We start from the raw sequence: 111,753 nt of genomic DNA on the forward strand, positions 1-111,753 counted from the left end.
GAACGTCTGCGACCTGGATTTCCCCGATCAGGGGGAATGCTCTCCGCACGAGCTCGACGAGATTACCTTCGCCAATTTGAGCGTGATACAGATCAAGGTTCAATGCCAAGTGGGGGCTGTTCACTGCTTCGACTAAGGCAATGGTGTCTTCAGCTCGAGCGAATGGTGTCCCGGGGTGATCCACAGCAAGGTTGAGGTTTTCAAGGGTGAACTGCTTGCCGTGCTTCTCGCCAAGTTCTGCCAACTTGGCCAAGGTGTCACGAGCGGTTGACCATTCAGCCGCAGTCACACTTTCACGCTTGCGAATACTTTGTCCATTGGAATCAAGACCGGTGCCATGGAGATTCAGGCGAGGCGCGTCAATGATGGTCGATGCCTCCAGCGACAGCAATGCTGTCTCCAGGAGACGAGCGATGCCATCCTCTTCGAGAAGGTCGCCCTCGATATAGCCCGTCATGCTGGAGAACGTGGCTCCCGTCGCGGCAAGCGCGGGGAGGTCCTTGGTGGTCCAATCCCAGATCTCTACTTCAAAACCACGGTTGTGGATGTGCTGCACGCGCTCATCAAAGGGAAGCTCGGTGAAGAGCATTTCGGCAGAGGCAGCGAGGCGGTAGCTCGTCATAACAGGTCCTTAGAAGTATTTAGTGAGGGTTAGCGCCAATGATGTCGATGATTTCTTCTGCAACAGCGATGTTGGTGACGACGTCATCGTGGGTGTGGAGCGGAGATTCAAGGAAACCTTCACCCACGTACTGTGCGAAGTAGTTCACCTGGTAACACAGGCCTTGGTGGCCCACGATGCCGGTGTTGTCAGTCCATGTCACTCCGGTGTCGTTGAACTCAGTGTTGAGCAGAGTAATAGAAGAGGGAACAACGAAGGGAGTACCGAAGTTCAATGCGCCCTTGGAGCCTGATACAGCGCCGGTATGGGGGAGCGCTGTGCGGCCAGAGACAATGAAGTTGGTGCGCGCTGGAGTGTCGTCGTAACTCATCAACACATGCGCTTCTTCTTCGATGAGGTCTTCGCGCACAACGCCAAACGCCGTGATGTTCGTGGGGTTCCCGAGGAACATCTGGGCAAAAGCGATGGGGTAAATGCCCATATCGAAGACCGGTGAACCGCCGCCTTTAGTCCACATTCTTTCGAGGTGACGATTGTCCTGACAGAAAGTGGCTACCAATAAATCAAGCTCTCCAAGAGCACCATCGGCAAGTAGCTGACGTGCGATGTCGAACTGGGGGAGGTACCTGGTCCACATGGCTTCCATGGCAAAAACACCTGCCGCTGTGGACGCCTCAAAGATTGCTGCCGCATCTCTGGAGTTCATAGTGGTGGGCTTCTCAATGAGGACGTGCTTGCCTGCGGCAATAGCAAGTAATGCGTGTTCCTTGTGGTCAGAAGGATACGAGGCGATGTAGATCGCATCAATGTCTGCTTGACCAACGAGTTCGTCGTAGGTGTTATAAGCGCGCTGTACGCCCAGATCGTGGGCGAATTCTTCAGCTTTACCCGGGGTGCGCGAGGCAACAGCGACAATCTGCTGTGACGTGTTGGTGAGGACAGTTCCTGCCCAGGTGCGAGCAATCCCACCTGCTCCCAAGATTCCCCAGCGCAGGCTGGGCACGGAGGTGGGGTCGATGATGTTGGGCTGGGGGAGAACGCTCATGAGAATTAGCCTAGTGAACAGGTAAGGACATTAGAACAAATTTCTCAACAGTGATTACTATGTAAACAAGCTCCGGCAATTGCACGAGGTCAATGAAGACACCCTGTCCACATTCCTGATTGCCTTTTTTCAAGGACATCTCATGACAACATCACAGCGTCTCGGCGTAGGACTTATCTCTGTTGGCTGGATGGGCAAGGTACATACGCGCGCGTATCAAGCACTTCCTGTGTTCTATCCCGAGCTGGGTATTAAGCCTGAGCTCGTCATTGCAGCAGATCCTGTGCCAGACCGCCAAGATTACGCTCGTGATGTGCTCGGCTTCGCTGAGGCTACCGGTGATTATCACGAGGTGCTTGCTCGCACTGACGTGGATGTTGTCTCCATTTGTGCGCCCAACTTCCTGCACGCAGAGATTGGCATCGCGGCAGCAAAGGCTGGTAAGTCATTCTGGATCGAAAAGCCTGTGGGTCGTCATGCCGCAGACACTGAATCTGTTGAAGCGGCAGTCCAGGAAACTGGCGTAACCACATCTATCGGGTTCAACTACCGGCATGCCCCTGCGTTGGAGTATGCCAAGCAGATCATTGCTTCCGGAGAACTCGGTCGAATTACAAACTTCCGTGGCACATTCTTTGCCGACTACTCTTCTGACCCCCGCGGAGCTCTATCGTGGCGCTTTATCAAAGAGATGGCGGGTAGTGGTGTTTCCGGAGACCTCGTAGGGCACTTGGTTGATCTCGTTCACTACATCTTGGGCCCCATCGATCGGGTCAGTGCTGCTACGTCAACGGTGCACCCCCAGCGCCCCATCCCAGCACCGGGTGGGGGTACCCACTTTGACCTCGTTGAAGGGGGAGAACTCGGCGACGTGGAGAATGAAGACTACGTTGCCATGCTGGTTCAGCTCCGTACAGACGCAGTTGCCTCTGGTGCGCTGGGCACTTTGGAAGCTTCACGAGTGACCGTTGGAAAGCGTGCGTCCTATGACCTAGAAATCTATGGCACTAACGGATCGCTCAAGTGGGACTTTGAACGTCTGAACGAACTCGAGCTTGCTATCGGGGGAGACCCTGTCCGAGTTGGCTACCAGCGCATCATGGCAGGGCCCTCGTTTGGTGACTTTGGACATTTCCAGCCAGGTGCAGGGACATCGATGGGCTTTGACGATCTCAAAATCATTGAAGCTAAGAAGTTTGTTCAAAGCTATCTCGGGCGTGAACATCTCAATTCGAACATCCACGATGCTGTAGCTGCTTCACGTGTTGTGGACGCTGCTTTGGCTTCTGCCGAAGACGAGCGCTGGCACAAGGTTGCACCTGTTTCTGGATCCACTGCTGCGGTGTCAAAGTAACAATTCAGCAAACAAAGTCGGACAACTTAACATTTTCTGTTTCAGAAAGAGCAATCACAATTGCAGTGATTTCAGTCGAAAATCCTTGTTAATTCAACGATTTCTGTCGAAATCTGAATTCAAAATGCCGAAATTTCGTACGCACTTGACATTGTGACTTTGTAAGGACAAAATAACAATACGATAAACAACGGGTCGAAATTCATTTTTGACTGGTAGTTTTTGGAGCGTTCTAATATTCGATCTTTTTCAGGAAGATCAGCTCATAACTCAGAGCACAAATCAAAGGAGATTTAGTCAGATGACAATCGGTGTCGCAGTAATCGGTGCAGGAATGGCAGGACGTGCTCACGCAGCCGCTTACCGTGCAGCAACTTCTCTTTACGGTTCAGACCTTCCTGAAATCAAGCTTGTCTCCATCGGTGATGTAAACCCCACCTTTGGCAAGATGGCTGCAGACCGCTTCGGTTACGAGCGCACTGACACTGACTGGCGTGCCATTGCAGATGACCCCAACATCAACGCTGTGAGCGTTGTTGTGGCAAACCACCTGCACCGCGAAATCGTTGAAGGTCTCCTCGACGCGGGCAAGCACGTTCTGTGTGAGAAGCCATTGAGTGACACCCTCGAAGACGCCCAGGCCATGATCGCTGCTGCAAACCGCGCATCGACCACCGCACGTGTTGGTCTCACCTTCCTGCGCAACCCTGCAATCGCAGCTATCCGCAACCTGATCCAGTCCGGCAAGCTCGGCAAGGTCCTCCACTTCAGTGGCCAGTACTGGGCTGACTACTCCTCAGACCCCAACGCACCTATCTCATGGCGCTATAAGGGTGCTCAGGGAACTGGTGCACTCGCTGACGTCGGAAGCCACATCTCCTACGTCTCCGAATTCATCGTAGGCAAGCCCTTCAAGGCAGTTTCCGGTGCACGTTTCGTCACCTCCATCACCGAGCGCCCCGTCGCAACTGGTGCAGTCATGGGTCACGGCCTCGCAGCTGTGACCGGTGAGATGGATGCAGTCGAAAACGATGACTACGCAGGCTTCTCCGTCGACTTTGGTGGCGTACCCGGTGTAATCGAGGTTTCTCGTGTTGCTGCTGGTCACCCCACCAGCCTCAAGTTCGAGGTTTTCTGCGAAAAGGGCGCTGCAGTTTTCGACCAGCGTCGTAATGGTGAGTTCCAGCTCATGTTCAACGAAGGCCCCTACGGCGAGCGCGGTTACCGCACAGTCCAGGTTGGTCCTGATCACCCCTACATCGCTGGCGGTGTCCCCGTTGACGCTCCCGGTGTTGGTGTTGGCCAGAACGATCAGTTCTTCTTCCAGAACCGCGCATTCCTTCAGGAAGTTGCTGGCTTGCCTTCGACTCCTGCTCTGCCTTACTGCCCCAGCTTCGAAGATGGCCTCCACAACATGGAAGTTATTGGCTCGGTCATTGAGTCCTACAACCTTAATGGTTCGTCAGTAGACGTTCCAGCGGCTGACCCCTCCTACCTGCACTACTAAGAAGAGAGAACTACGTTGAAACTCGGCGTCTACAACGCGATCCTCCACGATCGCTCACTTCCCGAAGCACTCAAGGTCATCTCTGACCTCGGTCTCGGAGCAATTGAGATCAACACTGGTGGATTCTTGCCAGCAACTCACGTACCCACTATGGATGACATCCTGGTCAGCGATGCTGCCCGTGATGATTTCCTGGCTCTGTTCGAAGGCACCGGCGTTGTTATCGGTGGTTTGAACTGCAACGGTAACCCTCTTCACCCCAACGCCGTCATTGGTGACAAGCACGGTGAAGACGTTAAGCGTTCTATCCGTCTGGCTCACCGTCTCGGCCAGAACCGCGTTGTCACTATGTCGGGTCTTCCCGGCGGTGAAGCAGGTTCCAAGCACGCGAACTGGATTGTCAACGCTTGGAACTCAGATGCACTTGACGTGCTCGAGTACCAGTGGGGCGTCGCTGGCGCCTACTGGACCGAGGTCGACAAGCTTGCTCGTGAGCTTGATGTGAAGGTAGCTCTTGAGCTGCACCCACAGAACTTGGTTTTCAACCCCGCAAGCATGCGTGAACTCGTCAAGCGCACTGGTGTGACCAACATCGGTGTTGAGCTGGACGCTTCTCACCTGTTCTGGCAGCAGATGGATCCCGTAGCTGTTGTTCGCAACCTCGGTCCTCTCGTATTCCACTCGGCAGCTAAGGACGTTCGCGTCAACCCCCACGCAGCAATCGAAGGTGTTCTCGACAACAGCTTCCGCCGTTTGGGCGCTGACGAGCCTCGCACCAACCTGGGTGGCGACGAATGGGCTAACGAATGGCCCAAGCCTGCTGCTTGGGACTTCGTTGCTGTGGGCAAGGGGCACGACGCTCAGTATTGGGCAGAGTTCCTCAAGGCACTCTACGAAGTTGACCCCAACATGTTCGTGATTATCGAGCACGAAGATACTTCCCTCGGACGCATCGAGGGTCTGGAATTTGCAGCCAAGGTTCTTCTCGAAGCTGCAGATATCGCCGGTATCAAGCCGGAATAACTCAACAAAGAATTGACTCGGTACTTGTATCGGGCCAACCTGACAACCAGTACACCATTGGTTTTTAGGAGCGTCTCAGTCACCGTGACGGGGAACGCAATCACAAAGAAGGAAAGGAAATGGAAAAGATGATCTCTTCCATCACAGGCGCAAAGAAGCGTCGCGTGTCGGGCCTTGTTAAGGCTCTTCCAGTAGCAATTGCAGCATCACTGCTGTTCGCTGGCTGTGCAGCTCCTGCAGCTGACGACAGCAGCAGCTCAAGCGAAACCAAGACTGGTGGAGCAAAGGTTGCTGTTATCGGTGGTATGGCTAGCGATGGCTTCTGGACCACTGTCAAGAACGGTGTAGAGGCTGCTGGCCTTGCTGTTCAGGGCGCTGGTGGCGAAGTTACCTGGTTGCCTCTCAAGAGCTACGAAAACCTCGGCCCTGACGCAGCTGACCTGGTTCGTAACGCAATCGGCCTGGGTGTTGACGCAATCGTTATCGCTGACTGGGTTCCTGAGGCTGAAGATCCCGCAATCAAGGATGCAGTTGCAGCCGGTATTGCTGTCTTCATCTACAACGCTGGTGGCGTAACCGCTATGGAGAACACTGGTGCACAGATGTACATCGGCTCTGACGAACTCATCGCTGGTACCGCCGGTGGCGAGTACTTCGCTGAGCAGGGTGCAAAGAACGTTATCTGTGTCAACACCACTCCAGGTTCTGTAAACCAGGAAACCCGTTGCCAGGGTCTTGCTGAAGGTATGGCTGCAAACGGTGGCGTAGGAACTCAGCTTCCTCTCCCCGCATCCTCCTTCGGTGACCCTGCTGCAATTGCACAGGCAGTCAAGGGTGCACTTGTTGCAGACCCCACCATCGATGGTGTTCTCACCATTGGTGCTCAGGACTCTGACGCAGCTGCATCCGGTATCGAGCAGGCTGGCCAGACCGGCAAGGTCCTCCTCGGCACCTTCGACCTCTCGGAGAACGTGCTTGCACGTATCGCTGACGGAACTCAGCTGTTCGGTATTGACCAGCAGCCATTCCTCCAGGGATACATGGCAACCTCGATGGCATGGCAGTACGTTCAGTACGGCATCCTGCCAGCTGAGCGCGTCTTCCTGACCGGTCCTGCACTGGTAACCGAAGCAAACATCGCCTCTGTACAGGCTGGTGTTTCGGCAGGCGCACGCTAGTAATACCCCTTGCTACCCCCGGGGAAACCCGGGGGTAGCAACCCCAACTTTCACTCTCAAGGACGAGGAAATCTATGTCTTCCACCAAACAGGCTGAGCTCGCAATGCCGCGTCGAACTCTCGGCGGCGCACTGCGATCCTTCACCCGCCGCCCTGAAATGGGCGCCCTGATCGGCGCTATCGCCGTCTATCTCTTCTTCGCCGTCGCCGGTGGTGACAAGTTCACCTCCTCCTACGGTGCCGCAAGCTGGCTCAACATCTTCGCTGACCTCGTCATCGTCGCATTGCCAGTGTCGCTCATTATGATTGCCGGCGAACTGGACCTTTCTGTCGGTTCCGTTATTGCCGGTAGCTCCATGGTTACCGCGCTGATGGCAACCACCTTCGGTCTCCCACTGTGGCTCGCCATGGTTGGTGGAGTGCTGTTCGGTGCAATCATCGGTTTCCTCAACGGTTGGATCATTGTTCGAACCGGGCTACCGTCATTTATCGTGACGTTGGCCATGATGTATATCGTGATGGGTCTGACCCTTGGTCTCACCCGTGCCCTCGCGGGAACAGTAAACATTGCAGTTGAGGGTGACCCCGTTGCGAAGATGCTGTTTGGAACATTTATTGACGGTAAGTTCTCCGTCGTCATCTTCTGGGCCATTGCCATCGCCATTGTGGTCTGGTGGGTTCAGTCCTTCTCACGCTTTGGTAACTGGGTATACGCAATCGGTGGCGACGCCATCAGCGCACGTGCACAGGGTATCCAGGTAGGTAAGGTCAAGATCTGGCTCTTCGTTGCTAGCGGTACCGCCGCTGCATTCGTGGGCATGATGCAGACCATCACCTACAACGGTGCAGGTGTATCGAAGGGTCAGTCCTTCGTGTTCAACGCCATCATCGCTGTAGTTATCGGTGGTGTTCTCCTTACCGGTGGATACGGATCTGTATTCGGTGTCATCCTCGGAACCATCACCTTTGCTGTCGTTCAGCAGGGTATCTACTACACCCCTTGGGACTCTGACTGGGCTTCGCTCATCATCGGTATCCTCGTTCTCGCTGCGGTATTGACCAACAACCTGTTCAGACGGTTAGCTCTCACTACTGGGACTAAGAAGAAAGGCGGTAAGTAATGTCTAAGCCCATTCTTTCGCTCAAGCACGTTTCCAAGATTTATCCTGGAAACAAAGCTTTGGTTGACGTTTCGCTCAACGTCTACGCGGGCCAGGTTCTGTGTCTCCTTGGAGATAACGGTGCTGGTAAGTCGACTCTCATCAAAATCCTCTCCGGTTTCCACGAGCCAACCTCGGGAAAGATCGAGATGGATGGCCAAGAGGTCGTCTTCAAGTCCCCTAAGGATGCAAGCGCACGAGGCATCGCGACGGTTCACCAGTTCGGTGGAACCTTCCCGCTGATGACCATCGGCCGTTCCTTCTTCGTTGGTGCAGAGCCAATGAAGGGTTGGGGCCCATTCCGCCGCTTCGACAAGAAGTTCGCAAACGACGTTGCTGTTACCGAGATGCAGGGCCTCGGCCTTACCCGCATCACCGATGGTGACCGTCTCGTTGGTAGCCTCTCCGGTGGTGAGCGTCAGGCCTCGGCTATCGCTCGCGCTGTGTACTTCGGTGCAAACGTTCTCATCCTCGATGAGCCAACTGCTGCACTCGGTGTGAAGGAAGCTGCACACGTACTTCGTATCATCATGCAGGCTAAGCACCGCGGTGTTGCTGTAGTTCTGGTTACCCACTCCGTTGCTCACGCAATGACGGTGGGAGACCACTTCGCAGTTCTCATTCGTGGTGAGAAGGCAGATGACTTTGCTAAGGGTGAGCGCACCCGCGAGCAGATCACTGACCTGATGGCCGGTGGTGAAGCTATGCACGAGCTCGAAGCAGAACTCGCGTTGCTGACGGGAACTATTCCAACCATCAACTAACGCAATTCAACTCCCAGTCCTTGGGATAATTGGTGGGCGTCCTAACCTTCGCGGATAGGGCGCCTACCTTTTTCTTTACAGAAAGATCGCCCTCATGATTGATCCACTCGACGGTTTGTTGCCCATGGATGGCACGCCAGGCAGCATCATCTTGTTTGGTGTTGGAATCCTCATTGTTGGCGCGTGGTACGTCCTCAACAAGAAGAAAAACAAGGACGAATAAGCTCAGAGTATGAGCACCCCAGAACGTGTGGTTCCTCAGTGGAGCGTGTCCGCTGTGTTGTGGATTTGTGTCCTGAGCATCATGGCTGGTTTTCAAACCTGGCGCGGGGCCTATGTGGATGGCATCTTGTTCTTCTCGCTGGTTGCGATGCTCATTCTTGACCGCCTGACCGGTGGTCGCATCCTGATAATGAAGAAGCCCATCGCGGCTACCAAATTAATCACTCTTGCGATCACAGGAACGCTGGGGGCCGTCTTGGTCCTTGCCCCACGTCACAGTTGGGTTGATTTAGTAGTATTCGTTGCCATTGGCGTCACGGTGTTGTTGGTCGCCTGGGAACCAGCTCCCGACCGCGAACAGCGACCCCATGCAGCATTACTTCGTTCTATGTGGATGTGGTCCATGCTCGCAGTGGCTATCTGTGTGTGGGAAGCTGCTGCCTTTGTGCTCAGCGTCACAATGCCAGGCGGAAACGAGAATTACCCCACCATCTCCGTTCTCCTCGATCCATTCGTGGAGAACGTGTGGGGCAGGCTTGTGTTCGTGGGTCTCTGGCTAGCTGCAGGCTATGGCCTGCTCAGGTTCTGGAGGCGCTCATGATTCGCACCATTGTGATCGCAGGTTACCTCGTAGTGGTGGCTGTGGCCATAATTAGCGAGATCTATGCACAACGCAAGCCCAACAACTTTGCCCCCATCGGGGACATGCTCGAACACGTGATGACTTCACGCACGACTCGAATCGGCGTGATTGCTGCCTGGTGGTGGTTCGGGTGGCACTTTGCCTTTGCGGACACCGTGCAATTAGAGCTCTAAGGCTTACTTCTCCACCAAGGTGACCGAGAAGGAGTAGAGGTCTGGGCGGTAGCAGTGGTGACCAAACTCAACAGCACGGCCAGAGTTATCAAAAGCTGTGCGGTCCATGGTTAGCAAGGCTGCGTGCTTCTCAACATCCAGTAGATCACTTTCCTGATTGGTGGACTTTCGTGCACCAATACGCTGCTTTGCTACGCGCATGGTGACACCACGTGAGCGCAGGACGGCATAGAGACCGTGCTCGGCGATATCTGCAGGGTTCAAGTCAGTGAAGTCTTCAGGGAGCCAGTTTTCGAGCACAGAAACGGGAACGTTGTCTGCTTTACGCACGCGCTTGAGGTGAAGAGTGGGTGCACCGACGGCAACGGCGAGTTCTTCAGCAATCTTGGCGTCGGCAGGGATGACCTCGCAGGTCAGCATCGTGGTGGAGGGCTTCTGACCTGTTCGATTGAGGTCATCGTTCAAGCTGGTGAGTTCAACGCCTCGGGTGACCTGTCCGTGCACGACTTGCGTACCAATGCCACGTCGACGAACAAGAAGTCCCTTGTCCACAAGATCTTGAATTGCGCGACGAATCGTGGGGCGGCTGAGGCCTAGGCGCTCGCCGAGGGCAACTTCGTTTTCTAAGCGCGAACCTGCGGGGAGAGTGCCATCTAGAATCGACTTCTCAATACGGGTTGCCACCTGGAAGTAGAGAGGGATGGGGCCGGTGCGTTCCAGGTCCATAAATAACGACAGAGGCAGAATTTGCTCGGTGGGATTCATGGTGTGTTCCTATTCATCGTGCTTACATGGCGTCATCTTTGACACCATGTCATGACATTAGCACCACAGAACGGTAGAATTAGTGAAATTAGACCGATATTTCACACCATTTATATCGTCATGTCAGACAACAGCGAGGTCGTCAGATGGATCAGATTGAGTTCACCACCCGCAAGTGGGTGCGCCCCGAAGATCTCAATGCCAATGGCACGCTCTTTGGTGGCTCTCTGCTCAAGTGGATTGATGAAGAAGCCACGATCTATGCCATCTTGCAGCTGGGTAATCGCCGTGTGGTGACCAAGATCATCTCTGAGATCAACTTCGTTGCCTCCGCTATTGAAGGCGACCTCATCGAGATGGGTCTGGTTGCCACCAAGTTCGGCACAACCTCCATCACCATGCGCGCTGAGGTTCGGAACATGATTACTCGGAAGTCCATCCTCACGGTCGATCACATCGTCTTTGTGGGCTTGGATGAGAATGGCAAGCCGTTCCCACATGGTTTCACCGAAGCCACCTCTGAGCGGGACCGGATTCCGACGAATTAATATTCCAATTTTGTATCAGAACTGATACAATTTGTACATGATTACGCCGGAACACAACCCCTTGCTTGTGCGCCTCTTAGAGGACGCAGCCCTCCTGCAAGAAAAAGTACCCGATGCGGTTTTGGTTGGTGGCTCTGTTGCTGCGCTCTATGCCGGACACCGACTTTCGTTTGACCACGACCATGTTCTTGTCGACTTACAAGATCGCTTCACTGTCATTTTGGAAGCGTTAGAAGCTGATCCTGAATATGTGGTCAATCGAGTTACACCGGGAAAGATCATCCTCGGTGAGCATGACGGTATTGAATATGGAATCCGCCAGCTCATTCGGCAACGACCTCTCGAGATGGTGGAAGAGACGTTGCCCTCGGGGCGGCAATTACGAGTGCCGACAATCGAGGAAGCACTGCGCATCAAGGCGTATTTGTTGGTGAAAAGAAATCAGACACGTGATTATCTGGACGTTGCTGCGTTGGCCCATAAATTGGGGGTCTCATTAGCTGCCGCGATTCTCAGCAAAATCGATGAATACTATGCAGACCAGGACCAAGACAACGGTGCCGTGGCAACACAAGTAGCAATAATGCTTCTCAATCCGTTGCCTCGGGATAAATCTGTCACTCGTAACTTGAAGAATTACAAAAACCTCTCCAGCACCTGGCATAACTGGACAGACGTAACCAACCTTCTTCGGGCCGTTGCGTTAGAGATGGTTTAGGAAGGAGCTGACTAAACATGCTGAAATTTCGCAATATCAACGCAACCCCCAATGACCCCGTGGCCATGTGGGGCACTGAGGGTATTCTCACTGCGCTAGAGCGTGGCACCCTGCGCCATTGGCGCATGGTTGCGGAAGCGGCAGTTGATGCGGACTCTTCGGTTGCTGAAGAGCTGGAGGAAGCACTAGAGCTGTGTTCTCGACCTGCGGCGGTCGACTGGGTTCGTGCGCGTTTGCGTATGCTTCGCGCCTCAGATGAACAACGCGTTGCCCATCGACTACGCCTACTGATCCTTCAGTCAGGTTTAACCCAAACTGAGTTCGCTCAGCGTCTAGGTACAAGCCACTCGCGACTATCGACCTACCTTTCTGCCAAGGTCAGCCCGAATGCCACGCTGCTTATACGGGCAGAGGATGTGCTCGAAGCTCTGCAGCTGAGCCGTTAGTTCTCTATTACCTCAAGGATCCAAAACCTAGGTGGGTAAGTAAAGACTTTTCTATTGCTCTCATCTCCGGCAGCGATAGTGACCCAATGCGTTTACCGACATTGGCGGCCTTGACGGTCGTTATTTTGTCTACCTGAGCGAAACTTTGAATACTGTCACCGTCAGGTGTGGGGATCAAGATAGGAATCCTAATCCTGCCACTGTCACTTTCCTGAGATGTGAGAGGAATAATTGTCACGCTGTGGAGGTCATTAAGGCTGTCGTCTTGAATGATGATTCCTGGTCTGGGTTTGCTCAAATAGTTTCCACCTGTGCTAACCCAGATTTCCCCGCGTCTCACTCTGATTCGTCCCAGATCCAGCCAGAAACGTCATCGAGCCATTCCATGATGTCGTCCTGTTCATCGGCTCTGTTGATACTGGCGCATTCGAGCTTCATGTCAGCCAAGTATTTTTCGTTTGCCCGGTCGGGGACCCAGATTTGGAGTAGGCGCATGCCCTGCTCTTTCATCTGCTTGCGGTGTTGTGCAACTCTCATGCGACTAGACATACCTGAAATTGTTACATGTAACACTTCGTATTGGCAAGAGTGTGGATAACCAAACCGGTACGATTAACCCTTGTGGCTCTAACTATCGCAATCGTGGGACTGCCCAATGTCGGCAAGTCAACCCTGTTCAACGCTCTGACCAAGAGCACCGTTCTCGCAGCGAACTATCCGTTCGCCACGATTGAGCCCAACTTGGGAGTAGTCAACCTCCCCGATGAGCGCCTCGGCATTCTCGCGGGCATCTTCGGCTCCGAACGTCTGCTGCCTGCAGCAGTGTCGTTCGTCGACATTGCCGGCATTGTGAAGGGTGCTTCCGAAGGGGAAGGCCTCGGTAACAAGTTCTTGGCCAACATCCGTGAAGCTGACGCTATTGCGCAGGTTGTCCGCGGATTCTCTGACCCTGACGTTGTTCACGTTGATGGCAAGGTCAACCCTGCCTCGGACATGGACACCATCAACACCGAGTTGATCTTGGCTGACCTCCAGACTCTGGAGAAGGCTGTTCCTCGCATTGAGAAGGAAGTCAAGGGCAAGAAGGCGGAGCCCATCGCTCTGGAGACTGCTCACGAAGCACAAAAGGTGCTCAACGATGGCAAGCCATTGTCTTCCACCTCTATTGACCTCACTCCTATCAAGGAACTCGGTCTGCTCACCGCAAAGCCCTTTATCTATGTGTTCAACGTGGATGAGGATGTCCTCGGTGATGACGCCAAGCGCAAGGAACTCGAAGCTCTCGTGGCACCAGCCAAGGCAGTTCTCCTCGACGCCAAGCTCGAATCAGAACTCATTGACCTCGACGCAGCAGATGCTGCTGAGTTGCTGGCCTCTACGGGCCAAGATGAGTCCGGTCTTGACCAGCTCGCACGTATTGGCTTCGACACACTCGGACTCCAGACTTACCTCACCGCAGGTCCTAAGGAAGCACGCGCCTGGACAATTGGTAAGGGCTGGAAGGCTCCTCAGGCAGCAGGGGTGATTCACACCGACTTTGAGCGTGGCTTTATCAAGGCAGAAATCATTTCTTTCCGGGACCTGGTTGACACCGGTTCTGTTGCAGAGGCACGTGCCAAGGGCAAAGCCCGCATGGAAGGTAAGGACTACGTCATGCAAGATGGCGACGTAGTCGAATTCCGCTTCAACGTCTAGGTTTCACGCTATTGTCACAACAATACCGATAATGGTAGAGTTGTGACATGTTGAATAAGCAGTCATACCGAGATCTCGTTCGGGAAATTGCCCTGGATAACTTTGGCTTTGTTACCACTTCGGCAGCTTTAAAAGCAGGTGTTCCGGGGGTTGAGCTTCCCAAGCTCGCTTCTCGGGGTGGACTTGAGAACGTGGCCTATGGTCTCTACCGCGTTACCGACGTTCCCTCGACTCGATTTGACCAGCTTGCAGAAGCATTACTTCGTGTGGGCAACGATGCATATCTCTTTGGGGAAACTGTATTGGCATTATTTGGTCTGGCTGATCTCAATCCGCGAACTATCAAAGTTGCCGTCCACAAGCGCACAAGGCCTCAGCTGCCCACACATATTGAGCTCATTCACGTGAGTGGTGAGTCAATGACGGCACTCTATGAGGGGCTGAGGTCGCAAACGGTTGCTGAAGCAATTCTCGAATGTCGGGGAAGAGTTGAAAGCGCCCGTTTGACACAAGCAGCTCAGCAAGCTCGCGCACAGGGGTTGCTGACCACAGAAGAATTCACCAACGTCATGAAAGCTCTCCATTAGTGATCTATAGCTCTCCGCCCAACAGTGTTCGCTCGCTCGAACAGCGTCTCAGGAACCTTGAGCTGTCAGATGGTCTTGTGCAGCGCCGCAGAGTTGCAATGGCCTTGGTTGTGGTCGGTCAGTTGCTTCCAGAAGGTGTTATCAAAGGTGGCAGTGCCATGGCGCTTCGCTACGGTCAAGCTACGAGGTTTACTCAGGATTTGGATGCTGCCCGTATCGCAGACCTTCAACACTTCCGAAGCGATTTTGAAGAGCAACTTCGAAACGGCTGGTCGGGATTTACGGGCAGACTCCTTGAGAAGGTAGCACCCCGGCCATTGTCCATACCTCCGGCCTATGTCATGCAGCCATTTGAAGTGAAACTTGAATATTTGGGAAGACCCTGGTGCACCGTGAGCTTTGAGCTCGGTCACAACGAGCTCGGTGACGCCGAGAACCCAGAGTTCCATCTCTCTAGTCATCTCATTGAACTGTTTAACCAGGTTGGCCTGGAAACTCCGAGGCCGGTTGCCGTAATGCGAATCGACTTTCAAATTGCGCAGAAGCTGCACGCAGTTTCTGCGTGGGGAAGCGAGCGAGCCCGAGACCTGGTTGATCTTCAGCTCCTTGCAGCGGACAGTGTTCTCGTCAGGGAGCAAACAAGAGAAACATGTGTGCGTCTTTTTGACTACCGCCAGCAACAATCCTGGCCACCAGTTATTCAGCTAGGACAACAGTGGAGCTCACTTTATGTTGCGGCGGCAGATGGTCTGGACGTAATCCCTACGGTTGAAGAAGCCGTGTTATGGGTAAACGGCTTTATTCGGACACTGGCTACAGTTGAGTCATAGTTAGAGCACTCATTCCCAAGGAGCCAGCATGTGTGGAGGTTACGCGCTCGCGGAACCCACTGAAGTGCTGGAAGACGTCTTCAATGTTGATCTGGTGGGGGAGAACCTTCCCGGCCCCAGCTGGAACATTAGGCCCACCAACCAGGTACCTGTTGTGGTTGACACCATTGACTCATCAGGTGACCAGCTCCGGCGCTTAGAGAGCGCTCGCTGGTCTCTGATTCCTTCATGGGTAAAAGACGCACCACCCAAGTTCTCCACCTTCAATGCTCGAAGTGAAGACGCAGCGTCGAAGGCATCATGGCGTGATGCGGTGAAGTCCAAGCGGTGCTTGGTTCCCGCCTCGGGGTATTACGAGTGGGTAGTCGAAGACGGAGTGAAGGTTCCGCACTACATCCACTCGACTGAAACCCTTGCGTTTGCTGGTCTATATTCGTGGTGGCGAGCCCAAGAGAGCGATCCTTGGATGCTTACCGCCACCATCTTGACTATGCCTACTGTGCCTGAATTAGCATCTATTCACGACCGGAATCCTGTGCCACTGCCGAAGGATTTCTGGGCAACCTGGCTCGATCCCAAGGAAGTGGGAACGCAGGAGCTTGTGGACTTGGCGGTTGCTCAAGCTATGCCAGTTGCTTCAGGTTTGAGCGAGTACAGAGTGAACCCCATTAAAGGCAACGGCCCTGAACTTATTTCCCCTGCTTGATCTTCACTGTCTTCAAGATCAGCCCGGCACCGTTTCGCATAATGAGCTTGGTATCTGGCGCAATCTTGCTCAGGAGCGGATAGACGGCAGTCGCGAGCATCATTCCAACGGCCATAGCGAAGAATGTCAGAACAGCTGTGTTGGCGACGTCGCTGAGGTTCTTTGCTGACTCTAGTTCTCCAGTTAATGCGACGAACCCTGTGGAACCAGGAACGATCAGCCAGAACGTGGGCAAGAAGATAGCTAAGTCACCAGGGCCACCACCCAGGCGTGCGTTAATAGCCCACGAGGTAATGAGGCCTAGTGCAGTTGCTATGCCCGCTGATAAGGGAACGCCCAGGCTAGGTACCGCCAATACTGAAATGGCAAAGCTCAACATCATGACAAACAAACTGGGTAGCCATAACCGCAGGGGGGTGCAGAAGTAGAGGAAAGTTCCAACCCCATAGATAGCAGCACCAGCCCAAGCAACCCATTCAGGAGTCAGTCTTGCAGTGACATCTACAAGCCTTGTGGAGGGGATGCCACTGACCCCGATAGCTAGGGCGCCACCGAAGGCCATACTGCCGAGGATCATTAATGCATACATCAGCCGAGATGCACCTGAAACCATATAGCCACTGACTAGTTCAATAATCCCCGAAGTCAGCGTTGCACCAGGCAAGAGCACCACAATAAGCATGGCAACCATACGAACCGGGTCCGGCTTATCAATGATCAGAGCCAACCCGGCAACCATCATCCCTGCAACAAAGGTCGCCATGAGGGGAAGCAGCGCAGCAAAGCGTGTGCTGCGACTGAGATTCAGCACCATGACGCCGATAAGCAACCCCATGACAGTGACTGCGATAAGCGCTGGAAGATCAAGACGGAACGCCGCACCAAAACCCAGTGCGGAAAGTGAATAGCCCACCACGCGAAGCCACGAAGGATAAATGGGCTTTTTGTGTGAAATTGCACGAAGACTCTCGGCGACATCATGCGCATTGTCTTTGTTGTGACGAGCCTGGGCAAGAACAGATTGCACCTGTGTCATCTGGTCAAATCGATAGCTCGTTTTGACCACGCGAAGCTGGGGCACTCCATGCTTATGAGTTTCGGTCAAAACAAGGGTAGGTAACAGAACAATTTCTGCATCCGCATCGTAGGCATCTGCAAGACCTCGAAGAACTTCTTCTGCTTGTGGCGCAGGATAAGTGGAACTCACCATCGCTGCCGCAGCTTCTGTGAGCATGTCTGTCACATCAGGTCGTGTTGCAGGCGCAGGTGTTTGCTCAGTCATGAGTCAACGCTAACAAACACTAAGTTCTTTAGACTGTCTGTAACTTTTTTCTGTGATCGGAGTTCGACATGCAGCACAACTTTCTCTACTCGGTAGAGCGTGAGTACTCCCAGCCCATGACCCGTATCTGGGAAGCATGGACCGATGCGGCTCAACTCGAGGCGTGGTATCACCCCACTGTGTTGGCAAACGTTCCTGGTTCTTCGGTGTCCGAACCTGTCGTTGGTGGCGCCTGGGCTATCGCTGTGGATGTGCCGGAAGCAGGCTTTCAATCCTGCTTTTGGGGCACCTACACCGCTCTCGAACCCGGCAAGTTGATCGAGCACACCATGTTCTACTCCCAGGACCCCGCAGAGTTTGCGGCCAAAGATCTCACTGGTGAATTTGCCAAGATTGTGGTCAACTTCGAAGAGCGTCCCTCTGGCACTTGGGTGAAGTTCAGCCAGTATGGCGAGCTCCCGGAAGAGCACATCCCTTTGGCTAAAGCTGGGATGGACAGCTACTTCCAGTCGCTCGCTGATTACCTGGGCTAACTAGCCAAGCAGAGACTTCATCTGCTTATAAATGAGTTCCGCTGCCTTCTCGGGCATCAAGCGGGTGAGCTTGTCCATAGTTTTGGCATCTGAGCCGATGAAAACTTTGTAGGAGTTCTTCTCGATCGCACCAATGATGGTGCTCGCTGCCACGTTCACTGAGGTCATCTTGAACTTATTGGCTTCGTGCACGTCAGTACCTGCAGGAATTTCCATGCCAGAGTTCTGGGCAATGTTCGTCTCGATTGCACCGGGATAAATCGCGGTGACGTGCACGTTGGTGCCCTTGAGCTCAGAATGCAGACCTTCGGTTAGAAGCTTCACTGCTGCCTTCGTTGCGCCATAGATGGTCTGGCCAGGAACGGGGGCATAGCCGCCCATGCTGGAGACATTCGCGATGTAGCCTTCTGGGCGCTTGAGAAGCTCAGGCAGGAATGCCTTCACGGTGTTGATGGTGCCATAAAGGTTCACGTTGATGACGCGCTCAATCGCATCGAATTCAAGGTCATTGACCCGGACGAAGGGCTGGATGATTCCAGCCACGTTGACGAGAGCGTCAACCTGGCCGTGCTTGGTGATCACTGCCTTGGGCAGCGCCATTACTTTGGCGCGGTCCGTGATGTTGAGTGTGTGCGTGGAGAGCTTGGCGTTCTTGCCCGCGAGCTTGGCTGTCTCCTTGAGGCCTTCAGCGCTGAGGTCAACGGCAGCAACTGTTGCGCCCCTGGCGAGGAGTTGCAGAACGAGTTCACGAGCGATGCCGTTACCGCCGCCGGTGACGACGAATACTTTGCCTGAGATGTCCATGATGTGTTCCTTTATCTGGATGTTTATCTTCATCCAATTTCAGTATCCTCCTGACGCTCCAGAACACAACATGGGTTTGACCGCTCAGCGGTCCTAACATGGAAACAATTCGCGTAAGGAATGAATCATGACTGAAGCACCACTCTTTGCCCCAGTGTGGGTATTTACTCAACTCAACTGGCTTGCAATTTTCGTTGCTTTTGTCGCAGCATTCATCGCCGGTGCCATCTGGTTTGGGCCTAAGACCTTCTTTCCTATGTGGTGGCGGGCCATGGGTAAAGACCCTAACAATATGGAAGTCACCGGCAACATGGCGGTTACCTTCGGCGCCACCGCCATCGCTGCTTTCGTGGAAGCTATTGCTGTTGCCACAGTTATTTATTTTGTTGCGGCAGTATCTCCACACTTCGGAGTCCTCGAAGGCGGCCTTGTAGGTCTGCTGTTAGGTATCGGACTGGCCGCGGCGTCATCGCTGTCTCATCGTCTTTTTGCTGGCCAGGGATTCAAAGTCTGGCTCATTGAGGTCTCCAGTGATGTGGTGAACCTCACCATCATGGGCCTCATTATTGGTGCTTGGCGCTAATCTAGAACTACCCAAGGAACAGGAGTCATCATGGGTTTCACCGCATTAATGTCATCGACCTTCGGTCGCTGGGCTCGCATCGTTGTTGGTCTCGTTCTCGCTTTTGCCGCACTGACCTGGGGTCCTGTCGGCGGAATCTTCGTGTTTGTTGGCCTCATGCTGATCGCTGCCGGGGCTTCTGACACCTGCTACTTTGCGCCACTGTTTGGTCGCAACTTCAATGGCAACGACAACCGTCGCTAGTAAGAACCTCACGAAGGCCTCCGAAATTCTTCGGAGTCCTTCGTCTTTAACCTTGTGTTGACTACTCTGAAAAGCATGAGTGAAAAAGTGACCGGACCTGCCTCCTACTTCCCCTCGATTGAGAAAAAGTATGGTCAGCCCATTGATCACTGGATGGCCCAGCTTGACGCTGTCAAAGGTGAGAAGCACATGGACCAGGTCAACTACCTCAAGACTGAACACGGCATGGGCCACGGTCACGCCAACGCAATTGTTGCGGTCTATCGAGTGAACAACGGTCTCTAATGTCTGTCGCTGAAATCGATGCCTATATCCAAGCCCAGCCTGAGCCACAGCGCTCCACGCTCGAGGCGCTGCGAGTGCAGATCTTGAACGTTGTCCCAGATGCAGAGCAGTGCATCTCCTATGCCATGCCTGGGTTCCGCGTGAACGGCAAGGTCGTTGCCGGCTTCGCTTCCTATAAGAAGCACATTGGCTACTACCCGCACTCTGGACAGGTTTTCAGAGTCATGATGGATGACTTGGCTGGCTATGAGGTTTCGGAGAAAGGCGGCGGGGTCAAGTTCCCCATTGACCGCACTGTGCCGGACGCCTTGATTGAGAAGCTCATCGCAGTGCGCATGAGCCAGGCATTCCCTGACGCCTAAGGAACGTGAATGATCCCCGTAGTGGGGTCATCGGGCAGTTCTTCGGGAATGAAGTGCTTATCGGCTACGGCCTGCCACCGAATGCGTCGTTCACGCCAGCTGAAGAAGAACACTTTGAAGAACTCTTCAATCGTGCGACCAATGAAGAGGCCATAGATGCCCAGGGGCGTGAAGAAGGCTAAGGCAATAGTGATGGGGACGCCCACTATGAAGGGCGCAATAAAGTCCCCAACCACCACACCCTTGACGTCATCTCCACTGGGAAGAATGGCAGCCCCCAGAAGTGCAATGCGCACTTTCACGAACTGAATGGTCGCGTTGAGGAGAATGGCAAAGGTCACGGGAATGAGCACCGCTGGCCCGATCTCTGGAAAAAGCGTGGGCACGGCAAGTGCACTAGCTGCGAACAAAACACCAAAGGCAATGCCGGTATAAACGCCCACACGTTTGATCTTGGCAATCCAGGCCTGAGCTAGTGCTCCATCTCCTGCACCAACCGCGCGGCCAGCAAGCGCGGTGACCGCGCTCATCAAGCCCAAGCTGGCAACAAAGAAAACAGCCTCGAGTGAGCCAAAGATCTGCAGAACAGCCAAGGCATCATTGCTAATTTGCTGGGCAATGATGTTGTAGATGAAGTTTCCGGACGTCCAGAAGACAGTGGTCAGCGCGAGTGGAATGCCCAAAACAAACAGGGGAACCAGTACATGCTTCCAGCTGGCCCAGCTGCCCGGTGTTTCCCACCCGGCAATGCGATACAAACCGTAGGTCTGATACGCCATCACGGCAGCTTTGATGATCGAGATGATCAGTGTTGCCCAAGCAGCACCCACGATTCCCATGGCGGGGAAGCCAAACCAGCCAAAAACCAAGATGATGGCGATGGGGGTATTGAGCACGGTCGTGATGATGGTGGCGGCCATGGGGGAACGGGCATGGTCGGCGGAACGCAGGATGCCGCTGAATATTTCAGAGAGAACAGCGAAGGGCAGGCTCAGAGACAAAACCGCAAGGTAGGCGGGGCCTTCTCGGAGCACATCTTCAGATGCGCCAAAAGCTCGCAGGATTTCAGTGGGAAACGCAATAAGTGGGATTGCCACGACAAGTGAGATGACGAAACCAGTGATGAGAGCAGAGGACACAACGGTGCTGAGTTCCTTTTCGCGCTTAGCGCCGTAAGCCCTCGCGACCAGGATCGCTGCGCTGGCGCCGAGAGCACCGAGCGTGAAGGTGGGAATCAGGTTGAGGCTGTTGACCAGTCCTACGGATGCAACGGCGACTGCCCCCAGTGCGCCCACAACAATCTGGTTAATGAAGTTCAGTAACAGAATGAAGACAAACTCCAGGCTGACCGGAATCGCAATATTGGCGATTTCCCGTCCGGGGGTAGCGGTTGCTGGAGTCGACATAACTTCACAAGCCTATTCCCGGCTGACACACCTCTCCGGCCTACACTCAGGTCATGACTGAAGAGCAGCCCTACACCGTCTTGAGGAAGTATGACGGTTTCGAGGTGCGCCACTACCCGGACTATGTCTTGGTCCAAGTTGATGTCACCGGTGACTTTATGCGTGCAGGAAACGTGGCCTTCGGCCCCCTCGTGAGTTACATCTCTGGCAACAACGTGGTGGGCAAGAAGTTCGCCATGACGGCGCCAGTGCTGCAGGAAACCCGTGGTGAGGAAACCCACACTGTTTCTTTTGTTCTTCCTGCAGGTATGACCATCGCAGATGTTCCGCTGCCCTCTAACGCCCGCGTCTCAACCAAACACGTGTCAGCCCATGACGCAGCTGTGATGAAATTCGGTGGTGGTTGGAACGGTGACCGTTTCCAAGAAAATGGGGAACTCTTGCAGAAGAAGGTTCACGAAGCAGGTCTCAATCCCGTGGGCAATGTCTACTACGCCCGCTTTGATCCTCCCTGGAAACCTTGGTTTTTGAAGCGCAATGAAGTTCTCCTCGCGCTGGAGCCTACCCAGAGCTAAACGCCTAAACTTGTCAGCATGCCCAAGCCTTACAGCCTGCAAGTTTCTGAAGACATCAACGCCCCTATCGACACGGTCTTCGACGTGCTCAATGACCTCAACCAGCTCGAAGCATGGTCTCCCTTTAGCGCCATGGACCCCAGCCTGGTCAGCACTATCTCTACCCCTGCTTCTGGTGTGGGCTCGGTCTATTCCTGGAAGGGCAAGCGCATTGGCTCTGGTTCTATGACCATGACCGTGTGCACCAAGCCCTACAAGATCGCATTCGACATGGACTTCAATGGCAAGGACAAGGCACTCAGCGAATACCTCATCACCGAGGCCGATGGTGTCACCACCGTGACCTGGTTCCTGGGTGGCGAGCGTGGCTTCGGCGGTCAGCTCATGAACGCTCTGTTCAAGTTCGACAAGATGATGAGCAAGAACTTCGCCGATGGTCTCGGTTCGCTCAAGGCTCTCATCGAAGCCCAGGCTCAGAAGTAACTAACGCCCCAAGCCACTTACGCTGGCAACAGCGTCAGTGAGAGCGCTCGCAGCAACGTTGAGCTCTTCTGCCGTGGTGCTGTGGCTGAAGCTAAATCGCACAGAAGCCTGAGCAATATCAGGCACTATTCCGCATGCAATGAGCACGTGGGACGGGTCATTGCTCCCTGCTGCGCAGGCTGAACCGCTGGAAACGATCACACCACGCTGTTCCAGCTCAAGCAGCAAGGTTTCTCCGTTGAGGCCAGCGAAAGTGAAACTGGCAATAGCGGGGTGGCGGTCAACAGGGTTACCAGTGAGTACTGCCTGTGGGACAGTAGTCAACACCTGCGAAATGAATTCATCTCGCAGTGCGCTGATACGTAGTGCTTCAGAGTCACTCTCACTAAGAGCATCCACTGCGGTAGCCAAAGCAGCAGCCCAAGCGACATTCTCAGTACCTGAACGGCGACCGAATTCTTGGCCGCCCCCGTGGAGCACTGGCTCCACGGCCAGGCGCCCACGAATGTAGGTCACGCCTGAACCTTTGGGGGCTCCGAGCTTGTGGCCGGAGATCGTGAGTGCATCAACACTAGAAACCAGAGTGCCGTTCTTCCCCACTCGGAGGTCGAACCAGCCAGCTGCCTGGACGGCATCGGTGTGCACGAGAGCACCCACGGCATGAGCCGCCTCGATAATCTGGGGAAGCGGGTGTGTGGTGCCAATCTCGTTATTCGCCAGCATCAGGGTGACGAGTGTGGTGTCGGAGCGCAGGGCAGAGTTCAACTCTGCAAGGTCGATGTTGCCGTGGTAATCAACAGTGAGCCACGTGATCTCGAAACCGTGCACGCGCTCTAGGAAACCTAAGGTTTCGAGTACTGCCTCATGTTCTGTTCTGGCGGAAATGATGTGCTTGCCCCGTGGGTTCGCCATGGCCAGCCCCGTAATGGCTAGGTTGTCTCCTTCGGTGCCACCGGACGTGAAAATAAGGTCACTGGCTGGGCAATCCAGCCAGGCAGCAATGCGCGAGCGGGCACCCTCGAGCGCGTTCTTCGCTCTCAGGCCCAATTCGTGAGTGCTGGACGGGTTTCCAAACTCTGCAGTAAGCCAGGGCCAGGCAGCCTCGAGTGCAGCAGGAACAACGGGAGTGGTCGCGGCGTTGTCGAGGTAAATCATGATGTTTGCTTAGGCGTCAATCGTGACGTCGAGACCGAGATCCAGAGCGCGAGCGGAGTGCGTCAACGCTCCAACTGAGATGACATCCACGCCGGTCTCAGCAATAGCTCGCACTGTGTCTAAGTTCACACCACCACTGGCTTCAACCACTGCACGGCCAGCAACCTGAGCAACACCAGTCTTGAGATCGGCAAGAGAGAAGTTATCCAGCATGATGATGTCCACGCCACCGGCAATGACGGGTTCAATCTGGTCGAGGCGATCCACTTCCACCTCAAAGTTCACACCTGCAGGAAGTTCGTTCTTCACCCGCTGAAGTTCGGTGGTGAGGTCCTTGCCTCCAGCTAACAACACCGCAAGGTGGTTGTCTTTGGCCATGAACGCGGTGGAGAGGTTGAGGCGGTGGTTTGTTCCGCCACCGCACACAACGGCGTGGCGCTCGAAAGCACGCAGGTTGGGGGTGGTCTTGCGGGTGTCGAGGATAGTTGCGCCGGTTCCCTTGATGGCGTCCACGTAGGTCGCGGTCAAGGTGGCAATGCCACTCATACGCTGAGTGAAGTTCAAGCCAATGCGCTCTGCCGTGAGGATGCCCCGGGCAGGGCCAGAGACACGGGCAAGCTCATCCCCAGGAACAAAACGGTCGCCGTCTTTCTTGAGAAGCTCAACAGTGATGCGGTGATCAGTCAGGTGGAAGGCTGCCTCGAATACCTCAGCACCTGAGAAGGTCCCTGGTTCACGCGCTGCCAACACCGCAGTCGCAGTGGCATCTTCCGTGATAGCCAGCAAGGACGTGATGTCGCCAGTGGGAGCATCTTCGTGCAGGGCTTCAGTGACAACCCGGTCAATGGTTTCTTTATCCAGCATGGATTACGCCTTTCGAACCAGCGTGATGGGGCGAGCTTTCGCCGGGTCGGTATCGGGGAAGTCCAGGCGGTAGTGCCCTCCGCGTGATTCTTCACGGGCCAGTGCCGCTTCGGTCACCGTGCGGGCAAGCAACAACAAGTTGGCATCTTCCCAGTCGGGGAAGAGGCGGTGGGCTGGGTCCGCAGGACGCCACGAGTGGAGTTGGGTCAGGGCACTATCCAACTCTGACTTGGTGCGGGCAAGTCCGACGCTGTCCCACATCAATGTCTGCAGCTCCACGCGGTCCACAACCTGAGCAGTGGAGGTGTGATCAGGTTCGAGAAGTTCAAGCTCAGCCAAAGGAGCTGCATTCGCCCAGCGCACGCTCGGTGCATTGGTGGGCCATGGTTCACCGAGCGCTTCAACGGCGCGGTGAGCAAAGACAATGCTTTCCAGCAGGGAGTTTGAAGCCAGGCGGTTAGCGCCGTGAGCACCGGTGCAGGCAACTTCCCCCACGGCATAGAGGCCGGGGATGGAGGTGCGACCGAATGTGTCGGTCGCAATGCCGCCCATCCAGTAGTGCGCAGCCGGGGTTACGGGAATGGGGTCACGACCCCAGTTCAGGCCATAAGAGCGGCAGGCCTTGGTAATGCTGGGGAAGCGCTGCGCCAAGAAGTCACTACCCAAAGCTGTGGCATCCAGAAGAACAGGTTGACCACCCTGCTCAATCATGGTGCGCTGAATACCGCGGGCAACCACATCTCTCGGAGCAAGTTCTGCAAGTGGGTGGATCTTCTGCATAAAGCGCTCGCCGTTGGCGTCAATCAACACGGCACCTTCACCACGCACAGCTTCAGAGATGAGGAAAGAGCCGGGAACGGCCAGGGCTGTGGGGTGGAATTGGTAGAACTCCACATCAGCTAATTCAGCTCCTGCGCGGAATGCTGCCGCAACACCGTCACCCGTGGTGACGGTGGGGTTGGTGGTGTGGCGATAGAGCTGACCTGCTCCACCGCTGGCCAGGATGACGGCGTCGGCGGCAATAAAGTGCATGCCGTCGGCATCCAGCACCTGGACTCCAGTGACATGTTCGTTGTCCACGACGATTTCGGCCACGAACGTGTATTCACGAATTTCTGTTGCGGTTTGGCGAACAGTTTCCACCAGGGTGTTACTTGTGATGGCGCCGGTGGCGTCGCCGCCGGCGTGAAGAATTCTTGCGTGCGAGTGGGCTGCTTCTAAGCCCATAGCAAAGTCGGCACCCTTGCGGTCGAATTCCACACCGAAGTTCACCAGGTCGTTGATGCGACCTGGACCTTCGGCGCAGAGGACCTCCACGGCAGGTTCCCAGCACATGCCGGCTCCCGCAAAGATCGTGTCGGCGACATGTTCTGCAACAGTGTCGTCGTTTGCCACCACGGCAGCAATGCCACCTTGGGCATAGTGTGTGTTGCTTTCGGCCAGGTTCGCCTTCGTCACGAGAATGACCTCGTGATTTCGGCTCGCCTCAACAGCGGCGACAAGTCCTGCGACGCCGCTGCCGATCACAACAATTTTGGCCATGGTTAGTTCGCTGGCTTGGCAGCCAACATCCTCTCCAGTGCTACGCGCGCAGGTTCAGCGACTGACTCGTCCACGGTGATCTGGTTCACTACTTCACCGGCGACAAGACGCTCAAGAACCCAGGCGAGGTAGCCGGGGTGGATTCGATACATCGTCGAGCACGGGCAGACCACAGGGTCCAGGCAGAAGATGGTGTGTTCAGGGTGCTGAGCAGCTAGGCGTTGCACCATGTTGATCTCGGTACCGATAGCGAAAGTGGTTGGCTCGGTTGCGGCTTCCACTGCCTTGCGGATGTAGTCGGTGGAACCATATTCGTCTGAAGCGTCCACGACAGCCATAGGGCTTTCGGGGTGGACGATGACGCGCACGCCAGGGTGCTCGGCACGAGCCTTGTCGATCTGCTCTACCGTGAAGCGCTTGTGAACTGAGCAGAAGCCGTTCCAGAGAATGACCTTGGCGTCGGTGAGATCTTCTTCCGAGTTTCCACCGAGAGGCTTACGTCCCCACCACAGGGGCATTTGCTCAACCGGGATACCCATGGCCTTCGCGGTGTTGCGGCCCAAGTGCTGGTCGGGGAAGAACAGGACGCGCTGACCGCGCTCGAAAGCCCACTCCAGCACTGTTGCTGCGTTAGATGACGTGCAGACAATGCCGCCGTGTTCACCGCAGAAGCCCTTGAGAGCTGCAGAGGAGTTCATATAGGTGACAGGGATGACAGGAACGCGTCCGTGTTCATCAGGTTCTGTGCCATAAAGCTCTTCGAGCTGTTCCCAGCACTGGGTCACCGAGTCAATGTCCGCCATGTCTGCCATGGAGCAGCCTGCTGCAAGGTTAGGCAGGATCACCTTCTGGTTATCGTTCGAGAGAATGTCAGCCGTCTCAGCCATGAAGTGAACGCCGCAGAACACAATGGCTTCTGCTTCGGGGCGACCCTTCGCGGCAACGGCCAGTTGGAAGGAGTCACCCAGGTAGTCGGCGTGCTGCACGATTTCATCGCGCTGATAGAAGTGACCCAAAATCACGACGCGGTCCCCGAGCGTTTCCTTCGCGGCGCGGATGCGCGCGTGGAGCTCGTCGTTGGTCGCGGTCTTGTATTCCTCGGGCAGACCACCCTGCACGGGAGAGCCCGTAGGAATGACGTCCCCCATGGAGGCACCCGGGCCATAGCCCGGGGTGCCCTTGTCGAATTCCCACGGACCCTTGGCTAGTGCGGGGGAGCAGGTGCTCTCGTCACTCTTGCCGGAAGCAATGAGTTGAATACGGTCGTTGACCGAGGCGGTCGTTTTCATCTGTGTTCTCCTCGGGTGGAGGCCAGGGTGCGGGGCGCACTCAAGCGGGAAAGCGGACCGTGGTCCGTGAGGTCAATGGAGGTGTTGTAGCGATAGAGCTGGGGTGGACGGTGGGGTGTTCCGGCCAGGCGCTCGCCGGTGGCAACCACGGTGCCGGAAGCTTCCACCATCCGGCGGAAGTTGCCGGGGTCGACGGGTTTGCGAAGCACCACTTCGTAGACCTCACGCAGCTGAGCCAGGGTGAACGTTTCACCCAGGAAGCCGTGCGCAATGCGGGAGTACTCGAGCTTGGTGCGAAGCCGCCAGAGCGCGTAGTCCACGATGAGGTTGTGGTCGAAGGCAAGCTCGGGAAGATCGTCGGCGGTGAACCACTGCACGTTCTCACTCTGAATGGCGCGGTCTGCTTCGTCGCCAGCAACAAGCGCCCAATACACAATCGAGACCACGCGGTCATCGGGGGAGCGGTCAAGCTGGCCGAAGGCGTAGAGCTGCTCGAGATAGCGGGGCTCAAGGGCCGTGGTTTCCAGCAGAGTACGTGATGCAGCTTCAGCGAGATCTTCGTGGAGGTTGAGAGGGCCGCCGGGGAGGGCCCACTGTCCTTCATAAGGTTCACGGATACGGCGAACGAGGGGGAGGACAAGTTCGGGCTCACCAGATGCTGAGGGGCGCAGCGCAAAGATCACCGTGGATACGGCGAGTGCGACCTGACTTTCAGCTGTTGACATTGCCCCTACTTTGTAAGAGTCAGAATGACTCTAAGTTGTCATTATCTTAGTGTCAGTCTGACTCGAAGTGCAATGACAGTTTTCTACCTTCAACCCCGACTTGAAGTAACTTTTCAGAAAGCGCCCATTCACAGGTAATACCGTGATGAATATGGGTGCTCTCGCCCGTAGACTTGTCGTACTAACTGAATATCGAGGTCTAGCGATCGATGCGGGAGAGTTCACTTTCGAGGTGAACACCGAAGGAGCAATCCTCCCCGACAATCTCTCAGGTACGCGTACCGCATCGGACGGACCACTCTGAAAAGAAGATGTTGAATAAAAACATCTCGCCCACGGTGAAAGCTGCAACTGCAGTGAAGCTCTCAGGCACCAATGACAGAGGGGGAGTTCCCACTCAAAGGTTTCTTGACCGAAGGAGAACTCAATGTCTGACTCACCTCGATACTCACCCCTGCACGCGGTGCATGAAGCACTCGGCGCCAGCTTCACCGACTTCGCTGGCTTCATGATGCCCGTGCGCTACGACAGCGATCTGGCTGAGCACCACGCAGTGCGCACCGCCGCCGGGATCTTCGACATCTCCCACATGGCTGAGATCTCCGTCACCGGCCCAGAAGCTGGTGCCTTCCTTGACTACGCGCTGGCAGGCAAGCTCTCTGCCATCAACATCGGCCAGGCCAAGTACTCTCTACTTCTCAATGAAGCCGGCGGCATCATTGATGACCTCGTGGTGTACCGCCTCGGTGAGCAGCACTGGTTGGTCGTTGCTAACGCAGGTAACCGTTTCCCCGCTGTTGAGGCACTCAACCACCGCACCACCGGCTTTGACGTCAACGTCAAGGACGAGAGCGACGCCACTGCACTGATTGCTGTGCAGGGTCCCAACGCTCTCGAGATTCTCAAGCACACCGTAGGGCTGGAGCTCGCCGCAGAAGCTGCCGAACGCCCCGAGCCCACTCTTGAGGCCCTCAAGTACTACTGGTCGCTTCCCGCCACTTTCTTAGGTAACCCCGCGCTGATTGGTCGCACCGGCTACACCGGTGAAGACGGCTTCGAACTCTATGTAGATGTTCAGCACGCTGCAGTTCTGTGGAATTCACTCATGGCTGCCGGTGAAAGCCGTGGACTGGTTCCTACCGGTCTGGCTTGCCGCGACACTCTGCGCCTCGAAGCGGGAATGCCTCTCTACGGCCACGAGCTTAACCTCACCACCGCACCTGTTCAGGCTGGCCTGGGCAAGGTTGTTGCTCTCTCCAAGGAAGGCGACTTCGTCGGACGCGCAGCGTCTGAGAAGGGCGTCTCTGCAGATGCTCCCGTTCTGGTTGGTCTCGTCGGCGAAGGCAAGCGTGCTGCCCGTGCTGACTACGAGATTTACTCCGGCGAGAACAAGGTGGGTGTGGTCACCTCTGGTGCCCTGTCGCCCACACTGGAATACCCCATTGCCATGGCATTCGTTGACCCTTCGGTCTCCGAGCTGGGCACCGTCGTGGATGTCGACATCCGCGGAACCCGTCTTCCCTATACCGTCACCGCTCTCCCCTTATACAGCAGAAAGAAGAACTAACCATGGCTAACCCCACCAACCTGAAGTACACCGAAGAACACGAGTGGCTGCTTGTCGACGGCGACAACGCAACCGTGGGCATCACCGCCTACGCCGCTGAGAAGCTCGGCGATGTTGTCTATGTTGAGCTGCCCAAGGTCGGCGCTGCCATCACCGCAGGCACCGTTGTCGGCGAGATCGAGTCCACCAAGTCGGTTGGTGAGCTCTACGCTCCCGTCACCGGAACCGTGACCGAAGTCAACGACGCTGTTGTCTCGAGCCCTGAGCTCGTCAACGAGGATCCTTTCGGTGCCGGCTGGCTCATCAAGGTGAGCTTTGCTGACGTTCCAGCACTGCTGGACGCTGACGCCTACACCGCACTCACAGGCGAGTAGTTCTCTACAACCCTCGTCGCTACCGTGAGGTAGCTCCTGCCCCACCCCTTTTAGTAATGCCCCCAACCCGTCAAGGAAACAAGCATGTCGAACGCGTTCGTCAACCGTCACATCGGAACTGACTCTGCCGCCCAAGCCCAGATGCTGAAGCAGCTGGGATATGACAGCATCGAGCACCTCATCGAGGCTGCGATCCCTGAGTCGATTCACGTCGACCAGTTCCGTGCTGCTGGCTCATCTCTGCTCCCTGAGCCCGCTACTGAGCGCGAGACGATTGCGGAACTTCGTGAACTGGCATCGAAGAACACTCTGCGTCGCTCTCTCATTGGTCAGGGCTACTACGACACCATCACTCCTGCGGTGATCAAGCGCAACGTGCTGGAGAACCCCAGCTGGTACACGGCATACACGCCCTACCAGCCTGAGATTTCCCAGGGTCGTCTGGAAGCAATCATTAACTTCCAAACCATGGTCACCGACCTCACCGGTCTCTCCACCGCGAACGGTTCGATGCTCGATGAGAGCACCTCTGCAGTGGAAGCCATGCTGTTGGCTCGTCGCTCCTCCAAAGTGGACTCCAATGTGTTCGTCGTGGACACCAACACGCTTGCTCAGACCAAGAGCCTCATTGCGGGCCGTGTCCAGGCTGTCGGCATCGAGGTTGTGGAACTCGATCTCGCTGCTGGAGCTGAGCTTCCTAATGCTTTCGGTGTGCTCATCCAATACCCCGGCGCCAACGGTCAGATCTGGGACCCCAGCGCTGTTATCGAAAAGGCTAAGGCAGCTGGTGCGATTACTATCGTGGCTGCTGACCTGCTTGCCCTCACTCTGATTACTTCTCCTGCTGAGCTTGGTGCTGATGTTGCGGTGGGCTCCTCACAGCGCTTCGGTGTTCCCATGGGCTTTGGTGGTCCACACGCGGGCTACCTTGCCGTGCGCGCAGGACTTGAGCGCAGCATGCCTGGCCGACTGGTCGGCGTCTCGCTCGATGCCAATGGTGAGCCTGCTTACCGTCTGACTCTGCAGGCACGTGAGCAGCACATTCGTCGTGACAAGGCGACGTCGAACATCTGTACTGCCCAGGTACTGCTTGCAGTGATGGCCGGTATGTATGCGGTTTACCACGGCCCTGAGGGTCTGAAAGAAATCGCCACTGAGGTCCACGAACGTGCCACCGCACTGGCAGCGATTCTTCGCGCCGGCGGTGTCACTGTCACCCACGACAACTTCTTCGACACCATCCATGTCAGCGTTCCCGGCAAGGCAGCGGCTATTACTGCGGCAGCTAAGGCAGGTGGCTTCCTGCTCAACCAGGTAGATGCCGACAGCATCACCATCTCGGTCGATGAGACCACCACCCCTGGTGAGGTTGAAGCCGTCGCTGGCTTCTTCGGCGCAGATGCTGCTTACCAGGTAGTGGCCTCTGCAGTTCCTGCCACGCTGGTGCGCACCTCGGCCTACCTTGAGCACCCCGTGTTCAACACGCACCGCAGTGAAACCAGCATGATGCGCTACCTCAAGCGCCTTGCTGACTTTGACTACGCACTCGACCGCGGCATGATCCCACTGGGCTCCTGCACCATGAAGCTCAACGCTGCTACCGAGATGGAAGCAGTGACCTGGCCTGAGTTTGGTGGCCTGCACCCATTCGCGCCTAAAGAAGACGTCGGCGGTTACATCGAACTGATCGCTCAGCTCGAGAAGTGGCTTGTTGACCTCACCGGCTACAACACCGTTTCTCTCCAGCCCAACGCAGGTAGCCAGGGTGAGCTTGCTGGTCTGATGGCTATTCGTGGTTACCACTTGGCTAACGGTGACACTCAGCGCACCGTCTGCTTGATCCCTTCCAGTGCTCACGGCACCAACGCAGCTTCTGCCGTTCTTGCCGGCATGAGCGTTGTCGTCATCGCCTGTGACGAGGTCGGAAACGTGGACCTCGATGACCTGCGTGCCAAGATTGCTGAGCACGGTGACACTCTTGCTGCTCTCATGATCACCTACCCCTCTACTCACGGTGTCTACGAGCACGCAGTACCCGACATCACCGCTGCAGTTCACGCTGCGGGTGGTCAGGTTTACGTTGATGGTGCCAACCTCAACGCCATGACTGGCTTTGCGCGCTTCGGTGACTTCGGCGGCGACGTCTCCCACCTGAACCTGCACAAGACCTTCTGCATCCCTCACGGTGGTGGCGGTCCCGGTGTGGGCCCCGTCGCAGCCAAGGCACACCTTGCTCCTTACCTGCCTGGACACTTTGCTATCCAGAACCCTCACCACGTGTTGGTCGAAGGCGACACCGTGTCCACCGTGACTCACGACGGCGCTCAGATCTCAGCTGCTCCGTATGGTTCGCCCAGCATTCTTCCTATCTCTTGGGCTTATGTCCGCATGATGGGTGAGCAGGGTATTCGCGACGCGACAGCTTCTGCTGTTCTCGCTGCGAACTACATTTCCAAGCGTCTCGCTGAGTACTACCCCACCCTCTACACCGGAGAGAACGGCCTGGTTGCACACGAGTGCATCCTTGACCTGCGTCCCCTCACTGACCTCACCGGTGTGAGTGTGGATGACGTGGCTAAGCGTCTGGTGGACTTCGGTTTCCACGCGCCCACCATGAGCTTCCCTGTTGCAGGAACGCTCATGATTGAGCCCACTGAGTCTGAAGACCTCGATGAGATTGAGCGTTTCATCAACGCCATGATCACCATCAAGGCTGAAGCGGACGCGGTGCTTGCTGGCGAGTGGCCTGCTGAGGACAACCCTCTGCACAATGCTCCTCACACCGCAGCATCCATCGCAGGGGAGTGGAACCACCCATACTCTCGCGAGAAGGCTGCCTACCCCTATGCAGATGGCCTCGATGCTGCTACCCGCACCATGCGCGTGCGCAGCAAGTACTGGCCACCTGTTCGTCGTATTGACAATGCTTATGGTGACCGTAACCTGGTGTGCTCGTGCCCTCCGCCCGAGGCGTTTGAGAACTAACATTTCTCAATCTTGAATTGATAAGCCCTTCAAAGCAGTATGAAGCTGTTTGAGAGGCTTATCTAATGTTTCCCAAATCATTCCCGCATCTACGGTGAAGTAGTGGTGCCCAATGAGGTCGCGCTGACGCATTATTTTGCTCCAGGGAACCTCTGGCAACGTCTCTCTTTGAATAGCGCTGAGAGACTTCACCGCTTCACCAATGATGAATAGTTGAAAAGTGACGGCGGCCAACACTGTCTCTTCAATTTCATGATCCTCAGAATGTTTCTCAAGTAATGCTTTGCTTCTGTGGATCGACTGGATGGCTTTCAGGATGTCGCGAATACGTTGTTCGTCGCTTCGGGTCATAAGGGAACTGCCTCTCGGTGAGCGTGTAAAGCTACATGCTCAGCGAGGACAGAACGGGGGGCAACGTCAATCTGTTGAAAAAGGATTTCTTGAAGGGCATCGGAAGCTTCAAGCAAGGGCATCAAGCCATACTTTCTCGCGTCAAAATCAACCATGATGTCGATGTCAGAGGTTTCTGTTTCTTCACCGCGGGCAACGGAACCAAATACCGCCGGGTTGAACATGTCAAAACCGGCGAGGATCTCGATAATCTGCTTTCTTTTGGCCTGAACCAGGGCCATCACTCCTCGGCGAACATCAAGGTGGCGGGGAGAACTGGTTGTTGTGAGCTCAAGCGTGGCACCAGCTGCTGCCAGGATTCTTTCCAATGTCACCAGAGTGGGGACTGCTTCGCCTGACTCGTATTTACTCAAGGTCGCTTGTGATGTGCCCGCGCGCATAGCTAACTCTGATTGTGTGAGTCCGCTCTGCAGCCGAGCTTCGGAAATGAGTGCGGAAACGGCCATATTGAATTATATCAAAATTGATATATATCGGGGTAGTAACCTGTGTGTATGACCAAGAACGCACTTATCGTGATTGATGTCCAGCAAGGTTTTGACCAGCTGGATTACTGGGGACCGCGAAACAACCTCGCCTGCGAAGACAACATTCGTGCGCTTCTGACGAAGTGGCGTTCGGAAGGCCAGCCTGTTGTGTTGGTTCGTCACGATTCCGTGGGACCCAACTCGCCGTTGCGGCCCGGGCAGTTGGGCAATGACTTCAAGCCGGGTATTGACGGAGCCCATGACCTCCTGATTTCAAAGCAGGTGAACTCTGCGTTCTATGGCACACCAGATCTGAATGCGTGGCTGAAGAAATCTGGCATCGACGCCGTCACCATCTGCGGCATTACAACCAATCACTGCTGCGAAACGACAGCTCGTATGGCTGGAAACTTAGGTTACGACGTCACGTTCGTCCTCGACGCAACTCACTGCAATGACAAAAAAGATGTTGAGGGGAATGTCATCCCCGCTGCAGAGATAGCGCGGGTAACCGGCGCAAACCTGCACGGTGAATTTGCCACGGTTCGTTCAACCGCAGAGGTGCTGGCCAACTAGTTCAGAATGGCCTTGTCAACAACGTGCATGACGAGGTTAATCCATGCAGTGGGATCAACCTTCTCAGGCGCGATATCGTCGACAACGCGGCCGACGGTGTAAGCCTGAACAAAGACGGCTGCGGCACGAGCATCCACTCCGGTGGACATCCAGCCCTTGTTTTGGGCTTCGATGAACAAGTCCGTGAAAGCGTCTGTGAGGCGTTGCTGTTCTGCGCCCAGTGCATCATGGAAACGAGGGCTGCTAAAGGTCAATCCGGCAGCGCGAGCACGTTCAAGGCGGAAGCTCGAACGAGCTTGGTCTTGGTTATAGACGTTGATTTCACGAAGAGCTGCCAGTAAATCATCGCGTGAGTTGACGGTTGCCAACATCTGAGAAAGTGCATCGATGGTGGCATCGACATTGACGCTAAAGCGCGCAATCAGTGCTGCTTCGAGAAGATCTTCAAAGTCTTCGAAGTGGTGGTAGAGCGAACCCTTAGAAACGCCAGAAGCGGAGAGGACTTGGTCGGCAGTGATGTGCTCAGGATCGGACCCATCAAGCAGTTCCACCATGGTCGCGATGAGGCGATCACGGGTGGGGTGTGAGGATTTGGCCATAGCTAATTCTATTGATTTTTATGCCGAGAAATTACTGGACTAAAGGTATTTACTACTGAGCTGGAGCAGCTTCAACGGCAGATTCAAAGAGCTTCTTTGCTTCCGCGCTGAGGCCGTATGAGCTCACCACAATTTGGGGAACATTGATGCCGGTTGCCTTGCCAGAAATCACCGAGGTCATGACCAAGTCATCCTTGGTGTGAAGCTCAATGGTGAAGTTATTTCCGGTGATTTTGAAAATGTTGTCGCTGAGTTTGAACTCGGCGTCAGCAAAAGTTTCAGAGCCTAAAAGCTTCTGCAACGCAATGATGGAAATGGACTTTGCGTCATCGAAAGTAGGGGTTGTCTTATCGGCCAGGTTCGAGGTGACGACCTGCTTGCCCTTGGGCGCACTGGGGTCAAAGATCAGAACGAACTCTTTTTCTGCAACAGAGAGGGTTTCGGTGCCACCCTCAGTGTCAAACTTCTTCACGGAATTTTCCACTACGGCAGTCGCTGCATTTCTTGCAGCGTTACCTGAGAGGTTTTTGTTATCAGTGATGCTGCAGGCAGAAAGCACTGCCGTGATCAGAAGGGCGACCAAAGTCGCACCAATAAAGCGCTTAGACATAGCTACAACCCTACCGAGAGTTTGTTATGTGAACGCTGTGAATGGCTTAGGTGCCGGGGAGGAATCCGGGAGCCACTGTTTTCACCACGGCATAGCCGGTGAAAGAGACGATATCCAAGATCCAGTGAGCAATGACCAGCGGCATCGTGCGGCCCCAGCGTTGATAGGCAAGCCCAAAGACAACTCCCATCACAAAGTTGCCCACAAATGGTCCGAAGCCTTGATAGAGGTGGTAACTGCCTCGTAATGCGGCTGAGGTGAGGATGATGTGCCAGGTCTTCCAGCCGAACTCACGCAGGCGGGTGAACAGGTAACCCACCACAATGAGCTCTTCCACCAGTGCCGCACGTAATGCAGCCAGCACCAACACCGGAATTGTCCACCAGTGTGTGTCCAGTGCGGTGGGCACGATCGTGACGGTAATGCCAAGGGCATTGCCCACGAGGTAAAGACCCAGTCCAGGTATGCCAATGAGTGCTGCAAGGCCGAAGCCGCGGAGAAGATCTTTTCCTGGTTTTGTGAAGTCAAAGCCCAGCTGGGTGAACGCACTCTTTCCCGGCTTTGCCAAGAGCCAGAAAACCAACACAACGGGAACTAGTCCAAAGAAGATGCCCAGCAGCTGATAGATCAGGTCGAACACGGGCTGGTCAGCCAGGGGCTGATTGATCACGGCCTTCTGTGCGTTGAGTGCTTCGGTCTGGGAGAGCTTGCGGATCAGAGAAACCATGGAGTACACCGCGGAAGACCCTAGGGAGAGCCCCAACACAATGGCGATCTCTAGCCAGCTGCGGGCACGCTGTTGTTTCTGAGTCCACTCGGTCACGCCGATAAGCCTAGTTAGAGATGCCTACGGTATGCTTAGAATGCTCGATTTACCCGGCATTGCACACCTGTGGTGCCGCTGGTTTTACTTTGTCGGGCAATCACTTCTAACCAACGATGACCATGTTCGGTCATCGAGAGGATTTTTCATGGCGCACGCCCTCCGCTCAGACCGTCGCAACGTTGCAATCGTTGCCCACGTTGACCACGGTAAGACCACGCTCGTTGACGCGATGCTCAAGCAGACCAACTCGTTCGACGCCCACTTTGCTGGCGAAGACCGCATGATGGACTCCAATGACCTCGAACGCGAAAAGGGCATCACCATCCTCGCGAAGAACACATCTGTTTCTTACGAGGGCAAGCACGCCACTGACGGTCCCATCATCATCAACGTGATTGACACCCCTGGCCACGCCGACTTCGGTGGCGAGGTTGAGCGCGGTCTATCCATGGTGGACGGCGTTGTTCTTCTCGTTGACGCATCTGAGGGTCCTCTTCCTCAGACCCGCTTCGTTCTGCGTAAGGCACTGGAAGCAAAGCTTCCCGTTATTCTTCTCGTCAACAAGACCGACCGTCCCGATGCGCGCATCGACGAGGTTGTCGGCGAAAGCCAGGACCTGCTGTTGGGTCTTGCTTCTGACATGGCTGATGACGTTCCTGACCTCGACCTGGACTCGATCCTCGACGTTCCTGTTGTCTATGCTTCGGGCCGTGCCGGTGCTGCCAGCCACAACAAGCCTGAAAATGGCTCACTGCCAGATAACGATGACCTCGAACCTTTATTCGAAGCCATTCTCAAGCACGTTCCTGCTCCTTCTTTCGATGACGAGCACCCCCTGCAGGCTCACGTGACCAACTTGGATGCGTCGCCATTCCTCGGTCGTCTTGCACTCCTGCGTATCTTCAACGGAAACATCAAGAAGGGCCAGCAGGTTGCCTGGGTCAAGAACGATGGCACCGTTGCCAACGTGAAGATCACTGAGCTCCTCATCACCAAGGCTCTTGAGCGCTTCCCCACTGACACTGCAGGCCCTGGTGACATCGTCGCTATCGCCGGTATTGAAGACATCACCATTGGTGAAACCATTGCTGACCCCAATGATGTTCGCCCCTTGCCCACCATCACCGTGGACGACCCTGCGATCTCGATGACCATTGGTACCAACACCTCGCCCATCATCGGCAAGGTCAAGGGCCACAAGCTCACCGCCCGTATGGTCAAGGACCGTCTGGACCGCGAGCTCGTCGGTAACGTCTCCATCAAGCTGGTCGACATCGGTCGCCCCGACGCCTGGGAAATCCAGGGCCGTGGTGAACTTGCTCTGGCCATCCTGGTTGAGAACATGCGTCGCGAAGGCTTCGAGCTCACCGTGGGTAAGCCACAGGTAGTGACCAAGAAGGTCGACGGCAAGGTTCACGAGCCTTTCGAGCACCTCACCATTGACGCACCTGAGGAATACCTCGGTGCTGTTACTCAGCTTCTTGCCGCTCGCAAGGGTCGCATGGAGTCCATGACTAACCACGGCACCGGCTGGGTTCGTATGGAATTCATCGTTCCTTCACGTGGTCTGATTGGTTTCCGCACCGAGTTCATGACCATCACCCGTGGTGCTGGTATTGCTAACGCTGTCTCTCACGGTTACGAAGCATGGGCTGGTTCGATTGTGACCCGCACCAACGGTTCGATCGTTGCTGACCGCGCTGGTGTTGCCACCCCATTCGCCATGGTTGCCCTGCAGGAGCGTATGAGCTTCTTCGTGGAGCCAACCCAGGAAGTGTATGAAGGCATGGTTGTCGGCGAGAACTCACGCGCCGAGGACATGGACGTCAACATCACCAAGGAAAAGCAGCTGACCAACATGCGTCAGTCCACTTCTGACAGCTTCGAGCGCATGACCCCGTCACGCAAGCTCACCCTGGAAGAGTGCCTCGAGTTCGCTCGTGAAGATGAGTGTGTTGAGGTTACCCCTGAGCACGTTCGTATTCGCAAGGTGGAGCTGGACTCCAATGCTCGTGCACGTACGACCAGCCGCTTGAAGAAGCAGAACGAGTAATCGTTCTCTTCTACAGAAGAACTACTTCGAAAACCCTCGCCTTACTTGGCGGGGGTTTTCGCTTTCATCTGGCGCAGGAACAGCGTCAAGACGATGGCAGCAAAGCCGATCCAGCCTGCGACCTGTAGCCACGACATTTCGGGGGTGAAGCCGATGGTTCCGCGGAGGATGACGCCGTACCAGCTATCGGCAGGGATAGCAGCGGACACATTGAATGCCTTGTCGGCATCTCCGAGAAGAAGGCCCGCTTCTTGCCATTCGTGAATGCCGTAGCTGAGGACACCTGCAGCCACGATGATGAGGAATGCACCGGACCAGGTGAAGAACTTGGAGAGGTTCAAGCGAACCATGCCCTTGAAGATGAGCCAGCCCAGAAGGGCGGCAACACCCAAGCCCACAACTGCACCGATGGTGGGCAGGATGCGCTCACCAGTTGCGGTCGCAGCAGCCCAAATGAACAGTGCGGTTTCAATACCTTCGCGGCCCACAGCCAGGAATGCAACGAACATCAAGCCCCAGCCGTTGCCAGCGAGGTTCTTGTCGATGTCGGACTCAAGGTGGCCTTTGAGGTTACGGGCAGTTTTGGCCATCCAGAACACCATCCAGGTGACCAGGGCGACGGCCAGGAAGGACAGCGATCCTGCGAGGATTTCTTCAGGCGGACCCTCGAGCTGAGCGACTCCCGTGCCGAGCATGATGCCGACGATGGTGGAGATCAGTGCGGCTATTCCCACACCCAGCCACATCTTGGGGAGTGCATCGCGACGATCAATCTTGATCAAGTACGCGGCGAGGATGCCGATAATGAGTGCAGCTTCGAGGCCTTCGCGGAGACCGATGAGCAAGTTTGCAAGCATGAAGCGCACTTTTCTTTCTTGTGGAAGATTTAGTTAGGGTTGCCTAACTTAGGTTTACCTTAGTAAGGATTACCTAACCTCGTCAAGGTGAAGTGATTCACCCAGTGGAAATAATCATACGGATACAAACGATTTATGGCTAGATACACTGGGGGAATGCCCGAATCAGCAGAACGCCGAACCGTTTCCACTCGCTTGCTCTTGAGTGCTGGAGCTCTCCTGATGGGGCTGTTAGTCGGATCGATTACCACCGTGGTTCACCAAAGTGTGGTCACTATCGCCGGAGTTGATGTGCCATGGGGTTTGATCCTCAGCATTATCGTGGTGACCGGATTCTTGGTGGGGCTACGCATGGTTGTTGAAGACCGCCTTGTAGTTCTTGCCGCCGCTCTGGGACTCGTCGCCATGGTCTTTGTGCTCAGCCAGCAGAGCACCGGTGGTTCCGTGCTGATTCCCAACAATCTTTGGGGCATGATCTGGGCCATTGCGCCCACCTTGATCGCCACGATTGTGGTGGCATGGCCACGCTTGCCCCAGCGAAGCCGTGGCGCGGACAAAGGCACTGCCGTAACCGCATAAACTTGTGTGAGTAAAGCCCGTTCCTTGAAGGAGTACCAAGTTGACCTACGTCATTGCCCTGCCATGTGTAGACGTCAAGGACCGTGCATGCATTGACGAATGCCCCGTGGACTGCATCTACGAAGGCGACCGCATGCTCTACATCCACCCCGACGAGTGTGTCGACTGCGGTGCATGTGAACCTGTCTGCCCCGTCGAAGCCATTTACTACGAAGATGACCTTCCTGAACAGTGGGCTGACTACTACAAGGCCAACGTCGAGTTCTTCCAGGAAATTGGTTCTCCCGGTGGAGCGGCCAAGGTCGGCGTCATCAAGGGTGACCACCCCGTTGTCTCCGTTCTTCCTCCCCAGGCCTAAGTTTCATGCTCACTGAGCTGCCCGAATATCCCTGGGACGCCATGGCGCCCTATGTGGCGAAGGCGAAAGCTCACCCTGGCGGTGCCATTGATCTCTCTATTGGTTCACCGGTAGATCCCACCCCCGCGGTTATCCGTGATGCGTTGGCCAAGGCCACAGACTCTCACGCCTATCCCACCACCATGGGAACCCCTGCACTGCGCGATGCCGTCGTTGAATGGTTTGCTCGTCGCCGCGGTGTGGCAGGGCTTGGCGTGGAGAACGTCTTGCCCACCATCGGGTCCAAAGAATTCGTGGCGTGGCTGCCCTTCATGCTGCGCCTGGGCCCAGGCGATGTCGTGGTTCACCCCACCGCTGCCTACCCCACCTATGACATCGGGGCACGGATGGCCGAAGCCACCCCGTTCCCTTCTGATGATCCCGCCGAATGGCCAGAGAACACCAAGCTGGTGTGGCTCAACAGCCCGGGAAACCCCGATGGACGTGTGCTGGACAAGGCAGAGCTCAAAGCACGAGTCGATCGTGCACGTGAACTCGGCGCCTACATCGTGGGCGACGAATGCTACGCCGAACTCGGATGGACAGGTCGTTGGGAAAACGAACCTATTCCCTCGCTGCTCGATCCAGAAGTTACTGGGGGAGACCTCACGGGAATCCTTACTGCGTACTCGTTGAGCAAGCAGTCCAACCTGGCTGGATACCGTGCCGCGTTTGTGGCTGGAGATCCTGCGCTGATTGCTCAGCTCACCAACATTCGTAAGCATGCCGGCATGATGCAACCAGGCCCCGTCCAGGCCGCCATGGTTGCAGCCTTGGCTGATGACTCCCACGTCGCTGCCCAGAAGGAGCTTTACCGCGCTCGCCGTGAACTACTCATCCCTGCACTGAATTCTGCAGGCTACCGCCTCGACCACAGCGAAGCAGGTTTATATCTGTGGGTTACTGAAGGCGTAGATGCATGGGCGTCGATTGACAAGCTCGCAGGTCTCGGAATCATTGCAGGTCCAGGTGTTTTCTATGGTGATTTCTATCCCCAGCATGTTCGCCTGTCATTGACAGAGACGGACGAGCGTATCGCTGAGGCTGCTCGCCGACTTTTGAGTGTGTAATAACTCCACTTTTTGCCAATAGGCTTGAAGAAATCGGGGAATTCCGACTTTTCGGAGCTTTTCGTAACCCGTTCACCCAGACAGTTTCCATAAGGAGTCTTCGTGACTGAAGCCACTAATTCAGTGCCCACAGGCGACGTCGTATCGCTGACCTATGGCGGAAAGACAATCGATCTTCCGGTATTACGTGGCACCGAGGGTGCTCCTGCTATCGACCTGTCATCCCTGACTAAGCAGACTGGCCTGACGGCACTCGACTATGGCTTCGTAAATACTGCTTCCACCAAGTCGAAAATCACCTACATCGACGGTGAGCAGGGAATTCTGCGTTATCGCGGCTATCCCATCGACCAGGTGGCCACAAACCTCAACTTCTTGCAGACCGCATACCTCTTGATTCACGGTGAAGTCCCTACTCAGAACGAGTACGAAAACTTCGAAGACAAGATCCGTATGCACACCCTGCTGCACGAGGATCTCAAGGACTTCTTCTCCGGCTTCCCTCGCCGTGCACACCCCATGCCTGTGCTTTCAGCCGGTGTCTCTGCGCTGTCGACCTACTACGAAGACTCGCTCGACCCCAACAATGCTGAACAGGTCGAGACTTCGACCTACCGCCTCTTGGCCAAGCTTCCCGTCATGGCTGCTTACGCGCACAAGAAGAGCATCGGTCAGGCTCGTCTTTACCCAGACAACTCTCTCTCCTATGTGGAGAACTTCCTGCGCCTGACCTTCGGTAACAAGGCTGAGCCCTACGTTCAGAACCCTGTCGTGGTCAACGCTCTTGAGCGCTTGCTCATCCTGCACGCAGACCACGAACAGAATGCGTCCACTTCGACCGTTCGTTTGGTTGGTTCAACCGACGCAAACATGTTTGCTTCTGTCTCTGCGGGCATCAACGCCCTCTTCGGCCCACTTCACGGTGGGGCAAACGAAGCAGTCCTCACGATGCTGGGTGAAATCCAGGAATCTGGAGACTCCGTTTCGAAGTATGTTGAGCGCGTCAAGAACAAGGAAGACGGCGTCCGCCTCATGGGCTTCGGACACCGCGTTTACAAGAACTACGACCCTCGTGCACGTCTGGTCAAGGACACCGCAGACGAGGTTCTCGCAGCACTCGGTGTGAACGACCCACTGCTCGGTATTGCCAAGGAGCTCGAGGGTATTGCTCTCGAGGATGACTACTTCAAGGAGCGCAAGCTCTACCCCAACGTCGACTTCTACACCGGCGTCATCTACAAGGCAATGGGTTTCCCCACCCGTATGTTCACGGTGCTCTTCGCGCTGGGACGTCTGCCTGGTTGGATCGGTCACTGGCGCGAGATGAACCTCGACCCACAGACCAAGATTGGTCGCCCACAGCAGCTCTACATTGGCGAGCAGCAGCGTAACCTTCCTGGCTTCGACTAACACCAAAAAAGGTGGCCTCTCTATTGGGTGGCCACCTTTTTGGAATTAGAACCAAAGTTTGAGTTTCAAATTAAACAATTCTCCAACTTCTTCTTTCAGCTCGTTGTAGAGCGAAACCCCTTCGAGGTCAAACCATTTCCTATAGCTTTCAGAGCCAAACATGCCTGTTTCCTCGTTTGCATACTGATTGAAATATACGGACCAAGCCACAAGCCTCGAATATAGCTCAGGTGAAATCAGATGTTCCCATGCAGGCTTTTCTGAGTTGTCCCAATAAATATCCGAGAGAGGCCAAAATTGTCCGTAATCAACACAGAGCAGCAATTCTCTTTTCATCATTTGTCCTTATGAGGCGTTACACGACGGCGCCGAAGTTGTGGGGAAAGCTGTAATTACCTTCTGGTTATTCGCACTTATGACAATCGTAGGGTTTAGATTCTTTACTAGTTGTCCGCGGGAATTGTAAACAGAAATTGGAGTCGTATAACAGTACTTGCCGCTTCCTAGATTTTGCGGATAGCCAGGAGCAGGCGCTGCCAAAGACTGCTTAACAGCAAAGTTCATCAAATCGTCCCAATCACCACCTTCTCCAACAGCGTCAATAATCTGTTGCCACTGACCCGCATGCCCTGTTCTGATGTGAACGTAACCGGATGCAGAATCACCGCACAGCAATTTAATTTGTCCAAAAGCACTCGTGGTGTAAGCGGCAACTACGGTGTCCCCTAGCCCCATGTTGCAAGCTGCAATTACTGCTGGATTGAATCCACTTACGTTTTCGTTGATTTCTGAAGATTCAATATTGATTGAAGGCTCAGTTTGCTCTGTTGCAAAGGCAGGTGAAGCAACAAAACCTGCGACTAGTGCTCCTGCGATTATCCCGGCAGATACTTTGCTCGCCATGAACTGTTTTGATACGTTTTTCATTTCATTTCCCCTCAAGTAGTTTTAGACTTTTCGTCTAATATGATAATTTCTTACATTCCTGAACTTTTTCTGTAAGTATCCTGAGCTTTATCTCCGAGCCATTTTGCTTCCTATTGGACACTACGAACACAGTGCGAAAACGTGTGGATAATTTTGAGTTTGGTTTCAGAGGTTTCCAACATGAACATCGACCCACAGACCAAGATTGGTCGCCCACAGCAGCTCTACATTGGCGAGCAGCAGCGTAACCTTCCTGGCTTCAACTAGTCAGATAAGAAAACCCCTCAACTGTGCACTGAACCCCAAAAGTTGGAGTGCTAATAGGGAGTCGTTTCTAAGTCTGTAAGGGATTGAGTCCGGTAGTCAACCGGACTCAATCCCTTCAGCTTTTCTTGCGTGCGTTCATAGTTGAACCAGTAAATCCAGTGATCTAGTTTCATCGTGAACTCGGCCATGCTTGAAAACGTGTTCCGCCTTAAGAATTCTTCTTTGAAGTGACTGAAGAAGTTCTCTGCAACAGCATTGTCATGACAGTTGCCCTTGCGAGACATCGACTGAATAATTCCCCTCGAAGCCAGAGCGTGTTGATAGGAACGGTGGCGGTAATGCCATCCCTGATCCGAATGCATCACCAACCCGCTGCCCGGCTCAAGACGTGTGAAGGCCCTCTCCAGCATTGCCGTGACTAACCCCATCGTTGGCGTGGAGGCAAGGGCGTAAGAGATGACTTCACGGTTGAATAAATCAACCACGGGAGACAAATACTGCTTCTGCCCCAACACATAAAACTCTGTCACGTCCGTGACCCACTTGCGTTGAGGCAGAGAAGCTTCAAAGTTCCTCGCGACAACATTCTCTGCCGTGTGTCCCTGCTCGCCCCGGTGAGAAGAATACGGCTTCTTCTTCCGAATTAGACTCAGACGTCCCTCTTCATGCATCAACTTCAACACTGTCTTGTGACTAATACGTATGCCATATTTATTCACCAAATCATTACGAATACGGCGATAACCATAAACACGAAAGAAGCCGTCCGAATACTTCCCCGTAATCAGTGAACGTGCCTGACTGTAGTGATCAACCCGGCCAGGTTTGCTGCGGTGATAGTAGAAAGAAGACGCAGATAACCCCACTGCTTCTAGCAACAATATGCGCGGAAACTCATGCTCTAATGATTCGACGATGGCGGCTTTTCCCAAAACCGTGGATCGCCCTCGATCATTAGAGCCTCCTGTTTTTTTAGAACAGCAACCTCCAGACGCAGTCTAAGAACTTCTTCCTCCAGCGTCTCCGGGCCAATAGTAACGACCTTCGCTCGACGGCCCTTTGGCTTTGGTTGTAATCCGGCCGGGCCATCAACACGATAAATCGCCACCCATTTATTGAAAATACTTCGATTCGAAATATTGAAACGGGCAACAACTTCCGTCGTTGACAACCCAGCAAGAAACGCCTCAACCGCATCGACCTTCAACTCGACTGGATACGTGTTGTTTCCCATAACACCCAAGCCTAGGAGCGTTCCTGCGGCATGTTTATCTCGCCAAACCCGAGATGTTGTGACAGAAATACGAAGCTTAGAGGCAACAGATTTATAGCCAAAGCCAGAACTGAAAAGATCAGCAGCCTGACGTCGAATATCTGACGTATGTGGTGATTGTTGGCCCATATGACTGAACCCCTCCTGTTAAGGACTCTCTATTACGAGTCCAACATTTGGGGTTCAGTGCACTGAGGGGCTTTCTTTTTCTCGCCGGTAGTGTGGTGGCTATGAAGGCAGTGCAGTTTGATGGCTTTGGTGAGCCTCTTTACGTTGCAGAACTAGAGACCCCAAAAGCCCCTGTTGACGGAGTAGTTATTCAGGTCAAAGCAGCAGGCCTCTGCCGTTCCGACTGGCACGCGTGGCAAGGACATGATCCCGACATCACTGTGTTCCCACACGTCCCAGGGCATGAGTTTGCTGGTGTTGTGCACGAGGTGGGCTCTGGAGTTTCGTCCCTCAAGGTGGGTGATCGTGTTGTCTTTCCGTTTGTCTGTGGCTGCGGAGAATGTGCGTGGTGTGAGTCTGGGAATGCTCAGGTGTGCCCTGATCAGTGGCAGCCAGGTTTCAGTGGTCCGGGAACCTATGCCGAGTATGTAGCTATTCCTCGCGCGGACTTTAACGCTGTTGTTCTCCCTGACAAGGTTTCTTTTGATGTGGCAGCTAGCTTGGGCTGTCGCTTTGCCACAAGCTACCGCGCCATCAAGCACGTTGCTGAGGTTCAATCTGGTGAAACCGTTGCTGTCTTTGGCTGCGGCGGAATAGGTCTGGCCGCAATCATGATTGCCGCCGCATCAGGTGCAACCGTAGTTGCAGTTGACGTGAACAACGAGGCACTTGCTCTTGCATCGCAGGTGGGAGCTACGCATGTGTTCAATGCTGCAGAAGTGGACGTCGTCGAAGCGATTCACCGTGTGATTCCTGGCGGCGTGGATGTCTCTATTGATGCTCTGGGAAGTATTTTCACAGCCAAGTCAGCGGTTGAGAGCCTACGCGTTCAGGGCCGTCACGTTCAGATTGGCTTGCTCTTGCCCGCCAAGATCGGCGACAAGGCAACGGTGCCCATGCACGTGGTTATTGCTAAAGAACTCCAGGTACTGGGCTCTCACGGAATGGCAGCAGCTGCCTACCCCGAGATGTTGGCAGATATTGCTGCCGGAATCATTGATCCCGGCACCTTCATCACCCACAGAATCCCTCTGGACGCTGTGCCAGAAGCCCTTGCTCAGATGAGCACAGGAACTGAGCCTGGTGTCACCATCATTCAGCCGTAGTGCTGAAAATTTTCGTTGATTAGTGAAGTGCTGAGTTCAGCACGATGCCCACGCCCGTGCGTGAGGTGACTTCAACGGCACCGGTGAGGGAGTTGCGGCGGAACAAGAGATTGTTCACACCTGAGAGCTCCTTGGCCTTGAGTACCGTAGTGTTCTCACCGTCTATTACGTTCACCTTGGTGCCAGCGGTCACATAAAGCCCTGCCTCAACCACACAGTCATCTCCAATGGAGATACCAATGCCAGAGTTTGCTCCCAACAGTGAACGTTGACCAATGCTGACCTTCTCGGTGCCACCACCGGAAAGAGTGCCCATAATGGAGGCACCACCGCCGATGTCTGAACCATCGCCGACGACGACACCTTGAGAAATACGGCCCTCAACCATAGAGGTGCCGAGTGTGCCTGCGTTGAAGTTCACAAAGCCTTCGTGCATGATGACGGTGCCAGGGGCGAGGTAAGCACCCAAGCGCACGCGTGATGCGTCTGCGATGCGCACGCGCTCAGGCATGACGTAGTCGGTCAGGCGGGGGAATCGATCGATTCCCTGAGCCTGAATGCCTGCACGCAGAAGCAGAGGACGCAGTTTGCTGAAGTCTTCGGGGTGGACGGGGCCTGCATTTGTCCAGACCACGTTAGGGAGCTGGCCAAAGATGCCATCTAAGTTGATGGTGTTGGGCTGAACCAAAAGGTGGGAAAGCAGGTGGAGGCGCAGATAAGCATCAGAAGTACCGTTGGCAGCCTCGGTGAGGTTGATCTCAATGGTGACGGCTTCGAGGGTGACATTACGACGAGGGTCTGCCCCGACCAGGTCTTCGATTTGTGCAGGAACGATCCACTTGTCGCGACCTTCTGGCAGCTGTCCCAGCTGGGGAGCGGGATACCAGGTGTCAAGAACCGTGCCATCGCCGGCAATTGTTGCCAGGCCATAACCCCAAGCGTGCGTGTTCGTCTGCATAGAAACCATGCCTCTAGGTTACCGGCGATAAACTTGGGGCATGTCTTCCACCCCGATGCTTGATCTCTCGCGCTCAAGCGTGGAGCTCACCGCCGACATCTGCAACATTGAGTCGGTTTCAGGTAATGAGAAGACGTTGGCTGATGCCATTGAATCGGCGCTGTCGAATCTGCCTCACCTGGAGATCATTCGCAATGGCAATGCTCTGGTGGCAAAGACCAACCTCGGCCGTGCGCAGCGTGTGGTTATTGCAGGTCACCTCGACACTGTTCCGGTCAATAACAACCTTCCTGTTCGCTACAGCGAAGATGAAGGCGCCGAGTGGCTGTGGGGCCGCGGAACAGTCGACATGAAGGCAGGTGTGGCTGTGGCAGTGAAACTCGCTGCAGAGCTCACTGAACCCGCCTACGACATCACCTGGATCTGGTACGACAACGAAGAGGTAGCTTCTGAGCTCAACGGCTTGGGTCGTCTCGCGGCACAGTCCCCTGAACTTCTGCATGGAGACTTCGCCATCTTGGGTGAACCCAGTAATTCCACCGTGGAAGGTGGCTGCAATGGCACCCTCCGCGTGGAGGTGCGCACGCAGGGCGTGCGCGCACACTCAGCACGTGCCTGGAAGGGCGAGAACGCCATTCATAAGCTTGCACCTGCTCTTGCCTCTCTCGCGTCTTACAGCCCTGCCACCGTGACCGTGGACGGCCTCGACTACCGCGAAGGCCTTAGTGCTGTGGGAGTCTCTGGTGGGGTTGCCGGCAATGTCATTCCTGATGAGGCAGCGCTAACCGTGAACTACCGCTTCGCACCCGATAAGAACGTTGCCCAGGCGCTTGCTCATGTCGAAGAAGTCTTTGCCGGATTTGATGTCGTTGTCACTGATAGCGCCGAGGGTGCTCGTCCTGGACTGACCGCCACGTTGGCACAGGACTTTGTTGCAGCGGTGGGCGCTGAACCCAGCCCTAAGTATGGCTGGACAGATGTGGCACGCTTCTCGGCGCTGGGTATTCCTGCTGTGAACTTTGGCCCCGGTGATCCTTCCCTGGCCCACACCGATGACGAGCGTGTGCTCACTTCCCAGATTCTGGAGTGCGAACGCGCTCTCCGGAGCTGGCTGACCACGTAAATGGTCTTCGGGGGATGACAAAAACTCGACTTCCGTGGTGGCTCCAAGTCACTTTGGTGTTCATGCTCGGCCGAGCTATCTCCACCGGCATGTTGCTGGTGCTGGCGAGCCAGCAAGCAGAGAACGCGTGGACCGGTGCGCAACCTTCACTATGGGATTTCTCCACCATGTGGGATGGCCGATGGTACAACATCATTGCCGAGGTTGGCTATCCACATGAGATTCCCTATACCGAGGATGGCCACATAGCCGAGAACGCCTGGGCGTTCTTGCCTGCCTACCCGGCCATCGTTCGTGGGTTGATGGTCCTGACGGGACTTCCCTGGAGCATCTCAGGTGTCGTCATCTCGGTGTTGTTTGCATGGGCAGCTTCGCTTGTCTTTTACAAAGTCTTGATCAAGTACGTGCCTGCACAGCAGGCACTCTTTGCCATCGTGCTGTTCGCCGTTTCCCCGGTCTCTCCGCTGTTCCAGCTGGCCTATGCCGAGTCCATGCAATTGTTCTTGATTGCTCTAGTGATTCTGCTCATGCAGCGCAGGCTCTATGGCTGGGTCATCCCTGTAGTGATTGTGTTGGCACTGACGAGACCTGGTGCTTTAGCCGTGGCATTGGCTATTGGCCTGCACTGGATCTATCGCTTTGCAAAGAGAAAGCGCTCACGCTTCCCCACGCGAGAGCGTGTGCTGCTGGCATTCGTCGCTTTTGTTTCTGCTGTGGCAGGGTTTGCCTGGATGTTCATTGCGGGTTGGGCAACAGGAGTGCCAAACACCTATCTCGACACAGAATTAGCATGGCGCTCTGCCTACATCGGGTACCAAGAACTCGTCCCCTTCACGCCGTGGATTCATGCTGCTCAGTGGTGGACTACGAGCTTTGGCTATCCCGAAGTTGGTGGATACATTCTGCTCGGTGTTCTCGTGGTGGGTTTCTTTGTATTCCTCTTCACTCCTGCGGTGAAAAAGCTGGGCGTGGACGTGCGATTCTGGTTGGCCAGCTACGCGCTCTATGTCTTGGCAGTGTTCTTCCCTCAGTCCAGCACCTTCCGACTCCTGGCCCCTTTATTCCCGGCTTTAGGAGCTCTCGCAGCACCGAAGTCCAAGGTCTATCGCGTAATCATGGTGGTGCTGTTCATCGTGCTCCAGTGGGGCTGGCTCTTGATCTGCTGGCGTATTGACGGATACGACTGGAGTCCGCCCTAAAACCTGTCCGAAACAACGGATTTCGTAGCTGTTTGAGCCCTTCATGTGGTTTTTGGGCACCAAACAATACGGGATAATAGAAGGACACAAAGTAAGTGAAAGGGGTGGCCTAAATGGCTGCAATGAAGCCACGGACCGGCGACGGACCCATGGAGGCTGTCAAGGAAGGTCGCCTCATTATTGTGCGCGTTCCTCTCGAAGGTGGTGGCCGTCTGGTCGTCTCCGTCAACGACGCTGAAGCGAAGGAGCTTCACGACGTTTTGGCCAAGGTAGTTCCTGCCTAGCAAACAACTTCTTCGGGAAACCGAATAAGAAAACCCCCGCTCACAAGAGCGGGGGTTTTCTTATGAAATCAGGAGCTATGCAATCTTGGTGAACTGCAGCAGACCATCTCCGGCGGGGGAGAGAGCAACCACGATGTTTTCAGACTCGGTTGCCTCGGTGAGCACGCTTCGGAAGCCAGCAATGACGCCCGCGCGCTTAGCGGGGTTCGCGATGTCGCCGTCCTGCAAGATGTGAGGGACGAGAACAGTTCCACCCACACGGACCAAGCGCAGAGCGTGTTCAACGTTCTGCGCAACCTGTGCAGGGTCGCCATCCACGAGAACGATGTCGTAGCTGTTCTCGTTCATGCGAGGAAGAACGTCCAAAGCCTTACCCGTGATCAAGCGCACGCGGCTTGCAGGGTAGCCAGCTTCGGTGAACAGCTCACGAGCTTGCTCGTGGTATTCAAACTCAGGGTCGATCGAGGTCAACGTTGCCTCAGGAGCGCCAGCCAAGAGCCACAGACCGGAAAGACCGAGACCTGTGCCGATCTCGATGATGTTGGTCGCGTTGGTTGCTGCAGCTACGAGCGCAAGCTGTGCTCCGACAGCAGGTGAAATCACGTTCACGCCGTGCTCAAGTGAAATAGAGCGGGCTTTAGCCTGGGTGCTCGACTCAACATCAAATTCGTTGAGGAACTTCCACGTTAGTTCGTTGTGTGTCACGTCAGTCTCCTTGCTTCCCAAGCGTAGAGCTATCCCTGTGTTTAGGCGCGGTAGTCTCGTAGTGTGTTTGGTTTGACCTTCGAGAAATTACTCCTGATTGGAGTGATTGCTGTCTTCGTTATTGGTCCCGAACGCCTGCCTGCTTACTCGGCAAAATTTGGACAATTCGTGCGCAAGCTCAAAGAGATGAGCTCGGGAGCGAAAGATCGCATCAAAGAAGAACTCGGTGACGATTTTGATGAGGACGAGTGGAAGAAACTCGACCCTCGCCAATACGACCCACGCCGCATCATTCGTGAGGCGCTTCTCGACGATGCCCCTGCTGCCAAGGTACCTGCCGCAGCTGCACCTGTCGTGAAGAAGCCTGTGGTGCGAGACACCAATGCCTCCACGCCTTTTGACCTGGAGTCGACCTAAAGCCTCATTGGCGTGCGGATTCTGCTTTATCTGCTGGCAAGAAAGTCATTTTCAGTCCCAAAGCGTGAGTCAGTCGAAACAGGGTTGTAGCTGTGGGATTCCCCACTCCTCGTTCAATACGGCTGATTTCGGCTTGCTGAATGTCTGCTTTGAGAGCTAGTTGGGGTTGGGTTAGCGCAAGTTCTTTTCGAGCCGCGTTGAGGGTGGCTCCCAGTTCCTTGCGGTCGTGGACTTCCTTCTGAAAATCAGCAGAAACTGCTTCGTAGAGTTCCCATTCAGCTTCTGTCCAGGATTTTTGGCTCTCCTGCATCAAGACATCAAATGAAATGGTCTGTGTTTTTCTTTTGCCCATACTCATAATTATGTGATTAAACACTTTTTTACTCAACTCCTTTTCCAACGTTCATGAATTTTTCTAGCTTTGGCAATTTCACGCTGCTGGCGTTTATGGGAGGGATCTCGTTTTTTGTCATATCCATGGTGAATGACGATCATTTTGTCGCCATAGAAAGTGCAAAATATGCGAATCAATACTTGAATATGCGCTTGAGGTTCTGTTCGAATGTGAGACATTTTTTGAGCATGCTGTGAAATTGCGTTGAGAGATTTCCCTATCCTAAATTCGTAAAGACCACCTCCTAACGGTTTCCCCCATTCGCTGGCGCAAATTCCAATACCTTCTTTACTCAGGATCTGGGTAATTGCTGAGGTGATGACAACACGTTCGTATTCGGGAAGTGAGAGATAAAATTTACTGAATTCTCCGTTCTCAATTTCAACAGACCAATCTGACATAGAGGTTTCCTTTGATGTTGAGCTGGAAAGAGAAAGCTCAACATTGGCAGGTAATGAATATCCTCATCACTGCATTCGAAATGCAGTGGGCAGATTATGCAGAAAGCAAATGTGCAGGACTAGTGCGCTCGGTGACAACCAGCTAGATGGTCATCGACCAGTCCCGCTGATTGCATCAATGCATACATCGTGGTGGCGCCCACGAACTTGAAGCCCAGTTTCTTCAGCGCTTTGCTGAGCTGTTCAGACTCGGTCGTCACAGCAGGCACTTCTGCGAGTGTTTCATAGCGCGCCTGATCATCACCGGCGCAGGCATTGGCGCGCTGCCTCGACATCGGCTGGAATGACCAAATCAGGTCATGTAAGGCGCCAGGGGACTGAGCAAGCATTGACTGAGCCACCTTGGCATTCTCAATCGTCGCCACAATCTTGGCTCGATTACGAATGATGCGCTCATCTTGCATCAAGCGCTCCACGTCGTCATCTGAGTAACCAGCAACCGTTGAGATGTCGAAGTTGGAGAAGGCTTCGCGGAACCCGGGGCGACGCTTGAGAATGGTGATCCAGCTGAGTCCTGCTTGGAAAGCTTCTAGAGAAAGCTTTTCAAAGAGCTTCTGGTCGCCCAGGAGCTTCACGCCCCACTCTTCATCGTGATAGCGGATGTATTCGGGATCAGTGCCCACCCAACCGCAGCGAGCGAGACCGTCTTCGCCAATCTCGAGATTGTTGTAGGCCATTACTTGTAGTTGATGCCCTCGATGTCCAAGAGCTGAATCTTGGTCGGAACACCTGAACCACCGGAGTAGCCGGTGAGCTTGCTGTTGCCAGCCAGGATGCGGTGGCACGGAACAATAATCGGCACAGGGTTGGCTCCCACGGCACCTCCCACAGCACGCGCGGCTTTGGGATTACCGGCCCGGGCTGCAAGGTCACCATAGGAGGCATGTCCGCCATAGGGGATTGCAAGAAGCTCATGCCAGATGGCCTGCTGGAAAGGTGTTCCCACCAACTTCACCGGAACGTCAAAGTCGTGACGCTTACCTGCGCAGTATTCGCCGAGTTCTTTGGTGGCCTGCTTAATCACCTTGTCGGGCTCACCAGGGCGTCCACCGTGCTGCAAGCGCCCGTGGGGAGAACCCTCGACGCCTTCAATGCTGAGAAAGGTGATGGCTTCGCCATCGCTGGTTAGCTCAATGCGACCCAGCGGTGACTCAATCGTGGCAAAGGTGGAGGTCATACCTACAAAGATAATGGGGCTGCCACCGCAAGCGGTAGCAGCCCCATTGGGATACTGACATCAGGTAGTGGCGACGAAACCCTACCGAGCCAGAGTGTTAGACGATCTTTGCGCCTTCCTTGAGGACACCCTCAAGAATTTCGCGGATCTCAGTGAACTCCTTGGGTCCAATAGTCAGCGGTGGAGCAAGCTGAACTACGGGGTCTCCACGGTCATCTGCACGGCAGAACAGACCTGCGTCATAGAGAGCCTTGGAGAGGAAGCCACGCAGCAGACGCTCGGACTCGGCGTCGTTGAAGGTCTCCTTGGTGGCCTTGTCCTTGACGAGTTCGATTGCGAAGAAGTAACCGTCACCACGCACGTCACCGACGATGGGGATGTCGAGCAGCTTCTCCAGCTCTGCACGGAACAATGGCGAGTTGGTGCGCACGTTCTCGTTGAGCTTCTCTTCTTCGAAGATGTTGAGGTTCTCGATGGCAACAGCTGCCGACACGGGGTGACCTGCGAAGGTGTAACCGTGAGGGAAGTAGCTGGTTCCCTTGGAGAAGGGCTCGTAGATCTTGTCGGAGATGATGGTTGCACCGATAGGGGAGTAACCGCTGGTCATACCCTTGGCGCAGGTGATCATGTCGGGAATGTAGCCATAGGCGTTGCAGGCAAACATTTCACCGATTCGACCGAATGCACAGATAACCTCATCGGAAACCATGAGGACGTCGTGCTTGTCGCAGATCTCGCGCACGCGCTCCATGTATCCGGGAGGTGGTGCGAACGCGCCACCGGAGTTCTGAACGGGCTCAAGGAAGACAGCTGCAACAGTGTCGGGACCTTCGAACTCAATCATCTCTTCGATGCGGTTTGCTGCCCACTGACCGAATGCGTAGAGGTCGTCAGCGTGCTGTTCAGCGCGATAGAAGTTGGTGTTGGGAACGCGGAAGGTTGAGGGAACCAGTGGCTCGAACATTTCCTTCATCGCAGGGATACCGGTGATCGACAGAGCACCCTGAGGGGTTCCGTGATACGCAACAGAGCGAGAAATCACCTTGTGCTTGGTGGGCTTGCCCATCTTCTTCCAGTACTGCTTAGCCAGCTTGAAAGCGGTTTCAACAGCTTCACCACCACCGGTGGAGAAGAAGACCTTGTTCAAATCACCAGGTGCGTAGTCAGCGAGGCGGTCAGCCAGCTCAATAGCGGAAGGGTGTGCGTAAGACCAGATGGGGAAGAAGGCGAGCTCTTCAGCCTGCTTGGCAGCAGCCTGAGCCAGACGCTTACGTCCGTGGCCAGCGTTCACAACGAACAGACCGGAGAGGCCATCGATGTAGCTCTTGCCCTGGATGTCGGTGATCATGTGACCGTCACCCTTGACGATGATGGGCACACCGTTCTCGTGCATGACCGACTGACGTGTGAAGTGCATCCACAGGTGGTCGTTGGCCTTCTTCTGAAGGTCCTTGTTGTCATAAACAGGTGCTACATAAGGCTTCTCTGCCTCAGTTGCAGCTGCGGGTGTTGCAGCAGGAGTGGACGATGCAGCGTGAGCTGCATTCTTGGTTTTCCGAGAGGTGAATAACGGCATTTTTTATCGCGTTCCCCAGTTATATAACTGTTTGTGGAGCTTGAGGTATACGAAGGTTTCGGTTGAAACCACTCCCTCAAGCTTTCGGATCTGTTCGTTGAGAAGATTGATGAGATCTTCATCTGACTCACAGACAACTTCAGCCATGATGTCGAATGACCCGGCGGTGAGCACCACGTAATCGACGGCTTCTAATGCAGCCAGCTTGTCGGCGATGGCGCGGGTGTCTCCCGAGCAGCGCAGGCCGATCATTGCTTGGCGGTAGAACCCGAGTTGCATGGGGTCGGTTACGGCGACCACCTGCATCACGCCAGCTTCGGTCAGCTTCTGCACGCGCTGGCGCACAGCAGCCTCAGAAAGACCCACCGCCTTGCCGATTTCGGCATAGGAGCGGCGACCGTCTTCTTGCAACTGTTCAATGATGGCCTTGGACACATCATCGAGCTGCGCGGCGCGAGTCTTAGAGTTCATGCGCTTGATTCTGGCAGGAAAAAACACCCGAAGCAAGTGAAACCGCACTTTTTTGTGGATAAAACTACGAATTCCTCAGAAAACCCCTTCATTTACTATCGGTTTTCGCTTTATGCTGAGTTCATGAGTACTCACGCATTGAAGAACTTCGTCAACGGCCAGTTTGTGGAATCCAGCTCGGATGAACGTCTGGACATTCTCAACCCCGCCACTGAAGAGGTTTATGCCACCAGCCCCATCTCTAATGAGAAGGATGTTGCCGACGCCTATGGCGCCGCGGCAACAGCATTCGAAGCGTGGGGAGACACCACCCCCAGTGAGCGCTCCTTGGCACTGTTCCGCATTGCAGATGCGATGGAATCCCGTGCTCGTGAGTTTGCCGAAGTGGAGTCCAAAGACACCGGTAAGCCGCTTGAGACACTCGTGGAATACGAAATCATGCCTTCGGTAGACCAGATTCGTTTCTTCGCCACCGCAGCACGACACCTCGAAGGCAAGTCCGCCGGCGAATACATGGCAGACCACACCTCGATGATCCGCCGCGAACCTATCGGTGTTATTGGCCAGGTCACCCCCTGGAACTATCCACTGAACATGGCGGTGTGGAAGTTCGCTCCCGCTATTGCTGCGGGTAACACCATCGTTCTCAAGCCTTCTGACACCACTCCTGCCTCCACCATGCTTCTGGCAGAGATGGCTTCTGAGTTCCTGCCTGCAGGTGTATTCAACGCTGTCATGGGTAACCGAGACACTGGCAAGGCCATGGTGGAGAACAAGACTCCGCAGATGATTTCCATTACGGGTTCTGTTCGTGCCGGTATGGAAGTGGCCAAGAGCGCCGCAACCGACCTCAAGCGCGTCCACCTCGAACTGGGAGGCAAGGCGCCCGTCATCGTCTTCGACGATGCAGATATTCCTTCTGCCGTAGAAGGCATTGTCGGCGCTGGTTACTTCAACGCTGGCCAAGACTGCACCGCAGCAACGCGTCTGCTCGTGCAGGCAGGCATCTATGACGAATTCATGGCTGAGCTTGTGAAGTATGCACGTGCGAACGCCATCACCGGTTCGCCGCTGGATGCCAGCACCATGTTTGGCCCCGTCAACAACGTGAACCAGATGGCTCAAGTCCAAGGCTTCATTGAGCGTCTTCCTGACAACGCCACCATTGAACTCGGTGGTAACCGAGTGGATTCTCGTGGCTACTTCCACGAAGCAACCATCATCTCCGGTCTCAAGCAGACCGATGAGGCTATCCAGAACGAAATCTTCGGACCTGTGATGACCGTACAGAAGTTCACCGATGAAGCACAGGCGCTGACATGGGCAAACGACGTGAACTACGCACTGGCGTCATCGGTGTGGACTCAGAACCACGGCCGCGCGATGCGCATGGCGAAGAAACTGGACTTTGGTGTCGTGTGGATCAACACCCACATCCCCATCGTTGCGGAGATGCCTCACGGTGGCTTCAAGCACTCCGGTTACGGCAAGGACCTCTCCGGATACGGCTTTGATGACTACACGCGCATCAAGCACGTGATGAGCTACATCGGGAACTAAGCCGGAGTAATTCCGAGGTTTATTCCTGCACGACTGGGCCCGCTGTGAGCAATCACGCGGGCCAGTTCTGTAATGGCCTGAGCTGCAGGATCTGCAGGGTTGGACAGCACGATGGGGGTTCCCTCGTCGCCGCCTTCACGAAGGCCTAAGCTCAACGGAATCTTGGCTAGAACGTCAACCGCCTTGTCTTGGCCAATGCTGAGTTCATTAGCAACCGTCTCAGCGCCACCCTCACCAAACAGAGCAAGTGCTGAACCATCAGGCAAGACCAGAGGCCCCATGTTCTCCACCACGCCCAAGATGCGCTGGCCGGTCTGGCGTGCAACGACGCCGGCCCGAACAGCAACCTCGCTGGCTGCAGTCTGACCCGTGGTCACAACGAGTACTTCAGCATTGGGTAGTTGCTGACCCACGGTGATCGCCACGTCACCAGTGCCAGGAGGCAAGTCAAGCAGGAGGAAGTCGAGGTCACCGAAGTAAACGTCGGTCAGGAACTGGGTGATCGTTCGCTGCAACATGGGGCCACGCCACGCAACAGCTGCATTGGTGTTTTCCACGAACATGCCAATGCTGATGACCTTCACATCATGACCCACAGGCGGCACGATCATGTCATCCAGTCGTGTGGGCTTGGCGGCTACTCCGCCAGGAGCAAGACCCATGAGGGCAGGAATAGAGAAGCCGTAGACATCGGCATCCAAGATGCCCACGCGGAAACCTTGCTTAGCTATTGCTGCAGCAAGGTTTGCGGTCATGGTGGACTTTCCCACGCCGCCCTTGCCGCTGGTGACGGCAATAACACGAGTGAGCGTGCCAGGGCCGAAGGGGTTCTGCTTGGCACCGCCGGGTCGCAGGCGACCCAGAAGCTCAGCACGTTCTTCTGCCGTCATCACCTGAACATCAACAGTGACATCTTCAATGCCTGAAACACTCTCAGCTGCAGCGCGAACATCACTTTCAATCTTCTGTGCTGCTGGGCAGCCGGCAATTGTCAGGCGAACCTCGATTGATGCAGTGCTGTTCTCAACAGAGACAGCACCGATCATGCCGAGATCAGCCAGGCTGCGGCGAAGCTCGGGGTCGATTACTGCCCCCGCAGCCTCACGCACTAACTCGGTGTGATTGCTCACGTGTTACTTGGCAGAACGATTTGCTGGACGCGTGGCGGGCTTCTTGGCGACGGGCTTGGCTGGTTCGTCGTCCTTCTCGAGTTCCTCAAGCAGGGCACGAAGTTCAGCCTTGATGAAGTCCTTGGTGGCCATGTCCTTCATCGCCAGGCGCAGTGCAACAACTTCACGTGCAAGGTATTCAGTATCAGCAAGGTTGCGCTCAGCACGCTGGCGGTCTTGCTCAAACTGAACACGGTCACGGTCATCCTGGCGGTTCTGCGCCAGCAGGATCATGGGTGCTGCATAAGACGCCTGCAAGGACAGAATCAGGGTTAGAGCTGTGAAGCCAATTGCATAGGAGTCAAAACGCCAAGGCTCTGGAGCAAAGGTGTTGAACAACATCCACACCACAGCAAAGATGCTGAGGCCCAACAGGAACCAAGGAGTACCCATACCTCGAGCAATGGTTTCAGTGAATCGACCAAAGCGGTCCCTCGAGCGTGAGGGACGTGGGTTCAGCGCGCTGAAACCTTTGGGGGAGTCGAAGCTTTCATCGTGACGGTTGCTTCGTGCCATGTCAGCCCCTCCTTCCTCGGGTTGCGGGCTTTGCTGCAGCTGCAGCACTCTTTGTTGCCGGACGCTTCTTCGGCGCACGTTTACTCATCGCTGCCGAGGCAGGAGTGTCTTCGTCGTCGTGGCTGCGCCAGTCATCAGGGAGCAAGTAGTCGAGCACGTCATCGACGGTGACCACGCCAACAAGGCGGTGGTTTTCATCGATGACAGGAACAGAAACCAGGTTGTAGCTGGCAAGAATACGAGAAACTTCAGCAGCAGGAGTGTCCACCGAGATGGGCTCAAGACCGGGGTCAATAAGAGCACCCAAGCGCTCGTGTGGTGGGTAACGCAACATGCGCTGGAAGTGGACCATTCCCAAGAATCGTCCTGTGGGGGATTCGTAGGGAGGCAGCGTAATGCAGACTGCTGCTGCCAAGGCAGGTGCGGTCTCATTACGGCGAATCATGGCCAAACCCTCGGCAACGGTTGATTCTGCCGACAAGATGATGGGCTCGGGGGTCATCAAACCACCGGCAGTGTCAGCGCCGAAGCTCAACAGCAAACGAACGTCGTCTGCTTCCTCAGGCTCCATCAGCTCAAGAAGGTGTTCACCACGTTCTTCAGGCAGCTGGGCGATGAGGTCGGCCGCGTCATCGGGCTCCATCTCATCGAGAACGTCCGCAGCACGCTCGTCGTCGAGCTGCGCCATGATCTCAATCTGGTCGCTCTCGTCCATCTCCTCGAGCACGTCAGCGAGACGGTCATCGGGAAGTTCTTCGGCAACCTCGAGCATGCGCTCCTGTGGCAGATCCAACAGGGTATTTGCCAGGTCAGCAGGGCGAAGTTCGGAGTAGGACGCAATGAGGGCTTCAGCAGATTGAGATTCACCCTCGGTTGTCTTCTCGGTGATGAGAGACCAGGGAACAAGAGCGGTGGGGCCCTTCGCGAAGGGAGCGCCTGCTTGGCGGGGGCGGCGCACAAAGAGCTGGCTGATGGCCCATTCGCCGGGACCGGTCTCTTCAATAGCAGCGTCTTCGATTTCGGCTTCGCCGGAACCGTCGTTGAAGGTGACCTTGCGGCCTAGGAATTCTGCGAGCAGGCGGACTTCGCCACCGCGCTGATCAAACTTTCGGTCAGAAATTGGGCCAGTTGTGATGACCTGACCGCTGCCAATGCTGGAGACGCGACCAATGGAGATAAAGACGCGACGCTTGCCAGGAAGCTCAGCCAAGAGACCAACAACGCGAGGAGCATTGTCCTTGCGATAGACCACGAGGACATCACGAATACGACCCAGGCGGTCACCCGCGGGGTCGAATACGCCGCTGCCGGTCAGGCGCGCTACAAATACTCGTGTTCCAGTCACGTCTCTAACCTACCCTTTAAGCACTGTTTGCGCCCCTCGTGGGGGCGCAAACAGTCTGTGAACAACGATGTTTAGATCAGGGCGTCGCTGAGGTGGTTGGGGGTTCCAAAGCGGTGTGCTGTGATGCTCACGGCCTGTTCGCGAAGGAAGGGGAGCATCTCAATGCGACCTGCCAGCAACACGGGACCTGCATAGACGGCAACATCAGGGCGACCGTCAGTAGCTGCGGTGACCTGAGCTGCAGTTCCACCAATGAGGCGAATGCGCGAGTTGGTCAGATCCAGCTCGTTCAAACTCGAGAGCCAGGATCCATCCGAGCGCTGGTCAACACGAATTCCGGTTGCTTGCAGAGCCCACAGGTAACGCTCACCCAGAGTTGCGGGGACCGAGACCGTGAAGTTAGATTCTGCGCGCATAGCTGCCAGGACCACGCGGAAGAGTTCAACAGGGTTTCCGGCTTCCATCAGGCGAATCTGGGTGGGTACAGAGCGGTAACGGAACACGTTGCGCTCCACACCGAGCTGAGAGACATCCAGTGCCTGACCAAACTCAGTGGACCAGGCGAACTGGTCCAGACTGCTTGCCTGACGAATCCATGCCAGCTCGCCACCGTTGACGGTCTCCGAACGCTCAATGGCATCCAGCAACGTCAATACGTGCTTGGAAATGGGAGCCTGGCCGATGTCTGCAGTGGGAGCAATGTTCCAGTTGCCCAGTCCAAAGAGGTAGTTGGGGCCACCTGCCTTGGTTCCAGCGCCCACAGCGGACTTCTTCCAGCCGCCGAAGGGCTGGCGCTGCACGATGGCACCGGTGGTGCCGCGGTTGACGTAGAGGTTACCTGCCTGGATCGTGTCCAACCAGAGGCCAACTTCGTCAGCATCCAGGGAGTGGATGCCCGAAGTGAGGCCATAGTCAATGGCGTTGACCAGTGCGATGGCTTCTTCCAAGGTGCGCGCAGTCATGATGCCCAACACAGGACCGAAGTATTCGGTGAGGTGGTATTCGCTGCCAGCCTTGACGCCGTCGCGTACACCGGGAGACCAGAGCTTTCCGGTTTCATCGAGCTGCTTGGGCTCAACGAGCCACTTCTCACCCTTGCCAACCGAGGTCAGTGCGGAGAGGAGCTTGCCCTTGGCAGGCTCAATGATGGGACCCATCTGGGTGGTAGCGTCCTGGGGGTAGCCAACCTTGAGGCTGGAGACACCATCAATGAGCTGGTTGCGGAAACGTTGCGAGGTAGCAACAGATCCCACCAGGACAACGAGCGATGCGGCCGAGCACTTCTGGCCCGCGTGACCAAAGGCGGAGTAAATAACATCCTTCGCGGCCAAATCGAGGTCAGCGCTGGGGGTCACGATGATGGCGTTCTTGCCACTTGTTTCTGCCAGAAGAGGCAGGTCGTGGCGAAGCGAGCGGAACAGCTCTGCTGTTTCGTAGCCGCCGGTCAAGATCACACGGTCAACACAAGGGTCAGAGACGAGCTTGCTGCCCAGGGCGCGGTCGCCCATATTGACCAGCTGGAGTGCATCGCGAGGAACGCCTGCCTCCCAGAGTGCCTCCACCATGACAGCACCACATCGACGTGCCTGTGCTGCAGGCTTGATGATCACAGGGGAGCCAGCAGCAAGTGCGGCCAGAGTCGAGCCAGCAGGAATCGCAACGGGGAAGTTCCACGGGGGAGTGACCACGGTCAAACCGGCAGGTACAAACTCAGCACCGGAGATGCGGCCAAGTTTCTTGGCCTGCTCGGCGTAGTAGTGAGCAAAGTCGATAGCTTCGGTGACCTCAGGGTCTGACTGGTCGAGAGTCTTACCTGTTTCACTACCTGCTACTTCCATCAAGTCAGCACGACGTGCTTCGAGGATCTCGCCTGCACGGTGAAGGATCGCTGCGCGCTCCTCGGCAGAACGCTCACGCCATGAGGCTCCAGAACCAGTTGCGGTTGCAAAGACCTTCTCTAGCTCTGCCTCAGTGTTGATGGTGTGCTTGGCAACGGTGTCGTCACCGAGCTTCGAGGTTGCAATACGGGAGAGGATGCCATCGCCCCAGGTGCGGTTTGCGGCAATAGCGGGGTCGGTGTCGGCCGCGTTCTCAAAGCGGTCGGTGGGCATGGGCTGCGCTGCCTTAGTGCGATCCTGCACGCGGTGAGATGCAGGGACTTTGTCGTCCAGCTCAGCGAGAGAGTTCAAGAAACGAGTCTGCTCGCGCTCAAAGAGAGCTTCATTGGCAGAAAGCTCGAATACGGCAGACATGAAGTTGTCCTGAGATGCACCTTCTTCAAGGCGACGGATCAAGTACGCAATAGCCACGTCAAACTCTGCAGGGTGAACCACGGGTGTGTAGAGCAGAAGTCCGCCCACATCCTTCTTCACAGCTTCTGCTTGGCCTTGAGCCATTCCCAGGAGCATTTCGAATTCAATACCGGACTGAACACCGCGCTTGCCGGCAAGAAGCCAGGCATAGGCCACGTCAAAGAGGTTGTGACCTGCAACACCGATACGAACATTGCCAATGCGGTCAGGGTGCAGGGCGTAGTTGATCACGCGCTTGTAGTTGGTGTCACTGTCCTGCTTGGTGTGCCAGGTAGCAAGTGGCCAGTCGTGCAGGGCAGCTTCCACGCGTTCCATGGGGAGGTTTGCTCCCTTGACCACACGAACCTTGATGCCAGCTCCGCCGCGGGCGCGGCGAGCAGCAGACCATTCCTGCAGGCGGATCATGGCGGCAAGGGCATCAGGCAGGTATGCCTGCAGAACGATGCCGGCTTCGAGGTTCAGGAGCTCAGGACGATCCAGGATGCGTGTGAACACGGCAATGGTGATGTCGAGATCCTTGAACTCTTCCATGTCCAAGTTGATGAACTTGGGAGTGGGGCTTTCAGCTGCCAAGTGGAACAGGGGAAGCAGACGCTCCACAACGTGCTCCACATCCTGCTCGAATGCCCAGGCAGAGTGCGGAGCAACGGTGGAAGACACCTTGATGGAGACGTAGTCGACATCATCGCGAGCGAGCAGTGCACGAGTACCTTCGAGGCGGCGAGCAGCTTCGCGCTCGCCGAGAACTGCTTCACCGAGCAGATTGACGTTCAGGCGAACACCAGGTTTGCGCAGTTTGGCGATTGCGCCGCCCAGCTTGGCATCGGTCGCGTCCACGATGAGGTGTCCCACCATGTTGCGCAGAACCTTGCGTGAGATGGGGATGACAACCCCAGGAAGTATCGGGGCAACAAGACCACCCACGCGCACAGCAGCACGCATATACCAAGGCAGGAATGCGGGAACCTTGGGAGCTAGTTCTTTCAGATTGCGGGCGGCAACGCGCAGATCTTCCGGGCGCACAACGCCATCTACGAAGCCCACGGTGAAGGCCAAACCGTTGGGGTCCTTCAAGACACCAGCCAGCATCACGGCACTCGAGTCAACAGGGAAGCCTTGAGCTTCGGTCAACCATTTGCGCACGAGCGCAATGGAATCGGTGGCAAGTTCAGGAGAGAGAGCGTCTGCGGTCATGCTTCTAGTCTGGTGCCCATAAGACTTAAGATAAAGCGCACATTAGTTACTAATACTCATTAGAATTACTTAACTTTTAAAGGAGTGCCATGCTCGACCTCAGACGCTTGCGACTACTGCGTGAAGTCAAGCTTCGTGGCACCCTCGCTGAAGTGGCAGAAGCCCTCAACTACAGCCCTTCCGCCGTGTCCCAGCAGCTTGCTCTGCTGGAAAAGGAAGTGGGTGTTCCACTCCTGCGCAAGAGTGGACGCCGCGTCACGTTGACCCCACAAGCCGAGATTCTGGTGGCTCACACGTCCACCGTTCTCGAAGTCCTTGAACAGGCTGAAGCGGAAGTCACCACCTCCCTCGAGCGTCCAGCCGGACTAGTCCGCCTGGCTGTCTTCCAATCGGCTGCACTTGCGCTTCTTCCTGATGCGCTGACACTGGTGCGTTCGGAATATCCCGAGATGCGCCTTGAAGTAACCCAGCAAGAACCTGAAGCTGCCCTCCATGCCACCTGGACTAGAGACTTCGATCTCGTGATTGCTGAGCAATACCCAGGCCATGCAGCTCCACGTCATCCGGAACTGGACCGAGTGGATCTCACGACGGATCCCATTCGCTTAGGTGTCTCCAAGAAACTCGTGGAAGAGCACAACATCAAGAACTTGGCAGATACAGCTGGATTGCCCTGGGTGATGGAACCACGTGGCACCGCCTCACGTCACTGGGCTGAACAAGCTTGCCGTCAGGCAGGGTTTGAACCTGATGTGCAATTTGAAACGGCAGATATCCAAGCGCATATTCGCCTGGTGGAGTCCGGCAATGCCGTGGCATTGCTCACGGGTCTGGCCTGGGTTGGTCGTCCCGTGACGGTGGAACTCATTGACCTCACAGGAAACCCTCGCAGAACCGTGTTCACAGCTGCGAGGCGAGCAAGTGCACAGAGCCCAGCAATTGTGGTGTGCCGCGATGTGCTGACTCGTACTGCGGAGTTGATTACGTCGAGCTAGTTACTCGGGTAGGTGACTTCCACGCCCACCAGAGCAAAGGAATCTGCAGGGGGAGACGTACCCAGGCTGTGACAGTAAGGGCGGTGTTTTCTGATCCCAGTTGGTCGAAGGCGTACCAAATATTTGCTGGCCACACTGCGAGCAAGGTCAGCACCGTGAGCAGAGGCGCCCAGCGCCAGCGCATCAGCAGACCCAGTGCACACGCAAGCTCAACAACACCGCTGACATAGACCAGCGCGAGGTTGGTGCTTTCACCCAGATCTGGTGGCATCAACCACAGGAAGCCACCGGGTGAGACCAGGTGGAGCACGCCACTGACCGTGAACAGCGCAATGACAATCCAACTACCGACACTGCGCTTGGTCATGATTACTTCCGCTTCTTCTTGGCGAGTGCGTCTGCTTTGATCTGAGCAGCCTTCTGTGCTTTTGCGGCAGCTGCGTGAGGAGCAAGCCAGGCTTCCACGTCATCAGCGGTGCGAGGCAAGGCAATAGTGAGGTTCTCAGCGCCTGTGGCAGTGACCAGAATGTCATCCTCAATACGAACGCCGATGCCACGGTATTCCTCTGGAACCGTCATGTCATCGGGCTGGAAGTAGAGACCGGGCTCAATCGTGAAGATCATGCCTTCCTTCACGATGCCATCCATATACATCTCACGACGTGCTTGAGCACAGTCGTGAACATCAATACCTAGGTGGTGGCTCGTGCCATGAACCATGTAGCGACGGTGGTGACCGTTTTCAGGCAGAAGGGCCTCTTCAGCCGTGACGGGAAGCAAGCCCCATTCAGCCGTCTTCTTTGCAATCACGCCCATGGCGGTGTTGTGAACATCGCGGAAGGTAATCCCGGGCTTCACCATGGCGAACGCTGCGTCAGCTGCTTCTCGCACTGCTTCGTAAACCTTGCGCTGAATAGGAGTAAAGGTTCCATTCACGGGAAGGGTGCGGGTGACATCTGCGGTGTAGTAGCTATCTCGCTCCACGCCCGCATCAATCAAGATGAGGTCGCCGTCATTGACCACCCCATCGTTGGTCACCCAGTGCAGGATGCACGCATGGGCACCGCTGGCAGCAATGGTGTTGTAACCCACGCCATTGCCTTCCAAGCGAGCGCGGGAGGCAAATGCGCCTTCCACCAAACGTTCACCGCGTTTATTGCCCGCAATCGCAGGCAGCACGCGAGCAATGTCGGCAAAGCCTCGGATGCTTGCTGCAACCGCTTCGCGCATCTCATTGATTTCAAACTCATCCTTGACCAAACGCATCTCAGAGAGATCTTGAGCAAGGTCTTCAGCAAGTTCTGAAACTTCTGCATCCTTGGCAGGAAGTTCATCCAGGTGTCGAGTGGCAATGCCGAGATCCCCAGCAACCTGAGTCAATGAAGGGCGAGGTCCAATCCAGAACTCACCAATGTCACTGTTGGCATAAAACTCGTCGGAGTCGCGGCCTGCGCGCTCGCGGAAATACAGGGTTGACTCATGACCCGATGCGGTCGGTTCCATTACAAGAACCGAGTCGGGTTCGCTGTCCGAACCCCACCCCGTCAACCAACTAAAGGCAGAGTCGGCACGGAAGTGAAAGAACGTGTCATTGCTACGGCGCTTCATCGCGCCGGCAGGAATGACCAGGCGCTTGCCTGGATATTTCTTGCTCAGCTCGGCTCGGCGAGCTGCGGCAAAGGAAGCTTGTTCGCGAGGTTCTGGAATCTCCTCAGCACGATCAGCCCACTGGCTGGAGATGTAATGCTTGAAGGCGTCAGAACCAGGCGTGGTGGATCGGTTCTCTGTGCCTTTGGGGACCTCGTGGGTGGCTTCCTCGGCGTTCATGCATCCAGTCTGGCACTGCTCGCTGAAGAAAGTGTTCGCTTGTCCCCAGTCAGGCATAGAGTGAAAGGGTGGAAGCATTCTTAAGAGCCCAAGGTCCCATCGACCTTCACCTCCACAGCAATGTTTCTGATGGCACGGGATCTCCCACGGACGTGGTCCGAGAAGCTCACGCCGCCGGTATTCGCACGATGGCGCTCACGGATCACGACACTGCAGCTGGCTGGGATGAAGCCCGCGAAGAGTGCCTGCGCCTCGGGATGTCCTTTATCCCCGGCATGGAATTCAGCGCCCGTATTGAACAGGGCAGCATCCACATCCTGGCTTATCTCGTTGACCCCAACTTTGCTCCTCTCGCGGAAGAGCTGGACAAGCTCCAGAATGACCGCGAGAACCGCCTCCGTCAGATGACCGAGAACGTGGGCGCGGACTATGACATCACGTGGGACCACGTGATGGAACAGGTATCTGCCTCAGGTAAATCTCTGGGTCGGCCACACTTAGCTGATGCTCTTGTGGCGCAAGGAATCATTGCGGAACGCGGGGAAGCTTTTGATGGCATCCTGTCCAAGAATGGCCCCTATTACGTCTCGCAATATGCCTTAGGCCCAGTAGATGCCGTGAAGCTCATTCGTGCAGCTGGCGGAGTTCCTGTGATTGCGCACCCCACCACCAAGGGACGTGTTGCTCCGATGGAATACATCGACCGTTTGATTGACGCAGGTCTCGGCGGATACGAGATTGACCACCGCGAGAACATGGAGCCAGGAAAGACATTCTTGCGGGAGCTATGTATTGAACGTGGTCTCATCATCACCGGCTCAAGCGATTATCACGGCACAGGCAAGCCCAATCAGCCAGGTGAGAACACCACCGAGCCTGAGATGCTGGCCAAGATCATTGAGCAGGGAACAGGTTCTTCGCCGAGTTATCCAGCGTAGAAGGAACCCTTGCCTTTGACTCCAGAGGCAATGCTAGGAATCTTCCCGTCGCCATAGGCGGCAACAACTTCAGAAATGACAACTTCGTAGCCGTCATACCAGCGCTGAACTCCCGCCTTGGCAGTGAGGTGATCGGGGAAGCGAGAGAACTCCTTCAGAGTCTCTTTATCCGCAAAGTAGTAAATGGAATTCTTCACGCCGCCTTCTGGGGCAAGCCAACGCTCAACGCCGAGATAGCCAGGCATCGCCTGCACGAATTCTTCAATGGCGTCATCAAGACGATAGAACTCGTCGTCATAGGTGCCGGGCTTGAAGATGAACTGTGCTGAATACATGAGTCTCTACTTTCAGCCGATCAATGCGAACTCGTTGGGGCCAATGGCAATCAATGCGCAATACAGGGCAAAGATGGCGGCAATGACTCCAAGGATCTGAAATTGGTGATCCATTGTGTAGCGGAACATCCTGGTGAGTTGAACGTTGCCCTTTTCGCCACGAATAAGACGCCAGACCGGAGGAAGCAACACTGGCACCATGGCCAAGATGTAAACCAAAAGAATCGTAGGAAGTTGTAACCACCACGGGATGCGAGCAGCTGTCACATCATGGATAGCAGGGACAAGCATGGCAAAGCTGGTGATGTCCTTGATGCTCAACGCAAAGGCGAAAGCAAAGAAGGTAACTGTCTTGGCCTTTGCAATGCGCTTTGTGAGCCCCTGTTCTGCTTTCCTCGCCAAATCAGGATGCGGAATAAAAAGCCAGATGGCCACACCGAGAAGAACAACTGCTGCCAAGGACCACACAATCCCACCGACGATGTCGGGGGAGTGCAGCGCAGGCTTGGGTAACGTGGCAAAGCCAGCGGTGAGCAAAATACACGCCAGTAGGAATGCGCTACCCGAACCGGTTGCCACAGCAATGCTGCGGCGAATCCACTTCGATGAGCTTGTTGAAAGCAGCTGGAGACCCAGCAACGACGGAGTGAAGGAAGCACCGATGGCAAGCGGGATAACCCGCACCAACAGCGCTATTTCATCTTCGCCGATGTTCATGAACGAACTACTTATGCTCCGCCGAGACCTGGGCCGCGACGACGGTTACGCGTGCGTGTGCGCGAGGGGTTGTTGCCGTCGTGGTGTTCTTCACCGCGACCATCGTGAGCTCCACCAGCAACGCCGTGAGTGCCCTCAGGGCTCACGTGCTTGGGTGGGTTGTTCACGCGGCGACGGTTACGGTCACCTGAACCTGAACCTGCGGGCTTCTGGCCTTCACGCTGGCGACCAGTGTGAGTTCCGTCAGCATCCTTGGTGGGAGGAGTGGACTTGAGGCGCCCCTTGGCATCGCTGGGGATGTTGAGGTCAGTGAAAAGGTGAGGTGACGAGGAGTAAGTCTCGGTGGGTTCAGGCTGACCGAACTCGAGAGCCTTGTTGATCAGTGCCCACTTGTGCAGGTCTTCCCAGTCCACGAAGGTCACCGCAATACCGGTCTTACCAGCACGGCCGGTACGACCTGCGCGGTGAAGGTAGGTCTGGTCTTCGTCAGGAATGGTGTGGTTGATCACGTGCGTGACGTCATCAACGTCAATACCTCGAGCAGCAACATCCGTAGCAATGAGGATTTCCTTCTTGCCTGACTTGAACTGGGCCATGCCACGTTCACGTTGTTCCTGGTTGAGGTCACCGTGCACGGCAACAGCGGGGAAGCCGCGGTCAGTAAGTTCTTCAACCAGACGTGACGCTGCACGCTTGGTGCGGGTGAAGATCACGGTCTTGCCGCGACCCTCTGCCTGAAGGATGCGAGCAATCACCTCGTCCTTGTCCATGTTGTGTGCTCGGTAGACCAAGTGCTTGATGTTGGCCTGTGTCAGACCCTCATCAGGGTCGGTCGCACGAATGTGGATGGGGTTGTTCATGAAGCGACGAGCCAAAGCCACGATGGGGCCAGGCATGGTTGCGGAGAACAACATGGTGTGACGCTTGGGAGGAGTCTGCGAGAAGATCTTCTCGATGTCGGCTAAGAAGCCGAGGTCGAGCATCTTGTCTGCCTCATCGAGAACGATTTCTTCGATCTCAGCAAGGGAAAGCAAACGCTGGTTGGCGAGGTCAAGAAGACGACCGGGGGTTCCGACCACAATCTGGGCGCCTGCCTTGAGCTGCTCTACCTGGCCTTCGTAGGACTTTCCACCGTAGATAGAAACAACCTTGGTTTCACGGTTGGAGGTGGCCAGTTCCATGTCTTCAGCAACCTGAACACACAGTTCACGAGTGGGGACGACAACAAGCACCTTCACGCCGGGGCCGGGGTTGGTTCCGAGGCGCTGAATGATGGGCAAACCGAAACCGAAGGTCTTGCCGGTACCGGTCTTAGCCTGGCCAATGATGTCCTGACCGCCCAAAGCGAGAGGGATGGTCTGTTCTTGAATGGGGAAGGGCTCAAGAATTCCCTTTGAAGCAAGAGCTTCAACAATGTCCGCGTCGATATTTAAATCTGCAAAAGTCACGAGGTGCCTGTCGTTATAAAAAGGTTCTACGCCTTTTTATTCGTCACACAGGCGTAGGGCTACCGATCCGATGCCGGTAGCGACGTATCAAGCCTATCTCGCCTCGCTCGTATGCCGGTTTAGGCATAGGCTTGATGCGTGGTCTTTTCTTGGTTTGGCATGCGCAAGCGCAGAGTCGTTGCGCCAACCCTGAAACCTCGTCAAGAGAAGGTTGAACGCGAAGACAAGGTCGATCTGAAGGATATGGCCCCGGATGTGGTTCCCTTCCTCGCGCAGGTTGCCTACTTCGAACTTGCTGTTTTTGAGTCCTTGACCCGTGCGGTCACTGCTGCCCCCACCCTCGAAGCAAAAGAGGGTTTGAGTGCTGCTGCGGGAGAAGTTCTTGCCAAGCACCATGGTTTGGTTGCTGAGCTGCGCAAGAAGAAGGTTGATCCCGCGGTCGAGATGGAGCCATTTGCTCCAGCCATTGACAAGTTTGAACAGCTCACAGGTGGACGCGACTGGTATGAAATGCTGCTGGGCGTCTATCTCACCGCAGGTTTCTTAGATGACTTCTTTATTCGCCTCGTGCCAGGACTTCCTAAGGCTCTTGCTGGTCGGGTAGAAATTCTGCTCGAGACAGACCGTTCTGCTGAGGTCATTGTTGTTCTTCTCAAAGAAGGCATTGAGGCAGATCCCACTTTGTCATCACGCTTAGCGGTGTGGGGACGACGCCTTGTGGGTGACACTCAGCTTGTTGCGCGTTCTGCCCTACTCATGTCTGACAACCGTGACGATGACGAAGAGCGGATTGAACCCGTATTCACGGATCTCATTGCCGCGCACTCTCGCCGCATGGATGAACTAGGCCTCACTGCCTAAAACTCAGTACCTGAGTTAGACGTTTTCGAGCGTTGAACTCGTTGCCTGGGGCGTCCCTGACAGGGACTGCAATCTGGCAACCATTTCACGAATGTGTTCGTGGGCATCAGAGTTCACGCCGGAACTCAGCATCACTGAGCCCACTTTTCGCTCTTGTTGCTGACGCGCAGCAACACTTTCACGTAATGCGGTGATGTGAGAGTAATCCTCCTGCGCAGGAGTGACTTTTTCCGCGGCAGGCACGGGAACTGTTTCCGCGAGTTCCGAGAGAGCTGCGTCTTTCGGTGCAGATCGTTTGAGAAAAAAGCCCAGGATAAGTGCAAGGGCAAGAAGGCCGAACGCGAAGTAAACGGCTTCCATCAGTGTTAGCCGACGAAACCGATGCGACGGTTCTGGTCAGAACCGACCTCGACGAAAGCAATGTTGGCGGAAGCAACGAGGTAAACCTTGCCCTTGTCGTCCGAGAGCTTCAAAACGGGAGAAGATCCGTTGAGCGCGTTCGCCACGAGAGTTTCAACCTCTGCCATGGTCTGTGAGGTCTCCAGACCAATCTCACGAGACGTGTTGATCATGCCAATGCGAATTTCCATGTGAAGACCTTTCGAAGTGCGAACAAGCCAACACTATGACAAAAAGCGGGGCCCACCATATCGGTGAGCCCCGCTTTCGCGCAGAGAGTAACTAGCCTCGGTGAGCACGCAGCTTGGCTGCGACCTCGAGAGCATCGTTTTCTGGTGCATTGGTGTTACGACCTGGTCGTGCAATGAAGAGGTACAGCGCACCTACTCCAGCCACAATGACCAAACCGATCAGCACGATGTAGTCGGTGACGAAGTCACCAGACTCACCGGGCTTGGCCAGCAGATACATCGCGAACAGGCCCCAGGCAAGAGCCAGGATGTTCACGAGCCAACCGCCAGCCTTACCCAAGCTGAACTGTCCAGCTGGCTGCCAACCCTGGAAGCGCTTACGCAGCGCAGCCAGAACAACAGCCTGGAAGGCGATGTAGATACCGAGGACGGCGAATGCTGTGACCTGCAGAAGTAGGCCAGCAGGACCGACATAGACGATCACCGCAATGATTGCAGGGATCAGGCTTGCTACCAACAACGCGTTTGCTGGAACCTGGCGAGCAGAGAGCTTGCCCATCCACTTGTGTCCGGGAAGCATCTCGTCGCGAGAGAACGAGTAGAGCAGACGGCTAGCGGCTGCCTGCAGGCTCAATACGCAGGAGAGGAATGCGGTAACAGCAATCACGAGGAATACCTTGGCGCCGAAGGTGCCCAGTGACGTCTCGAGGATTCCGGGGATGGGGTCCATGTCTTCACCGTTGACGATCGAGATCAGGTTAGGTGAAGCCATCACGTATCCAGCGAAGGAGAGCAGTGCAGAAACGCCACCAATCAGAATCGTCAGGTACATCGCGCGAGGAATGCGCTTGCCGGGGTTCTCGACTTCTTCAGCAACGTCGCCGCAGGCTTCGAAACCGTAGAAGAGGAACAGACCAGCGATAGCGGCACCAATAAATGCAGCGGTGTAGTTTCCTTCACCCGTGTTTCCCATTGCGGTGAAGAAAACGCTCCAGTCGTTGCGGCGCTGGAAGATGAGCAGGTAGAGACCGAGAACGATCACACCGGAAAGCTCAGCTGCCAAACCGATACGTGCAACGCGTGCCATGGTCTTGGTTCCTGCGAAGTTCAGCAACAGTGCAACACCGAGCAGGATCAACGTGAGAATCAACTCTGATTCACGCGAGGGCACGATATCGAGCAAGCTGGACAGGAAGAAGCTGCCATAGTCCGCAACAGCGGTGGTGGTGACAATCATGGCCCAGATGTAGACCCAGGCAGCCATCCATGCATAGCGCTTACCCCAGAGGCGACGTGCCCAAGGATAGATTCCACCGGCGATGGGGAACTGGGAGACAACTTCACCAAAGACAAGAGAGACCAGAAGCTGGCCACCGCCGACGATGAGGATCCAGAAGATGGAGGGAGGGCCGGCAACACTCAACGCCACAGCGAAGAGCGAGTACACACCGACCAGGGGGGAGAGGTAGGTGAAGCCGAGGGCAAAGTTCGCCCAGAAGGACATAGAACGCTTGAACGAGTCGTCATAACCGAGTACCGCGAGGTGCTCAGCATCACCCATATGGGTGCTGACTGAACCTTTGTCTGACATGGTGACCTTTCGTAGGGGAGATGGGCACGAGGTCAAACATGCGGAACAACGTTGTTCAACATTGCGTCTAACTTCACACCACATCGTGTGGGCCCAAACTACTCTCCGGAATGCCCCTGTGACTAGAGGTCCATAAGGTGTTTCTTCACGCCACTAATTCGGAGGCGAACGACAATAGGATTGCGTTATGGCAACACCTGCTCACGCCAATGACGGCATACTTTCTGGGATTCGAGTCCTAGATTTCTCCAGAGTTCTTGCCGGTCCCTACGCCACCATGACCTTGGCTGATTTTGGTGCCGACGTCATCAAAATTGAGAGTGCTGACGGAGATGACACGCGTGGCTGGCGTCCCCCCGTGGATGGCCAGGGTGTCTCTACCTACTTCTCGAGCGTGAACCGCAACAAACGCTCCGTCATTCTGGACCTGCGCTCGCCGGAGGGCAAGGCTCAGGCACAAGAACTTCTTGCCACGGCTGACGTGGTCATTGAGAACTTTCGTCCCGGTGTGATGACCAAGTTGGGTTTCAACTTTGAGGAAGCTAAGAAGATCAACCCCGGCATCATTTATTGCTCCATCACAGGTTTTGGTTCGGGCAAGGGGGCAGGCCTGGCAGGTTATGACCTCCTGGTTCAAGCCCTCGGTGGTCTGATGAGTGTCACCGGTCCTCAAGACGGTGGCCCCACCAAGGTGGGTGTCGCATTGATCGACATCATGACTGGGATGAACGCCGTGCAAGGCATCTTGCTCGCGTTGACTGCTCGGAAAGATGCAGACCCCGGTCAGTGGAAAGGTCAGCTCATTCAAGTTGACCTGATGACAACCCTGTTGGCTGCCATGACGAACCAGGCTTCAGCTGCACTGAATGCCGGGGTGACGCCAGTGAGATTGGGAAATGCTCATCCGAGCATTTCTCCGTATGAGCTCTATGACGCACACGATCGTCCGCTCTTGATTGCGGTGGGCAACGACAAGCAATTCCATACTTTGGTTCGTCTGATGGAGATGGAACATCTCGCTACTGACCCACGCTTTGCTGATAATCCGAGCCGTGCAACCCACCGTGAGCAGTTACGTGAACTTTTAGAAGGTGTTCTCACCACGCAACCTGGAGCGCACTGGGTTGCCCTGCTGAGTGCGGAGGGCGTGCCTGCAGGATTGGTCAATACTCTGCCTGAGGCATTTGATTTCGCTGATTCTCTCGGGCTTGATGCAGTGGTGGAGATTCCCACAGCCGATGGCGAACACCAGTTCCGACAGGTTGTGAACCCCATCCATATTCCTGGCCGAGGTGCCAGTTACAGGCTTGCTCCGCCCTCGCTGGGGGAGCATAGTGAAGATGTTCGCTGGCTCAGTCTCGATAAGGATGTCGAAGGCCGAGAAGGCGCGAGGTAAGGAAAAACAATGAGCACCAATGCATTCCCTGATGTTTCTGTGATGGACGAGGTCTTTGACCTCCACGCACTTCTTCAGCCGGACGAGATTGAGTGGGCCATGAAGGCGCGCACCTTCGCCCAGACACAGATCCGCCCGGTCATCGAGGATGACTTCGACAAGAAGTTCTTCCGCAAGGAACTCATTCCACAGATTGCTGCCGAAGGTTTCCTCGGAATGCACCTCAAGGGCTATGGCTGTGCTGGCGCCTCTGCTGTCAGCTATGGGCTGGTCTGCCTCGAGTTTGAAGCTGTCGACAGCGGTTGGCGCACGTTCATCTCTGTGATGGGTTCCTTGGCCATGTCTGCCATTTACAAATACGGCACCGAAGAACAGAAGAACCACTGGCTGCCTCAGATGGCTAAGGGCGAGAAGCTTGGCTGCTTCGGGCTGACCGAACCTCAGGGTGGAAGTGACCCTGCCAACATGCTCACCACCGCACAGAAGGTGGGTGACACCTGGGTGATCAATGGCGCGAAGCGTTGGATCGGTCTGGCAACCCTGGCAGATATCTGTATCCTGTGGGCAATGACCGATGAGGGTGTGCGCGGATTCATTGTGCCCACCGACACCCCAGGGTTCACCGCAACCGCTATTGAGGGCAAGCTCTCCATGCGCGCCTCGATTCAGTGCGACATTGAGCTCACCAACGTAGTTCTTCCCGCCGATGCGATTCTCCCCAACGCCAAGGGTCTCTCCAGCCCCTTCGGCTGCCTCAACGAAGCCCGTTACGGCATTATCTGGGGCGCCATGGGTGCAGCACGTGCATGTCTCGATGCTGCAATTAACCGCTCGAAGAGTCGTGACGTCTTTGGAAAGCCCATTGGGTCATTCCAGCTGACCCAGGCCAAGCTTGCGGACATGACCCTGGAATATGAAAAGGGTGTTCTGCTCGCCCTCCACATCGGGCGTCAGAAGGATGCCGGAACACTCAACATTGCTCAGATCAGTGTGGGCAAGCTCAACAGCGTTCGTGAAGCACTCAAGATTGCGCGCGAAGCGCGCACCATCTTGGGCGGCGATGGCATCACGGGTGAATTCCCCGTCATGCGCCACATGGCCAACCTTGAATCAGTGCGCACCTATGAGGGCACCGATGAGATTCACCAGCTGGTGATTGGTCGAGCTCTGACCGGGCTCAACGCCTTTAGCTAAAGAGCGGGTTTATAAGCCCGGGTAGTCCTCGTTATATGCGGCGAGAACTTCACCAATAGAAGCGTCCAATTTGAGGCCCCCCTTATCGAGATAGAGGCCTCGGGTGCAGAAGCGCTCGAGGTCTCTCTCGTTGTGGGAGACGAAGAAGAGGGTGCGACCTTCGGTCAGCATCTCTTCGATGCGGGAATAGCACTTGTTCTTGAAGGCCTTATCGCCCACAGCGAGAACTTCGTCCACGAGCAGGACAGGCTCTTCCAAGCTCGTGACAACCGAGAAAGCCAGGCGCACCTTCATGCCTGAGGAGAGGTGCTTGTAAGGGGTGTCGAGGAAGTCTTCGATCTCCGCGAATTCGATGATGCCATCGAACTTCGCCGCAACCTGGTCACGAGTCATGCCGTGGAGCCCGGCTGTGAGGAAGACGTTGTCGCGAACGGTGAGGTCATCAACGAATCCGCCGGTGATTTCAATCAGGGGAGCAACGCCTGCGTTGACGTTGATGGTTCCCTCATCGGGGATGAGCACGTTAGCAACCAGTTTGAGCAGCGTGGACTTACCCTGTCCATTACGTCCCACCACGCCAATTGCTTCACCGGGGTGAACGTCGAAGCTCACATGCTGCAGAGCCCAGAACTCGTTCGGCTTAGAGCGACGTGCCCGGGTGGAGAAGAGATCTTTGAAGGAGCGACGGCCCTTGTGATTGCGACGGAAACGAATTCCAGCGTCAGAAACAGTGATCACAGCAGAAGAAGTCATTAGATCTCCTTCAGTACAGAACGTTCAGCGCGCTTGAAGACCCACAAGCCCAGCGCCAAAATAACCACTGACATCGTCGCAGAAACCCCCACCACGGCCCAGTTGAGCTCTTCAGGGAAGAACGCTGCGCGATAGAGGTCAAAGATGCCAGAAAGTGGGTTGAAGGCCGCCCAGGGCTGGATTGCTGCGGGCAGGTCACCGAATGCGTAAATGATGGGGGACGCATAGAACAGGAAACGCAGCACCAGTTTGATCGCACGCTCCAGGTCTCTAAAGAACACGACCAGAGGCGCCACAATCAAGCCAATGCCAAAGGTGAGAATGGCTTGCAAAATGATTGCGAGGGGGAAGTAGACGACTTCCCAGCTGAGCTGAGCACCAGCTATAACGGCAAACAAGGCCAACACAGGCAACGCAAAGATGAACTCAATGCCTTTACCCAACACAATGCTGGCAACCCAGATGCTGCGGGGGATGGCAGTGGAGCGAACGAGTTTGGCTGACTTGAGGAATGCCCGGGTGGAGTCAGAGACAGCACCGTTGAACCACATCCAGGGAAGCAACCCTGCCAGCAGGAAGACGATGTAAGGCTCGGTGCCGGCAGCGCGCTGGAACACCTGAGTGAAGATGAACCAGTAGATGCCGCTCATGATGAGGGGATCAAGAACCGACCAGACATAGCCCAGGGCACTGGTGGAGTAGCGAACCTTAAGGTCTCGTCGAGTCAGCAGCCACAGAGCGTGACGATAGCGCGCGAAAGCAGACCGTTGATACGGTGACTGTTCCACAGATGCGCTCACGAAATACGAGCCTACGGCTAGAAAGAGCCCGAAGGACTAAACGTAGAGGTTGGCGCGCTCAAGGTCCTCAGCAAAGTCGATTTCGACTGCGTAGAGGTCAGAGATGTCGATGGGCTCAACGAGAACGCCATCCTGCTCGATAGCGAGCTCAAGGCCACGCTCGAAGTAGTCCTGATCGTTGACCTTGTTCAGCTGACGAAGCAGAACTGCCTTGTCCTTAGCGGAGATGTAGTTGATACCCACTGCCTCACCCAGGCCGCCCTTGACGGTCTTGGAGAGTTCCTTGATGTAACCCTCGGCAGTGGTGGTGTACTTGACCTCTTCGTCGGAGACAGAGGATGTGTTCACGGAGACGAAGGACTGGTCGCGCACGATCAGCTCAGACGCACGAACGAGAGCGGCGGGGTCGAAGACCACGTCACCGTTCATCCACAAAACACCACCGGTGCTGGAAGCGCGAAGTGCACGCATCAGCGACTTAGAGGTGTTGGTGGTGTCGTACTGCTCGTTGTAAACGAAGTTCACGTCAGGGAAAGCCTCGATGATGTGCTCGAGCTTGTAGCCGACAACGACAGTGATGTGTGCGTCGTCACCGAATGCGAAACGGATGTTTTCCATCTGCTGCTGCATGATGGTGCGGCCGTCGCTGAGTTCAGTCAGGGGCTTGGGCAGTGAGCGGCCCAAACGGCTACCCATGCCAGCGGCAAGAATGACAACCTGCGTAGTCACGATAAATCTCCTTGAGTGGTGTATTCGATGCACCAGGAAGAAAGCAAAACGGGCATCAGAAAATGTCGATAGAACGACACCCCGTTATGTCTCCTCTAGTTTACCCGGCGTTTACCTAAAAAATCCAGACATTAGGCGCGTTTGTTGCCTTTTCGTGACTGTTTTCACAGGGTTCACTCAGGGGCCTTCCGCCTCATAGAATTGGCATATGAGCTCGACATTCCCTGATGGCACCCCACTGGAGACCGGTGGTGGCACAGCAACCCTGGACCGCGAGCTCGAAGAACTCCTGCGCAATGAGCAATTAGAAGATGGCGACCACGATCGTTTCTCTCACTACGTGAAGAAGGACGACATCTTGAAGTCGGCCCTCTCGGGCAAGCCCGTGAAGGCGCTGTGCGGCAAGAAGTGGACTCCAGGACGCGATCCCGAGAAGTTCCCGGTCTGCCAAACCTGTAAAGACATCTACGAGAAGATGGCGAATGACTAGCGGCAAGTTCAACCGCAACGCCCCCATCGGTGTCTTTGACTCGGGTGTAGGCGGACTCACGGTAGCCAGGGCAATTCGTGACTCTCTGCCGCATGAATCAATTATTTATATCGGTGACACTGCCCACTCGCCCTATGGCACCAAGAGCATTGCTGATGTGCGCACATACTCCCTCAATGTTCTCGACAATCTGGTTGAGCAGGGTGTGAAGATGTTGGTCATCGCCTGCAACACCGCCAGTGCCGCCATGCTGCGTGATGCTCGCGAGCGTTATGACGTTCCCGTAGTGGAAGTCATCCAGCCTGCAGTGCGCGGAGCACTTGCTGCGACCCGTAACAACCGCATTGGTGTGATCGGGACCACAGCCACCATCAACTCGCGCGCCTATAACGATGCCTTCGCTGCAGCACCTCACCTCGAGCTGTTTACCCAAGCTGCTCCTCGCTTCGTGGAATTTGTGGAAGCAGGAAACACTAGCGGTGAAGAAGTTCTCCGGGTAGCACGTGACTACCTTCAGCCCCTCATCGAGGCAGAAGTCGACACTTTGGTCCTCGGCTGCACGCACTACCCCTTCCTGCGTGGAGCTATCTCCTATGTCATGGGGGACCACGTTCGCTTGGTTGCCAGTGATAACGAGACCGCCAAAGATGTCTATCGCGAACTGGTCAACCGTGAACTCGACCGCGTAATCCCCACACCACCCACCTACCGCTATGAGGCAACAGGAGATAACACGGCAGAGTTCCTGCGCCTGTCATCCCTGTTCCTCGGCCCCCAAGTTCTCACCGTGGACTACACCCCCACCGGTGCTATCGATCTTCCCCTCAACTAAAGGAAACCATGTCAGAGAACATCACTCGTGCAGACGGCCGCGCCGTTGACCAGCTTCGTGAAATCACTATTGAGCGTGGCTGGAGCGAACAGGCAGAAGGCTCCGCACTGATTTCCTTTGGCAAGACCAAGGTTCTCTGCACAGCATCTTTCACCAATGGTGTTCCTCGCTGGATGACGGGCAAAGGTAAAGGCTGGGTGACCGCTGAATACGCGATGATTCCTCGCTCCACCAACTCCCGCATGGACCGTGAAGCAGTCAAGGGCAAGATAGGTGGCCGCACCCACGAGATTTCCCGACTCATCGGCCGCTCACTGCGTGCAGTGGTCAACACCAAGGCACTCGGTGAAAACACCATCGTGATCGACTGCGATGTACTCCAGGCAGATGGTGGCACCCGCACTGCAGCAATCACCGGCGCCTATGTCGCGCTCGCCGAAGCAATCAAGTGGGGCAAGGAAAACAACTTCATCGCCAAGAGTTCAGAGCCTCTGATCGACAGCGTTGCCGCTGTATCGGTGGGCATCATTGATGGCACTCCCATGCTTGACCTCGCCTATGTCGAAGATGTCCGCGCGGAGACCGACATGAATGTCGTGGTCACCGGTCGCGGACTGTTCGTCGAAGTTCAGGGCACCGCCGAAGGAGCACCCTTCGATCGCGATGAGTTGAACTCGTTGCTTGACTTGGCTATCGCCGGATCAGCAGACCTCACCAACTTCCAGCGTCAGGCCCTTGCCTAAGTCATGAACACCTTCGTGCTCGCCACCCACAATCAACACAAGATTGAGGAATTCAACGCGATTCTGGGCGAGCTCGTTCCCGGGATTACCGTCATTGGCTATGACGGCCCCGAGCCGATTGAAGACGGTGTGAGTTTTGCCGAGAACGCGCTGATTAAAGCGCGTGCGGCGGCAGCTCACACGGGTCTTCCTTCGCTTTCGGATGACTCGGGTGTGTGCGTTGATGTGCTCGGTGGCATGCCCGGTATTTTCTCTGCCCGCTGGGCTGGTAATGCCAAAGACAACGCTGCGAACGTGAAGCTATTGCTGGAGCAGATGAGTGATGTGCGCGATGGCGACCGCGGCGCCCACTTCACCTGCCATATTGCAGTGGTCTTCCCTAAGACCAATGAAGAATTTGTCGTGGTCGGGAACTGGCCGGGCACAATCGCCCGTGAAGTTCATGGCGTGAACGGCTTTGGCTACGACCCCGTGTTTATTCCGGAAGGGTTTGAAGTCACTGCAGCAATTCTCGATCCCACAGAGAAGAACAAACTCAGTCACCGCTCTCGCGCACTGCAGGCACTTGCTGACAGACTCAGTGCATGACTGATTTAGCTGGCAAGCGCATCCTCGTTACCGGAGCATCTGGTGCTCTGGGTTCACGCATAGCTCAGCAGCTTTCTGCTGCCGGAGCACAGCTTGTCTTGACTGGCCGCGATGCTGACAAGCTCCAAGCGCTGGGTCTTCAGGCAGAGCTCTTCACGCTCGACCTCGCTCTCCCCGGCGCTGCAGCTTCACTGATGAGCACGGTGACATCTGCTGGCCAGCTCGACGGTGTCGTTATTGCCCACGGTGTGGTGGCCTTTGGTCCCGTTGCAGAACTTGACGCACAGACGTTACAGACGTTGCAGGCGCTCAATCAGACCAGCCCTATAGAACTCCTGACGTCCTCGATTCCTGCACTGCTGGCAGCTAAGGCAGCGGGCAGTGAACCTTTCGTGTTGACCATCTCAGGTGTGATTGCAGATATGCCCACTGCGGGAATGGCCGCCTATGGTGCCAGCAAGGCAGGACTTAAGTCCTTCGTTTCAGCAACACAGCGTGAACTTCGCCGCGAAGGAATTCGCGTGCTGGACACTCGTCCCCCACACACCGAGACAGGTTTAGCTTCCAAAGCTATTGCCGGTGTTGCGCCAACGATGCCTCAGGGCTTGGATCCTGATGCTGTGGCCGCTCGCATTGTTGCTGCCATCGTCAATGACGAAAAGGATGTTCCTGCGGAACTCTTTAGCTAGTACAGATCAGTTGCTGTTCCAGAAACTTTCATTCTGGAACCACCGATGGTCAGCATGATCGAGCTGGGACGCCCCATGTCATCACCCTGGAAGATGGTGACGTGGTCACCAGAGCCATAGATTCCGTTGTCGCGGAAGTAAGCGCCTAAAGCAGCCGCGGCAGAGCCTGTTGCAGGGTCTTCATAGATTCCCACTCCGGGTCCCGGATTGCGAGAGTGCCATCTGCGACCATGCGGATCGCCTTCATCTGGATACACCAGTTGAAGAGTGGTCCACCCGTGTTCTTGCATCAGTTCTTTGAGAACGTCATAGTCGTAGTCCATCGAGGCGAGGGTCTCTCGGCTGTCCAGAACCAGGATGGGGTGGGCATTGCCTACAATCCCCACGGCGGGGGTGAAGCGGGTATCCAGATCTGACTCGTCCCAATCCAGGGCGTCCAAGATGTCATAGACCAGATCAGGATCCAGAGGCTGAAGAGTTGCGGGGGGAGAGGTCAGGGTCGCCACGACTGAGCGCCCCGCGACGGTGACATCGACCTCAACAGGGCCAGCATTGGTGCTGAGTTCGTAAACTCCATCACCGAATTCGCGACCCAGCACAACACCGGATGCGATTGTGGCGTGACCACAGAAGGCAACCTCGGCTTCGGGGGTGAAGTAGCGAATCTGGTAGCTGTTCTCTCGGTCCTTGTGGGGGAAGAGGAACGCCGTTTCTGAGTAGCCGACATCGTGGGCTACAGCGTGCATCTCGGAATCTGTCATCCCCGTTGCATCGAGAACGACACCGGCAGGATTACCACCCTCTGGATCATCGCTGAAAGCGGTGAGGCGAAGAACTTCGCGAGAGGACATGTTTAGTTGGTCGAGTCTGCGTCGTGCTTGCCGTGAGGCTTCTGCACGAAGTCATCCTGCTTGAGGACGAGCTTCTCAGCTTCCTCGTGGGTGACAACGTGGCCTTCAGGAGCATGCTTGAACGCAGCTTCCTTCTTGGCGCGACGTGCCTTCATGACAGCTTGGATGTAGTGGTAGATGCTCGGAATCAAGACGACGACAACAACACCGAGAAGAACGATATCGATGTAGTCCTGAACGAATGCGGCGACGACGGGGATGTGTCCCACGCCATAGCCGAGAGCGGTCAGGCCTGTACCCCAGACGATCGCACCGATGAGGTTGTAGAGGGTGTACTTCTTGTAGTTCATGTGGCCTACGCCTGCTGCAACAGGAGCGAAGGTGCGTACGACAGGAACGAAGCGCGCGATGATGACGGCGAAGCCGCCATATCGGATGAAGAAGCTGTTAGTTCGTTCAACGTTCTTCTTGCTGAAGAAGCCACTTTCGTTCTTTTCAAAAACGCTTGGCCCAAATTTATGGCCGATGAGGTAGCCGACCTCACCACCGATGAATGCTCCGGCACTAATTGCTGCGCACACCACAAAGATGTTGGCGCCAAAAGTATCCGTCACGGTGAGGACACCGGCTGAGATCAGAAGGGTGTCACCAGGGAGCAAGAAGCCAACTAGCAGGCCAGTTTCAGCAAAGACAATGAATGCCACACCGAGCAGGGCATAAGGCCCAAAGCCGTCGATGAGGTTTGCAGGGTCAAGCCAAGGAATCAACGAAGTGTGCATAGTGGTTCAAGCTTACTGGCTCGCTTCGAGGAAGCTTTCAGCTAATTTGCAGGGTTGTTGCGACGGTCGCGGCGCTCGAGAATCCAGGTTCGAATGCTGAAGATGATGGACGCTGTGATGAAGAAACCAGCAATCACATAGGCCGCAGCTTTCACGCCGGGAATGCTGGCTGCGTAGTAGCCGACCAGCGTGAGCCCAACGCCCCAGGCAAGGGCGCCCACAAAGTTGCTGGTGAGGAATTTGAAGTAGTTCATCTTGCCAATACCGGCAACCCAGGGAACAAAGACACGAGCCCAGGGGATGAATCGGGCAATGACAACCGACCACCAGCCGTAGGAGTTATAAAACTTCTCCACCCGAGCAATGATCTTTTTCATGCGCGGACCACTCTTGCGATCCAAATAAGGACGTCCCAAGTGTCTGCCCAAAATGAAGCCAACTTGGTCGCCAATAAAGGCGGCAATACCCACACCCAGCGCCAAGATCCAGACGCTCAATTCGGGAGTGGCAGCCGTCACTAAGCCGGAAGCAAAGAGCAGAGAGTCACCGGTAATGAACGGGATAAACGCTCCCACAAACAAACCGGTTCCAGCAAAGACCAGACCCCACACAACGAGGTAGAAGACGACAACGCCGACCTGCGAAAACAGGTCAGTCATTTGCCCGTCAAGTGCGGAGGCGTGCAACATGTGTGCTCTTTCTCAAGGGAAAACCAAAGAACTATTTGTACGGGAGAAGGGACTTGAACCCTCACGCCTCTCGGCACCAGAACCTAAATCTGGCGTGTATACCAATTTCACCACTCCCGCGAGTGTTACCTGACTAGTTTATGTGTCATTCTGGTTCAACCGCTCACTCCCTCCTGAGAGGACACCTCGACGTGACCACCGCGCCCCAGCACCGCTTCCTACTGCTAGATGGCATGCGTGGCGTTGCCGCCTTGGGTGTGCTGGCCTTCCACGTCACCGTGAGTGCTTCTTCTGATTTCCAGCAGCTGGCTTCTTTTTATCTGTTCGTAGATTTCTTCTTCGTGCTCAGCGGCTTTGTGCTCTGGCCGAGCATGCCTCAGAGTTCACGCGGCTTGGGGAAAGCTTCACGGATCTTTATCGTGAAAAGAATCTTCCGCTTTTGGCCCCTGGCAGTCACCAGCTTGGTGGTGGCATTAATTGCGTTGGATTCAGAGCGCAACTCACTCCTCGCGAAAGATAACTTCACTACGCCCTATGGCAGTTTGGCGGGTTTGCCCGCGGATGAACGCGTGCACATTCTGGTCATCGCTTTCCTTCTTCTCCAAGTTCTTCTTGCCGCAGCAATTGCGATCAACGTTCCCTTGTGGTCACTCTCTGCAGAGTGGATTGCCAACGTCATCTATGCACCACTCACGGCAATCAAATGGGGTTTAGGCATCATCGCTGCTATTGCTGCGGGGTATCTGATGTTGTGGATCGGCCTCACGTTTGATGCGTCCTTCATCGAATACAGCGGACCTATCCGCGGCTTTGAAGCAGTCGGCCGGGCCTTCTTGGGATTCGGCATAGGTTTACTGCTCCGCAAGTACCTCACCCAGCTCTCTCGATTCCGAAACTGGTGGCTGCTGGCGCTCTCCATTGCATTGGTGGTCTCTCTGTTCTTCATTGAAGATGAGTGGCATTGGAACTCTTACCGCTATGCCATTACCTATTTTGCAGCCCCCGTCTTTGCGCTCTTGATCTTGCAACTCACAAAGTTCGAGGTCACCCCGGGGACGCGTAAGGCCAAAGTTTTGACATTTATGGGGGTGTATTCCTTTGGTGTCTATGTGTTCCATCAGCCGCTTATTCAATGGTCCAACGTTGTCCTGGGAACGCCATCGGGAGTATTTCCCGCCAACAAATGGATCTACTTCTTCTTGGTGCAGTCTGTGAGCATCACCATTGTGTCGATTTTGTTCACACTGACTGCCCGGACGTTGATCGAAAAACCCGTGCAGAGTTGGGGAAGAAAACTCACAGCCAAGATGGTGCAGAAATCCTCTTCGTCCTAGTCGTTTAGACTCTCTTCGTGGCTAAATTCGTCAAAACCCCCTTCACCATCGAGGTCTACGACCTGATGCACCGTCCAGGTGAGCAGCGTGAGCGTGAGCTTGATTTTGCTGCACCCGAAAAGTTGGGCGAAGGAATCATTGCTGTTCCCGAGGGTGAAAACATCCACATCGACGTGCGTCTCGAGTCTCTGGGCGATGGCATTTTGGTCTCCGCTGAGGTCGAAACAACGGCCTTCGGAGAGTGCGGAAGATGCCTCGAGCCCATCGAGCAGGACCTCGAAGTCGAATTTCAGGAACTTTTCGCGTATTCTGTAGACGAAGCTTTTGACTATGAGGTTCACGACGACCACGTGGATCTTGAACCTCTCGTCAGGGAAGCGGTTGTGCTTGCACTTCCGTTCCAGCCGGTATGCCGTCCAGATTGTGCTGGTCTCGATCCTGAGACTGGTGAACGCTTGGCAAAACCACTGGATTCCACGCTGGAAGAGACGTTAGACCCGAGATGGGCTGCGCTCAGCCAGTTGGCAGCTTCCACAGACAACGGTGACACAAGCACCGGTAAAAAGAAGTAAGTAAGAAGAGAAGAGATAGCCATGGCTGTTCCCAAGCGCAAAATGTCGCGAGCTAGCACTCGCATGCGCCGTGCCCAGTGGAAGGCAACTGCTGCCACCCTCGTGAAGAGCGTTGACGCTAACGGCAAGGTTTCCTACAGCCTTCCTCACCGCGCCAAGGTTGTTGAAGACTCTGCTGGCACCCCACTCTTCATGGAGTACAAGGGCCGCAAGGTAGCTGACGTTTAGTCACACCCTTTAGGCGAGTGAGCATGAGCTCTCCTGCTTCAGGTCATCAGACCGATATCTCGAGTCTCTCGAGTTCTCTTGGCATACCCCTTGACGGGGAGCTCTACGAGCTTGCCTTGACGCACCGTTCCTATGCCTATGAGCATGGGGGCATTGCCAACAACGAACGTCTGGAATTCCTCGGCGACTCGGTATTGGGGCAGGCCGTCACGGTCATGCTTTATAACAACAACCCTGGACTCGACGAGGGTGACCTGGCTAAGCGTCGGGCATCACTAGTCTCGACCATTGCGCTAGCTGAAGTCGCCCGCAGTATTGAACTCGGGCAGTTCATTCGTCTGGGTAACGGTGAAGAACTCACCGGTGGTCGCAATAAGGATTCGATCCTGGCAGACACGGTGGAAGCTCTGTTCGGAGCTGCTTTTCTGACTGCAGGTCCTGAAGCTGCCAACACCCTGGTGCTGCGACTGATTGAGCCATTGCTTGATAACCCAGAACGTTTTGGTGCCGCGATGGACCCTAAAACCAGTCTGCAAGAAGCTGTAGCCAAGCTGGGGACTGCTGTTCCCGTGTATTCGGTTGAAGCAGACGGTCCTGACCACGCACGTGTCTTCACGGCCACGGTTACCGTCGGCGATCTCATCTCCGCAACGGGGACTGGCACCAGCAAGAAGCATGCTGAGATGTCTGCGGCATTGACTGCATGGACATCGCTCAGCGAGAAGAACTAGTTCTTTCATGCCTGAGCTTCCCGAAGTTGAGGTAGTGCGAGCTGGTTTAGAACCAGCACTCGTGGGTGCCCGCATCGACACCGTGCAGGTCTTTGATCCCCGCTCCCTCAAACGACACGATGCCCGGCGCGGTGACTTCGTCGGCATGCTCCAAGGAGCGACTGTTCTCTCTGCCGAGCGCCGAGGAAAGTTCATGTGGTTTCCGCTGGACTCAGGTGATGCCCTCGTTACTCACTTGGGTATGAGTGGGCAAGTTCTGTTGCGGGACCTCAATGCCGGACCAGATCGACACCTACGTATTCAATACGTCATCACTCATCCCGAACATGGTCAGCTCGCGGTCAACTTTGTGGACCAACGCATCTTTGGATCCATGGCGGTTGATGAGCTCGTTGAGCAGCCGTCAGGTCTCGTTCCTTCTCAAGCATCACATATCGCGTTGGATCCGCTGAATCACTTCTTCGATGATGAACTCTTCATCATGCGTCTGCGCAAGAAGAGCGCCGGCGTGAAGCGAGCACTTCTTGATCAGACCCTGATCAGTGGCGTGGGAAACATCTATGCCGATGAGTCGCTCTGGGCGGCAAAGATTCATGGCGAGAAGTCTTCGGACTCACTCTCCAAGGCCAAAGCTCGTGAACTTTTAGACGCTGTCAGAGCAATCCTCATCAAGGCGCTGGGGGAGGGTGGCACCAGCTTTGACGAGCAATACGTCAACGTCAATGGGGAGTCTGGCTACTTCTCCCACAGCTTGAATGCCTATGGCCAGCAGGGAAAACCCTGCCCACGTTGTGGGACTCCCATTCGTCGAGTGACGTTCATGAACCGCGGTTCACACTTCTGCCCGAAGTGTCAGAGGGTGGCGTAAGACTGAGCTCATATTTCCCTGATGTGGAAGGGAAAGTGAGGAAGTTATGTACATATCTAGTCCTGAGTTGTACAATTCAGATATGTCTATTGTCAGCGTCGCAGATGCCCGGAACAACTTCTCCGAGATGATTACCCAATCTCAAACCGAAGCCGTCTTCATCGAGCGTCGTGGCCAGCAGGCTGCTGTATTGATTAGTCCTGAACAGTACGAGCGCATGCTGGACGCATTAGAAGAGGCGGAAGATGTTGCCGCATTTGACGAAGCCATGGCTGAAGAAGGTCCCAATATTCCTTGGGCTCAAGTTAAGTCTGACTTGGGCTGGGTGTGACTTACGCAATTGAACTCCGCCCGGCAGCCATCCGTGCTTTGAAAAGCATTGGCCATCAAGACCGGGATCGAGTTCGTGGAGCTATCGCTTTACTAGGCGAAGACCCCAGGCCACCTGGGGCGAGGGCATTGCAAGGGCGGCCAGGTTTACGTGTCCGGGTGGGTGACTACAGAATTCTCTACACCGTTGATGACAACGTGCTGGTCGTCGTCGTCATTACGTTGGGACATAGACGGAACGTATATGAGAAGTGAGGACAGTTTTTCTCCTCCGAAAGTAAGCTCTCACTCATGACTATCCCTGCGCCTGAGACTCCCTTCATCGCCATTGAGCTTGGAATCTTGCAGGGAAACATTGCCCGCGCTGCTGAGGCAGCGCGCACGGCGGGTATTGCACTGCGTCCTCATGTGAAAACGCACAAGATCATCGAGATAGCTCGCATGCAAGAAGCTGCTGGTGTTTTGGGCATTACGGTTGCCACCCTCGGTGAAGCAGAAGTCTTTGTGGAGGCGGGCTTCCCTGATGTGTTCATTGCGTATCCGCTCTGGCTCACGCCAGCCAAGGCGAAAAGACTCGATGCACTTCTTGACCGGGCGACCATTCGATTGGGAATTGATTCTCTCGAAGCGGGAAAGAAGCTCGCAGAACTTCTCCGAGGCCGTGCTTCTCTGGTTGAGCTATTGATTGAAGTCGACTGTGGTCACCACCGCAGCGGCATTGATCCCAGTGCCGTGGGGGAGTTGGCTACTGGCTTGAAAGTGCTTGGTCTCGAAGTATCAGGATGCTTTACCTTCCCTGGACATAGTTATTCGGTGGATGGCCGCGCTGCAGCTGCTCTCGATGAAGCTCGTGCTCTCGCCACAGCACAGCACCAGCTCACCGCGGCCGGTTTCACAGATGTTCAGATCCGCAGTGGTGGATCTACTCCTTCCCTGTCTGAAGCAGATGTTCTTGTGGTGACCGAACAGCGTCCAGGGGTCTATGTGTTCAACGATGCTCAGCAGATCGAGTTGGGCTCATGCGACTGGGAGGACGTTGCCCTCACTGTTCATGGAACTGTTGTGAGTGTTCGAGGAAATCGCGTAATTGTGGATGCAGGAAGTAAGGCCCTCGGTGCCGACAAATCACCTTATGCATCTGGCTATGGCCGTGTGCTCGGCCACCCCGATGCACGCATCGTGGCACTGTCAGAACACCACGCAACTGTTGAGTATCCCGAAGGCTCTGTCATCCCCGAACTCGGCACTGTCCTGCCGGTAATTCCGAATCATGTCTGCAACACAGTGAACCTGGCTGATGAGGTTTATGTCTTTGATCGGGGCGTTGTGGTGGACCGCTGGAAGGTCGCTGCACGGGGGAGAAATTCATAAAAAATCTATTTATCTTGATATCGAGATAAATGAGGAGTAGAGTTCCGGTCATTGGAACCTAATTTCTTAGAGCCTGAAAGGGCAGATATTTCATGAGTCCAGCACGTACTACTGCCGGTGCACCAATCTCGTCTATTGGTCGCGGTATCGCTGTTCTTGGGTGTTTCAACGAGCGTCGTCGTGCACTGACGCTGTCGGAACTCTCCGAAAAGTCTTTGCTTCCCATGTCGAGCACCCACCGCGTGGTGGCAGAGCTCGTCACCGGTGGCTTCTTGGTCCGCGGATCTGACCGCCGCTACCGCATTGGTACACGCGTGTGGTCCATCGGTCAGCTCGCTCCCGTGAGCGACCAGCTCCGACACCGTGCACTTCCCACTCTTGCTCGTCTCTATGAAGAGACCGGTGAGAACATCACCCTTGCTGTGCTCGACCGTGGTCAGGCGCTCTATGTCGACCGCATCGGTGGAGAACGTTCGGTTCACACCGCTTCACGTGCCGGTGGTCACCTCCCTCTGCACACAACGGGTGTGGGCAAGGTGCTTCTTGCGTGGCAAAGTCCTGAGGCGATTGAGAAATACCTCAGCCGTCCGCTGACGCGCACCACTCCCTACTCGATCGTGGACCCCGTCAAGCTCAAAACTGAGCTGGTGGAGACCAAGAACCGTGGCTATGCAGTGGCTCGTCAGGAGAGCACCGCCGGTAATGGTTCGGTTGCTGTTCCCATCCTTCGTGGAGGCCGCTGTGTGGCCGCAGTCGGTGTCGTTGCACACCTCACCCACATGGATATTCCTCGCCTCGTAGAGGTGCTTCAGCAAGCTGCAGATTCGATTCGTAAAGAACTCGAAGACGACCACTAAACCTGTGGTTTTGTAGGGCTTCTCTATCCACTAAATTTGTTAGTTAGTGCGCCATGCACTGCTGACCGGGGAGCCACGACGTGTATCTAAAAAGCCTGACGCTTAAAGGCTTTAAGTCGTTTGCCCAACCGACCACTTTTGCCTTTGAACCTGGTGTCACCTGCGTGGTGGGCCCCAACGGTTCCGGTAAGTCCAACGTTGTTGACGCCCTCGCCTGGGTCATGGGTGAGCAGGGAGCTAAAACTCTCCGCGGCGGCAAGATGGAAGACGTCATCTTTGCGGGAACCTCCACCCGCGGCCCACTTGGCCGCGCAGAGGTTCTGCTCACCATCGATAACGCTGACGGTGCTCTTCCGATTGAGTATTCCGAAGTCACTATTAGCCGAACCCTGTTCCGTAATGGATCGAGTGAATACGCCATCAACGGCGAGAACTGCCGACTGCTCGATGTCCAAGAACTTCTCTCTGACTCCGGCCTCGGCCGTGAGATGCACGTCATCGTGGGTCAGGGTCGTCTCGATAACGTTCTCCAGGCCAGCCCAGAAGATCGTCGTGGCTTCATTGAAGAAGCTGCCGGAATTCTCAAGCACCGTCGTCGCAAGGAAAAGACCGTGCGCAAGCTCGAAGCAATGCAGGCAAACCTCACGCGTCTGACCGACCTCGCAACAGAAGTTCGTCGTCAACTCAAGCCTCTAGGTCACCAGGCCGAGATTGCCCGTGAAGCTCAAAGCATCCAGGCAGAAGTGCGCGATGCTCGCGCACGCATTCTTGCTGATGATGTTGTTCAGCTCCGCACCACACTCGATGCTCACAACAAAACCGAATCTGAGCGTCACAGCGAACGCATCGTTTTGCAGGAACAGCTCGAGCGCACCATGCTGCGCGTGCGCCGCCTCGAAGCCGACCAGACTGCCGATGACGTTGAATCTGCCCGTAAGACCGTTTTCTCTCTGGAGTCGATCCAAGAACGCCTGCGTGGTCTCTATAACCTTGCGAACCAGCGCCTGGCCCTTCTTGGTGCTGACACTGACCAGCAGCCACTTGGTTCTGGCGTGAACCAAGCCATGATCGAAGGCGCAGAGTCTGAGGTTGAGGTCATGCGCGGCATCGTTACTGCTGCTGAGGCGGCATGGCAGGCAGCTCAGCAAGTAACAGTGGTCGCTCGCGAAAAGCTCGACTCGATTGATGAGCAGATTTCTGCCCAGTCCGCTTTGGTTTCACAGCATGACCTCGAACTGACCAGCCTGCGTGGAAAGAAAGAAGCTGCCGACTCGGCTCTTGCTGCCGTTCGAGGCGAAGTGCTGCGTCAGCAGAACGCCCTCGATGCTGCCACTGAACGGCGCACCAACGCTCAAGAGAACCTGGCTCAGGTTGAGTCTGATTCTGCGGACACCACTGCCGGTGAAACCGGTCTCAACGATGCTTACGAAGCAGCTCAAGCCGCTGTCGTTGAAGCAGATTCCACGATTGACCGTCTCCGTGATGAACTTCACACCCTCGAGCGTGAACGCGATGCACTCCAGGCTCGCACCGGCGCCCTCTCGATGGCGCTTGATCAGAAGGATGGCTCCTCTGCTCTGGTGAAAGCCAAGCTTTCGGGTATTCGTGGCCTCGTTGCCGAACACATCCAGGTGAAGTCAGGCTTCGAAGCAGCTATCGCTGCTGGCTTGGGTTCTCTCTCCGATGCTGTGCTGGCAGATGACATGGATTCTGCAATCTCTGCATTGGCAAACGTAGACCGCGATGATCTCGGTCGCGTCGAGATTGTGGTGGCAGCCAAGCCCGGCAAGAGTGCTGTTTCTTTGCCCAGTGTTTCTGGCGTTGTTCCTGCCTCTGACGTGGTCACCGCTCCTGAAGGTGTGCTGGCACTTCTTGCCTCGACAGTTATTGCAGATGATCTCGATGCTGCCCGGGCTGCCTGGAAGCAGGGGCTGGATAAATCCGACGCGAACGTCACCATCATCACCAAGGCAGGTGAAGTTCTCACTCGCTTTGTGCTTCGCGGTGGATCTGGTTCCAAGCAAAGCCGTATTGAGCTGGTCTCTGACCGCGATGCAGCACAGAAGCGCCTGGACGAAGTAGTTGGCCTGATCGACAAAGCGCGTCTTGATCTTGCTGACCAGCGCGGTGTTGCACAGGTCGCCAAGGAACGCTCGACAGCAACTCTTGCAGCCCTGCGTGAATATGATTCTCAGCTCGCTGCCCGTTCAGAAGCACTTAACCGTGCTCGTGTTCAGGTGGAAGCAGCTATTGCTGAATCTGACCGTTTGAGCGCTTCGCTTGCTCTGGCTTCTTCCTCTGTTGAAGAAGCAGAACAGAATGCTCACCGTGCCACCAGCGAACTCGAATCTGTTGAATCACGACCACGTCCCATCTTGGATGTCTCTGCCCGTGACGAACTCTTTGCTGAGCTCGAACAGGTTCGTGAAAAGGAAGTTCAGTCACGACTAGAACTTGAGACAGCGCGTGAACGTGTTCGTGCAGAAGAACTTCGTGTTGAGGGCCTGCGTCAGCAGCTCGATGCTGACCGTGCTGCGGCGGAAGAAGCAGCTCGTCGCGCTGTTGTTCGCCGCCGCCAGATTGATGCAGCTGCGGGTGTGGCAGAAGCCCTTCCAGCTGTGTTGGATTCTGTCGACCGGTCGGTTTCAGAAGCTCGTGTTCTCCTCGGTCAGCGAGAAGCTGACCGGGCAGCGCAGAACCAAGAACTGATCACGCTGCGCCAAGAGGAATCACAACTTCGTGAGCGCCTGCACTCCATCACCGAGAACGTGCACGGTCTGGAACTTCAGATCTACGAAAAGAAGATGCACCTCTCTGGTTTGCTCGAGCGTGCTGGTAATGAGCTGGGACTGGTTGAAGATGTTCTCATCGCCGAATACGGTCCTGAGGTTCCCATCGTTATTGCTCTGGACGCTGATGCAGCTGCTGATGCTGAACCAGAAACTAAGTCGTATAACCGCTCTGAACAACAGACACGTCTGGAAAAGGCCGAGCGTAAGCTCGGTCAGCTGGGCCGGGTAAACCCTCTTGCTTTGGAAGAGTTTGCTGCTCTCGAACAGCGTCACACCTTCCTCACCGAGCAACTCACAGACCTCAGCAACACTCGCAAGGACTTGATGACCATCATCGACGAGGTGGACTCCACCATGCAGTCAGTGTTCCAGGCCGCTTTCGATGACACTCAAGCCGCCTTTGCTGAAGTGTTCCCAATTCTCTTCCCTGGTGGTTCGGGAAGCATCGCACTGACCAACCCTGATGACCTCCTCACCACCGGTATTGAGGTCATGGTCAAGCCTGCGGGTAAGAAGATTGACCGCTTGAGCCTTCTCTCTGGTGGTGAGCGCTCGCTTGCTGCTGTTGCGTTGCTGGTGGCCATCTTCAAGGCTCGCCCTTCGCCGTTCTACATCATGGACGAGGTTGAAGCTGCGCTTGATGATGCCAACTTGGGTCGTCTGCTAGCCATCTTTGAAGACCTGCGCAATTCCAGCCAGCTCATCGTGATTACCCACCAGAAGCGCACCATGGAAATTGCTGATGCCCTCTATGGTGTTTCGATGCGCCAGGACGGTGTCTCGGCAGTGGTTGGTCAGCGCGTGGCAGCGAAAGAAACTGCAGAGAAGGAGAGTGTGCAGGCTTCTTAAAGCTTGCGCTTCCGGTTTGCACTCATGAGCACTCCTGACGACAACACTCGCATCAACGTGAACGACGACACAGTCATCGGCGTTGATGCCAGCGATGACACCATTATCAAGATTCCTATCGACGAAACGGTAGTGGGCTCGGTCGACGTCATCGATGACAGCACAATCATCGGTGGTGTTGTTCCATCGGAAGAAACTGTCATCACGAGTGATGACAGCGTGGTTTCAGACACTGTCATCCCTGAAGCAACCGACGAATACAACACACTGATCGGTTCATTGATGGACACCTCTCTGGGGCTCAGTGGTCTTATCGAAGCACCCGAAGAACAGGTCCCAGATGGGGGAGATACGGCCCCACAGAACGAGCTCATCTCGCGTTTTCGTCTGCGCCACATCAATGGCACCAAGCATCTGTTGAACAAGCCCATCATTCTTGGTCGCCTGCCTGCAGCACCGCTGCGCGGTGGTCAGGCAGTCAATCTCGTGATGGTTGCCTCGCCTGAGGGCCTCGTTTCTTCAACCCACGCACGCGTTGAGGTGCAGGGAGATGTGGTTGTGGTGACTGACCTGCGCTCCACTAATGGCACCCGCGTCATCATCCCGGGGCACCCCACCGTCTTACTTGCTCCTGGCGACTCGATGGCGCTCGGGGTTGGCGCGATTATCGACCTCGGTGACGGTAATAGACTTGAAGTTCTTGGTTAGCCGAACTTCTTTCGGTTGTAGCCCCATATTCTTGGAGATTTTCCTGTGACTGCCCTAGGCCAGAACTCGACCGGCACGACTGTTGTCGACACGAGCACTGGTGCGAGCGTTACCCTCTCCTGGGCTGCCGGAACTGATGTGGGAAACCACCGCGCTAACAACGAAGACTCGTATTCCATCGCCTGCCCCGTCTTTGCGGTGGCAGATGGCATGGGCGGCCACAGCGCCGGCGATATTGCCAGTGACTGTGTCGTTCAGCGCATTGCTGGCCTAGAAAAGCCAGGCTTTGCTGATCTCGATGCACTTGAGATGGCTTTGGCCATGTCGGTGGTGGACCTGAGGAACAAACTCACGGAAGACCAGCAGGGTGCTGGCACAACAGTGACCGGTGCTGCTCTCGTTCAAGAGGGCGACCAGCTGCAGTGGGCCGTATTCAACATTGGTGACTCTCGCGTATATGTGAAGCTCGATGAGACGTTCGAACAGGTCACCGTGGACCACTCGGTAGTTCAGCAGTTGGTTGATGCCGGCACCATCACCAAGGAAGAGGCTGACTACCACCCTCACGCCAACGTGATCACGCGTGCTGTGGGCATCATTGATGAGCCCATCCCTGACTATGTGGCACTTCCTGTCGTTCCCGGGATGCGTTTGTTGCTGTGTTCAGACGGTTTGACGAAAGAGCTCACCGATGTCGGAATTGAGCACTTCTTGACTACTGCTCCCACGGCCACGGATGCCGTGAGCGAGCTAATGAACGCTGCATTGACCAATAGCGGCCGTGACAACGTCACGCTGATAGTCATTGACGTTATTGCCGTCACGGTGGGGCACACCGAATCCTCAGTTTCACCTGCCTAAACTTCAAGTGCGCTGAATTTACGGCGTTATTTGCGTTGAGCTCTGCTGAGTTCAACCCAGGTTGACGAAGGTGGTGGGACATGTCGAGACGACTACCCTCAACTCCGCCTGTCCTCTCTGGTTTCACTTTCGTTCGCGTGCTGGGCTCCGGAGGTTTCGGCGACGTCTTCCTCTATGAACAGCAGCTTCCTCGCCGCAACGTGGCCGTGAAGGTTCTTCTTCCTGAGGTCGTAAACCCGCGCGTGCGGGACATGTTCCAGTCTGAAGCTCAGTTGATGTCTCAACTGAGCACGCACCCCTCGATCTTGAGTGTCTTTGAAGCAGGCGTCAGCGCTGATGGCCGCCCCTATCTCGTCACTGAGGTGTGTGTGAGTGGCTATGGCGAGCGTTTTCGTGCAGAGACTATTCCGGTAGCTGAAGCTTTGCGCACGGGTATCCGTATTGCGGCAGCGCTGGAGACAGCGCACCGTGCGAATGTTCTTCACCGCGACATCAAGCCCGGCAACATCTTGGTCACTGCGTATGGGCACCCTGTACTCAGTGACTTCGGTATTGCCTCTTCGGTGTATTTGGGAGATAACTCCACCGCGGTGGGGCTGTCCGTTCCCTGGTCTGCTCCGGAAGTCATCCGGGAAAGCACGACCGGTTCTACTGCTTCTGAGATCTGGGCACTGGGAGCGACGGTCTATTCGTTGCTTGCTGGTCGCAGTCCATTCGAGATTCCCGGCAAAGACAACTCCCCAGGTCACCTTGCTGGCCGTATCTTGAAGTCCAAGCCACAGCCGATTGGGCGCGGTGATGTTCCACCCCGTCTGGAAGAAGTCCTGAACAAGGCAATGAGTAAGAACCCCATCGATCGACCACACTCGGCTCTTGAGTTTGCTCGCCAGCTGCAGCAGGTTGAATCCTCCATGGGGCTTGCACAAACACCACTGGATGTTGTGGGAGATGAGTGGGGCTCCTCTGCAATCGTCATCAATGAGAACGATCGCACGGCACTGTCACCTTTGGATGCCCACTCCACACCCAGCTGGCGTCGTCAAGGCTATAACTCCACCCCGGCTGAGCGTGATGAGCTTGCGTACGTCGCGTCGCGACGTCGGCGCAAGCTCTTGCTCTCTGTCGTCACAGGTGTTGTGGCAGTGGTGGCAATTGTGACGCTCGTCTTGGCAACGGTGGCCGGATAATCATGATCCGCTCGTGGTTTACCCGCCTCCTGGGGGCAACTCCACGCCGTCGCACCATCATCAAGTGGACGGCGGCCACCAGTGTGCTCGCCCTGCTGGTGATTGGGTCCCTTGTTGCCACTGGCTACCAAGCGCAGCGCGTGAACCTGGATGACGGTGCCGTCTGGGTGACCAACGGCGACAAGCAAGCTATTGGTCGTGCGAATACCAAGGTTTTTGAACTCAACACTGTTCTCACTACCGACTCGAGCCAGATGGATCTGGTCCAAAACGGTCAACATGTCTTCCTGATCAACGACGCCACGCGTTCTTTAGATGTGGTGAACCAGGCCACCGGTGAAGTCTCGGAGAGTATTCCCCTTCCCCAAGATGTGACCTATGTCGCTCTTTCTGGTGAGAATGTCATCCTGCACGCCCCCAGCTCCGGAGATGTGTGGGTCATCCCGTCTGCAACAATCTCCACCTTTGATGCCCAGACTCAACCCGCCAACTTCACTGTTGGTGCAGACTCTGCCGTTGCCGTCAATGCCCAGGGCTATCTCGTCGGTGTGAGTGCCAAGCTGGGCACCCTCTCCACGATCAACACCTTGACTTCGGTCACTCCCGAATCAAACGCTCTGGACACGGAGCTGAATGAAGGAAAACTTCAGATCACTCTGGTGGGAGATCGCTGGGTGGTTCTCGACCGCCAGAGCGGGACGTTGCTCACAGCAGGACGTGTCATTCAACTCAGTGCCTCTGCGACAGAGCTTGCCCAGGCCCAGCTGCAACTACCCAGTGCTGTGGGCGTGAATGCCAGCAATAATGCAGCAACAAACATCTCTGGCGCCTCTTCGGTGTTACTGGCATTCAGTTCAGGGCTGTCCGTCATCAACCTCGACAGCGGTGATGTCTCAACCATCTCCACAGCGTCAGGACGACCTGCTGCCCCACTCATCGAGGGGGATTGCGCATTTGCAGCGTGGTCTGGCGGAACAGTCTGGTCCAAGTGTGGTGCTGCTGAAGACGGCAATGAAAACGCTGAATCGATGGCTGGTTCTGCTGAGCTGACCTTCCGTGTGAGTGACGGCGTCATTGCGCTCAACGATGCCGTGAACGGTTTGGTCTGGGCGGTGCAGGGCGGGGTTCGTCTGATCGATAACTGGGATTCCCTTCTCGCTCAGCAAGCTCAAGAACAACAGGTTGTTCAAACCAACAATGCTGATGCTCCCGAATACGACAAGACACCTGCACCACCGGTTGCTGTCGATGATGATCTGGGGGCGCGTCCAGGACGAGTGACCTCGCTTCCTGTTCTCCTCAACGACTACGACCCCAATGGTGATGCGCTGGTTATCGATTCCGTCACAGGGATTCCGGCAAATCTCGGTGAGATATATATCAACTCTGACCGCAATCAAGTCATGGTTCGCTTGGCTGCAGATGCTGCCGGTGCCACTCAGTTCGAATACACCATCTCTGACGGTCGCGGCGGGGAAGCATCCGCCACCGTCACGTTGAGCATTCGCCCCGATTTGGAGAACTCTCCTCCTGTCCAAGCTCGGGCCACTCGCACCGACGTGGCGATGGGCGGACAGGTCATTGTCAATGTCTTAGGTGACTGGGTCGACCCGGACGGCGACGCTATCTTCGTCGCGGCAGCAACGACAGAAGAACCTGACTCGCTGTCCTACTCACCAGCTGGCCGTGTGGCATTCACTGACTCGGGTCGTGGCGGTGGTGGAACTAAGCAGATTGCCCTAGAAGTCTCAGACGGCCGCGCATCTGGTTTTGGCTCCGTCCAGGTCAATGTCAAGGCTGCTGGACAAGTCCCCATCGTGGCTGAAGCCTTTGCTGTCATTGCCGTGCAAGGGCAGCCCGTCACCATCAACCCTTCGTCACATATCCGTGGTGGTTCCGGCGTTCTGAGCCTGACCGGCGTTCCAGCCGTCCCCGGTTTGGATATCGTTACTGACTTCGCTGACTTCTCTTTCTCTGTTACTGCCTCTCGCACCGGTTCCAGCTATGTCACCTATGCGGTGACAGACGGTGATGCCACTGGTTCTGGTTTGGTGCGCATCGACGTGATCGATCCACCAGAGGTCTCTGCCCAGCCCATTACTTCTGCCCATGCTGTGTATGTTCCTCTCCAACAGTCCCGCACGGTCGATGTCACTGCCACCGACCGTGATCCTGCTGGGGGAGTCCTTGTGGTCACCGGAACGATGGGCGTTCCTGTTGAGTCCGGGATTCAAGTTGAGGTTGTGGATCACCGCTTGGTTCGTGTGACGCTGACCAAGCCACTCGATGCTGCCGTGTCATTCGGATATCGCATTAGCAACGGTATTTCCCAAAGCGAGGGCACGATCACGGTCGTTCAGACTCCGGCACCACCTGTTGCGCAGGCCCCAGTTGCCGTACCTGACGTGGTTGCGGTACGCGTGGGTGACGTGATTAGCATTCCTGTATTGACCAATGACATTCACCCTGATGGCGGTGAGCTCACCCTAGCTCCCAACCTCGATCAGGATGTTCCTTCTGGAGCTGGTTTGCTCTTTGTCTCTGGTAGTCAGCTGCGCTTCCTCGCGGGGAATAACCCTGGCACCTACTCGGCTGTCTACCGCGTCAATGCAGACAACGGTCAGTGGGCCAGTGGCACAGTAACAATCTCTGTTCGAGCCATTGATGAAGACACCAACCAAGCCCCCACCCCGCGCACGGTGACTGCTCGTGCAATGTCAGGCCAGACCGTGCGGATTCCGATTCCCCTGGTAGGTATTGACCCCGATGGTGACTCGGTCCAGTTTGTGGGACTCGACACGAATCCTGAAAAGGGTTCGATTACCTCCGTGGGTGGCGATTGGATTGAGTACGAAGCATCGGCGTATGCAACCGGAACCGATTCCTTTAGCTACTCAGTGGTAGATGCTCTCGGCACTCAGGCCAGTGCCACGATTCGTGTGGGAATTGCGGAGCCACTTGCTGGAGGTCGTAACCCGATTGCGGTCGCCGATAACGTCATTGCCCGCCCTGGCTACACTGTCTATGTTCGTGCACTCCAGAACGACAGTGATCCAGATGGTCGACCTCTGTCTCTCGTCACTGTCACTCCACAAGATGACTCCGTTGTCGCTGAGATCGTTGGCGACCTCGTCAAAATCACTGCGCCCCTGACCCCTGGTCGTTACGGCCTTGTCTATGAAATCGAGAATGACATGGCAGGCTCCGCCTCCAACTTCATTACTCTCGATGTTCAGGCTCAGGCACCACTTGCCAAACCAGTGATCTCGGACGCGGTTGTGAGCTTGACGGACATTCTTGGTCAGAACAGCGTTGATGTGAACGTGATGGCTAATGCCTTCTTTGCTGACGGCCCCGTCTCTAGCCTGCGTACCACGATTGTCACCGGATATGGATCTACAGCACGCGTCATCTCCAGCAACACCGTGCGAGTTCAGGTTCTGGCACAAAGCCAAATCATTCCGTTCTCTGTGTCACACCCTGATGACCCCAGCGTTTCCTCAACTGCCTTTATCTGGGTTCCGGGCACCGATGATGCACTTCCTCAGCGCAAGCGTGGCGTTGCTCCGCTAACGGTGGTCAGTGAAGAGGCCCTGCGAATTAACCTCAACGACTATGTCATTGCTGCTTTGGGGAAGACCGTGAAGCTAACGGACTCGACCACGGTGCGCGCGACTCATTCAGATGGCTCTCGCCTGGTGGTAAACGACACTACCCTGAGTTACACCAGTGAGGACCGCTACTTTGGTCCCGCCTCCATCTCCTTCGAAGTCACCGATGGTGACTCCGCCACGGCTGCCGGTGCTCACACCGCCACCATCGTTCTTCCCATCACTGTCACTCCTCGTGAAAACATGCCTCCGGTCATGATGGGTGCCAACATCGACCTCGAGCCTGGTCAAGAAAAGACCCTCGACTTGGTCCGCGTTACCCGCTACCCCTACGTCGATGACCAAGACGAGCTCGAATACACCGTCACAGGTGCTGGCCAAGGAGTCAGCGCGACCTTGGACGGTCAAACGCTGACCCTCAAGGCCAGCGATGACGCTGTCAAGGGTCGAAACGTTCCTTTGACCGTCACTGTGAAAGACAAGGTTGCCGACGGTTCACCGGGACAGATCATTATTCGCATCGTGCCCTCCACCAGGCCACTCGCTATCCCGGCAACAGACAGCATCGTGGCCAAGCGCGGAGAAACCCAAACGGTTGATGTGCTGGCTAACGACCAAGCAACTAATCCTTTCCCTGGCCAGCCGCTCAAGGTGCTCTCTGTTCGTGGGCTTGATGGCGGGAACATTCCTGCAGGAGTCACCGTGACGCCTTCTGCAGATAAGGCCACCTTGACGGTGACCGTCTCTGGCAGTGCAGACCCCAGTGACACCACCTTGGAATATGAAGTGGCAGATGCCACCAACGATCCAGACCGTTATGTCTGGGGGGTCATCAACATCTCTGTTCAAGATGTTCCTTCTGCACCGCAGGCACCAACTCGTGCTGCAGGGTTTGTCTCGGGCACCCTGACTCTGTCCTGGCCTGCTCCTGCGGCAAATAACTCGGCCATCACCAAGTACACGGTTGAAAGCGACGGTGGCTACCGCAAGGAGTGCACCTCAACCATCTGCTCTCTCGATGGTTTGCCCACGGGTCAGCGCTTCCGCTTTACCATTAGCGCCACTAACGCCATTGGAACTTCTCAACTCAGCAGCTGGAGTGAGTCACTGAGCGCAGATGTTGTGCCTGCTGGACCGGCTCAGGTCAATATTTCATCGGCAGGCTATGACGCAGGCCACCCGGAGGGTGGTGGAATCAACGTGTCCTGGAGCGCTGTGGGAACACCTTCTGGTGGAAGCCCCGTGAATAAGTACGTCGTCACCATCATCGAAGATGGAACGACGGTCCGAGCAAGCTATGACCAGCCCGCCAATGTGACGAGTCTGCCCACACTGTGGCTCACACCAGGGCACTCCTATGTTGCTCGCGTCACACCTCAGAACAACGCTGACACTGATAACTGGAACACCACCAGTTCAGGATCTATCACTGCGATAGGTGCTCCTCAGCCTGCTGGTGGACTGCAGGCAACGCAGACGGGTGCAAATGGTGAAGCAACGCTGAGCTGGAACGCGGTAGGTGCAAACGGTTCAGGTTCTGTCACCTATTACGTCAAGGGTGGAACTTCTGCTTTCTCCGATGGTGCATGCCTAGCGGGTTACCAATCCGGTGCCACGAACGTTGGTTCTGCGACCTCGTGGAGCGACAACTCATCAAAGGCTTTGGGTAACTACAACTACGTTGTCTATGCGGACAATGGCTTTAGCTGTGTTGCACAGACCACAAGCTTGACCATCACCCAGCGCATTCCTGGGGCGGCTTCGTATGATGCGGCAATTTGTCTCGAATGGCCTTTGGCAACTCCTGCTGTGACGTGTTCGACGAATACGAATGGCCAAGAATTTGTCATTCGGGTCGAGAATCCCACCGTTGCCTCACTTCAGTCCTCGGTACAGACCTGGCAAATGCAGGTTGGCACCAACTGGGTTGATCTGATTGCCGTTACCGGCGCATCCACGCCGACCTACCAAATAGACAAAACCGCCTTTTTCCAAGCCGGAGGAAGCTCCGGCACAGGCCAGACTGTTGTTATTCGTGGCTGCACAGCTGCAGGTGACTGCGGTGCTGGCGGTTCCACATCAAGTGGAACACCTGCTCCTCTCTATATCCCAACCCAGTACTAACCGCTCCACCGAAAGGCACAACATGAGTATGAAACCCGAACAAGCAGCCGGGTTCCAGAAGGTTTTCGACAAGCTCGTCGGAAACGTGGAACAGGTACTTCTGGGCAAGAACCGCACCGTCCGCCTGGCGTTCACTGCCATGCTCAGCGGCGGCCACTTGCTCCTGGAGGACTACCCCGGAACGGGTAAGACCTCGCTCGCTCGTGCAATGGCACAGAGCGTGCAGGGAAGCCACTCACGTATTCAGTTCACTCCTGACCTTCTACCCGGTGACATTACTGGTGTGAGCATCTTTGATCAGAAGAAGGGCGCTTTCGAATTCCACAAGGGCCCCATCTTCTCCAACATTGTGCTTGCAGATGAGATCAACCGTGCCAGCCCAAAGACGCAGTCGGCTCTACTTGAGGTGATGGAAGAACACCACGTCACCGTTGACGGTGTGACTCACCCCACGGGTGAACCTTTTATGGTTATTGCAACGCAGAACCCGATTGAACAGGCGGGTACATACCGGTTGCCCGAGGCGCAGCTGGACCGCTTCCTGATGAAGGCATCGCTGGGATACCCAGACCATGCGTCAACCAGGCTCATTCTTGAAAACTCAGGCAAAACAAAAAAGGTTGAACTCGAAGGTGTAGTGCCTGCAGAAATGATTGTTAAATTGATTGAACTTGCTAAATCTGTGCACGTAGACCCAGGAATAACTGATTACGTCACCAACATTGTTGAGGCAACACGTTTTGCTCCTGAGGTGAGACTAGGAGCTTCAGTTCGAGGCGCTCTCTCACTCGTAAGCGCCTCAAGAGTTTACGCAGCGTCGCTCGGCCGCCACTTCGTCATTCCTGACGATGTGAAAGCACTTGCTGACTCTGTGCTTTCCCACCGTCTCGTGTTGGACCCAGAAGCAGAGTTTGATGGCGTCACCGCAAATAACGTTGTCGGCAAGATCTTGATTGATCTTCCTGTGGGAGCGCCTGCCGCATAATGAACTTCCGCGTTGTCACCTCGAGAGGCTGGGGCTGGGCTGTTGTAGCCCTGCTCAGCCTTGTCGTTGGTGCTGCGCAGGGATGGATTGAACTCATTGGTCTGGGTGTTGCCGGGCTGGTGACCTTTGGCATGGCAACGCTCTACGCCCTCTTCCGTCATGCCCACGACGTGTCCTTCCACCTCGCGCATGAACGCGTGGTCGTCGGTGACGAAGCACAACTTGTCGTGAGTGTGTCGAACCCGACAGGTCATTCACTGGCCTCGTTAGATGTTGTTGTTCCTGTGGGGGAGCAGCAAGTGGAAACCCAGGTGGGGCGCCTGCGCAAGGCAGCTCACGACGACATCACCTTGCCCGTTCCCACTGAACACCGTGGCATGGTCCAAGTGGGACCTGCTCGCGTGATTCGTCAAGACCCACTGGGGCTGATCTCTCGAGAAGTAGTTCATGGGGATGTTCGCACCCTGTTCATTCACCCCAGAACTATTGGCTTGCTCAGCATGAGCACCGGTTTCGTCCGTGACCTCGAGGGGAATCCCACGAGAGACCTCACCGACAGCGACCTGTCTTTCCATGCTTTGCGTGAATATGTTCCCGGAGATGACCGCCGGAATATCCACTGGAAGTCCACTGCCAAGACGGGCCAATTCATGGTTCGTCAGTTTGAGCAGACCCGTCGCAGTCATCTCATGATTGCGCTCGATACTGAACCAGAAGTATTCGCCACCGACGAGGAATTTGAACTGGCCGTCAGTGCAGCTGCTTCACTGGGTGTTCGAGCCATTCGTGACACCCGTGACCTCTCTGTTTTGGTCAGTGCAGATGCCAGGCCCGCTGCAACAGGTCGCTTGAGCGCCTTACGTGAGGCGGCCAGAGAACTAGCTTCACGCCGCCGAGCAGAGCGCGGAGCAGTTCCTGCTCGGATCCGTGCCCTGTCCACCGTTTCTCGTGACCGCCTTCTCGATGAACTCTCTGGAGTTCATCTGCAAGAAGGCAGCCCCAACATTGTGGAATTGTCGAGACTGGCCTCAGCCCAGGCGGCAGATGTTTCTATTGCCTTCTTGGTGACAGGTGCAGCAGTTGATTCCAAGACCTTGCACTCGGCGTCAGTGGCATTCCCTGCTGGTGTGGAAGTTGTCGTGGTGAGCTGTGCTCCAGAAGCCTCTCCCGTCACGCGCAGGATGGGCAGACTGACCGTGGCGACCATTGGTCGCCTCGATGACCTGCAACAACTCCTCGGTAAGCGCATGGCGGTGTCGTCGTGAGAGCCGTATTCCTTGCCTTCGCAGTCGTAGTTTCGTTGGTGCCACTCTGGCCGGTGTATCAGGACCCTGGCTTCTTTGTTGCACTTGCCGGTGGCGCAATCCTGGGTGCATTGATTGCACTGCTTTCTGCGCGGGGATCGTGGTCCGTACTGCGCACGGTGTTGACAGCCGTCGTGGCTTATCTGGTCTTCGGTGTCCCGCTGGCTGTTCCGGGCGAGGCATTCCTCGGGTTCTTGCCCAGCTTGCAGGGAGAACTGAGCTTAATAACCGGCGTTGTTCTGTCATGGAAGCAACTTGTGACCGTCATGCCTCCCGTGGGTTCATACGAGGCATTGCTCGTTCCCGTGTTGTTGCTGTCGATGGTGGGGACACTCTTTACGGTTGTGTTGAGCCTACGTTTGAGTCGTACCAAGGCACATGCAGGTTTCGCGGCGCTGGTTCCTGTCGTCACACTGAGTGTTGCTATTTGGTTGGGCCCCAGCAGAAGTTTTGCCAGTGTGTTGGTGACCGTGGGTGTCTTTGTTCTCATTGCACTGTGGTTTGTTTCGAGCCGGGTGGGAGTCGCGCGCACGGGGTTCAGAGCTCTCGGTATTTTGGTTCTCTCAGCAGTTGTCGCTTCTGCTGTGGTGCTGGTTACCCCCATTGCTGACCGCACTGTCTGGCGGACAGAAATCGACCAACCCTTCGTTCTTCAAGATGACACCAGCCCGTTGTCTGAATATCGCTCCTATGTCACCGGTGATAACAAGAACAGAGATCTCATCTCAGTGACCGGATTGAGCGCAGGCCAACGCGTCAGCATTGCCACGTTGGATAACTACACCGGCGTGCTGTATTCGGTGGGTGGCGTTGCAGCAGACTTCACTAAATTGCCAGGCTCTATCCCCACAACAGCCAAGAACGGCGACGAGGTTTCTGCCCAGATCACTATCTCAGGGCTCACGGGAGCATGGGTTCCTTTGACGGGTGAACTAGGTTCATTTAGCTTCACCGGTGCCGGTTCCCGTGCACTGACAGATGCCTTCTATTACAGTCGCCCAGCGGGAACCGGGGCGGTGACCTCTGGTCTTTCCGAGGGTGATAGCTATCGCACAACCGGTCTTGCCGCTCCCGAGGTATCCATCTCCTCGATAAGTGACCTCAAGCCAGGCGATGCCATCGTTCCAGCACCTGCTGTGATGCCGAATGGTCTCGATGCCTTTGTTTCACTGTCCTCGAAAGGCAAGACCACAGCAGGGGAGCGTCTGAACGCGACGCTCACTGCGCTGACTGACCAGGGCTATATTAGCCATGGCGGTCCCGATGAGGTGCCCAGTGCTTCTGGCCATGGCGCCAACCGAGTGGCTGCACTCTTTGCTGCAAGCCCCATGGTCGGTGACGCAGAGCAATATGCGGCAGCTGCTTCACTGATTGCCACCCAGATCGGTTTCCCTTCTCGCGTTGTGATGGGTTTCATCGCTCCAGAAGGAACTGATGCAACTACTGCTGTTACTTTCACAGGCGCAGAGATGACGGCTTGGATTGAGATTTCCACGACAGAAGGCTGGGTTGCCGTCAACCCCAACCCAGGTGAGCGCCCTATTCCAGAAGAGCAGCCTCAGGACCCCACCGAAGTGGCCTTCCCTCAAACAGCAGTGGAGCCTCCTGCTCAGGACGAACCACAACTCAACGACAGCTCAGCTCCTGAAGTTGCTGATGAAGAGCAGCCCTCAGAAGTAGATCCTGTGCTGCAGGCCATTCTTGCTGTGGTGAATGCGCTCGGCTGGACCCTTCTCTGGTTGGGCTTGTTGGCCTCACCATTCCTCGGTGTCATCGTGGCGAAGCGGCGCCGACGCCACGCGCGTCTCAGCGCCGCAGATCCCCGTGAGCGCGTTGAGGGTGCGTGGAATGAGGTCCGCGACGCTCTGCTCGATCACGGAACGGCAGCCACGGCCTCGATGACGCGTCAAGAACTCGCTGAGTTGAGTTCACTTTCTGCCGCAACCGGTGTTGCTGTTCTTGCAGACACCGCCCAGTACTCTGCTGATCCTCTCTCTGAAGCAGAAGTGATTCGTGCGTGGTCTGAAGCAGATGGTGTTGTGCGAGAAATGGGTGCGAACCTGACCCGCTGGCAAAAGTTCACAGCCAAGATCTCAGTCAAATCATTTGGTCTCTCATGGGCTCGCTTCACGGCTTGGTTGCCCAAGCGCCGGTAACATCACAACCATGTTGTGTGAGGTCTGTCAGAGCGCGCTTCCTGAGGGAGCCTTGTTCTGTGGTGAATGTGGGAGCTCTGTCGCCCGCACGCAGGCCATTCCGGTCGTGAAGGCAGAGCCTGTCGCCGAGCCAGCGCCTACGCCTGCAGAAGTTCCCCCAGCAGAATCTTTCACCACAGCTCCATCACAGGAACCTGAGACCACGTCAACAAACATTGTTGAGCAGATTGAGGGTGTTGACCTCTCTGAACTCTTTGAAGCCCCACCCAAGCGGGTCGTAGAAGCCCCTCGGTTCGCAACAGAAAACGAACTGACTTCGATGGTGTCCTTCACGATCACTCTGGGCAACGGCGACAGTGTTGAGATCACACAGAGTGGTTTGCTTGGTCGCATGCCGACCCCCGCTGAGGGTGAAGAATTCGAGCACCTCATTGTGGTCTCTGACCCAGGTCGCTCCGTGTCTAAGACGCACCTCGAGTTTGGTGTTGACGGCAATGATTTGTGGATTGCAGATCGGAACAGCGGTAATGGCACCATCGTGCGCGAGCCAGGAGTAGTTCCACGTCGTGCTCAGCCAGGCACTCGCTACACCGTCGTGCGCGGCACCCGCCTGGACTTTGGTGATCTCCACCTCACCATTAGCTAGAACGCAGTTATCCACGAACACTCACCCGTGAGTGAATTCAGTATCTAGTTTCTGGTGAAGTGCGACCATGCGCTTTCCTGTCTTTGCTCTGATCGCTCCTCTCGTCACCAGTCTTGTGTTGTGGCTGGTCACAGGCTCCGCCTACACTCTTCTCTTTGCTCTGCTAGGCCCAGTGATGGCAGTGGCACAGTTCTTTGACGGCAGGTTCCATTCCAAGAGAGAAGCACTCAAACAAGCAGAGCGTGATGACCAAGAGGAAGCAGCCCAGTCCCAGCAGCGCCAATTGGAATCCTTCGCACATCGAGAAGAAACCCTGCGCCGCAATCCACCCAGTAGCTTCTATGCACGCCCCGACACCACTCTGAGGCCTCAGTGGGCCGCGGGGGCACAGAAAGTCGGAGTTGAGCGGGTAATTCGTCTCGGCATTGCACGAACAGGTGGATTACCTGTCATTCTCGATGCCACCTCTGGGCTTGCGCTCAGGGGCTCAGAGGTGGAGACGCGCTCTGTCATGCGAGCCATTGCGTTCCAGCTGGCATGGAACTGGGGAAGCCAGGAAATCACTCGGGTGGGTCTTGATATGTCCGCAGAACCGGAACTCGTTGGCTTACTCTCCACTGAAAAGAGCTGCACAGTCTCGGTGAGCTATGTGGCTGATATGGATCCCATTCCACTGGGGTTTCGCTTTCTCCTCAAAGTGGACCGCGGACGTGCCACGCTCCTGGACACAATTGATGGCTCCGCAATCCCCATCGAGTTGTCGGTGGATCTCCTCAGCCGCGCAGAAGCGAATCTCATCCTGCCCAAGCTGCTTTCTGAAGTGCCACAAGCTGTGCAGGTTGCAGAAGTCATACCTAGCCAGGTTGAGACTGTTCTCAACACCACAGAGCAATGGCAGTCAGCCAGGGAAAGCGTGGTGGTGAATGTGGGGAGGCAGAGATCACACCCACTGTTACTTGATCTCGTTTCTGCCGGACCGCATGCTGTGGTGACAGGAATGACGGGTTCAGGCAAGACAGAGTTTGTGAAGTCCTGGATGGTGGCTTTAGCTGCGAGTTATTCACCCGATGAACTCTCCTTCCTGGTGGTTGATTTCAAAGGAGGAGCCGGGTTTAGTCAGCTCACGGGTTTGGCACATGTGGTTGGAATGCTCACAGACTTAGACCACGCAGAAGCACACCGCGCCATGACTTCTTTGCGCGCAGAAATCCACTACCGAGAACGTGCACTAGCTCACGCAGGAGTGGGGGATATTTCTGAACTCAGTGCGAACGTCGACCTTGCCCGCCTCATCGTGATCGTGGATGAGTATCGCGCTGTGCTGGAGGCGTTTCCTGAATTGACCGCTATCTTCGTTGACCTTGCCGCACGAGGACGTTCGCTGGGTATTCACCTGATTCTTTCAAGCCAGCGTGTGGGTGGGTCTCTGGGAGATGCTGTACTGGCGAACTGTGCGTTGCGTGTGGGGTTTCGTGTTTCACAAAAACAAGATTCTCAGGCCCTTCTCGGCAATGACGCTGCCTTTGCGCTGCCACATATTCCCGGGCGTGCAGTGCTCACCGGAACGGGGTTAGAACAGCGCGAGTTTCACGCAGCACAGCTTTCTGCGCAAGATATTGAGGTCGTGGAAGCCAAGACCGACCAGTGGTTGCAACAGAATCCAGGTTGGACCCCACGATCTCCTTGGTTGCCCCCTTTGTCTTCGGTTATTCACCCTGACGAGATGCCCACACGCATTGAGAGTGTTGCTTGGCTGGGAATGGCGGATATTCCCGAGCATCAAGTTCAAACCTGGGCACAGTATTCACCACGCAATGACGGCAATCTGCTCATTACCGGCCCCGCACGGTCAGGCACCAGCAATGCCTGTCACCTCATTGCGCAGCAACTCGGTGCCGCAGTCATTGCTGATGCAGAACACGCATGGGACGTCGTTGTTGGGGGAGCGCTGCCTGAAGGCGAGGTCATAGTCATCGATGACCTCGATGCCATTCTGGAAGACTTTGATCTCGAGCACCGTGAAGAGTTTCTGCTGTGCCTGACCCGCCACGTCAGACAAGCGCCGAAAACCGGCCGTGCTGTCGTGATGGGCTGCTCTGAGCATCTACGTGGGGTGACCGGGCTGCTCGCGTTGTTTCCCACAGTGCTCGGGCTGCTGTCGGGTAGTCAGCCTGGAAGGGCACGGTGGAACCGGCATGACGTTCAGCTCGTCAAGGTAGAAGGACGAGAAATGCAAGAATCTGAGACTCCTCGCCTCACTTTCCAGGCGAGTACTTCTTACCTCGTGGTCACTCATCGCAAACGAGAGTTCATGAGTGCATCGAAACCAGACAAGTCCACTAGATTCAGCGACCTTGCTACCGAGTTGTCTGTCACAACGCACAGCGAATATTCCATCGTCGTGGGCACGCCAGATGAGTGGATGTCCCGGTCGGCTCTACTGAGCTCTCTGAAGCAGTCAGCAGTTCTTGTTCTCGATGGCTGCACGAGTTCGGAGCTCAGGGGATTACGCCTCCGGTCAGGACTATTTCCTCACGCAGGGTATGGAAAAACCCTTGTGGTCGAACCTGATGGCTCGACCACAAGGGTCATCCTGTGAACTTCTTACGCGAAGATCGCGTCGAGGTCGCTGTATTCGACACCAACAGCCTGTGCAACAGGTGCGTTGGTCACAGCACCAGCGTGGGTGTTGAGGCCCAAGCGCAGTGAAGGATCAGCCTTGAGTGCTGCATGCCATCCGTTGTTCGCAATGGAGCGCAGGTAAGGCAGGGTTGCGTTGGTCAGTGCGTAGGTCGAGGTGTTAGGAACAGCACCGGGCATGTTTGCTACGCAGTAGAACAGCGAGTTGTGAACCTGGAAGGTGGGCTCTGCGTGAGTAGTGGGGTGAGTGTCTGCGAAGCAGCCACCCTGGTCCACTGCGATGTCCACGAGAACACTGCCTGGCTTCATGCGCTTGACCAAGTCGTTGCTGACCAGCTTGGGAGCCTTCGCACCAGGGATCAATACAGAACCGATCACCATGTCGGCTTCAAGACAAGCCTTCTCGATTTCGAACGAGTTCGACGCAATGGTCTTGATTCGTCCGTCATAGAGAGCGTCAAGCTCACGCAGGCGGAAGAGGTTGGTGTCGAGAACGGTTACTTCTGCACCCATACCTGCGGCAACCTGCACCGCGTTCGTACCAGCAACACCGCCACCAAGAACAACAACCTTGGCGGGGTGGGTTCCGGGAACGCCAGGAACCAGAAGACCGGGGCCACCGTTGGGCTTAAGCATGACGTTAGCGCCGAGGATTGGTGCAAGACGACCTGCAACCTCGCTCATTGGAGCGAGCAGGGGAAGCTGGCGAGTGGGGAGCTGTACAGTCTCGTAAGCAATACCTGTGACCTTGGCATCAACGAGCGCCTTGGTGAGCTCAGGCTCAGCTGCGAGGTGGAGGTAGGTGAAGAGAACGAGTCCTTCACGGAAGTACTTGTATTCGCTGGCAATAGGTTCTTTTACCTTCAGCAAAACATCTGCTGCAGCCCAAGCTTCTTCAGCGGTTGCGACAATCTTCGCACCAGCGGCTTTGTATGCCTCATCGGTGATCGAAGAGCCGAGACCTGCTCCAGCTTGAACGAGAACTTCGTGTCCGTTACCAACGAGTTCGTGCACGCCTGCGGGGGTAATTGCAACGCGGAACTCATTGTTCTTGATTTCGGTGGGGACTGCGACCTTCATGACACTCCTAGTACAGTCTCACCCCTCATTGGGTGAGTACCTCCCTACTTTATCTAGTTGTGCGACGAAATCGGAAGTTTTTTTGTAATTTAGATACGGATTTCGTAAAAATGAGAAAAAATAGTGCGGATATCCTCAGGAATCACTGAGGGCCATTGCATAGTGGCTTGGCTCACGCGCACTGCCTGTTGAGCTCAATTCGACCAGTTCGCTCTCGGGTGATAATGTTGACCTTCGGTTCGGAACACAATTTCGAACCAACTGCACCTCTAGCTCAATTGGCAGAGCAACTGACTCTTAATCAGTGGGTTCCGGGTTCAAGTCCCGGGGGGTGCACCAACACTAAGACCACCTCTCGCCAGGTGGTCTTTTTGTTTTAATAAATCGAGAACTTCACTATCCGGGATAATTGGGTTATGGCTTCCACAACAACTCCAGCTCCCAACGGGATCGTGTTGATTGATAAGCCACAGGGTTTTACTAGTCACGATGCTGTCGCACGTATTCGCCGTCTTGCTGGTACTCGTAAGGTCGGTCACGCTGGAACCTTAGACCCGATGGCAACAGGGTTGCTCATCCTGGGTTTGGGGCCCTCGACGCGTCTACTCACCTTCATTGTGGGGCTGAGCAAGGAATACGTCGCCACGATTCGCCTGGGATCCTCCAGTACTACCGGTGATGCAGAAGGTGATCTACTGGGCTTTGCCCCCCAGGCACAGCTTGATCGCGTCACAGACGGGATGATTGCCGACGGAATCGTTCCGCTCACGGGTGAGATTGAACAAGTGCCCAGCACTGTCAGTGCCATCAAAGTCGGTGGCAAACGTGCCTATGCGTTGGTTCGCGCTGGGGAGACGGTTGAGCTCAAGGCTCGTGCCGTCACAATCCACGCCTTTGAGATTCAGAGCATTACCCGCGGATCTGATGAGGACGGCAACGGGTTCATTGATGTTGAAGTTCGCGTGGAGTGCTCCTCAGGAACATACATCCGCGCACTTGCTCGAGACCTGGGCTTCAAACTGGGCGTGGGGGGACATCTCACCATGCTGCGCAGAACCCGTATTGGTTCCTTCCACGTCACTGATGCTCATGATCTGGACAAATTAGAAAGTGCTCCAGAGCTGATGTCGCCCGCCGATGTGGCTCGTGGAATCTTCAACGCTGTGGACCTCAATGAAACTCAG

Annotated in this window: 118 protein-coding genes, 2 tRNA genes and 2 riboswitches (2 of these 122 only partly in view); of the genes, 69 read left to right on the forward strand and 51 right to left on the reverse strand. The window is 55.5% G+C overall.

The window, feature by feature from the left end; genetic code table 11:
* Both M2118_RS01320 and M2118_RS01325 read right to left on the reverse strand, forming a co-directional pair.
* Positions 1 to 622: the 5' portion of a TIM barrel protein gene (locus tag M2118_RS01320; protein ID WP_280794158.1), read on the reverse strand. 155 nt of this gene lie to the left of the window's left edge; only the first 622 of its 777 coding nucleotides appear in the window; it begins with the start codon at positions 620 to 622; the stop codon falls past the left edge of the window.
* 19 nt (positions 623 to 641) lie between these two features.
* The gene (locus M2118_RS01325) at positions 642 to 1,667 is read right to left on the reverse strand and encodes a Gfo/Idh/MocA family protein (RefSeq protein ID WP_280794159.1); all 1,026 of its coding nucleotides are present in this window, start codon (positions 1,665 to 1,667) and stop codon (positions 642 to 644) included.
* Between the two features lie 142 nt (positions 1,668 to 1,809).
* On the opposite strand from M2118_RS01325, the gene M2118_RS01330 reads away from it, so the two are divergent.
* The 9 genes from M2118_RS01330 (at position 1,810) to M2118_RS01370 (ending at position 9,691) form a co-directional block, all read left to right on the forward strand.
* Positions 1,810 to 3,021, forward strand: coding sequence for a Gfo/Idh/MocA family protein (locus tag M2118_RS01330; RefSeq protein ID WP_280794160.1), 1,212 nt, complete (start codon positions 1,810 to 1,812; stop codon positions 3,019 to 3,021).
* 301 nt (positions 3,022 to 3,322) lie between these two features.
* Complete coding sequence (locus M2118_RS01335) at positions 3,323 to 4,528, forward strand: Gfo/Idh/MocA family protein (protein ID WP_280794161.1); 1,206 nt, start codon at positions 3,323 to 3,325, stop codon at positions 4,526 to 4,528.
* A 15-nt stretch (positions 4,529 to 4,543) separates the two neighbouring features.
* Positions 4,544 to 5,551, forward strand: a complete 1,008-nt coding sequence (locus tag M2118_RS01340) for a sugar phosphate isomerase/epimerase family protein (RefSeq protein WP_280794162.1) — start codon at positions 4,544 to 4,546, stop codon at positions 5,549 to 5,551.
* A gap of 119 nt (positions 5,552 to 5,670) precedes the next feature.
* On the forward strand, positions 5,671 to 6,729 hold the full coding sequence (locus tag M2118_RS01345) for a sugar ABC transporter substrate-binding protein (protein WP_280794163.1): 1,059 nt from the start codon (positions 5,671 to 5,673) through the stop codon (positions 6,727 to 6,729).
* A 74-nt stretch (positions 6,730 to 6,803) separates the two neighbouring features.
* Positions 6,804 to 7,850: an ABC transporter permease gene (locus M2118_RS01350; RefSeq protein ID WP_280794164.1), complete on the forward strand. Its 1,047-nt coding sequence runs from the start codon at positions 6,804 to 6,806 to the stop codon at positions 7,848 to 7,850.
* Entirely contained in the window at positions 7,850 to 8,653 is an 804-nt protein-coding gene (locus tag M2118_RS01355) for an ATP-binding cassette domain-containing protein (protein WP_280794165.1), read from the forward strand. Before M2118_RS01350 ends, M2118_RS01355 begins: the two co-directional genes overlap by 1 nt.
* A gap of 94 nt (positions 8,654 to 8,747) precedes the next feature.
* The gene (locus M2118_RS01360; RefSeq protein WP_280794166.1) at positions 8,748 to 8,876 is read left to right on the forward strand and encodes a hypothetical protein; all 129 of its coding nucleotides are present in this window, start codon (positions 8,748 to 8,750) and stop codon (positions 8,874 to 8,876) included.
* 9 nt (positions 8,877 to 8,885) lie between these two features.
* Complete coding sequence (locus M2118_RS01365; RefSeq protein ID WP_280794167.1) at positions 8,886 to 9,476, forward strand: hypothetical protein; 591 nt, start codon at positions 8,886 to 8,888, stop codon at positions 9,474 to 9,476.
* Positions 9,473 to 9,691 (forward strand): DUF6186 family protein, encoded by a 219-nt coding sequence (locus tag M2118_RS01370; RefSeq protein WP_280794168.1) that lies wholly within the window; start codon positions 9,473 to 9,475, stop codon positions 9,689 to 9,691. The genes M2118_RS01365 and M2118_RS01370 overlap by 4 nt, the downstream gene beginning before the upstream one ends.
* 3 nt (positions 9,692 to 9,694) lie before the next feature.
* On the opposite strand, the gene M2118_RS01375 is transcribed toward M2118_RS01370, so the two are convergent.
* Positions 9,695 to 10,456 (reverse strand): GntR family transcriptional regulator, encoded by a 762-nt coding sequence (locus tag M2118_RS01375; RefSeq protein ID WP_280794169.1) that lies wholly within the window; start codon positions 10,454 to 10,456, stop codon positions 9,695 to 9,697.
* Positions 10,457 to 10,602: 146 nt separating this feature from the next.
* Here M2118_RS01375 and M2118_RS01380 point away from each other — a divergent pair, with 146 nt between their 5' ends.
* From M2118_RS01380 to M2118_RS01390, 3 genes are read left to right on the forward strand one after another with little or no spacing between them, the layout of a single operon-like run.
* Positions 10,603 to 11,004: an acyl-CoA thioesterase gene (locus tag M2118_RS01380; protein ID WP_280794170.1), complete on the forward strand. Its 402-nt coding sequence runs from the start codon at positions 10,603 to 10,605 to the stop codon at positions 11,002 to 11,004.
* Between the two features lie 37 nt (positions 11,005 to 11,041).
* Complete coding sequence (locus M2118_RS01385; protein WP_280794171.1) at positions 11,042 to 11,722, forward strand: hypothetical protein; 681 nt, start codon at positions 11,042 to 11,044, stop codon at positions 11,720 to 11,722.
* A 17-nt stretch (positions 11,723 to 11,739) separates the two neighbouring features.
* Positions 11,740 to 12,168 carry a helix-turn-helix domain-containing protein gene (locus M2118_RS01390; protein ID WP_280794172.1) on the forward strand — a complete coding sequence of 143 codons (429 nt, stop codon included), beginning with the start codon at positions 11,740 to 11,742 and terminating at the stop codon, positions 12,166 to 12,168.
* A gap of 7 nt (positions 12,169 to 12,175) precedes the next feature.
* On the opposite strand, the gene M2118_RS08865 is transcribed toward M2118_RS01390, so the two are convergent.
* Entirely contained in the window at positions 12,176 to 12,508 is a 333-nt protein-coding gene (locus tag M2118_RS08865) for a type II toxin-antitoxin system PemK/MazF family toxin (protein ID WP_432418369.1), read from the reverse strand.
* Positions 12,505 to 12,717, reverse strand: coding sequence for an antitoxin MazE-like protein (locus tag M2118_RS01395; RefSeq protein ID WP_280794173.1), 213 nt, complete (start codon positions 12,715 to 12,717; stop codon positions 12,505 to 12,507). Before M2118_RS01395 ends, M2118_RS08865 begins: the two co-directional genes overlap by 4 nt.
* A gap of 72 nt (positions 12,718 to 12,789) precedes the next feature.
* Here M2118_RS01395 and ychF point away from each other — a divergent pair, with 72 nt between their 5' ends.
* From ychF to M2118_RS01415, 4 genes are all read left to right on the forward strand, one after another.
* Positions 12,790 to 13,863, forward strand: coding sequence for a redox-regulated ATPase YchF (gene ychF, locus M2118_RS01400; protein WP_280794174.1), 1,074 nt, complete (start codon positions 12,790 to 12,792; stop codon positions 13,861 to 13,863).
* A 47-nt stretch (positions 13,864 to 13,910) separates the two neighbouring features.
* The gene (locus tag M2118_RS01405) at positions 13,911 to 14,450 is read left to right on the forward strand and encodes a hypothetical protein (protein ID WP_280794175.1); all 540 of its coding nucleotides are present in this window, start codon (positions 13,911 to 13,913) and stop codon (positions 14,448 to 14,450) included.
* A 77-nt stretch (positions 14,451 to 14,527) separates the two neighbouring features.
* Entirely contained in the window at positions 14,528 to 15,280 is a 753-nt protein-coding gene (locus M2118_RS01410) for a nucleotidyl transferase AbiEii/AbiGii toxin family protein (protein ID WP_280794176.1), read from the forward strand.
* Positions 15,281 to 15,308: 28 nt separating this feature from the next.
* Complete coding sequence (locus M2118_RS01415) at positions 15,309 to 15,986, forward strand: SOS response-associated peptidase (protein WP_280794177.1); 678 nt, start codon at positions 15,309 to 15,311, stop codon at positions 15,984 to 15,986.
* Here M2118_RS01415 and M2118_RS01420 read toward each other — a convergent pair.
* Positions 15,970 to 17,268, reverse strand: a complete 1,299-nt coding sequence (locus tag M2118_RS01420) for a threonine/serine ThrE exporter family protein (RefSeq protein WP_280794178.1) — start codon at positions 17,266 to 17,268, stop codon at positions 15,970 to 15,972. The two genes, M2118_RS01415 and M2118_RS01420, sit on opposite strands and share 17 nt — an antisense overlap.
* 68 nt (positions 17,269 to 17,336) lie before the next feature.
* On the opposite strand from M2118_RS01420, the gene M2118_RS01425 reads away from it, so the two are divergent.
* The gene (locus M2118_RS01425; protein ID WP_280794179.1) at positions 17,337 to 17,801 is read left to right on the forward strand and encodes an SRPBCC family protein; all 465 of its coding nucleotides are present in this window, start codon (positions 17,337 to 17,339) and stop codon (positions 17,799 to 17,801) included.
* Here M2118_RS01425 and M2118_RS01430 read toward each other — a convergent pair whose 3' ends face one another.
* The gene (locus M2118_RS01430) at positions 17,802 to 18,638 is read right to left on the reverse strand and encodes an SDR family NAD(P)-dependent oxidoreductase (RefSeq protein ID WP_280794180.1); all 837 of its coding nucleotides are present in this window, start codon (positions 18,636 to 18,638) and stop codon (positions 17,802 to 17,804) included.
* A 94-nt stretch (positions 18,639 to 18,732) separates the two neighbouring features.
* On the opposite strand from M2118_RS01430, the gene M2118_RS01435 reads away from it, so the two are divergent.
* From M2118_RS01435 to M2118_RS01450, 4 genes are all read left to right on the forward strand, one after another.
* Positions 18,733 to 19,188, forward strand: a complete 456-nt coding sequence (locus M2118_RS01435; protein WP_280794181.1) for a DUF1761 domain-containing protein — start codon at positions 18,733 to 18,735, stop codon at positions 19,186 to 19,188.
* 30 nt (positions 19,189 to 19,218) lie between these two features.
* Positions 19,219 to 19,431 (forward strand): YgaP family membrane protein, encoded by a 213-nt coding sequence (locus tag M2118_RS01440; RefSeq protein WP_280794182.1) that lies wholly within the window; start codon positions 19,219 to 19,221, stop codon positions 19,429 to 19,431.
* A gap of 75 nt (positions 19,432 to 19,506) precedes the next feature.
* Positions 19,507 to 19,716 (forward strand): DUF4287 domain-containing protein, encoded by a 210-nt coding sequence (locus tag M2118_RS01445; RefSeq protein ID WP_280794183.1) that lies wholly within the window; start codon positions 19,507 to 19,509, stop codon positions 19,714 to 19,716.
* Positions 19,716 to 20,078, forward strand: coding sequence for an iron chaperone (locus M2118_RS01450; protein WP_280794184.1), 363 nt, complete (start codon positions 19,716 to 19,718; stop codon positions 20,076 to 20,078). The genes M2118_RS01445 and M2118_RS01450 overlap by 1 nt, the downstream gene beginning before the upstream one ends.
* Here M2118_RS01450 and M2118_RS01455 read toward each other — a convergent pair.
* Positions 20,075 to 21,484, reverse strand: a complete 1,410-nt coding sequence (locus M2118_RS01455; protein WP_280794185.1) for an MATE family efflux transporter — start codon at positions 21,482 to 21,484, stop codon at positions 20,075 to 20,077. The two genes, M2118_RS01450 and M2118_RS01455, sit on opposite strands and share 4 nt — an antisense overlap.
* Before the next feature lie 53 nt (positions 21,485 to 21,537).
* Between M2118_RS01455 and M2118_RS01460 the strand changes: the two genes are divergently transcribed.
* Together M2118_RS01460 and M2118_RS01465 are read left to right on the forward strand one after the other, a co-directional pair.
* Positions 21,538 to 22,059, forward strand: a complete 522-nt coding sequence (locus tag M2118_RS01460) for an SOUL family heme-binding protein (protein WP_280794186.1) — start codon at positions 21,538 to 21,540, stop codon at positions 22,057 to 22,059.
* An 18-nt stretch (positions 22,060 to 22,077) separates the two neighbouring features.
* On the forward strand, positions 22,078 to 22,542 hold the full coding sequence (locus M2118_RS01465; RefSeq protein WP_280794187.1) for an SRPBCC family protein: 465 nt from the start codon (positions 22,078 to 22,080) through the stop codon (positions 22,540 to 22,542).
* Here the strand turns inward: M2118_RS01465 and M2118_RS01470 are convergent, their stop codons facing one another.
* The 5 genes from M2118_RS01470 to M2118_RS01490 are packed head-to-tail and all read right to left on the reverse strand — an operon-like array spanning position 22,543 to position 28,117.
* Positions 22,543 to 23,697: a cysteine desulfurase family protein gene (locus M2118_RS01470; RefSeq protein ID WP_280794188.1), complete on the reverse strand. Its 1,155-nt coding sequence runs from the start codon at positions 23,695 to 23,697 to the stop codon at positions 22,543 to 22,545. It lies immediately after the preceding gene.
* 9 nt (positions 23,698 to 23,706) lie between these two features.
* A complete protein-coding gene (gene nadC, locus M2118_RS01475; RefSeq protein ID WP_280794189.1) occupies positions 23,707 to 24,561 on the reverse strand; it encodes a carboxylating nicotinate-nucleotide diphosphorylase in 855 nt (284 codons plus the stop codon).
* A gap of 3 nt (positions 24,562 to 24,564) precedes the next feature.
* Positions 24,565 to 26,103 (reverse strand): L-aspartate oxidase, encoded by a 1,539-nt coding sequence (gene nadB, locus M2118_RS01480; protein ID WP_280794190.1) that lies wholly within the window; start codon positions 26,101 to 26,103, stop codon positions 24,565 to 24,567.
* A 2-nt stretch (positions 26,104 to 26,105) separates the two neighbouring features.
* Positions 26,106 to 27,392 (reverse strand): quinolinate synthase NadA, encoded by a 1,287-nt coding sequence (gene nadA / locus M2118_RS01485; protein ID WP_280794191.1) that lies wholly within the window; start codon positions 27,390 to 27,392, stop codon positions 26,106 to 26,108.
* Positions 27,389 to 28,117: an NUDIX hydrolase gene (locus tag M2118_RS01490; protein WP_280794192.1), complete on the reverse strand. Its 729-nt coding sequence runs from the start codon at positions 28,115 to 28,117 to the stop codon at positions 27,389 to 27,391. Before M2118_RS01490 ends, nadA begins: the two co-directional genes overlap by 4 nt.
* Positions 28,118 to 28,319: 202 nt before the next feature.
* Positions 28,320 to 28,411, forward strand: a riboswitch (glycine riboswitch).
* Positions 28,412 to 28,509, forward strand: a riboswitch (glycine riboswitch).
* A 35-nt stretch (positions 28,510 to 28,544) separates the two neighbouring features.
* Between M2118_RS01490 and gcvT the strand changes: the two genes are divergently transcribed.
* The 3 genes from gcvT to gcvP all read left to right on the forward strand — a co-directional run bounded on the left by gcvT (position 28,545) and on the right by gcvP (position 33,043).
* Positions 28,545 to 29,684: a glycine cleavage system aminomethyltransferase GcvT gene (gene gcvT, locus M2118_RS01495; RefSeq protein ID WP_280794193.1), complete on the forward strand. Its 1,140-nt coding sequence runs from the start codon at positions 28,545 to 28,547 to the stop codon at positions 29,682 to 29,684.
* A gap of 2 nt (positions 29,685 to 29,686) precedes the next feature.
* The gene (gcvH, locus tag M2118_RS01500) at positions 29,687 to 30,058 is read left to right on the forward strand and encodes a glycine cleavage system protein GcvH (protein ID WP_280794194.1); all 372 of its coding nucleotides are present in this window, start codon (positions 29,687 to 29,689) and stop codon (positions 30,056 to 30,058) included.
* 84 nt (positions 30,059 to 30,142) lie between these two features.
* A complete protein-coding gene (gcvP, locus tag M2118_RS01505) occupies positions 30,143 to 33,043 on the forward strand; it encodes an aminomethyl-transferring glycine dehydrogenase (protein WP_280794195.1) in 2,901 nt (966 codons plus the stop codon).
* Positions 33,044 to 33,049: 6 nt separating this feature from the next.
* Here the strand turns inward: gcvP and M2118_RS01510 are convergent, their stop codons facing one another.
* Positions 33,050 to 33,394 (reverse strand): HepT-like ribonuclease domain-containing protein, encoded by a 345-nt coding sequence (locus M2118_RS01510; RefSeq protein ID WP_280794196.1) that lies wholly within the window; start codon positions 33,392 to 33,394, stop codon positions 33,050 to 33,052.
* Positions 33,391 to 33,900, reverse strand: coding sequence for an XRE family transcriptional regulator (locus M2118_RS01515; protein WP_280794197.1), 510 nt, complete (start codon positions 33,898 to 33,900; stop codon positions 33,391 to 33,393). The genes M2118_RS01510 and M2118_RS01515 overlap by 4 nt, the downstream gene beginning before the upstream one ends.
* Before the next feature lie 48 nt (positions 33,901 to 33,948).
* On the opposite strand from M2118_RS01515, the gene M2118_RS01520 reads away from it, so the two are divergent.
* Positions 33,949 to 34,497 (forward strand): cysteine hydrolase family protein, encoded by a 549-nt coding sequence (locus M2118_RS01520; protein WP_280794198.1) that lies wholly within the window; start codon positions 33,949 to 33,951, stop codon positions 34,495 to 34,497.
* Here M2118_RS01520 and M2118_RS01525 read toward each other — a convergent pair.
* Genes M2118_RS01525 through M2118_RS01535 form a run of 3 tightly spaced genes read right to left on the reverse strand, consistent with a single transcriptional unit; the run spans position 34,494 to position 36,529 of the window.
* Positions 34,494 to 35,096 (reverse strand): TetR/AcrR family transcriptional regulator, encoded by a 603-nt coding sequence (locus M2118_RS01525; RefSeq protein ID WP_280794199.1) that lies wholly within the window; start codon positions 35,094 to 35,096, stop codon positions 34,494 to 34,496. The two genes, M2118_RS01520 and M2118_RS01525, sit on opposite strands and share 4 nt — an antisense overlap.
* Positions 35,097 to 35,148: 52 nt before the next feature.
* Positions 35,149 to 35,706 carry a hypothetical protein gene (locus M2118_RS01530; protein WP_280794200.1) on the reverse strand — a complete coding sequence of 186 codons (558 nt, stop codon included), beginning with the start codon at positions 35,704 to 35,706 and terminating at the stop codon, positions 35,149 to 35,151.
* A 46-nt stretch (positions 35,707 to 35,752) separates the two neighbouring features.
* Entirely contained in the window at positions 35,753 to 36,529 is a 777-nt protein-coding gene (locus M2118_RS01535) for a CPBP family intramembrane glutamic endopeptidase (RefSeq protein ID WP_280794201.1), read from the reverse strand.
* Positions 36,530 to 36,677: 148 nt separating this feature from the next.
* Between M2118_RS01535 and typA the strand changes: the two genes are divergently transcribed.
* On the forward strand, positions 36,678 to 38,585 hold the full coding sequence (gene typA, locus M2118_RS01540) for a translational GTPase TypA (RefSeq protein WP_280794202.1): 1,908 nt from the start codon (positions 36,678 to 36,680) through the stop codon (positions 38,583 to 38,585).
* Between the two features lie 41 nt (positions 38,586 to 38,626).
* Here the strand turns inward: typA and efeU are convergent, their stop codons facing one another.
* Positions 38,627 to 39,442 carry an iron uptake transporter permease EfeU gene (efeU, locus tag M2118_RS01545; RefSeq protein ID WP_280794203.1) on the reverse strand — a complete coding sequence of 272 codons (816 nt, stop codon included), beginning with the start codon at positions 39,440 to 39,442 and terminating at the stop codon, positions 38,627 to 38,629.
* Positions 39,443 to 39,598: 156 nt separating this feature from the next.
* On the opposite strand from efeU, the gene M2118_RS01550 reads away from it, so the two are divergent.
* The 4 genes from M2118_RS01550 (at position 39,599) to M2118_RS01565 (ending at position 42,898) form a co-directional block, all read left to right on the forward strand.
* Positions 39,599 to 40,021 (forward strand): hypothetical protein, encoded by a 423-nt coding sequence (locus M2118_RS01550; RefSeq protein ID WP_280794204.1) that lies wholly within the window; start codon positions 39,599 to 39,601, stop codon positions 40,019 to 40,021.
* A 40-nt stretch (positions 40,022 to 40,061) separates the two neighbouring features.
* Positions 40,062 to 40,379, forward strand: coding sequence for a ferredoxin (gene fdxA, locus M2118_RS01555; protein WP_280794205.1), 318 nt, complete (start codon positions 40,062 to 40,064; stop codon positions 40,377 to 40,379).
* 5 nt (positions 40,380 to 40,384) lie between these two features.
* A complete protein-coding gene (gene dapC / locus M2118_RS01560; RefSeq protein ID WP_280794206.1) occupies positions 40,385 to 41,488 on the forward strand; it encodes a succinyldiaminopimelate transaminase in 1,104 nt (367 codons plus the stop codon).
* A 102-nt stretch (positions 41,489 to 41,590) separates the two neighbouring features.
* Positions 41,591 to 42,898 (forward strand): citrate synthase, encoded by a 1,308-nt coding sequence (locus M2118_RS01565; protein WP_280794207.1) that lies wholly within the window; start codon positions 41,591 to 41,593, stop codon positions 42,896 to 42,898.
* A gap of 45 nt (positions 42,899 to 42,943) precedes the next feature.
* Here the strand turns inward: M2118_RS01565 and M2118_RS01570 are convergent, their stop codons facing one another.
* From M2118_RS01570 to M2118_RS01585, 4 genes are all read right to left on the reverse strand, one after another.
* On the reverse strand, positions 42,944 to 43,237 hold the full coding sequence (locus M2118_RS01570; protein WP_280794208.1) for a hypothetical protein: 294 nt from the start codon (positions 43,235 to 43,237) through the stop codon (positions 42,944 to 42,946).
* A gap of 6 nt (positions 43,238 to 43,243) precedes the next feature.
* Positions 43,244 to 43,825 (reverse strand): hypothetical protein, encoded by a 582-nt coding sequence (locus tag M2118_RS01575; RefSeq protein WP_280794209.1) that lies wholly within the window; start codon positions 43,823 to 43,825, stop codon positions 43,244 to 43,246.
* Between the two features lie 317 nt (positions 43,826 to 44,142).
* Positions 44,143 to 45,024 (reverse strand): IS3 family transposase, encoded by an 882-nt coding sequence (locus tag M2118_RS01580; protein WP_280793938.1) that lies wholly within the window; start codon positions 45,022 to 45,024, stop codon positions 44,143 to 44,145.
* A complete protein-coding gene (locus M2118_RS01585; RefSeq protein WP_280793939.1) occupies positions 44,994 to 45,494 on the reverse strand; it encodes a helix-turn-helix domain-containing protein in 501 nt (166 codons plus the stop codon). The genes M2118_RS01580 and M2118_RS01585 overlap by 31 nt, the downstream gene beginning before the upstream one ends.
* A 101-nt stretch (positions 45,495 to 45,595) precedes the next feature.
* Here M2118_RS01585 and M2118_RS01590 point away from each other — a divergent pair, with 101 nt between their 5' ends.
* Positions 45,596 to 46,639 carry a zinc-dependent alcohol dehydrogenase family protein gene (locus tag M2118_RS01590; protein WP_280794210.1) on the forward strand — a complete coding sequence of 348 codons (1,044 nt, stop codon included), beginning with the start codon at positions 45,596 to 45,598 and terminating at the stop codon, positions 46,637 to 46,639.
* 19 nt (positions 46,640 to 46,658) lie between these two features.
* On the opposite strand, the gene dapD is transcribed toward M2118_RS01590, so the two are convergent.
* Entirely contained in the window at positions 46,659 to 47,597 is a 939-nt protein-coding gene (gene dapD / locus M2118_RS01595) for a 2,3,4,5-tetrahydropyridine-2,6-dicarboxylate N-succinyltransferase (protein WP_280794387.1), read from the reverse strand.
* 40 nt (positions 47,598 to 47,637) lie between these two features.
* On the opposite strand from dapD, the gene dapE reads away from it, so the two are divergent.
* The 3 genes from dapE (at position 47,638) to M2118_RS01610 (ending at position 50,203) form a co-directional block, all read left to right on the forward strand.
* Positions 47,638 to 48,720: a succinyl-diaminopimelate desuccinylase gene (gene dapE, locus M2118_RS01600; RefSeq protein WP_280794211.1), complete on the forward strand. Its 1,083-nt coding sequence runs from the start codon at positions 47,638 to 47,640 to the stop codon at positions 48,718 to 48,720.
* 14 nt (positions 48,721 to 48,734) lie between these two features.
* Positions 48,735 to 49,919: a hypothetical protein gene (locus M2118_RS01605; protein ID WP_280794212.1), complete on the forward strand. Its 1,185-nt coding sequence runs from the start codon at positions 48,735 to 48,737 to the stop codon at positions 49,917 to 49,919.
* A 113-nt stretch (positions 49,920 to 50,032) separates the two neighbouring features.
* A complete protein-coding gene (locus M2118_RS01610) occupies positions 50,033 to 50,203 on the forward strand; it encodes a DUF3117 domain-containing protein (protein ID WP_110233974.1) in 171 nt (56 codons plus the stop codon).
* Positions 50,204 to 50,278: 75 nt separating this feature from the next.
* Here M2118_RS01610 and M2118_RS01615 read toward each other — a convergent pair whose 3' ends face one another.
* Positions 50,279 to 50,908: an O-methyltransferase gene (locus M2118_RS01615; RefSeq protein WP_280794213.1), complete on the reverse strand. Its 630-nt coding sequence runs from the start codon at positions 50,906 to 50,908 to the stop codon at positions 50,279 to 50,281.
* A gap of 63 nt (positions 50,909 to 50,971) precedes the next feature.
* On the opposite strand from M2118_RS01615, the gene M2118_RS01620 reads away from it, so the two are divergent.
* A complete protein-coding gene (locus tag M2118_RS01620; RefSeq protein WP_280794214.1) occupies positions 50,972 to 51,325 on the forward strand; it encodes a twin-arginine translocase TatA/TatE family subunit in 354 nt (117 codons plus the stop codon).
* A 4-nt stretch (positions 51,326 to 51,329) separates the two neighbouring features.
* Here the strand turns inward: M2118_RS01620 and M2118_RS01625 are convergent, their stop codons facing one another.
* From M2118_RS01625 to M2118_RS01650, 6 genes are all read right to left on the reverse strand, one after another.
* A complete protein-coding gene (locus tag M2118_RS01625) occupies positions 51,330 to 51,713 on the reverse strand; it encodes a helix-turn-helix domain-containing protein (protein WP_280794215.1) in 384 nt (127 codons plus the stop codon).
* The gene (locus M2118_RS01630) at positions 51,710 to 52,120 is read right to left on the reverse strand and encodes a hypothetical protein (protein WP_280794216.1); all 411 of its coding nucleotides are present in this window, start codon (positions 52,118 to 52,120) and stop codon (positions 51,710 to 51,712) included. The genes M2118_RS01625 and M2118_RS01630 overlap by 4 nt, the downstream gene beginning before the upstream one ends.
* A gap of 119 nt (positions 52,121 to 52,239) precedes the next feature.
* Complete coding sequence (locus M2118_RS01635) at positions 52,240 to 52,857, reverse strand: DNA-3-methyladenine glycosylase I (RefSeq protein WP_280794217.1); 618 nt, start codon at positions 52,855 to 52,857, stop codon at positions 52,240 to 52,242.
* Positions 52,857 to 53,357 (reverse strand): methylated-DNA--[protein]-cysteine S-methyltransferase, encoded by a 501-nt coding sequence (locus M2118_RS01640; protein ID WP_280794218.1) that lies wholly within the window; start codon positions 53,355 to 53,357, stop codon positions 52,857 to 52,859. The genes M2118_RS01635 and M2118_RS01640 overlap by 1 nt, the downstream gene beginning before the upstream one ends.
* 97 nt (positions 53,358 to 53,454) lie before the next feature.
* Positions 53,455 to 54,933, reverse strand: a complete 1,479-nt coding sequence (locus tag M2118_RS01645; protein WP_280794219.1) for an aspartate aminotransferase family protein — start codon at positions 54,931 to 54,933, stop codon at positions 53,455 to 53,457.
* Positions 54,934 to 54,936: 3 nt separating this feature from the next.
* Entirely contained in the window at positions 54,937 to 55,404 is a 468-nt protein-coding gene (locus M2118_RS01650) for an Lrp/AsnC family transcriptional regulator (RefSeq protein WP_110233958.1), read from the reverse strand.
* 123 nt (positions 55,405 to 55,527) lie between these two features.
* Here M2118_RS01650 and M2118_RS01655 point away from each other — a divergent pair, with 123 nt between their 5' ends.
* Positions 55,528 to 56,964 carry an aminobutyraldehyde dehydrogenase gene (locus M2118_RS01655; protein ID WP_280794220.1) on the forward strand — a complete coding sequence of 479 codons (1,437 nt, stop codon included), beginning with the start codon at positions 55,528 to 55,530 and terminating at the stop codon, positions 56,962 to 56,964.
* On the opposite strand, the gene M2118_RS01660 is transcribed toward M2118_RS01655, so the two are convergent.
* The 4 genes from M2118_RS01660 to M2118_RS01675 form a co-directional block, all read right to left on the reverse strand.
* Positions 56,961 to 58,094, reverse strand: a complete 1,134-nt coding sequence (locus M2118_RS01660; protein ID WP_280794221.1) for an Mrp/NBP35 family ATP-binding protein — start codon at positions 58,092 to 58,094, stop codon at positions 56,961 to 56,963. The two genes, M2118_RS01655 and M2118_RS01660, sit on opposite strands and share 4 nt — an antisense overlap.
* A gap of 3 nt (positions 58,095 to 58,097) precedes the next feature.
* The gene (locus tag M2118_RS01665) at positions 58,098 to 58,649 is read right to left on the reverse strand and encodes a DUF1003 domain-containing protein (protein ID WP_280794222.1); all 552 of its coding nucleotides are present in this window, start codon (positions 58,647 to 58,649) and stop codon (positions 58,098 to 58,100) included.
* A 1-nt stretch (position 58,650) separates the two neighbouring features.
* Entirely contained in the window at positions 58,651 to 59,994 is a 1,344-nt protein-coding gene (locus M2118_RS01670) for a magnesium transporter MgtE N-terminal domain-containing protein (RefSeq protein ID WP_280794223.1), read from the reverse strand.
* A gap of 71 nt (positions 59,995 to 60,065) precedes the next feature.
* Positions 60,066 to 63,500, reverse strand: a complete 3,435-nt coding sequence (locus tag M2118_RS01675) for a bifunctional proline dehydrogenase/L-glutamate gamma-semialdehyde dehydrogenase (RefSeq protein WP_280794224.1) — start codon at positions 63,498 to 63,500, stop codon at positions 60,066 to 60,068.
* An 89-nt stretch (positions 63,501 to 63,589) separates the two neighbouring features.
* On the opposite strand from M2118_RS01675, the gene M2118_RS01680 reads away from it, so the two are divergent.
* Positions 63,590 to 64,495: a LysR family transcriptional regulator gene (locus M2118_RS01680; RefSeq protein WP_280794225.1), complete on the forward strand. Its 906-nt coding sequence runs from the start codon at positions 63,590 to 63,592 to the stop codon at positions 64,493 to 64,495.
* Here M2118_RS01680 and M2118_RS01685 read toward each other — a convergent pair.
* Both M2118_RS01685 and M2118_RS01690 read right to left on the reverse strand, forming a co-directional pair.
* Entirely contained in the window at positions 64,482 to 64,862 is a 381-nt protein-coding gene (locus M2118_RS01685) for a DoxX family protein (RefSeq protein WP_280794226.1), read from the reverse strand. The genes M2118_RS01680 and M2118_RS01685 overlap by 14 nt on opposite strands.
* A 2-nt stretch (positions 64,863 to 64,864) precedes the next feature.
* Positions 64,865 to 66,322, reverse strand: coding sequence for an aminopeptidase P family protein (locus M2118_RS01690; RefSeq protein WP_280794227.1), 1,458 nt, complete (start codon positions 66,320 to 66,322; stop codon positions 64,865 to 64,867).
* A gap of 68 nt (positions 66,323 to 66,390) precedes the next feature.
* Between M2118_RS01690 and M2118_RS01695 the strand changes: the two genes are divergently transcribed.
* Positions 66,391 to 67,260: a PHP domain-containing protein gene (locus M2118_RS01695; protein ID WP_280794228.1), complete on the forward strand. Its 870-nt coding sequence runs from the start codon at positions 66,391 to 66,393 to the stop codon at positions 67,258 to 67,260.
* Here M2118_RS01695 and M2118_RS01700 read toward each other — a convergent pair.
* The 3 genes from M2118_RS01700 to M2118_RS01710 are packed head-to-tail and all read right to left on the reverse strand — an operon-like array spanning position 67,248 to position 69,760.
* Positions 67,248 to 67,595, reverse strand: a complete 348-nt coding sequence (locus M2118_RS01700; RefSeq protein ID WP_280794229.1) for an antibiotic biosynthesis monooxygenase family protein — start codon at positions 67,593 to 67,595, stop codon at positions 67,248 to 67,250. The two genes, M2118_RS01695 and M2118_RS01700, sit on opposite strands and share 13 nt — an antisense overlap.
* A 12-nt stretch (positions 67,596 to 67,607) precedes the next feature.
* The gene (locus M2118_RS01705; RefSeq protein ID WP_280794230.1) at positions 67,608 to 68,312 is read right to left on the reverse strand and encodes a GAP family protein; all 705 of its coding nucleotides are present in this window, start codon (positions 68,310 to 68,312) and stop codon (positions 67,608 to 67,610) included.
* Positions 68,313 to 68,323: 11 nt separating this feature from the next.
* Positions 68,324 to 69,760, reverse strand: a complete 1,437-nt coding sequence (locus M2118_RS01710; protein WP_280794231.1) for a DEAD/DEAH box helicase — start codon at positions 69,758 to 69,760, stop codon at positions 68,324 to 68,326.
* A gap of 138 nt (positions 69,761 to 69,898) precedes the next feature.
* On the opposite strand from M2118_RS01710, the gene M2118_RS01715 reads away from it, so the two are divergent.
* Complete coding sequence (locus M2118_RS01715; RefSeq protein ID WP_280794232.1) at positions 69,899 to 70,621, forward strand: ferritin-like fold-containing protein; 723 nt, start codon at positions 69,899 to 69,901, stop codon at positions 70,619 to 70,621.
* A gap of 15 nt (positions 70,622 to 70,636) precedes the next feature.
* On the opposite strand, the gene M2118_RS01720 is transcribed toward M2118_RS01715, so the two are convergent.
* The 3 genes from M2118_RS01720 to M2118_RS01730 form a co-directional block, all read right to left on the reverse strand.
* The gene (locus tag M2118_RS01720) at positions 70,637 to 70,981 is read right to left on the reverse strand and encodes a hypothetical protein (RefSeq protein WP_280794233.1); all 345 of its coding nucleotides are present in this window, start codon (positions 70,979 to 70,981) and stop codon (positions 70,637 to 70,639) included.
* A gap of 5 nt (positions 70,982 to 70,986) precedes the next feature.
* The gene (locus M2118_RS01725; protein ID WP_280794234.1) at positions 70,987 to 71,211 is read right to left on the reverse strand and encodes a DUF3107 domain-containing protein; all 225 of its coding nucleotides are present in this window, start codon (positions 71,209 to 71,211) and stop codon (positions 70,987 to 70,989) included.
* 91 nt (positions 71,212 to 71,302) lie between these two features.
* Positions 71,303 to 72,802: an APC family permease gene (locus M2118_RS01730; RefSeq protein ID WP_280794235.1), complete on the reverse strand. Its 1,500-nt coding sequence runs from the start codon at positions 72,800 to 72,802 to the stop codon at positions 71,303 to 71,305.
* 187 nt (positions 72,803 to 72,989) lie between these two features.
* Between M2118_RS01730 and M2118_RS01735 the strand changes: the two genes are divergently transcribed.
* A complete protein-coding gene (locus M2118_RS01735; protein WP_280794236.1) occupies positions 72,990 to 74,198 on the forward strand; it encodes a CaiB/BaiF CoA transferase family protein in 1,209 nt (402 codons plus the stop codon).
* A 9-nt stretch (positions 74,199 to 74,207) separates the two neighbouring features.
* Positions 74,208 to 75,392: an acyl-CoA dehydrogenase family protein gene (locus M2118_RS01740; RefSeq protein ID WP_280794237.1), complete on the forward strand. Its 1,185-nt coding sequence runs from the start codon at positions 74,208 to 74,210 to the stop codon at positions 75,390 to 75,392.
* Positions 75,393 to 75,401: 9 nt separating this feature from the next.
* On the opposite strand, the gene M2118_RS01745 is transcribed toward M2118_RS01740, so the two are convergent.
* The 3 genes from M2118_RS01745 to M2118_RS01755 are packed head-to-tail and all read right to left on the reverse strand — an operon-like array spanning position 75,402 to position 77,674.
* Positions 75,402 to 76,145 (reverse strand): ABC transporter ATP-binding protein, encoded by a 744-nt coding sequence (locus M2118_RS01745; protein WP_280794238.1) that lies wholly within the window; start codon positions 76,143 to 76,145, stop codon positions 75,402 to 75,404.
* Complete coding sequence (locus M2118_RS01750; protein ID WP_280794239.1) at positions 76,145 to 76,945, reverse strand: ABC transporter permease; 801 nt, start codon at positions 76,943 to 76,945, stop codon at positions 76,145 to 76,147. Before M2118_RS01750 ends, M2118_RS01745 begins: the two co-directional genes overlap by 1 nt.
* A 36-nt stretch (positions 76,946 to 76,981) precedes the next feature.
* On the reverse strand, positions 76,982 to 77,674 hold the full coding sequence (locus tag M2118_RS01755; RefSeq protein ID WP_280794240.1) for a phosphocholine cytidylyltransferase family protein: 693 nt from the start codon (positions 77,672 to 77,674) through the stop codon (positions 76,982 to 76,984).
* A 208-nt stretch (positions 77,675 to 77,882) separates the two neighbouring features.
* On the opposite strand from M2118_RS01755, the gene M2118_RS01760 reads away from it, so the two are divergent.
* Genes M2118_RS01760 through M2118_RS01780 form a run of 5 tightly spaced genes read left to right on the forward strand, consistent with a single transcriptional unit; the run spans position 77,883 to position 81,016 of the window.
* Complete coding sequence (locus M2118_RS01760; protein WP_280794241.1) at positions 77,883 to 78,164, forward strand: DUF3039 domain-containing protein; 282 nt, start codon at positions 77,883 to 77,885, stop codon at positions 78,162 to 78,164.
* Positions 78,157 to 78,996 (forward strand): glutamate racemase, encoded by an 840-nt coding sequence (murI, locus tag M2118_RS01765; RefSeq protein ID WP_280794242.1) that lies wholly within the window; start codon positions 78,157 to 78,159, stop codon positions 78,994 to 78,996. Before M2118_RS01760 ends, murI begins: the two co-directional genes overlap by 8 nt.
* 8 nt (positions 78,997 to 79,004) lie before the next feature.
* The gene (gene rph, locus M2118_RS01770) at positions 79,005 to 79,739 is read left to right on the forward strand and encodes a ribonuclease PH (RefSeq protein ID WP_280794243.1); all 735 of its coding nucleotides are present in this window, start codon (positions 79,005 to 79,007) and stop codon (positions 79,737 to 79,739) included.
* Between the two features lie 3 nt (positions 79,740 to 79,742).
* Positions 79,743 to 80,327, forward strand: a complete 585-nt coding sequence (rdgB, locus tag M2118_RS01775; protein WP_280794244.1) for an RdgB/HAM1 family non-canonical purine NTP pyrophosphatase — start codon at positions 79,743 to 79,745, stop codon at positions 80,325 to 80,327.
* Positions 80,324 to 81,016: an SDR family NAD(P)-dependent oxidoreductase gene (locus tag M2118_RS01780; protein WP_280794245.1), complete on the forward strand. Its 693-nt coding sequence runs from the start codon at positions 80,324 to 80,326 to the stop codon at positions 81,014 to 81,016. The genes rdgB and M2118_RS01780 overlap by 4 nt, the downstream gene beginning before the upstream one ends.
* Here the strand turns inward: M2118_RS01780 and M2118_RS01785 are convergent.
* From M2118_RS01785 to M2118_RS01800, 4 genes are all read right to left on the reverse strand, one after another.
* Entirely contained in the window at positions 81,013 to 81,867 is an 855-nt protein-coding gene (locus M2118_RS01785; protein ID WP_280794246.1) for a PhzF family phenazine biosynthesis protein, read from the reverse strand. The two genes, M2118_RS01780 and M2118_RS01785, sit on opposite strands and share 4 nt — an antisense overlap.
* Positions 81,868 to 81,869: 2 nt before the next feature.
* Positions 81,870 to 82,646, reverse strand: coding sequence for a DedA family protein (locus M2118_RS01790; RefSeq protein ID WP_280794247.1), 777 nt, complete (start codon positions 82,644 to 82,646; stop codon positions 81,870 to 81,872).
* 41 nt (positions 82,647 to 82,687) lie between these two features.
* Positions 82,688 to 83,305 (reverse strand): DedA family protein, encoded by a 618-nt coding sequence (locus M2118_RS01795; RefSeq protein WP_280794248.1) that lies wholly within the window; start codon positions 83,303 to 83,305, stop codon positions 82,688 to 82,690.
* Positions 83,306 to 83,373: 68 nt separating this feature from the next.
* Positions 83,374 to 83,455, reverse strand: a tRNA-Leu gene (locus M2118_RS01800).
* Positions 83,456 to 83,526: 71 nt separating this feature from the next.
* Here M2118_RS01800 and M2118_RS01805 point away from each other — a divergent pair.
* From M2118_RS01805 to M2118_RS01895, 19 genes are all read left to right on the forward strand, one after another.
* Positions 83,527 to 84,669, forward strand: coding sequence for an acyltransferase family protein (locus M2118_RS01805; RefSeq protein ID WP_280794249.1), 1,143 nt, complete (start codon positions 83,527 to 83,529; stop codon positions 84,667 to 84,669).
* 65 nt (positions 84,670 to 84,734) lie between these two features.
* Entirely contained in the window at positions 84,735 to 85,241 is a 507-nt protein-coding gene (locus tag M2118_RS01810) for a DUF177 domain-containing protein (RefSeq protein WP_280794388.1), read from the forward strand.
* Between the two features lie 21 nt (positions 85,242 to 85,262).
* On the forward strand, positions 85,263 to 85,469 hold the full coding sequence (rpmF, locus tag M2118_RS01815; protein ID WP_110233896.1) for a 50S ribosomal protein L32: 207 nt from the start codon (positions 85,263 to 85,265) through the stop codon (positions 85,467 to 85,469).
* Positions 85,470 to 85,492: 23 nt separating this feature from the next.
* Positions 85,493 to 86,200: a ribonuclease III gene (gene rnc, locus M2118_RS01820; protein WP_280794250.1), complete on the forward strand. Its 708-nt coding sequence runs from the start codon at positions 85,493 to 85,495 to the stop codon at positions 86,198 to 86,200.
* A 7-nt stretch (positions 86,201 to 86,207) separates the two neighbouring features.
* Positions 86,208 to 87,068 (forward strand): bifunctional DNA-formamidopyrimidine glycosylase/DNA-(apurinic or apyrimidinic site) lyase, encoded by an 861-nt coding sequence (mutM, locus tag M2118_RS01825; RefSeq protein ID WP_280794251.1) that lies wholly within the window; start codon positions 86,208 to 86,210, stop codon positions 87,066 to 87,068.
* 82 nt (positions 87,069 to 87,150) lie between these two features.
* Entirely contained in the window at positions 87,151 to 87,399 is a 249-nt protein-coding gene (locus M2118_RS01830; protein ID WP_280794252.1) for a type II toxin-antitoxin system Phd/YefM family antitoxin, read from the forward strand.
* On the forward strand, positions 87,396 to 87,653 hold the full coding sequence (locus tag M2118_RS01835; protein ID WP_280794253.1) for a type II toxin-antitoxin system RelE family toxin: 258 nt from the start codon (positions 87,396 to 87,398) through the stop codon (positions 87,651 to 87,653). The genes M2118_RS01830 and M2118_RS01835 overlap by 4 nt, the downstream gene beginning before the upstream one ends.
* Before the next feature lie 36 nt (positions 87,654 to 87,689).
* Positions 87,690 to 88,769, forward strand: coding sequence for an alanine racemase (locus M2118_RS01840; protein ID WP_280794254.1), 1,080 nt, complete (start codon positions 87,690 to 87,692; stop codon positions 88,767 to 88,769).
* A 92-nt stretch (positions 88,770 to 88,861) separates the two neighbouring features.
* Positions 88,862 to 89,626, forward strand: coding sequence for an IclR family transcriptional regulator (locus tag M2118_RS01845; protein ID WP_280794255.1), 765 nt, complete (start codon positions 88,862 to 88,864; stop codon positions 89,624 to 89,626).
* Between the two features lie 80 nt (positions 89,627 to 89,706).
* Positions 89,707 to 93,267, forward strand: coding sequence for a chromosome segregation protein SMC (smc, locus tag M2118_RS01850; RefSeq protein ID WP_280794256.1), 3,561 nt, complete (start codon positions 89,707 to 89,709; stop codon positions 93,265 to 93,267).
* A gap of 24 nt (positions 93,268 to 93,291) precedes the next feature.
* Positions 93,292 to 93,975, forward strand: a complete 684-nt coding sequence (locus M2118_RS01855) for an FHA domain-containing protein (RefSeq protein ID WP_280794257.1) — start codon at positions 93,292 to 93,294, stop codon at positions 93,973 to 93,975.
* Positions 93,976 to 94,020: 45 nt separating this feature from the next.
* Positions 94,021 to 94,836, forward strand: coding sequence for a PP2C family protein-serine/threonine phosphatase (locus M2118_RS01860; protein ID WP_280794258.1), 816 nt, complete (start codon positions 94,021 to 94,023; stop codon positions 94,834 to 94,836).
* A gap of 80 nt (positions 94,837 to 94,916) precedes the next feature.
* A complete protein-coding gene (locus M2118_RS01865; protein ID WP_280794259.1) occupies positions 94,917 to 96,023 on the forward strand; it encodes a serine/threonine-protein kinase in 1,107 nt (368 codons plus the stop codon).
* 2 nt (positions 96,024 to 96,025) lie between these two features.
* Positions 96,026 to 101,758, forward strand: a complete 5,733-nt coding sequence (locus M2118_RS01870) for an Ig-like domain-containing protein (RefSeq protein ID WP_280794260.1) — start codon at positions 96,026 to 96,028, stop codon at positions 101,756 to 101,758.
* A gap of 22 nt (positions 101,759 to 101,780) precedes the next feature.
* Positions 101,781 to 102,743, forward strand: a complete 963-nt coding sequence (locus M2118_RS01875) for an AAA family ATPase (RefSeq protein ID WP_280794261.1) — start codon at positions 101,781 to 101,783, stop codon at positions 102,741 to 102,743.
* A complete protein-coding gene (locus tag M2118_RS01880) occupies positions 102,743 to 104,008 on the forward strand; it encodes a DUF58 domain-containing protein (protein ID WP_280794262.1) in 1,266 nt (421 codons plus the stop codon). The genes M2118_RS01875 and M2118_RS01880 overlap by 1 nt, the downstream gene beginning before the upstream one ends.
* Positions 104,005 to 106,203, forward strand: coding sequence for a transglutaminase domain-containing protein (locus M2118_RS01885; RefSeq protein WP_280794263.1), 2,199 nt, complete (start codon positions 104,005 to 104,007; stop codon positions 106,201 to 106,203). Before M2118_RS01880 ends, M2118_RS01885 begins: the two co-directional genes overlap by 4 nt.
* 10 nt (positions 106,204 to 106,213) lie before the next feature.
* Positions 106,214 to 106,849, forward strand: a complete 636-nt coding sequence (locus tag M2118_RS01890) for an FHA domain-containing protein (protein ID WP_280794264.1) — start codon at positions 106,214 to 106,216, stop codon at positions 106,847 to 106,849.
* 67 nt (positions 106,850 to 106,916) lie between these two features.
* Complete coding sequence (locus M2118_RS01895) at positions 106,917 to 109,448, forward strand: FtsK/SpoIIIE domain-containing protein (RefSeq protein ID WP_280794265.1); 2,532 nt, start codon at positions 106,917 to 106,919, stop codon at positions 109,446 to 109,448.
* 5 nt (positions 109,449 to 109,453) lie between these two features.
* On the opposite strand, the gene ald is transcribed toward M2118_RS01895, so the two are convergent.
* Positions 109,454 to 110,569, reverse strand: a complete 1,116-nt coding sequence (gene ald / locus M2118_RS01900; RefSeq protein ID WP_280794266.1) for an alanine dehydrogenase — start codon at positions 110,567 to 110,569, stop codon at positions 109,454 to 109,456.
* A 263-nt stretch (positions 110,570 to 110,832) separates the two neighbouring features.
* Between ald and M2118_RS01905 the strand changes: the two genes are divergently transcribed.
* Positions 110,833 to 110,908: transfer RNA gene (locus tag M2118_RS01905), tRNA-Lys, on the forward strand.
* Positions 110,909 to 110,985: 77 nt separating this feature from the next.
* Positions 110,986 to 111,753, forward strand: partial view of a tRNA pseudouridine(55) synthase TruB gene (gene truB, locus M2118_RS01910; protein WP_280794267.1) — the 5' portion only. It continues 168 nt past the right edge of the window; only the first 768 of its 936 coding nucleotides appear in the window; it begins with the start codon at positions 110,986 to 110,988; the stop codon falls past the right edge of the window.

This window comes from Aurantimicrobium minutum (assembly GCF_029892845.1).
Lineage (GTDB): Bacteria > Actinomycetota > Actinomycetes > Actinomycetales > Microbacteriaceae > Aurantimicrobium > Aurantimicrobium minutum_B.

Bases quoted from the DNA above. Each gene is read 5' to 3' on its own strand.
- M2118_RS01325 (WP_280794159.1), bottom strand. From the start codon at position 1,667: ATGAGCGTTCTCCCCCAGCCCAACATCATCGACCCCACCTCCGTGCCC.
- M2118_RS01330 (WP_280794160.1), top strand. From the start codon at position 1,810: ATGACAACATCACAGCGTCTCGGCGTAGGACTTATCTCTGTTGGCTGG.
- M2118_RS01335 (WP_280794161.1), top strand. From the start codon at position 3,323: ATGACAATCGGTGTCGCAGTAATCGGTGCAGGAATGGCAGGACGTGCT.
- M2118_RS01345 (WP_280794163.1), top strand. From the start codon at position 5,671: ATGGAAAAGATGATCTCTTCCATCACAGGCGCAAAGAAGCGTCGCGTG.
- M2118_RS01350 (WP_280794164.1), top strand. From the start codon at position 6,804: ATGTCTTCCACCAAACAGGCTGAGCTCGCAATGCCGCGTCGAACTCTC.
- M2118_RS01355 (WP_280794165.1), top strand. From the start codon at position 7,850: ATGTCTAAGCCCATTCTTTCGCTCAAGCACGTTTCCAAGATTTATCCT.
- M2118_RS01360 (WP_280794166.1), top strand. From the start codon at position 8,748: ATGATTGATCCACTCGACGGTTTGTTGCCCATGGATGGCACGCCAGGC.
- M2118_RS01365 (WP_280794167.1), top strand. From the start codon at position 8,886: ATGAGCACCCCAGAACGTGTGGTTCCTCAGTGGAGCGTGTCCGCTGTG.
- M2118_RS01370 (WP_280794168.1), top strand. From the start codon at position 9,473: ATGATTCGCACCATTGTGATCGCAGGTTACCTCGTAGTGGTGGCTGTG.
- M2118_RS01375 (WP_280794169.1), bottom strand. From the start codon at position 10,456: ATGAATCCCACCGAGCAAATTCTGCCTCTGTCGTTATTTATGGACCTG.
- M2118_RS01380 (WP_280794170.1), top strand. From the start codon at position 10,603: ATGGATCAGATTGAGTTCACCACCCGCAAGTGGGTGCGCCCCGAAGAT.
- M2118_RS01385 (WP_280794171.1), top strand. From the start codon at position 11,042: ATGATTACGCCGGAACACAACCCCTTGCTTGTGCGCCTCTTAGAGGAC.
- M2118_RS01390 (WP_280794172.1), top strand. From the start codon at position 11,740: ATGCTGAAATTTCGCAATATCAACGCAACCCCCAATGACCCCGTGGCC.
- M2118_RS01395 (WP_280794173.1), bottom strand. From the start codon at position 12,717: ATGTCTAGTCGCATGAGAGTTGCACAACACCGCAAGCAGATGAAAGAG.
- M2118_RS01405 (WP_280794175.1), top strand. From the start codon at position 13,911: ATGTTGAATAAGCAGTCATACCGAGATCTCGTTCGGGAAATTGCCCTG.
- M2118_RS01415 (WP_280794177.1), top strand. From the start codon at position 15,309: ATGTGTGGAGGTTACGCGCTCGCGGAACCCACTGAAGTGCTGGAAGAC.
- M2118_RS01420 (WP_280794178.1), bottom strand. From the start codon at position 17,268: ATGACTGAGCAAACACCTGCGCCTGCAACACGACCTGATGTGACAGAC.
- M2118_RS01425 (WP_280794179.1), top strand. From the start codon at position 17,337: ATGCAGCACAACTTTCTCTACTCGGTAGAGCGTGAGTACTCCCAGCCC.
- M2118_RS01430 (WP_280794180.1), bottom strand. From the start codon at position 18,638: ATGAAGATAAACATCCAGATAAAGGAACACATCATGGACATCTCAGGC.
- M2118_RS01435 (WP_280794181.1), top strand. From the start codon at position 18,733: ATGACTGAAGCACCACTCTTTGCCCCAGTGTGGGTATTTACTCAACTC.
- M2118_RS01440 (WP_280794182.1), top strand. From the start codon at position 19,219: ATGGGTTTCACCGCATTAATGTCATCGACCTTCGGTCGCTGGGCTCGC.
- M2118_RS01445 (WP_280794183.1), top strand. From the start codon at position 19,507: ATGAGTGAAAAAGTGACCGGACCTGCCTCCTACTTCCCCTCGATTGAG.
- M2118_RS01450 (WP_280794184.1), top strand. From the start codon at position 19,716: ATGTCTGTCGCTGAAATCGATGCCTATATCCAAGCCCAGCCTGAGCCA.
- M2118_RS01455 (WP_280794185.1), bottom strand. From the start codon at position 21,484: ATGTCGACTCCAGCAACCGCTACCCCCGGACGGGAAATCGCCAATATT.
- M2118_RS01460 (WP_280794186.1), top strand. From the start codon at position 21,538: ATGACTGAAGAGCAGCCCTACACCGTCTTGAGGAAGTATGACGGTTTC.
- M2118_RS01465 (WP_280794187.1), top strand. From the start codon at position 22,078: ATGCCCAAGCCTTACAGCCTGCAAGTTTCTGAAGACATCAACGCCCCT.
- M2118_RS01470 (WP_280794188.1), bottom strand. From the start codon at position 23,697: ATGATTTACCTCGACAACGCCGCGACCACTCCCGTTGTTCCTGCTGCA.
- nadC (WP_280794189.1), bottom strand. From the start codon at position 24,561: ATGCTGGATAAAGAAACCATTGACCGGGTTGTCACTGAAGCCCTGCAC.
- nadB (WP_280794190.1), bottom strand. From the start codon at position 26,103: ATGGCCAAAATTGTTGTGATCGGCAGCGGCGTCGCAGGACTTGTCGCC.
- nadA (WP_280794191.1), bottom strand. From the start codon at position 27,392: ATGAAAACGACCGCCTCGGTCAACGACCGTATTCAACTCATTGCTTCC.
- M2118_RS01490 (WP_280794192.1), bottom strand. From the start codon at position 28,117: ATGTCAACAGCTGAAAGTCAGGTCGCACTCGCCGTATCCACGGTGATC.
- gcvT (WP_280794193.1), top strand. From the start codon at position 28,545: ATGTCTGACTCACCTCGATACTCACCCCTGCACGCGGTGCATGAAGCA.
- gcvH (WP_280794194.1), top strand. From the start codon at position 29,687: ATGGCTAACCCCACCAACCTGAAGTACACCGAAGAACACGAGTGGCTG.
- gcvP (WP_280794195.1), top strand. From the start codon at position 30,143: ATGTCGAACGCGTTCGTCAACCGTCACATCGGAACTGACTCTGCCGCC.
- M2118_RS01510 (WP_280794196.1), bottom strand. From the start codon at position 33,394: ATGACCCGAAGCGACGAACAACGTATTCGCGACATCCTGAAAGCCATC.
- M2118_RS01515 (WP_280794197.1), bottom strand. From the start codon at position 33,900: ATGGCCGTTTCCGCACTCATTTCCGAAGCTCGGCTGCAGAGCGGACTC.
- M2118_RS01520 (WP_280794198.1), top strand. From the start codon at position 33,949: ATGACCAAGAACGCACTTATCGTGATTGATGTCCAGCAAGGTTTTGAC.
- M2118_RS01525 (WP_280794199.1), bottom strand. From the start codon at position 35,096: ATGGCCAAATCCTCACACCCCACCCGTGATCGCCTCATCGCGACCATG.
- M2118_RS01530 (WP_280794200.1), bottom strand. From the start codon at position 35,706: ATGTCTAAGCGCTTTATTGGTGCGACTTTGGTCGCCCTTCTGATCACG.
- typA (WP_280794202.1), top strand. From the start codon at position 36,678: ATGGCGCACGCCCTCCGCTCAGACCGTCGCAACGTTGCAATCGTTGCC.
- efeU (WP_280794203.1), bottom strand. From the start codon at position 39,442: ATGCTTGCAAACTTGCTCATCGGTCTCCGCGAAGGCCTCGAAGCTGCA.
- M2118_RS01550 (WP_280794204.1), top strand. From the start codon at position 39,599: ATGCCCGAATCAGCAGAACGCCGAACCGTTTCCACTCGCTTGCTCTTG.
- dapC (WP_280794206.1), top strand. From the start codon at position 40,385: ATGCTCACTGAGCTGCCCGAATATCCCTGGGACGCCATGGCGCCCTAT.
- M2118_RS01570 (WP_280794208.1), bottom strand. From the start codon at position 43,237: ATGATGAAAAGAGAATTGCTGCTCTGTGTTGATTACGGACAATTTTGG.
- M2118_RS01575 (WP_280794209.1), bottom strand. From the start codon at position 43,825: ATGAAAAACGTATCAAAACAGTTCATGGCGAGCAAAGTATCTGCCGGG.
- M2118_RS01585 (WP_280793939.1), bottom strand. From the start codon at position 45,494: ATGGGCCAACAATCACCACATACGTCAGATATTCGACGTCAGGCTGCT.
- M2118_RS01590 (WP_280794210.1), top strand. From the start codon at position 45,596: ATGAAGGCAGTGCAGTTTGATGGCTTTGGTGAGCCTCTTTACGTTGCA.
- dapD (WP_280794387.1), bottom strand. From the start codon at position 47,597: ATGCAGACGAACACGCACGCTTGGGGTTATGGCCTGGCAACAATTGCC.
- dapE (WP_280794211.1), top strand. From the start codon at position 47,638: ATGTCTTCCACCCCGATGCTTGATCTCTCGCGCTCAAGCGTGGAGCTC.
- M2118_RS01605 (WP_280794212.1), top strand. From the start codon at position 48,735: ATGACAAAAACTCGACTTCCGTGGTGGCTCCAAGTCACTTTGGTGTTC.
- M2118_RS01610 (WP_110233974.1), top strand. From the start codon at position 50,033: ATGGCTGCAATGAAGCCACGGACCGGCGACGGACCCATGGAGGCTGTC.
- M2118_RS01630 (WP_280794216.1), bottom strand. From the start codon at position 52,120: ATGTCAGATTGGTCTGTTGAAATTGAGAACGGAGAATTCAGTAAATTT.
- M2118_RS01635 (WP_280794217.1), bottom strand. From the start codon at position 52,857: ATGGCCTACAACAATCTCGAGATTGGCGAAGACGGTCTCGCTCGCTGC.
- M2118_RS01640 (WP_280794218.1), bottom strand. From the start codon at position 53,357: ATGACCTCCACCTTTGCCACGATTGAGTCACCGCTGGGTCGCATTGAG.
- M2118_RS01645 (WP_280794219.1), bottom strand. From the start codon at position 54,933: ATGCCGTTATTCACCTCTCGGAAAACCAAGAATGCAGCTCACGCTGCA.
- M2118_RS01650 (WP_110233958.1), bottom strand. From the start codon at position 55,404: ATGAACTCTAAGACTCGCGCCGCGCAGCTCGATGATGTGTCCAAGGCC.
- M2118_RS01655 (WP_280794220.1), top strand. From the start codon at position 55,528: ATGAGTACTCACGCATTGAAGAACTTCGTCAACGGCCAGTTTGTGGAA.
- M2118_RS01665 (WP_280794222.1), bottom strand. From the start codon at position 58,649: ATGGCACGAAGCAACCGTCACGATGAAAGCTTCGACTCCCCCAAAGGT.
- M2118_RS01675 (WP_280794224.1), bottom strand. From the start codon at position 63,500: ATGACCGCAGACGCTCTCTCTCCTGAACTTGCCACCGATTCCATTGCG.
- M2118_RS01680 (WP_280794225.1), top strand. From the start codon at position 63,590: ATGCTCGACCTCAGACGCTTGCGACTACTGCGTGAAGTCAAGCTTCGT.
- M2118_RS01685 (WP_280794226.1), bottom strand. From the start codon at position 64,862: ATGACCAAGCGCAGTGTCGGTAGTTGGATTGTCATTGCGCTGTTCACG.
- M2118_RS01690 (WP_280794227.1), bottom strand. From the start codon at position 66,322: ATGAACGCCGAGGAAGCCACCCACGAGGTCCCCAAAGGCACAGAGAAC.
- M2118_RS01700 (WP_280794229.1), bottom strand. From the start codon at position 67,595: ATGTATTCAGCACAGTTCATCTTCAAGCCCGGCACCTATGACGACGAG.
- M2118_RS01705 (WP_280794230.1), bottom strand. From the start codon at position 68,312: ATGAACATCGGCGAAGATGAAATAGCGCTGTTGGTGCGGGTTATCCCG.
- M2118_RS01720 (WP_280794233.1), bottom strand. From the start codon at position 70,981: ATGGAAGCCGTTTACTTCGCGTTCGGCCTTCTTGCCCTTGCACTTATC.
- M2118_RS01725 (WP_280794234.1), bottom strand. From the start codon at position 71,211: ATGGAAATTCGCATTGGCATGATCAACACGTCTCGTGAGATTGGTCTG.
- M2118_RS01730 (WP_280794235.1), bottom strand. From the start codon at position 72,802: ATGTCAGACAAAGGTTCAGTCAGCACCCATATGGGTGATGCTGAGCAC.
- M2118_RS01735 (WP_280794236.1), top strand. From the start codon at position 72,990: ATGGCAACACCTGCTCACGCCAATGACGGCATACTTTCTGGGATTCGA.
- M2118_RS01740 (WP_280794237.1), top strand. From the start codon at position 74,208: ATGAGCACCAATGCATTCCCTGATGTTTCTGTGATGGACGAGGTCTTT.
- M2118_RS01745 (WP_280794238.1), bottom strand. From the start codon at position 76,145: ATGACTTCTTCTGCTGTGATCACTGTTTCTGACGCTGGAATTCGTTTC.
- M2118_RS01760 (WP_280794241.1), top strand. From the start codon at position 77,883: ATGAGCTCGACATTCCCTGATGGCACCCCACTGGAGACCGGTGGTGGC.
- murI (WP_280794242.1), top strand. From the start codon at position 78,157: ATGACTAGCGGCAAGTTCAACCGCAACGCCCCCATCGGTGTCTTTGAC.
- rph (WP_280794243.1), top strand. From the start codon at position 79,005: ATGTCAGAGAACATCACTCGTGCAGACGGCCGCGCCGTTGACCAGCTT.
- rdgB (WP_280794244.1), top strand. From the start codon at position 79,743: ATGAACACCTTCGTGCTCGCCACCCACAATCAACACAAGATTGAGGAA.
- M2118_RS01780 (WP_280794245.1), top strand. From the start codon at position 80,324: ATGACTGATTTAGCTGGCAAGCGCATCCTCGTTACCGGAGCATCTGGT.
- M2118_RS01785 (WP_280794246.1), bottom strand. From the start codon at position 81,867: ATGTCCTCTCGCGAAGTTCTTCGCCTCACCGCTTTCAGCGATGATCCA.
- M2118_RS01790 (WP_280794247.1), bottom strand. From the start codon at position 82,646: ATGCACACTTCGTTGATTCCTTGGCTTGACCCTGCAAACCTCATCGAC.
- M2118_RS01795 (WP_280794248.1), bottom strand. From the start codon at position 83,305: ATGACTGACCTGTTTTCGCAGGTCGGCGTTGTCGTCTTCTACCTCGTT.
- M2118_RS01810 (WP_280794388.1), top strand. From the start codon at position 84,735: ATGCACCGTCCAGGTGAGCAGCGTGAGCGTGAGCTTGATTTTGCTGCA.
- rpmF (WP_110233896.1), top strand. From the start codon at position 85,263: ATGGCTGTTCCCAAGCGCAAAATGTCGCGAGCTAGCACTCGCATGCGC.
- rnc (WP_280794250.1), top strand. From the start codon at position 85,493: ATGAGCTCTCCTGCTTCAGGTCATCAGACCGATATCTCGAGTCTCTCG.
- mutM (WP_280794251.1), top strand. From the start codon at position 86,208: ATGCCTGAGCTTCCCGAAGTTGAGGTAGTGCGAGCTGGTTTAGAACCA.
- M2118_RS01830 (WP_280794252.1), top strand. From the start codon at position 87,151: ATGTCTATTGTCAGCGTCGCAGATGCCCGGAACAACTTCTCCGAGATG.
- M2118_RS01840 (WP_280794254.1), top strand. From the start codon at position 87,690: ATGACTATCCCTGCGCCTGAGACTCCCTTCATCGCCATTGAGCTTGGA.
- M2118_RS01845 (WP_280794255.1), top strand. From the start codon at position 88,862: ATGAGTCCAGCACGTACTACTGCCGGTGCACCAATCTCGTCTATTGGT.
- M2118_RS01855 (WP_280794257.1), top strand. From the start codon at position 93,292: ATGAGCACTCCTGACGACAACACTCGCATCAACGTGAACGACGACACA.
- M2118_RS01865 (WP_280794259.1), top strand. From the start codon at position 94,917: ATGTCGAGACGACTACCCTCAACTCCGCCTGTCCTCTCTGGTTTCACT.
- M2118_RS01870 (WP_280794260.1), top strand. From the start codon at position 96,026: ATGATCCGCTCGTGGTTTACCCGCCTCCTGGGGGCAACTCCACGCCGT.
- M2118_RS01875 (WP_280794261.1), top strand. From the start codon at position 101,781: ATGAGTATGAAACCCGAACAAGCAGCCGGGTTCCAGAAGGTTTTCGAC.
- M2118_RS01880 (WP_280794262.1), top strand. From the start codon at position 102,743: ATGAACTTCCGCGTTGTCACCTCGAGAGGCTGGGGCTGGGCTGTTGTA.
- M2118_RS01890 (WP_280794264.1), top strand. From the start codon at position 106,214: ATGTTGTGTGAGGTCTGTCAGAGCGCGCTTCCTGAGGGAGCCTTGTTC.
- M2118_RS01895 (WP_280794265.1), top strand. From the start codon at position 106,917: ATGCGCTTTCCTGTCTTTGCTCTGATCGCTCCTCTCGTCACCAGTCTT.
- ald (WP_280794266.1), bottom strand. From the start codon at position 110,569: ATGAAGGTCGCAGTCCCCACCGAAATCAAGAACAATGAGTTCCGCGTT.